Annotated in this window: 94 protein-coding genes and 1 tRNA gene (1 of these 95 running past the window's edge); 48 read left to right on the top strand and 47 right to left on the bottom strand. The window is 30.7% G+C overall.

Annotated elements, in window-relative coordinates:
• The 5 genes from Q0772_RS13955 to Q0772_RS13935 form a co-directional block, all read left to right on the top strand.
• A partial coding sequence (locus tag Q0772_RS13955) for a gliding motility-associated C-terminal domain-containing protein (RefSeq protein WP_298346066.1) occupies positions 1 to 2,957 on the top strand: 2,957 nt, incomplete at its 5' end.
• Between the two features lie 12 nt (positions 2,958 to 2,969).
• Positions 2,970 to 3,896 (top strand): type IX secretion system membrane protein PorP/SprF, encoded by a 927-nt coding sequence (locus Q0772_RS13950; protein WP_298346064.1) that lies wholly within the window; start codon positions 2,970 to 2,972, stop codon positions 3,894 to 3,896.
• A gap of 13 nt (positions 3,897 to 3,909) precedes the next feature.
• Entirely contained in the window at positions 3,910 to 5,835 is a 1,926-nt protein-coding gene (locus Q0772_RS13945) for an OmpA family protein (RefSeq protein WP_298346062.1), read from the top strand.
• Between the two features lie 63 nt (positions 5,836 to 5,898).
• Positions 5,899 to 7,827, top strand: a complete 1,929-nt coding sequence (locus Q0772_RS13940) for an OmpA family protein (protein WP_298346061.1) — start codon at positions 5,899 to 5,901, stop codon at positions 7,825 to 7,827.
• Between the two features lie 130 nt (positions 7,828 to 7,957).
• Entirely contained in the window at positions 7,958 to 8,932 is a 975-nt protein-coding gene (locus tag Q0772_RS13935) for an MBL fold metallo-hydrolase (protein WP_298346059.1), read from the top strand.
• A gap of 257 nt (positions 8,933 to 9,189) precedes the next feature.
• Here the strand turns inward: Q0772_RS13935 and Q0772_RS13930 are convergent, their stop codons facing one another.
• Positions 9,190 to 9,687 (bottom strand): CAP domain-containing protein, encoded by a 498-nt coding sequence (locus Q0772_RS13930; protein WP_298346057.1) that lies wholly within the window; start codon positions 9,685 to 9,687, stop codon positions 9,190 to 9,192.
• A gap of 167 nt (positions 9,688 to 9,854) precedes the next feature.
• On the bottom strand, positions 9,855 to 10,502 hold the full coding sequence (gene pdxH / locus Q0772_RS13925) for a pyridoxamine 5'-phosphate oxidase (RefSeq protein ID WP_298346055.1): 648 nt from the start codon (positions 10,500 to 10,502) through the stop codon (positions 9,855 to 9,857).
• Between the two features lie 302 nt (positions 10,503 to 10,804).
• On the opposite strand from pdxH, the gene Q0772_RS13920 reads away from it, so the two are divergent.
• On the top strand, positions 10,805 to 11,218 hold the full coding sequence (locus Q0772_RS13920; RefSeq protein WP_298346053.1) for a hypothetical protein: 414 nt from the start codon (positions 10,805 to 10,807) through the stop codon (positions 11,216 to 11,218).
• On the opposite strand, the gene Q0772_RS13915 is transcribed toward Q0772_RS13920, so the two are convergent.
• The 6 genes from Q0772_RS13915 to rpsA all read right to left on the bottom strand — a co-directional run bounded on the left by Q0772_RS13915 (position 11,215) and on the right by rpsA (position 16,520).
• Complete coding sequence (locus Q0772_RS13915; RefSeq protein WP_298346051.1) at positions 11,215 to 12,120, bottom strand: ribonuclease Z; 906 nt, start codon at positions 12,118 to 12,120, stop codon at positions 11,215 to 11,217. The two genes, Q0772_RS13920 and Q0772_RS13915, sit on opposite strands and share 4 nt — an antisense overlap.
• Positions 12,117 to 12,590: a DUF3291 domain-containing protein gene (locus Q0772_RS13910; RefSeq protein ID WP_298346049.1), complete on the bottom strand. Its 474-nt coding sequence runs from the start codon at positions 12,588 to 12,590 to the stop codon at positions 12,117 to 12,119. Before Q0772_RS13910 ends, Q0772_RS13915 begins: the two co-directional genes overlap by 4 nt.
• A gap of 1 nt (position 12,591) precedes the next feature.
• Positions 12,592 to 12,924 (bottom strand): ribonuclease Z, encoded by a 333-nt coding sequence (locus Q0772_RS13905; protein ID WP_298346047.1) that lies wholly within the window; start codon positions 12,922 to 12,924, stop codon positions 12,592 to 12,594.
• Positions 12,925 to 12,927: 3 nt separating this feature from the next.
• Positions 12,928 to 13,857, bottom strand: a complete 930-nt coding sequence (locus Q0772_RS13900; protein WP_298346045.1) for an aspartate carbamoyltransferase catalytic subunit — start codon at positions 13,855 to 13,857, stop codon at positions 12,928 to 12,930.
• Between the two features lie 9 nt (positions 13,858 to 13,866).
• The gene (pyrR, locus tag Q0772_RS13895; RefSeq protein WP_298346043.1) at positions 13,867 to 14,406 is read right to left on the bottom strand and encodes a bifunctional pyr operon transcriptional regulator/uracil phosphoribosyltransferase PyrR; all 540 of its coding nucleotides are present in this window, start codon (positions 14,404 to 14,406) and stop codon (positions 13,867 to 13,869) included.
• Between the two features lie 281 nt (positions 14,407 to 14,687).
• Positions 14,688 to 16,520, bottom strand: a complete 1,833-nt coding sequence (gene rpsA / locus Q0772_RS13890; RefSeq protein ID WP_298346041.1) for a 30S ribosomal protein S1 — start codon at positions 16,518 to 16,520, stop codon at positions 14,688 to 14,690.
• A 330-nt stretch (positions 16,521 to 16,850) separates the two neighbouring features.
• Between rpsA and Q0772_RS13885 the strand changes: the two genes are divergently transcribed.
• Entirely contained in the window at positions 16,851 to 17,228 is a 378-nt protein-coding gene (locus tag Q0772_RS13885; RefSeq protein WP_298346039.1) for a LysM peptidoglycan-binding domain-containing protein, read from the top strand.
• A gap of 85 nt (positions 17,229 to 17,313) precedes the next feature.
• On the opposite strand, the gene cmk is transcribed toward Q0772_RS13885, so the two are convergent.
• The 5 genes from cmk to Q0772_RS13860 all read right to left on the bottom strand — a co-directional run bounded on the left by cmk (position 17,314) and on the right by Q0772_RS13860 (position 22,965).
• Positions 17,314 to 18,009: a (d)CMP kinase gene (gene cmk, locus Q0772_RS13880; protein WP_298346037.1), complete on the bottom strand. Its 696-nt coding sequence runs from the start codon at positions 18,007 to 18,009 to the stop codon at positions 17,314 to 17,316.
• 71 nt (positions 18,010 to 18,080) lie between these two features.
• A complete protein-coding gene (porQ, locus tag Q0772_RS13875; protein WP_298346035.1) occupies positions 18,081 to 19,100 on the bottom strand; it encodes a type IX secretion system protein PorQ in 1,020 nt (339 codons plus the stop codon).
• A gap of 74 nt (positions 19,101 to 19,174) precedes the next feature.
• Complete coding sequence (locus Q0772_RS13870; protein WP_298346033.1) at positions 19,175 to 19,702, bottom strand: LysM peptidoglycan-binding domain-containing protein; 528 nt, start codon at positions 19,700 to 19,702, stop codon at positions 19,175 to 19,177.
• Positions 19,686 to 22,136 carry an endopeptidase La gene (gene lon, locus Q0772_RS13865; RefSeq protein ID WP_298346031.1) on the bottom strand — a complete coding sequence of 817 codons (2,451 nt, stop codon included), beginning with the start codon at positions 22,134 to 22,136 and terminating at the stop codon, positions 19,686 to 19,688. Before lon ends, Q0772_RS13870 begins: the two co-directional genes overlap by 17 nt.
• Positions 22,137 to 22,314: 178 nt before the next feature.
• Complete coding sequence (locus tag Q0772_RS13860) at positions 22,315 to 22,965, bottom strand: rhomboid family intramembrane serine protease (RefSeq protein ID WP_298346029.1); 651 nt, start codon at positions 22,963 to 22,965, stop codon at positions 22,315 to 22,317.
• 223 nt (positions 22,966 to 23,188) lie between these two features.
• Between Q0772_RS13860 and Q0772_RS13855 the strand changes: the two genes are divergently transcribed.
• Positions 23,189 to 24,070, top strand: a complete 882-nt coding sequence (locus Q0772_RS13855; RefSeq protein ID WP_298346027.1) for a lysophospholipid acyltransferase family protein — start codon at positions 23,189 to 23,191, stop codon at positions 24,068 to 24,070.
• Between the two features lie 182 nt (positions 24,071 to 24,252).
• Here the strand turns inward: Q0772_RS13855 and aroC are convergent, their stop codons facing one another.
• On the bottom strand, positions 24,253 to 25,314 hold the full coding sequence (gene aroC, locus Q0772_RS13850; protein ID WP_298346025.1) for a chorismate synthase: 1,062 nt from the start codon (positions 25,312 to 25,314) through the stop codon (positions 24,253 to 24,255).
• Between the two features lie 185 nt (positions 25,315 to 25,499).
• Here aroC and Q0772_RS13845 point away from each other — a divergent pair, with 185 nt between their 5' ends.
• Positions 25,500 to 26,354, top strand: coding sequence for a UDP-2,3-diacylglucosamine diphosphatase (locus tag Q0772_RS13845; RefSeq protein WP_298346023.1), 855 nt, complete (start codon positions 25,500 to 25,502; stop codon positions 26,352 to 26,354).
• Here Q0772_RS13845 and Q0772_RS13840 read toward each other — a convergent pair.
• A complete protein-coding gene (locus Q0772_RS13840; protein WP_298346021.1) occupies positions 26,346 to 29,258 on the bottom strand; it encodes an FAD-binding and (Fe-S)-binding domain-containing protein in 2,913 nt (970 codons plus the stop codon). The genes Q0772_RS13845 and Q0772_RS13840 overlap by 9 nt on opposite strands.
• A gap of 139 nt (positions 29,259 to 29,397) precedes the next feature.
• Between Q0772_RS13840 and Q0772_RS13835 the strand changes: the two genes are divergently transcribed.
• On the top strand, positions 29,398 to 29,883 hold the full coding sequence (locus Q0772_RS13835) for a hypothetical protein (RefSeq protein ID WP_298346019.1): 486 nt from the start codon (positions 29,398 to 29,400) through the stop codon (positions 29,881 to 29,883).
• Between the two features lie 226 nt (positions 29,884 to 30,109).
• Here Q0772_RS13835 and bshA read toward each other — a convergent pair whose 3' ends face one another.
• From bshA to Q0772_RS13790, 9 genes are all read right to left on the bottom strand, one after another.
• Positions 30,110 to 31,246 carry an N-acetyl-alpha-D-glucosaminyl L-malate synthase BshA gene (bshA, locus tag Q0772_RS13830; protein ID WP_298346016.1) on the bottom strand — a complete coding sequence of 379 codons (1,137 nt, stop codon included), beginning with the start codon at positions 31,244 to 31,246 and terminating at the stop codon, positions 30,110 to 30,112.
• Positions 31,247 to 31,266: 20 nt separating this feature from the next.
• A complete protein-coding gene (locus Q0772_RS13825; RefSeq protein WP_298346013.1) occupies positions 31,267 to 34,185 on the bottom strand; it encodes a glycoside hydrolase family 3 N-terminal domain-containing protein in 2,919 nt (972 codons plus the stop codon).
• Between the two features lie 123 nt (positions 34,186 to 34,308).
• Positions 34,309 to 34,794, bottom strand: coding sequence for an ABC transporter ATPase (locus Q0772_RS13820; protein WP_298346012.1), 486 nt, complete (start codon positions 34,792 to 34,794; stop codon positions 34,309 to 34,311).
• A 6-nt stretch (positions 34,795 to 34,800) separates the two neighbouring features.
• Positions 34,801 to 35,460: a hypothetical protein gene (locus tag Q0772_RS13815; RefSeq protein WP_298346010.1), complete on the bottom strand. Its 660-nt coding sequence runs from the start codon at positions 35,458 to 35,460 to the stop codon at positions 34,801 to 34,803.
• A 10-nt stretch (positions 35,461 to 35,470) separates the two neighbouring features.
• The gene (locus Q0772_RS13810; protein WP_298346008.1) at positions 35,471 to 36,250 is read right to left on the bottom strand and encodes a (Fe-S)-binding protein; all 780 of its coding nucleotides are present in this window, start codon (positions 36,248 to 36,250) and stop codon (positions 35,471 to 35,473) included.
• A gap of 17 nt (positions 36,251 to 36,267) precedes the next feature.
• Positions 36,268 to 36,930, bottom strand: coding sequence for a hypothetical protein (locus tag Q0772_RS13805; RefSeq protein ID WP_298346006.1), 663 nt, complete (start codon positions 36,928 to 36,930; stop codon positions 36,268 to 36,270).
• Positions 36,931 to 36,934: 4 nt separating this feature from the next.
• Complete coding sequence (locus tag Q0772_RS13800; protein ID WP_298346004.1) at positions 36,935 to 38,248, bottom strand: (Fe-S)-binding protein; 1,314 nt, start codon at positions 38,246 to 38,248, stop codon at positions 36,935 to 36,937.
• 8 nt (positions 38,249 to 38,256) lie between these two features.
• Positions 38,257 to 39,207 carry an MlaD family protein gene (locus tag Q0772_RS13795; protein ID WP_298346003.1) on the bottom strand — a complete coding sequence of 317 codons (951 nt, stop codon included), beginning with the start codon at positions 39,205 to 39,207 and terminating at the stop codon, positions 38,257 to 38,259.
• 51 nt (positions 39,208 to 39,258) lie between these two features.
• The gene (locus tag Q0772_RS13790) at positions 39,259 to 40,365 is read right to left on the bottom strand and encodes an N-acetylmuramoyl-L-alanine amidase (RefSeq protein ID WP_298346001.1); all 1,107 of its coding nucleotides are present in this window, start codon (positions 40,363 to 40,365) and stop codon (positions 39,259 to 39,261) included.
• Between the two features lie 171 nt (positions 40,366 to 40,536).
• Between Q0772_RS13790 and Q0772_RS13785 the strand changes: the two genes are divergently transcribed.
• Positions 40,537 to 43,299 carry a putative LPS assembly protein LptD gene (locus Q0772_RS13785; protein WP_298345999.1) on the top strand — a complete coding sequence of 921 codons (2,763 nt, stop codon included), beginning with the start codon at positions 40,537 to 40,539 and terminating at the stop codon, positions 43,297 to 43,299.
• Positions 43,300 to 43,311: 12 nt separating this feature from the next.
• The gene (locus tag Q0772_RS13780; RefSeq protein WP_298345997.1) at positions 43,312 to 43,692 is read left to right on the top strand and encodes a Rid family detoxifying hydrolase; all 381 of its coding nucleotides are present in this window, start codon (positions 43,312 to 43,314) and stop codon (positions 43,690 to 43,692) included.
• A 3-nt stretch (positions 43,693 to 43,695) separates the two neighbouring features.
• On the opposite strand, the gene Q0772_RS13775 is transcribed toward Q0772_RS13780, so the two are convergent.
• From Q0772_RS13775 to Q0772_RS13750, 6 genes are all read right to left on the bottom strand, one after another.
• Positions 43,696 to 45,072, bottom strand: coding sequence for a response regulator (locus Q0772_RS13775; protein WP_298345995.1), 1,377 nt, complete (start codon positions 45,070 to 45,072; stop codon positions 43,696 to 43,698).
• Positions 45,073 to 45,261: 189 nt separating this feature from the next.
• Positions 45,262 to 46,473 carry an ATP-binding cassette domain-containing protein gene (locus tag Q0772_RS13770; RefSeq protein WP_298345993.1) on the bottom strand — a complete coding sequence of 404 codons (1,212 nt, stop codon included), beginning with the start codon at positions 46,471 to 46,473 and terminating at the stop codon, positions 45,262 to 45,264.
• A 24-nt stretch (positions 46,474 to 46,497) separates the two neighbouring features.
• A complete protein-coding gene (locus Q0772_RS13765) occupies positions 46,498 to 47,358 on the bottom strand; it encodes an N-acetylglucosamine kinase (RefSeq protein ID WP_298345990.1) in 861 nt (286 codons plus the stop codon).
• Between the two features lie 80 nt (positions 47,359 to 47,438).
• Positions 47,439 to 48,443 carry a type I glyceraldehyde-3-phosphate dehydrogenase gene (gap, locus tag Q0772_RS13760; protein WP_298345988.1) on the bottom strand — a complete coding sequence of 335 codons (1,005 nt, stop codon included), beginning with the start codon at positions 48,441 to 48,443 and terminating at the stop codon, positions 47,439 to 47,441.
• A gap of 18 nt (positions 48,444 to 48,461) precedes the next feature.
• Positions 48,462 to 49,448 carry a 6-phosphofructokinase gene (gene pfkA, locus Q0772_RS13755; RefSeq protein WP_298345987.1) on the bottom strand — a complete coding sequence of 329 codons (987 nt, stop codon included), beginning with the start codon at positions 49,446 to 49,448 and terminating at the stop codon, positions 48,462 to 48,464.
• Positions 49,449 to 49,592: 144 nt separating this feature from the next.
• A complete protein-coding gene (locus Q0772_RS13750) occupies positions 49,593 to 53,981 on the bottom strand; it encodes a translocation/assembly module TamB (protein ID WP_298345984.1) in 4,389 nt (1,462 codons plus the stop codon).
• 165 nt (positions 53,982 to 54,146) lie between these two features.
• Between Q0772_RS13750 and tsaD the strand changes: the two genes are divergently transcribed.
• From tsaD to Q0772_RS13735, 3 genes are all read left to right on the top strand, one after another.
• Complete coding sequence (gene tsaD / locus Q0772_RS13745) at positions 54,147 to 55,169, top strand: tRNA (adenosine(37)-N6)-threonylcarbamoyltransferase complex transferase subunit TsaD (RefSeq protein ID WP_298345982.1); 1,023 nt, start codon at positions 54,147 to 54,149, stop codon at positions 55,167 to 55,169.
• Between the two features lie 549 nt (positions 55,170 to 55,718).
• Entirely contained in the window at positions 55,719 to 56,357 is a 639-nt protein-coding gene (locus tag Q0772_RS13740; RefSeq protein ID WP_298345980.1) for a peptidylprolyl isomerase, read from the top strand.
• Complete coding sequence (locus Q0772_RS13735; RefSeq protein WP_298345978.1) at positions 56,357 to 57,064, top strand: 16S rRNA (uracil(1498)-N(3))-methyltransferase; 708 nt, start codon at positions 56,357 to 56,359, stop codon at positions 57,062 to 57,064. The genes Q0772_RS13740 and Q0772_RS13735 overlap by 1 nt, the downstream gene beginning before the upstream one ends.
• Here the strand turns inward: Q0772_RS13735 and Q0772_RS13730 are convergent.
• Positions 57,059 to 57,784, bottom strand: a complete 726-nt coding sequence (locus tag Q0772_RS13730; RefSeq protein WP_298345976.1) for a DUF1223 domain-containing protein — start codon at positions 57,782 to 57,784, stop codon at positions 57,059 to 57,061. The two genes, Q0772_RS13735 and Q0772_RS13730, sit on opposite strands and share 6 nt — an antisense overlap.
• Positions 57,785 to 57,810: 26 nt before the next feature.
• On the opposite strand from Q0772_RS13730, the gene Q0772_RS13725 reads away from it, so the two are divergent.
• From Q0772_RS13725 to Q0772_RS13700, 6 genes are read left to right on the top strand one after another with little or no spacing between them, the layout of a single operon-like run.
• A complete protein-coding gene (locus Q0772_RS13725) occupies positions 57,811 to 58,479 on the top strand; it encodes a DUF4159 domain-containing protein (protein WP_298345974.1) in 669 nt (222 codons plus the stop codon).
• Between the two features lie 6 nt (positions 58,480 to 58,485).
• Entirely contained in the window at positions 58,486 to 58,824 is a 339-nt protein-coding gene (locus tag Q0772_RS13720) for a hypothetical protein (RefSeq protein ID WP_298345972.1), read from the top strand.
• 31 nt (positions 58,825 to 58,855) lie between these two features.
• Positions 58,856 to 59,356 carry a TrmH family RNA methyltransferase gene (locus Q0772_RS13715; RefSeq protein WP_298345970.1) on the top strand — a complete coding sequence of 167 codons (501 nt, stop codon included), beginning with the start codon at positions 58,856 to 58,858 and terminating at the stop codon, positions 59,354 to 59,356.
• Positions 59,357 to 59,377: 21 nt separating this feature from the next.
• Positions 59,378 to 60,466 carry an AI-2E family transporter gene (locus Q0772_RS13710; RefSeq protein ID WP_298345968.1) on the top strand — a complete coding sequence of 363 codons (1,089 nt, stop codon included), beginning with the start codon at positions 59,378 to 59,380 and terminating at the stop codon, positions 60,464 to 60,466.
• Between the two features lie 8 nt (positions 60,467 to 60,474).
• On the top strand, positions 60,475 to 61,653 hold the full coding sequence (locus tag Q0772_RS13705) for an RsmD family RNA methyltransferase (RefSeq protein WP_298345966.1): 1,179 nt from the start codon (positions 60,475 to 60,477) through the stop codon (positions 61,651 to 61,653).
• 3 nt (positions 61,654 to 61,656) lie between these two features.
• Positions 61,657 to 62,013, top strand: a complete 357-nt coding sequence (locus tag Q0772_RS13700; RefSeq protein WP_298345964.1) for a hypothetical protein — start codon at positions 61,657 to 61,659, stop codon at positions 62,011 to 62,013.
• Here the strand turns inward: Q0772_RS13700 and Q0772_RS13695 are convergent.
• The 6 genes from Q0772_RS13695 to Q0772_RS13670 form a co-directional block, all read right to left on the bottom strand.
• Positions 62,010 to 62,468, bottom strand: a complete 459-nt coding sequence (locus Q0772_RS13695) for an RNA methyltransferase (RefSeq protein ID WP_298346072.1) — start codon at positions 62,466 to 62,468, stop codon at positions 62,010 to 62,012. The genes Q0772_RS13700 and Q0772_RS13695 overlap by 4 nt on opposite strands.
• A 65-nt stretch (positions 62,469 to 62,533) precedes the next feature.
• Positions 62,534 to 62,607 (bottom strand) — tRNA-Arg (locus Q0772_RS13690).
• A gap of 249 nt (positions 62,608 to 62,856) precedes the next feature.
• Positions 62,857 to 65,262 carry a polysaccharide biosynthesis tyrosine autokinase gene (locus Q0772_RS13685; protein ID WP_298345962.1) on the bottom strand — a complete coding sequence of 802 codons (2,406 nt, stop codon included), beginning with the start codon at positions 65,260 to 65,262 and terminating at the stop codon, positions 62,857 to 62,859.
• 19 nt (positions 65,263 to 65,281) lie between these two features.
• The gene (locus tag Q0772_RS13680; RefSeq protein WP_298345960.1) at positions 65,282 to 66,058 is read right to left on the bottom strand and encodes a polysaccharide biosynthesis/export family protein; all 777 of its coding nucleotides are present in this window, start codon (positions 66,056 to 66,058) and stop codon (positions 65,282 to 65,284) included.
• Between the two features lie 66 nt (positions 66,059 to 66,124).
• On the bottom strand, positions 66,125 to 68,083 hold the full coding sequence (locus Q0772_RS13675; RefSeq protein ID WP_298345958.1) for a nucleoside-diphosphate sugar epimerase/dehydratase: 1,959 nt from the start codon (positions 68,081 to 68,083) through the stop codon (positions 66,125 to 66,127).
• Positions 68,084 to 68,086: 3 nt separating this feature from the next.
• On the bottom strand, positions 68,087 to 69,217 hold the full coding sequence (locus Q0772_RS13670; RefSeq protein ID WP_298345955.1) for an aminotransferase class V-fold PLP-dependent enzyme: 1,131 nt from the start codon (positions 69,215 to 69,217) through the stop codon (positions 68,087 to 68,089).
• A gap of 561 nt (positions 69,218 to 69,778) precedes the next feature.
• On the opposite strand from Q0772_RS13670, the gene Q0772_RS13665 reads away from it, so the two are divergent.
• The 4 genes from Q0772_RS13665 (at position 69,779) to Q0772_RS13650 (ending at position 73,918) form a co-directional block, all read left to right on the top strand.
• Positions 69,779 to 70,753: a glycosyltransferase family 2 protein gene (locus Q0772_RS13665; protein WP_298345953.1), complete on the top strand. Its 975-nt coding sequence runs from the start codon at positions 69,779 to 69,781 to the stop codon at positions 70,751 to 70,753.
• A 44-nt stretch (positions 70,754 to 70,797) separates the two neighbouring features.
• Complete coding sequence (locus tag Q0772_RS13660) at positions 70,798 to 72,315, top strand: DUF6798 domain-containing protein (protein ID WP_298345951.1); 1,518 nt, start codon at positions 70,798 to 70,800, stop codon at positions 72,313 to 72,315.
• A 124-nt stretch (positions 72,316 to 72,439) separates the two neighbouring features.
• Positions 72,440 to 73,336, top strand: coding sequence for a glycosyltransferase family A protein (locus Q0772_RS13655; RefSeq protein WP_298345949.1), 897 nt, complete (start codon positions 72,440 to 72,442; stop codon positions 73,334 to 73,336).
• A gap of 36 nt (positions 73,337 to 73,372) precedes the next feature.
• Positions 73,373 to 73,918 (top strand): serine acetyltransferase, encoded by a 546-nt coding sequence (locus Q0772_RS13650; RefSeq protein WP_298345947.1) that lies wholly within the window; start codon positions 73,373 to 73,375, stop codon positions 73,916 to 73,918.
• A gap of 81 nt (positions 73,919 to 73,999) precedes the next feature.
• Here Q0772_RS13650 and Q0772_RS13645 read toward each other — a convergent pair whose 3' ends face one another.
• Positions 74,000 to 75,865, bottom strand: coding sequence for an Ig-like domain-containing protein (locus Q0772_RS13645; RefSeq protein WP_298345945.1), 1,866 nt, complete (start codon positions 75,863 to 75,865; stop codon positions 74,000 to 74,002).
• A 551-nt stretch (positions 75,866 to 76,416) separates the two neighbouring features.
• Between Q0772_RS13645 and Q0772_RS13640 the strand changes: the two genes are divergently transcribed.
• The 20 genes from Q0772_RS13640 to Q0772_RS13545 all read left to right on the top strand — a co-directional run bounded on the left by Q0772_RS13640 (position 76,417) and on the right by Q0772_RS13545 (position 98,817).
• Complete coding sequence (locus Q0772_RS13640) at positions 76,417 to 77,400, top strand: SDR family oxidoreductase (RefSeq protein WP_298345943.1); 984 nt, start codon at positions 76,417 to 76,419, stop codon at positions 77,398 to 77,400.
• Between the two features lie 6 nt (positions 77,401 to 77,406).
• A complete protein-coding gene (locus Q0772_RS13635; protein WP_298345941.1) occupies positions 77,407 to 78,786 on the top strand; it encodes a nucleotide sugar dehydrogenase in 1,380 nt (459 codons plus the stop codon).
• A gap of 13 nt (positions 78,787 to 78,799) precedes the next feature.
• The gene (locus tag Q0772_RS13630; RefSeq protein WP_298345939.1) at positions 78,800 to 80,080 is read left to right on the top strand and encodes a nucleotide sugar dehydrogenase; all 1,281 of its coding nucleotides are present in this window, start codon (positions 78,800 to 78,802) and stop codon (positions 80,078 to 80,080) included.
• Between the two features lie 95 nt (positions 80,081 to 80,175).
• Positions 80,176 to 81,669, top strand: coding sequence for a hypothetical protein (locus Q0772_RS13625; RefSeq protein WP_298345937.1), 1,494 nt, complete (start codon positions 80,176 to 80,178; stop codon positions 81,667 to 81,669).
• Positions 81,666 to 82,625: a glycosyltransferase gene (locus tag Q0772_RS13620; RefSeq protein ID WP_298345935.1), complete on the top strand. Its 960-nt coding sequence runs from the start codon at positions 81,666 to 81,668 to the stop codon at positions 82,623 to 82,625. Before Q0772_RS13625 ends, Q0772_RS13620 begins: the two co-directional genes overlap by 4 nt.
• A 4-nt stretch (positions 82,626 to 82,629) precedes the next feature.
• Entirely contained in the window at positions 82,630 to 83,589 is a 960-nt protein-coding gene (locus Q0772_RS13615) for a glycosyltransferase (protein WP_298345933.1), read from the top strand.
• A gap of 22 nt (positions 83,590 to 83,611) precedes the next feature.
• The gene (locus Q0772_RS13610; RefSeq protein WP_298345932.1) at positions 83,612 to 84,685 is read left to right on the top strand and encodes a glycosyltransferase family 4 protein; all 1,074 of its coding nucleotides are present in this window, start codon (positions 83,612 to 83,614) and stop codon (positions 84,683 to 84,685) included.
• Entirely contained in the window at positions 84,686 to 85,888 is a 1,203-nt protein-coding gene (locus Q0772_RS13605; protein WP_298345930.1) for an O-antigen ligase family protein, read from the top strand.
• On the top strand, positions 85,885 to 86,460 hold the full coding sequence (locus Q0772_RS13600; RefSeq protein ID WP_298345928.1) for a serine acetyltransferase: 576 nt from the start codon (positions 85,885 to 85,887) through the stop codon (positions 86,458 to 86,460). The genes Q0772_RS13605 and Q0772_RS13600 overlap by 4 nt, the downstream gene beginning before the upstream one ends.
• Before the next feature lie 18 nt (positions 86,461 to 86,478).
• On the top strand, positions 86,479 to 87,546 hold the full coding sequence (locus tag Q0772_RS13595) for a glycosyltransferase (RefSeq protein ID WP_298345926.1): 1,068 nt from the start codon (positions 86,479 to 86,481) through the stop codon (positions 87,544 to 87,546).
• Positions 87,547 to 87,548: 2 nt separating this feature from the next.
• Positions 87,549 to 88,715, top strand: coding sequence for a glycosyltransferase family 1 protein (locus Q0772_RS13590; RefSeq protein WP_298345924.1), 1,167 nt, complete (start codon positions 87,549 to 87,551; stop codon positions 88,713 to 88,715).
• A complete protein-coding gene (asnB, locus tag Q0772_RS13585) occupies positions 88,702 to 90,612 on the top strand; it encodes an asparagine synthase (glutamine-hydrolyzing) (protein ID WP_298345922.1) in 1,911 nt (636 codons plus the stop codon). The genes Q0772_RS13590 and asnB overlap by 14 nt, the downstream gene beginning before the upstream one ends.
• 184 nt (positions 90,613 to 90,796) lie before the next feature.
• Positions 90,797 to 91,957, top strand: a complete 1,161-nt coding sequence (locus tag Q0772_RS13580; RefSeq protein ID WP_298345920.1) for a glycosyltransferase family 4 protein — start codon at positions 90,797 to 90,799, stop codon at positions 91,955 to 91,957.
• A 47-nt stretch (positions 91,958 to 92,004) separates the two neighbouring features.
• A complete protein-coding gene (locus tag Q0772_RS13575) occupies positions 92,005 to 92,619 on the top strand; it encodes a sugar transferase (protein ID WP_298345918.1) in 615 nt (204 codons plus the stop codon).
• The gene (locus Q0772_RS13570) at positions 92,620 to 93,867 is read left to right on the top strand and encodes a hypothetical protein (RefSeq protein ID WP_298345916.1); all 1,248 of its coding nucleotides are present in this window, start codon (positions 92,620 to 92,622) and stop codon (positions 93,865 to 93,867) included.
• Positions 93,868 to 93,876: 9 nt separating this feature from the next.
• Complete coding sequence (locus tag Q0772_RS13565) at positions 93,877 to 94,896, top strand: ATP-grasp domain-containing protein (protein ID WP_298345914.1); 1,020 nt, start codon at positions 93,877 to 93,879, stop codon at positions 94,894 to 94,896.
• 63 nt (positions 94,897 to 94,959) lie between these two features.
• Positions 94,960 to 95,988, top strand: a complete 1,029-nt coding sequence (locus Q0772_RS13560) for a peptidoglycan bridge formation glycyltransferase FemA/FemB family protein (protein WP_298345911.1) — start codon at positions 94,960 to 94,962, stop codon at positions 95,986 to 95,988.
• A 44-nt stretch (positions 95,989 to 96,032) separates the two neighbouring features.
• Entirely contained in the window at positions 96,033 to 96,758 is a 726-nt protein-coding gene (locus tag Q0772_RS13555) for a class I SAM-dependent methyltransferase (protein ID WP_298345909.1), read from the top strand.
• Positions 96,759 to 96,780: 22 nt separating this feature from the next.
• Positions 96,781 to 98,022 carry a GNAT family N-acetyltransferase gene (locus tag Q0772_RS13550; RefSeq protein WP_298345905.1) on the top strand — a complete coding sequence of 414 codons (1,242 nt, stop codon included), beginning with the start codon at positions 96,781 to 96,783 and terminating at the stop codon, positions 98,020 to 98,022.
• Between the two features lie 12 nt (positions 98,023 to 98,034).
• Complete coding sequence (locus tag Q0772_RS13545; protein WP_298345903.1) at positions 98,035 to 98,817, top strand: formyl transferase; 783 nt, start codon at positions 98,035 to 98,037, stop codon at positions 98,815 to 98,817.
• Positions 98,818 to 98,868: 51 nt separating this feature from the next.
• Here the strand turns inward: Q0772_RS13545 and Q0772_RS13540 are convergent, their stop codons facing one another.
• The 7 genes from Q0772_RS13540 to Q0772_RS13510 all read right to left on the bottom strand — a co-directional run bounded on the left by Q0772_RS13540 (position 98,869) and on the right by Q0772_RS13510 (position 106,031).
• Positions 98,869 to 99,114 carry an acyl carrier protein gene (locus Q0772_RS13540; RefSeq protein ID WP_298345902.1) on the bottom strand — a complete coding sequence of 82 codons (246 nt, stop codon included), beginning with the start codon at positions 99,112 to 99,114 and terminating at the stop codon, positions 98,869 to 98,871.
• A 3-nt stretch (positions 99,115 to 99,117) separates the two neighbouring features.
• Complete coding sequence (locus tag Q0772_RS13535) at positions 99,118 to 100,620, bottom strand: AMP-binding protein (protein WP_298345899.1); 1,503 nt, start codon at positions 100,618 to 100,620, stop codon at positions 99,118 to 99,120.
• A gap of 4 nt (positions 100,621 to 100,624) precedes the next feature.
• The gene (locus Q0772_RS13530; RefSeq protein WP_298345896.1) at positions 100,625 to 101,722 is read right to left on the bottom strand and encodes a hypothetical protein; all 1,098 of its coding nucleotides are present in this window, start codon (positions 101,720 to 101,722) and stop codon (positions 100,625 to 100,627) included.
• Between the two features lie 70 nt (positions 101,723 to 101,792).
• Positions 101,793 to 102,704, bottom strand: a complete 912-nt coding sequence (locus tag Q0772_RS13525; protein WP_298345895.1) for a hypothetical protein — start codon at positions 102,702 to 102,704, stop codon at positions 101,793 to 101,795.
• Between the two features lie 3 nt (positions 102,705 to 102,707).
• The gene (locus tag Q0772_RS13520; RefSeq protein ID WP_298345892.1) at positions 102,708 to 104,141 is read right to left on the bottom strand and encodes an MBOAT family O-acyltransferase; all 1,434 of its coding nucleotides are present in this window, start codon (positions 104,139 to 104,141) and stop codon (positions 102,708 to 102,710) included.
• Between the two features lie 194 nt (positions 104,142 to 104,335).
• On the bottom strand, positions 104,336 to 104,815 hold the full coding sequence (locus tag Q0772_RS13515; protein ID WP_298345889.1) for a winged helix-turn-helix transcriptional regulator: 480 nt from the start codon (positions 104,813 to 104,815) through the stop codon (positions 104,336 to 104,338).
• 70 nt (positions 104,816 to 104,885) lie between these two features.
• Positions 104,886 to 106,031 (bottom strand): M14 family zinc carboxypeptidase, encoded by a 1,146-nt coding sequence (locus Q0772_RS13510; RefSeq protein ID WP_298345885.1) that lies wholly within the window; start codon positions 106,029 to 106,031, stop codon positions 104,886 to 104,888.
• Between the two features lie 291 nt (positions 106,032 to 106,322).
• On the opposite strand from Q0772_RS13510, the gene Q0772_RS13505 reads away from it, so the two are divergent.
• Positions 106,323 to 106,694: a helix-turn-helix transcriptional regulator gene (locus Q0772_RS13505; protein WP_298345882.1), complete on the top strand. Its 372-nt coding sequence runs from the start codon at positions 106,323 to 106,325 to the stop codon at positions 106,692 to 106,694.
• A gap of 38 nt (positions 106,695 to 106,732) precedes the next feature.
• Positions 106,733 to 107,116 (top strand): hypothetical protein, encoded by a 384-nt coding sequence (locus Q0772_RS13500; RefSeq protein WP_298345879.1) that lies wholly within the window; start codon positions 106,733 to 106,735, stop codon positions 107,114 to 107,116.
• Here Q0772_RS13500 and Q0772_RS13495 read toward each other — a convergent pair.
• A complete protein-coding gene (locus Q0772_RS13495) occupies positions 107,113 to 107,613 on the bottom strand; it encodes a hydrolase (protein WP_298345877.1) in 501 nt (166 codons plus the stop codon). The two genes, Q0772_RS13500 and Q0772_RS13495, sit on opposite strands and share 4 nt — an antisense overlap.
• An 11-nt stretch (positions 107,614 to 107,624) precedes the next feature.
• Positions 107,625 to 108,389: an MBL fold metallo-hydrolase gene (locus Q0772_RS13490; protein WP_298345874.1), complete on the bottom strand. Its 765-nt coding sequence runs from the start codon at positions 108,387 to 108,389 to the stop codon at positions 107,625 to 107,627.
• A 92-nt stretch (positions 108,390 to 108,481) separates the two neighbouring features.
• Here Q0772_RS13490 and Q0772_RS13485 point away from each other — a divergent pair, with 92 nt between their 5' ends.
• Positions 108,482 to 108,933 carry the 5' end (the start) of a TonB-dependent receptor gene (locus tag Q0772_RS13485; RefSeq protein ID WP_298345872.1) on the top strand. Its footprint extends 1,024 nt past the window's final position, so only the first 452 of its 1,476 coding nucleotides appear in the window; its start codon is at positions 108,482 to 108,484; its stop codon lies off the right edge, out of view.

Here is a 108,933-nt window from a genome sequence, read left to right as displayed (position 1 = left end):
CTTATACCATTACGGATCAATGTGGTAACGCTGTTACTGCTTCACAAACTATCTTTGTTGAAGATACTACTGCACCTACTGCCTCAAACCCTAATACTATTACTGTTCCTGGGGGACCTGCACCGGCGCCTGATGTAACAGTAGTGACTGATGAAGCGGATAACTGTGGTACTACTCCTGTGGTTGCTTTTGTCTCGGATGTGTCGGATAACGGAAACTGTCCTGAAACTATTACTAGAACATATAGTGTAACGGATACTTGTAATAATCAAATTCTTGTTACTCAAACCATATTAATTACGGACCCTATAATGCCTACTGCTTCAAACCCTAATGGAATTGATGTGCAGTGTATCGATGATGTTCCTGCACCTGATGTAACAGTAGTTACTGATGAAGCAGATAATCAAGGGACTCCTGTGGTTGCTTTTGTCTCGGATGTATCTGATGGAAATACATGTCCTGAAAGGATTACTAGAACATATAGTGTAACTGATATTTGTAATAATCAAATTCTTGTTACTCAAACCATTACTGTTAATGATACTACAGTACCTACTGCTACTGGAGCTATTGCTAATTCTACTGTGGAAGGTTGTACTGCTGCTGACGCTACTGCTCCTGTAACTTCTGTTGCTGAGTTAGAAGCCTTAGGACTAACTATTGCGGATAATTGTACTGATGATGCTAACCTTGTTGTTACTAATACTGATACTAGTAATGGTAACTGCCCTATTGAAGTATCTAGAACTTATACCATTACGGATCAATGTGGTAACGCTGTTACTGCTTCACAAACTATCTTTGTTGAAGATACTACTGCACCTGTAATATCTGGAGTAATACAAACAACAACTGTTGAAGGATGTATAGCTTCAGATGCAACGCCAGCTGTAAGTACAATATCTGCCCTTAATGCACTTGGGTTGACAATAAACGATTCTTGTTCTTCTGATACTAATCTTATAGTGACTAGTTCTGATACCGCTTCAGGCTCTTGTCCAATTCAAGTTATCAGAACTTATACAATTACTGATAGTTGTGGAAACTTTGCTAATGCTAATCAAACTATTTTAGTCGATGACACAACTGCACCTGTACTTACATTACCTGCTAATGTAACAGCTCAGTGTAGTGACGATTTATCAACTACTGCTTTTGGAGTTGCTACTGCAATTGACAATTGTGATTCAAATCCAGTTATTGCTTTTACCGATGTTATAACCAACGGTAGTTGTTCTGGAGACTTTACAATAACGCGTACTTGGACTGCAACAGATGCTTGTGGTAATGTTGCAAGTGGAAATCAAATAATTTCAACACAAGATACTACGACTCCTGAATTTGATCAAACAAATCTTCCGGGTGATATAGTTGTTGAGTGCAATTCAATTCCTCAGCCAGTAACATTAACAGCAACAGATAACTGTGGTACTGCTACTGTAACAGTAAATGACGTAAGAACTGATGGTAATTGTCCAAACAATTATACCATAACCAGATCATATACAGCTACTGATGACTGTGGTGTAACTAACACTCATGTTCAAACTATTACTGTGCAGGATAGTACACCTCCTTCTTTTGTTGAGTCCTTACCAAATCCAAATATAGTTGTTCAATGTGATGACATTCCTCAACCAGAAATGTTAACAGCTATAGATATTTGTGGTTCAGCTATAGTCTCTGTGACTGATTCAAGAACTGATGGTGATTGCCCAAATAGCTATTCTTTAGCAAGAACTTGGGTTGCAACAGACGAATGTGGTTTAACAACAACTTATACTCAAAACATTATTGTACAAGATACCACACCTCCAATATTTGTAGAGTCTTTACCAAGAGACATTACTGTTGAATGTGATGATATACCAGAAGCTTCAACTTTAACAGCTACTGATAATTGTGGAGATGCCACAGTAACTGTAAGTGACGTTAGAACTAATGGTGATTGTCCAAATAGTTATTTCTTAGCACGAACCTGGGTAGCAACTGATGAATGTGGTTTAACAACAACACATACTCAAATCATTACAGTTCAAGATACAACAGCTCCAAAACCTGCTTCATCTTTCGAAATAGAATTAGATGTAAGTTGTACTGATATTCCAGAAGTTCCAGAAATTACATTTACTGATAATTGTTCTTCTAATGTTGTTGTTGTATTTGATGAAACAAACACATTTGATGAAAACGTCATTGCAGATTACCAAATAATTAGAACTTGGACTGTTAGAGATGCATGTAACAATGAAGAAGATTATACGCAAACATTAAATGTATCTCTGGATGAAATATTAAATGAAGTAGTTGCTGAAGACAGATGTTTTGATAATGGTGTAGTTAATTTAGATGACTTTTTAGCTGAAGGAACATTTGGAGGAACATGGGAATTGATTGAAGGTAACCCAGTTGCAACAGTTAATGGAAGTATCTTTGATCCTACAAATCTAGATTCTGATTATTCTGAATCATTCAACCCTAATACAGATGGTATTGAGTATGTATTAAGATACACTGGATTCCAAGACGGCTGTATCAATATTACCGATGTAATAATGGTTATTGATGCAAAGTGTAGAGTATTACCTTGTGGTGAAAAAGATATTGATATCTCAACAGCCATAACGCCAAATGGAGATGATTATAATAAAACTTTTGATATTGAAGGTATTACTCTATGTGGATTTCAAGCTCATGTAAAAATATTTAATCGTTGGGGAGCCTTAGTTTACGAATCTGATAATTATAAATTAGGAAGTGAAAGAGATGGTGATGGTTTTGGTACAGATTCTGGGTTTGGTAAATGGGATGGTACCGCTCCTAAATCTGCTATTGGAAACAATGGTAAATTACCAAACGGAACATATTATTATATAATACAACTAAGAGATCCTAACTCAGGAAAACTTGAATTAAAACCAATAACAGGTCCAGTTTACCTAGGAACCAAATAACAACCTTAACCTATGAAACTTTTAAAACATAATATAATCGCTATTGCGTTGTTAAGCTGTACGGTTGGTGTTGCGCAACAATTACCGCAATTCACACAGTATATGTATAACACAATCTCTATTAACCCCGCTTATGCAGGTAGTAGAGAAGCTTTAAGTGTAGTTGCTTTACATAGAAGTCAATGGGTTGGCTTTAAAGGTGGGCCTATTACCCAAACACTATCCATACATACACCGCTTAGAAATGATAGGATTGGTGTTGGATTATCATTTATTGAAGATGATTTAGGACCTCAAAACTTCACGTATCTTTATGGTGATTTCTCATACAGTATTCCAACTGGAACAGATGGTAAATTAGCCTTTGGTTTAAAAGCTGGTTTTACACAATTTAGTTTTGATGCTGACTTTCGCTTAGATATAGACAATCAAAATGACGCATTAATTTTTGGTACAGAAGATCGATGGGCACCAAATATTGGTGCAGGTTTGTATTGGAGTACCAATAAAGTTTATGCTAGTATATCTGCTCCAAGAATATTAAATAATGATGCCAACAATGCAAACGATTTTGAAGCATTAGATCGTATTAGTTATTATTTCACAGCTGGTGGAATCATTGATATTAACAAAAATTTCAAGTACAAACCTTCTGTATTAATAAAAGCAACAAACGGTGCTCCTGTATCATATGATTTAACTTCAAGTGTATTATTTAGAGAAAAAGTTTGGCTTGGTGGTACATACAGAATAAATGAACAAACTGCTGCTTACGGTTTTTATGGAGGCTTTCAGATATCCAGACAACTTTTGGCGGGCTATGCTTACGAAAAACCAACATCAGAATTAAGACGATTTACTACAGGTACACACGAAATAATACTTAGGTATGAATTTAAATTCCTTAGTTCTAAACTAAAATCACCTAGATATTTCTAATTATAATTTTTCTATGAATACAAAAAGTTACATATTAGTTTGTATGGCATTAATGCTAAGCTTATCAATGTTTCCTCAACAAGGAAAACAAAAAAGAGCTGATACATTATTCAATAAGTTTTCTTTTGTAAAAGCGGCTAAGCTTTATAGAGAACTTGTTCAAGATAATTATAATAGAAACTATGCTATGAGAAAGCTGGCTGACAGTTATGCTTTTTTAAGAGATCCAAGAAATGCTTCAAGGTATTATAAAAGTGTAGTTAAGCAAAAAGATGTTCCTATAGAATATTACTACAAATACGCTCAGTCACTTCGAGGTATGAAGAAATATGAAGAATCTCAAAAATGGATAAAACGTTATAAAGATTCTGGTGGTGTTGTAAATGCTAATGATTTCTCAAAAGACGTAAACTTTATTACTAGTGTATTTGGTGCTAAACAACAATATTTTTTAGATAGGGTTCGATTTAATTCTAAGTATAGTGATTTTGGTGCTTTTGAGCATGATGGCAAAGTCTACTTTGCTTCTGCAAGAGATGAAGGTGTAACAGTTAAACGTTTATATGGTTGGAATGAGCAACCTTTTTTAGATGTTTATGTTGCTGAAGCTGGAAGTAAACGAAATGTAGATCATACAGCTAAAGTTAAAGGTGATATTAATTCTATTTATCATGATGGGCCAGTAACCATTACAAAAGATGGTAAAACCATGTACTTTTCTAGAAATAACTTTAAAGATGACATTGAGTTAAAAGACAAGAATGGTCTTACTAACATGAAAATCTATCGTGCAACTCTAGTTGATAGTTTATGGACTAATGTGATAGATTTACCTATTAATGGCGATGAGTTTTCTACGCAACATGCAGCACTAAATATCGATGACACAAAATTATATTTTGCATCTGATAGACCAGGAACTCGTGGTGGCTCAGATATTTGGTATGTAGATATAGCTCCTGATGGCACACTAGGCGAAGTAAAAAATGCTGGAAATGTTATTAATACTGAAAGCGCTGAAGGCTTTCCATTTATAAATAATGAAGGGGTTTTATTCTTCTCCTCAGACGGACACACAGGCTTAGGACTTCTGGATATTTTTGCGACAATAAAAGGAGATGATGAAAAAAGTATTGTAGACGTTATAAACCTAGGGATTCCAGTAAATTCTAACAAAGATGATTTTGCTTTTAGCATGAATCAAGATGGCATAACTGGATACTTTGCATCCAATCGTCAAGGTGGTCGTGGAAGTGATGATATTTATGCTTTCCATAGAGAACCTGTATTACATGTAGAAGGTGTAGTTACTGATGCTATTAATACGAATCCTGTAGCTGGAGCAAAAATCACGTTATTTGATAAAGATGATAATCAAGTAGCCTTTATGGAAACTGATGAAAATGGATACTATCAAATAAATATTGACAGAAATAATGATTACAAAATTGTTGCTAGTCAAGATAAATACATTGAAGATTACAGAGAATTTACATCAAAGAATATTCAAACTGAGTTAATAACTATTAGTGCAAACTTATTGCTAAATCCAGTACAAGATGTTGTTAAACTAGCTGATATAAGTTTAAACACCATTTATTTTGATTTTAATAGCCATGACATTAGAAAAGATGCCCAAATAGAGTTAGATAAAATTGTGAATTTAATGCAAAACGATTACCCAGAAATGGTAATTCGAATTGAATCACATACAGATTCTAGAGGTAAACTTTCTTATAACGATAAATTATCTATTGATAGGGCCAACTCAACCTACGAGTATTTAATTTCTAAAGGCATTGACCCTGTTAGAATTACTGAACATCAAGGGTTTGGTGAGCGAAGGTTAACTAACGGTTGTGAAGACGGACAAGATTGTGAAGAAGAAGAACACCAATTAAACAGGCGTACACAATTTATAGTCGTTCAAATGGAGTAAACAACGCAAGCCTAATTGCGTAAATACATACAGAATAGTATTTTTAATTAAATAAGACCCCAAATGAAATTAAAAAACTACATAACAACAAGTTTAGCTGTACTTGTCAGTTTTTGCGCTTTAGCACAAAACGACATGATTAAAAAAGCAGATAATCTATTTAATAATTTTGCCTTTGTTCAAGCAACAAATGCTTATCAAGATTTAGTAGATGATGGTATAAATACAGACTATGCCATTAGGCAAATAGCCGACAGCTACGCTTATATGAGAAACCCTGACAGCGCTGTAGTTTATTATAAAAAAGCTGTTAAGCAAAACCATGTTCCTATTGAATACTACTACAACTATTCTCAAGCACTACGTGGTGTTAAAGACTACGAAACCTCACGTGAATGGATGAAACAATTCAAAGAATCTGGAGGTGATATTAAAGAAGAAAAATATTTGAAAGACTCAGATTTTTTAAATTCTATTTTCAATTCAAAAAAACAATACTTTTTAAAAGACGTTAAATTCAACTCTAAATACAGTGATTTTGGTGCTTATGAGCATGATGGTAAAATTTATTTTGCATCATCTAGAGATAAAGGTGATTTAAAAAAGCATACCAATAGTTGGGATGAAGAACCTTTTCTAAACGTTTATGCCATAGATAAAGATGATAATGATAGTATTATTAATGGTAAATCTAAGCTAAAAGGGAAAGTAAATTCAGTTTATCACGATGGCCCAATCACGATAACTAAAGATGGTAAAACCATGTATTTTTCTAGAACAGATTTTATAAAAAATGTTTTGGGAAGAAATGGTGAAGGCATTTCTAACTTAAAGATTTACAAAGCCTCACTAATTAATGGAAAATGGAAAAATATTAAAGAGCTTCCTTTTAATAGTAATCATTTTTCTAACGGACATCCTGCCTTAAGTCCAGACGGCTCTAAGCTTTATTTTGCTTCTGATAGATCTGGCGGTATAGGAGGTTCGGATATATATTATGTAGAAATTAATAACGGAGATTATAGCAAACCTAAAAACTTAGGTCCCATTATTAACACGAATAAAAACGAAAGATTCCCATTTGTAAATAGCGAAGGAGCTTTGTTTTTTTCTTCGGATGGGCACCCAGGGCTTGGTTTATTAGATGTTTTTGGAACCGTTTCGGATGAGAACAATACTATTTTAAGTGTTATAAATTTAGGCACACCCGTTAACTCTAGTAAAGATGATTTTTCATTTTTTATGAATGAGGATGGCTTATCTGGATATTTTGCTTCCAATAGAAAAGGTGGTGTAGGTAAAGATGATATCTATGCCTACGATAGAATTCCGCAATTGAACCTTAATGGAACGGTTTACGATAATATTAACAGTGCGCCAATTGATGATGCTACAGTAACCTTGATCAATAATAAAGACGATATAGTTGGAACTTATAAAACCAATAATAAAGGTCAATATGCTATAACTATTGATAGAGATTCTGAATACTTAATTAAAGTAAATAAAGATGATTTTATTGACAGTGAGAATTCGGTGAGTTCAAAAAATATTGATAGAAATGTAAAAACAATTACAACTGACTTTTCTTTGAATCCTATACCGAAACAATTAGATGAAACCGAAAAAACTATAGCTTTATCCCCTATTTATTACGACTATAATAGTTCTAAAATTAGAAATGAAGATATTCAAGTATTGAATAATATTTTGAATTCAATGTTGAATACACATCCAAATATGACTATTAAAATTGAATCTTATTCAGATTCTAGAGGTAGTACAGATTATAATCGTAAACTTTCGTTAAAGAGAGCTAATTCTGCTTATAATTACCTTATTAGTAATGGTGTTAATCCTGCTAGAATTATTGATTCTAAAGGCTATGGAGAAGAAAATTTGATTAATAACTGTGATGTTACATCAAATTGTACTGAAGCAGAACACCAATTAAATAGGCGTACACAATTTGTTATTGTAAAAATGAAATAGTACTCCACTAACTTAATTAGATTAAACCATTAAAATAAAAACAATTTTAATGGTTTTTTTTTGAAAAAAAGATTTTTAACTAACAATCAATTAATTACTAAATTAGAAGCTTAATCTAATTTGTCAATTAATGAAAAAAATATGTTTAGTTATCATCACTATATTCTTGTTTTCGTGTGTTAACAAAACTAGTTCTGCTGAAACAAATGAGATTAAAAATAATAACCCATTAAACATAAATAAGACATCTATAGTCTTACTAGGTACAATTCAAGATGCTGGTTCTCCACAAATTGGATGTTATAAGGCTTGCTGTAAAGAGGTATTTGAAAACCCTGAAAACTCCAGACAGATTGTGTCTCTGGGTTTAATTGATACATCTAACAATAAAACTTATTTATTTGAAGCCTCACCAGATATAGTTAATCAAATGAAAAAATTGACACTGTTAGATAAATATAATGAAACTGGGCTTGCTGATGGTATCTTTTTAACACATGCACATATTGGGCATTATACAGGTTTAATGTTTTTAGGTAAAGAGGCTATAGATGCTAAAGAGACTCCTGTTTATACAATGCCTAGAATGAAAACATTTTTGGAAAACAACGGTCCTTGGAGTCAACTTACAGCTAGAAAAAATATTATCTTAAATGAAATAGCCGATGAAAAAGCTATAGAACTCTCTGATGAAATTCATATAACTCCTTTTTTAGTTCCGCATAGAGATGAATATTCTGAAACTGTTGGTTACAAAATAGTTGGGCCTAATAAAAGTGCTTTGTTTATTCCTGATATTGATAAATGGCATAAATGGGATAAAGATATTATTGCTGAAATAAAACAAGTAGATTATGCTTTTTTAGATGCTACGTTTTATAGTGGTAAAGAAATTGATAATCGAGATATTTCTCAAATTCCGCATCCTTTTATTATTGAAAGTTTAGATCTTTTTAAAAGCTTGAGTGCAAAGGATAGAAATAAAGTAATTTTTATTCATTTTAATCACACCAATCCTGTTATTAACCCAAATAGCCCTGAAGCTAAAATGGTCACAAAACAAGGATACAGAATTGGAAAAATTAATGATGTTTTTGCATTATGATTTATAAGTATTAACTTGTTTAAATAAACTATACTTTGTTTTAAATCAAATAATTTAGCAAATATGCCAGCGTTAGGGATTGAGGCATTTGTTGAAGCTCCCCGACAAAGGAGGGAGCGACTGCCGAAAGCCCGACCCTTTTGGGTAACGCCCAAAAAAAGCATAAAAAAAAGCCCTTTCGCATTATGAAAGGACTTTTTGTACCTAAAGCTAAATTTAATAACAATTAAGTTATTAATTTAAGTGCTTTTAACACTTTATTTTTTTATAAATATATTGGTGTAATACCATCTACCTTCTGCATTTTTCTCTGCAGAGACATCAAAATTTGTATAATCACCTTCTAAATTTTCTTTATGTGCTTCGCTTCTAAGCCACGCCTTTACAACACTTTCTGCAGAACTATACCCAAAAGCTACATTTTCTGACACTGTTTTTGCGCCAGCATTGGACTTTAAATAATTACTTCTTGTAAAAAAATTAGCGTGTGATATTTGATCATTGTCAACCATGTAATCTGTATGAGTGAAAGCAACAGATTTAACAATAGACATTTCTTGTAAAGGGTTTAACCCTAAGGATAATCTATGATTATTAATAAGTTCTAAGATTTCAACTTCTATGGTTTTGGTTTCTGGTATAGCAGAACTTAATTCCAAAGCTTCTACTTTATCATCTAAACTGTCGGTTGTACAAGACGATAGTGTAAAAACAGCCAGCAATACCAAAACTGGTAGCTTGGTTAGTAACTTCATAGGTTAAGTAAATTTAGATTTTGGTTTTGTAAAATTAACCGCCTAACCTGAAGTAAATGTTAACAAAGTGTTAAAATCGATTAAAAACATGTATTTTATCGATTTTATATGTTTTTAATCGACTAAATACAATATTTGTGTAAGCAAAGTTATATTGAAATGACCGTTCAAGGAGATAGTCGATCTATTTGCCAGTTGTAATCTTCTTTTAATAGGTATCGAATACGATCATGAAGTCTGTTAGGGCGACCTTGCCAAAACTCAATTTCAACAGGTTTAACGATATACCCACCCCAATAATTTGGTCTTGATATGTCTTTGCCTTCATATTGCTTTTCTGCATTTAAAAGTTTTGTTTCTAAGAACACTCTATCTGTTACAATTTCACTTTGATTAGATATTAAAGCGCCTAATTGACTACCTCGAGGTCTGGATTCAAAATACCCATCGCTCAAATTATCAGGAATTTTTTCTGCTTTTCCTTTTATTATAACTTGTCGTTCAGCACCATGCCAAAAAAAAGATAGACAAACATTAGGGTTAGCCTTAATAGCCTTTCCTTTTTCACTTTTGTAATTAGTATAAAATATAAAACCCTCATAGGTGTATTTTTTTAGAAGCACTACCCTATTCTTTGGAAAACCATCTAATCCTATAGTAGAGATAGTCATGGCATTTGTTTCATCTTCTGCAAAGTGTTTATCAACTTCATGAAACCATTTTTGAAACAACTCTAGAGGATTTTCTGGTACCTCTTTTAAAAGGAGCTCACCCTTTTGATATGTTTTTCTGTAATTGCTTAAATCCTTTTCCATAATACTGCAATTTACGCGTTTTTTAAAATAATTAGAATACATTTTTTTATTATATTATAGCAAACTATGCTTCATGAAATTTGTTTGTAACACAACTATTAACAAATCAATTAGTGGGTTGTTGAGTGTTTTAAAAAACAACACATCATTAAATTCATTTAAATAATTAAAACCAAATGTGTAATTCCTTTATTTTAAATATCATATGATCTAAAATTTATAATAACATAAATTTAATATGATTCTGTTTTAAAATTGTAATATTATACCTACCTTAGTAAAACCAACCATTATCTCAATTTATGCGTTTTGTAAACTATTCATATAGTGAAACAGCAAATTACACAAAGTTAGAAATGCCTTTTGGAACGTATTATTTATGTGATAAGTTTTTTATAGGCGAGTTAAATGAAGGAGTTCATTTTGATTGGAAAAAAACAGAACAAGTTGTAAAGAAAATAATTGAGCATTATGGTAAGGGAACAAAAATAGGTTTCATATCTAATCGGATTAATCATTACTCAATAGATCCTAGCAATTGGACTAAAATTGCTGAGAATTACAACCTTATAATTGCTAGTGCAATTGTTATGTATAATAACTCCACATATATGAATGCTTCAATTGAAAAGCAGTTTGCTAAAATAAGTATAAAGCGGTGTATGTCTTTGCAAGAAGCAATTGTGTGGATGTTGAGTTTAAAAGAATTTAATTAAAACTCAAAAGTTTTTCCGTCCTCTGCCAACTCAACATTATCAAAAACTTCAGAAGCTTCTTCTTTAAACGTTTCAATGTTTCCATATCGCGTAGAATAATGCCCCAATATTAATGTTTCAACATTAGCTTTTCTGGCAATAGTTGCTGCTTCTTTTGCAGTAGCATGTTTTGTTTTAACGGCTAAATGAGCATGCTGTTCTAAAAAAGTAGATTCATGATACAATACATTTGTATTTTGTATGATCGGAATAATATCCTCTTTATACATCGTGTCACTACAAAATGCATAACTTTTGGGTTTTGGACCAGGTTTAGTAACCGTCTCATTTTTTATAATAATGCCATCTTCATTTTCAATATCGAACCCTTGACTTAACTTTCTGTAATAAGCAACATTGATATTAGCCTCTTGAACAGCAGTTATATTTAGTTTTCTTAACCCCTCTTTTTCTTTGAATAAAAAGCCATTAGTATACACTCTATGGTTTAATGGTATAGTATGTACCTCTACTTTTTCATCTTCAAAAATTAATTCAGATGTTTTTGAAGTTAGTTCATGAAAAATTAAATTATAATTCGTCCAAGAATCGGCCAATTTCATTTGCAGCGTTACAACTTCTTTTATACCCTTTGGACCATAAACATGTAAGTCTGCTTCCCGAGTTAATAATCTAAATGTAGAAATTAACCCTACTAAACCAAAAAAATGATCGCCATGCAAGTGTGATATGAAAACATGTTTAATACGGTTAAACTTAATTTTGTGTTTCCTTAGTTGTACTTGAGTCCCTTCACCACAATCAATTAAAAACATGTGGTTGTTTATTTCTAAAACCTGAGATGTTGTATTATTTAGTGTTCTTGGAGTAGCACTATAACAGCCTAAAATTGAGAGTTTCATAATGCCAACATTTTATAGTTTATAGCATCTTTTTTAGCTGAGAATTTACTTTTAAAAGAAAATGCATATGGTGTATCACCATATTTATTTAAATAATCTAATCGCTGTTTAGCATCTTGAAAAGTTGGTTCGTAACCTTCTGGAATGTACCAAAACGCCATATGCACCATTTTCATTTTACTAAACCATTCTTTTTTTCGTTTAAATACCTCAATATGACCCGATTTATAAGTGTAATTAAAAAGGGATACTAAACTCTCCCAAACCGACATATTAATGAGCAGCGTATCATCTTGAAAAATCTCTGCACCTAAATCCTTGTCTTCATCTTGCATTCGCCAAATAAAACCTTCAGCTTCATCAGCTATGGCATTTATTTTCTCAACATTATTAATAAAATCTTGCATTATAGGGTCGTCCATTGGAGCTAACCGCTTTGCGATGTTTACTTGAGCAAGGTGGTAGATCATCTTAAAAACCTAAATCGCGTTCCATATCTTCCATTTCAATAATATCGTGTGCTTCTTGCAGTGTGGGTACAACAACTAAATCATCAGGAATAATATCTAAGTTAATTTTATTAGAAACTATAACTAAAGAGTGTTTTGCAGCTTTGTGGGTTTTTGATAAATCTAAAAACTCAACAATTTCTGCTTTTGTTATACTATCTAAACTGGTTAATGCTACTATAATATTATTATTCTTAAACTTTGGATACAAAGCATGTAGTTTTTTAACTAGCTCTATAACTGTAGCCTTTTCTTGAGTGATTATGGATGTATTACCAACTTGATCAAAAATCATTATTTATTGTTTTATTTTGGATGCCAGCAGATAAATAACTGCCATTCTTACTGCTACTCCATTTTGGACTTGGTCTAATATAATAGATTGTTTTGAATCTGCAACATCACTTGTAATCTCCACACCTCTGTTAATTGGTCCAGGATGCATGATTGTTATTTCTTTATTCAGAGAATCAAGCAAATCTTTATTAACACCAAATTGCTGAGTATATTCTCTTGTTGATGGAAAATAACTAATGTCCATGCGCTCATTTTGTACACGAAGCATATTTGCTACATCGCACCAATTCAATGCTTTACGCAAATCTGTCTCAACTTTTACTCCAAGTTTATCAATATACTTGGGAATCAAAGTTTTTGGACCGCAAACCATAACCTCTGCACCTTGCAATTGCAATGCAAATACATTAGACAGAGCCACTCTACTGTGCAGAATATCGCCAACAATAACTACTTTTTTTCCATTAACATCTCCGAGCTTTTCTCTTATAGAATAGGAATCCAATAAAGCTTGAGTAGGGTGTTCATGTGCACCATCACCAGCATTAATTATACTAGCATTGATATGCTTTGATAAAAATACCCCTGCTCCAGGATTAGGGTGTCTCATAACTATCATATCTACTTTCATAGATAAGATATTATTTACCGTATCAATTAAAGTCTCCCCTTTTTTAACAGAAGATTGTGCCGATGAAAAATTGATAACATCAGCAGATAGTCGTTTTTCAGCAAGTTCAAAAGATAATTTTGTTCTGGTAGAATTTTCAAAAAAAAGGTTAGCAATTGTAATATCTCTAAGCGACGGCACTTTTTTAATAGGTCTGTTTATCACTTCTTTAAAATGATCAGCAGTTTCAAAAATAAGTTGAATATCTTGTGAGTTAAGATATTTTATTCCTAATAAGTGATTTACACTTAATTCGCTCATTGCTTTTAATTATTTTTCTATTAAGTAAACAGTATCTTCGTTATCGTATTCTTTCCAGTTAACTTTTACTTTTTCTTCATTAATCACATCTACTTGCCTACCTCTGTAATTTGGTTGTATAGGTAAATGCCTACTAAAACGTCTGTCTATGAGGGTTAGTAGTTCAATTTCATTAGGCCTACCAAACGACTGAATAGCCGTTAATGCTGCCCTAATACTGCGCCCTGTATGTAATACATCATCTATAAACACAATATTCTTATCCTCTACTAAAAAGTTAATTTTAGTAGTATTAGCTTCTAATGTTTTATCACCTCTCCTAAAATCATCTCTATAAAATGTAATATCTAAATGTCCTAGCTGAATATTTTCAATCTTGTAATCATCAGTTAAAATTTTAGCTAATCTATCTGCTAAAAACACACCACGAGGTTGTAAACCAATTAAAACTGTATTAGAGAAATCGTTATGTTTTTCAATAAGTTGACAAGCCAATCGATGAAGAATGATGTTTACCTCTTTTGCGTTAAGTAAAACTTTCTGACTCATATACTATCCAAGCGTAGTTGGGGTACAAAGGTAATGCAAAAATTTAGAAGTAAAAACCATAAATAGAATCTTTATTTGGGCGCAACCCAAAGGGTCGGGCTATCCGTTACAAGTCCTCGCTCATGCTTCGCTGCGGGCTTTCCTCTTCTATCCCTTGCGCGCTTACTCGCAGCCTTAGTATACAATCATTACAGATTACCCATCTATACTTTAAGGTTATAAAATTAAAAAAGCCTCACATTACGTGAGGCTTTAATCTATTTAAATGTATTGAGAATTAATTACTTTTTCCCGTCCATTTTATCTTTAAGAGCTTGTAAAGCATCGTTAGCATCACCTAAAGTTGGTTTAGCTTCGGCAGCTTGAGAAGCTTGCTTCTTAACTGCTGCTTTTACATTCTTAATTTCTTCTTCTTTAAAGATAGCTGTATGAGAAGCTACAACACGTTTAAATTCTTTGTTAAATTCAATGATTTTAAACTCTGCAGATTCACCCTTCTTTACTTTACTACCGTCTTCTTTTTCTAAATGACGAGAAGGAATAAATGCAACAATATCATCATTAAATGTTACTGTAGCACCTTTGTCAACGATTTCAGTAAGATCAGCAGTATGTGTAGTTCCTAAAGCAAACTCAGTTTCATACTTATCCCAAGGGTTTTCAGTAGTTTGTTTATGTCCTAAAGATAATTTACGTCCTTCAACGTCTAACTCAAGAACAATAACATCCAACTTATCACCAACGTTACAGAACTCACTTGGATGCTTGATTTTCTTAGTCCAAGATAAATCAGAGATATAAATTAATCCATCAATACCTTCTTCTAATTCAACAAAAACACCAAAGTTTGTAAAGTTACGTACAATACCCGTGTGCTTAGAACCAACTGGGTATTTACCTGTAATATCTGTCCATGGATCTGGCGTTAATTGCTTAATACCAAGAGACATTTTACGATCTTCTCTATCCAAAGTTAAAATTTGAGCTTCAACTTCATCACCAACAGTTACGAAATCTTGTGCCGAACGCAAGTGTGTAGACCAAGACATTTCAGAAACGTGGATTAAACCTTCAACACCATCAGCAACTTCAATAAATGCACCGTAATCTGCGATTACAACTACTTTACCTTTTACTTTATCACCAACTTTCACCTCTTCTGCAAGAGCTTCCCATGGGTGTTTAGATAATTGTTTAAGACCTAATTGTATTCTTGATTTGTTTTCATCAAAATCAAGGATTACAACATTTAATTTTTGGTCTAATTCTACGATTTCGTTTGGATGGTTAATTCTAGACCAAGATAAATCTGTGATATGAACTAAACCGTCAACGCCTCCAAGATCAATAAATACACCGTAAGATGTAATGTTTTTAACAACACCTTCTAATACTTGACCTTTTTCTAATTGACCAATAATTTCTTTCTTTTGTTCCTCAATATCAGCTTCAATAAGCGCTTTGTGAGATACTACTACGTTTTTGAATTCATGGTTGATTTTAACAACTTTAAATTCCATAGTTTTATTTACGTACTGGTCGTAATCTCTAATTGGTTTTACATCAATTTGAGAACCTGGTAAGAATGCTTCAATTCCAAAAACATCTACAATCATACCTCCTTTGGTTCTACATTTAACAAAACCATTAACGATTTCACCAGTTTCGTGAGCTTTATTTACTCTATCCCAAGCTTTAATTACACGAGCTTTTCTGTGAGATAACACTAATTGTCCTGTTGCATCTTCACGCACATCAATTAATACCTCTACTTTATCTCCTTCTTTTAAATCTGGGTTGTAACGAAATTCGTTTAAAGAAATAACACCCTCAGATTTTGCATTAATATCAATAATTGCATCACGATCTGTAATGTGAACTACAGTTCCTTCTACAACTTCATCATCTAAAGTGTCAACGAAATTTTCTGCTACTAGTTTTTCAAATTCTTGCAATTGTTTGTCGTCAACCTCATCAATACCTTCTTGGTAATTGTGCCAGTTAAACTCTTTTAAGAATTTTTCAGGATTTGCTTGAGCTTCAGATACTACTGGAGCCTCTGCTGTTTGTGCTTCAGTTGCTTCAACCTCAGCTTTTTTTGCTTTTTCAGCCATTTAAGATAATTTAATAATGCCCATACGTACGTATAAACATTACGTTTTGTATTCTGTTATGCCTCGGAAGTTTTAAGCGACTAACACACAGAAGTGTTATTTAATTTTAAGTTTCATTCCTTTTATCTTTCCGACGATTCGCTAAAAGGAGTGCAAAAATACATATTATTGATATAATTACCTAAAAATGAACACATAAAATTGATGTGACTTTTTTATCAAAATTGAGTCAAATAAACAAATACAATATCTTAGTAATAATTAATTGTAACAATCGAATATTTTATTATATTGTTCAATACAAATTAACACTTAAAAAATTTCAAAATCATGGTTAAAGCAAAGTATCAAGAAGTATTAAGCTTAGGAGAAGAATTAAATATTAAAGACGGTAATGTAACTGAAGAAAATGGTGTCCTTAAAATTAAAGGAACAGCTAACACTCAATACGAAAAAGATGTTCTTTGGGATAAAATAAAAGCTATAGGTGGTGATAACCCATCAGATATTATGGCAAACATTAGTGTTGCTGATGAAAGTGTTTATGCAAGGCATACTGTAAAAAGCGGAGAAACTTTAGGTAAAATAGCGAAACAATATTATGGTAATGCTTCAAAATACAATGACATTTTTAAAGCAAATTCAGATATATTAAAGAATCCTGATTTAATTCATCCAGATCAAGAATTAATTATTCCAAAACTTTAATATAGTTTTACACACAAAATAAAAAAACGAATCTTTAAGTCTATAAAGATTCGTTTTTTTGTTTCTGCTACTTAGACTATCAAAATCATTCTAAATCTTCAATAGTCATTTTCGCTAATCGTAAAATTTTATTAAACTGCTCGTCTAGGGTTAAATTAGAATTATCTATTTCAATAGCATCATCAGCTTTGGTTAACGGAGAATCTTCTCGATTAGAATCAATGTAATCGCGTTCCTGTACATTCTCAAGTACATCTTTATATTCTACTTGATCTCCACGCTCTATAAGTTCTTGATAACGTCGCTCTGCTCTAGTTTGAGCTGAGGCTGTCATAAATAACTTAAGCTCAGCATTAGGAAAAACTACAGTACCTATATCTCTACCATCCATTACAACCCCTTTATCTTGTCCCATTTTTTTTTGTTGTTCTACTAGTTTTTGCCTCACTTTAGAAACAGCAGCTACCTTGCTTACAAAACTAGACACTTTAAGTGTTCTAATTTTATTTTCAACATTTAAACCATTTAAATAAACTTCGGCGTAGCCTAAAGCTTCATTAAATTTGAAACTTAAATCTATTTGCGGTAGTTGATAAACTAAGGCTTCAGAATTAAAATCACTTTCATTTATTAGTCCGTTATTCATAGCATAATAGGTAACAGCTCTATACATAGCGCCTGTGTCTACATAAACGTAACCCAATGCTTTTGCAAGTTGTTTTGCAACTGTACTTTTCCCTGTAGATGAAAACCCATCTATTGCAATCGTAATCTTATTCATTTTCAAGTTTAAAGAAGCTAAAGTACTTAAAGTGTTGTAAAGTTGAAAGCATACAATTCTAAATACGCTCTTTATTGTAAATCAATTTGTAGTCCAAAAAAGTTTGAATTTGCTGCACTTGTATATTTTGCATGGGTATAGCTAAAGCGCATTTTATTCATTTTAATAGAAATACCTGCAGATAAACCTGAGAAATTTCTTTGATCAATTATTCTTAGTTCTTCACCCCTTCGAAAGTTATACCCTAAGCGAATATTAAATCCACCTTCTGGAAAAATTTCAGCACCTAAAATAGTGTGCCTTATAACTTGCCCAAGAAAACCCACTTTTTCCGAAGATTGATTACCAGACAAGTCGCTTATTGCTCTTGCTGGGTTTGGTGTAGAAATAGGCCATTGTTGTAAATTTTCTAAAGTCACATGCCAACGAATGGGAACATTCTCTAAACGTTGCGACATTCCAAATGCCACCTCAAAAGGTAATCTTTCATTTAAATCAGCATAAGTGGTAATTTGTGATCCTAAATTTCTAACTACCAAAGCTGCATTAAAATCTAAATCTTCATTAATATAAATGAGTCCTAAGTCAACAGCTGCTCCAAGAGAACTATATTGCTCTAATGTGGATGTTATTAGTTTTACGTTACCACCAAAGTAAAAATCAGAGTAACCTACCTGTGTAGCATACCCGAAAGACAATGCAGTTTCGTTACCAGTAAAAGCCCCCGTTGAGTTTCCTGCTTCATCGTAACCATCAAAATCACCATAATTGATATATGTAATACCAGCGTGAAATGTTTGTGTTCGCCTATCTATAGTATATGCATAAGCGGCTGTCCCATATCCAATACCACCAAGATAACTGGTATAATTCAAAGCTAATTGATTATCCATTTCAACATTAATGGTTGCTGGGTTAAAAATAGCTTGAGTTACATCGTAATCAACATTTGTTAAGACTTTACCTCCTAATGCAGCTTGACGAGGTGATGCAACTAAATTAAGAAATCGATAAGTGGTTTCCCCTCCTACTTGCGCCAAAGAGAGAAAAGACATGGTTAGACAAAAAAACGTAATAATTTTTCTTAGCATATTTACGGCGCAAAGTAACTAAATCTATACTAGAACGGTGCTATGCATTATTTATTTTTTTAAAGCATATATTTCTATTTTAAATATAACTTTTGACCAATAGCAAGCGTATTATTTTTCAAGCCGTTTAATTGCTTAATTGTTTTAATACTTACCCCCGTTTTTCTTGAAATTAAATAAAGTGTTTGTCCTTTAGATACTATCCAGATATCTTTGGTTTTCTCTTCCTGTAATTCTTCAAAGTTTCTAACACGAAGTTTCTGCCCCACACTAACCAAAGTTGTTTTTAAATTATTAGCATCTTTAATTTCTTTTAAACTCAAACCGTATTGTTCTGATATATCTAATAATTTTTCCCCTGATTTAACGATATGATAGTTTAATCGGTCTAAAGAGTTGTCTTCATCAGGTCTTTTAGCTTTTACTATAGAATCAGTACCTTTTGAATCAGTAAAAATAAATTCACCTGTTTTTAAATTTAATCTTGCTGGCTTACCATTTAAGAGAACATCTTTATATGCAATTCTAGCTTGCGCCTGTAAATTAAAGCCACATACAAGAATAGTAACTATCAGTACTAAATTTTTATATTTTTTTTGCATTCTTAACTTTTTGATTTGTTATGGCAATGTCTATAACATCGCTCATATCCGACACATAGTGAAATGTTAAACCTTTAAGGTATTCAGGTTTTATTTCCTCGATGTCTCTTCTATTATCTTCGCACAGTAAAACTTCTTTAATTCTAGCACGTTTTGCTGCAAGAATTTTTTCTTTAATACCACCTACTGGCAATACTTTTCCTCGGAGTGTAATTTCGCCTGTCATCGCTAAACTCTTCTTAACTTTTTTCTGAGTGAAAAGTGAAACCAAAGAGGTTAACATTGTAACACCCGCACTTGGTCCATCTTTAGGCGTAGCACCTTCTGGCACGTGTATATGAACGTTATATTTATCAAAAACAGTAGTGTCTATTCCAAATTTATCGGCATTAGATTTTATGTATTCCATGGCAATAGTGGCAGACTCTTTCATAACCTTTCCAAGGTTCCCTGTAATGGTCATTGTTCCTTTACCTTTTGAAAGAATTGATTCGATAAACAAAATATCTCCACCTACACGAGTCCATGCTAAACCTGTAACAACTCCTGCTACATTATTATTTTCATATTTATCACGCTCTAATTTTGGACCACCTAATACTTCAGTAATATCTTCGTTGGAAACTTTAATATTATAATCTTCTTCCATAGCAATATTTTTAGCTGCATAACGCACCATTTTTGCTACTTGTTTTTCCAAACCACGAACTCCAGATTCACGTGTATAACCTTCAACTATTTTTTCTAATTGCGGTTTCCCAATTTTTAAATGTTTATCAGTTAAACCATGCTCTTTTAATTGTTTTGGGAGTAAATGGCGTTTAGCAATTTCTACCTTTTCTTCTATGGTATAGCCGGTAACATTGATAATTTCCATTCTATCTCTCAATGCCGGTTGAATAGTAGACAAACTATTAGATGTAGCAATAAACATCACCTTGGAAAGATCGTAACCCATTTCTAAAAAGTTGTCGTAAAACTCATTGTTTTGTTCTGGATCTAAAACCTCTAACATGGCAGATGAAGGATCACCTTGATGCGAATTTGATAACTTATCAATTTCATCTAAAACAAAAACAGGGTTTGATGTCCCCGCTTTTTTCAAGCTTTGAATAATACGCCCCGGCATAGCACCTATGTATGTTTTTCTATGTCCACGAATTTCAGCTTCATCTCTTAAACCCCCTAAAGAAATACGTACATACTCGCGCCCTAATGCTTCAGCTATTGATTTACCTAATGATGTTTTACCAACTCCAGGAGGTCCATAAAGACATAAAATAGGCGATTTCATATCATTTCGAAGTTTTAAAACTGCTAAATACTCTATAATTCTTCTTTTAACATCTTCTAAACCAAAATGGTCTCTATCTAGAATTTTCATAGCACGTTTTAAGTCGAATTTATCATTACTAAATTCGTTCCATGGTAAATCTAAAAATAATTCAAGGTAATTTCTTTGAATAGAATATTCCGCAACCTGCGGGTTCATACGTTGCATTTTTGCAATTTCTTTCTCGAAATGTTTTGCAACTTTTTCGTCCCAAAGCTTATCCTTGGCCTTAATGCGCATCTCTTCAATTTCACCATCATGACTCACTCCACCAAGCTCTTCTTGAATGGTTTTCATTTGTTGATGCAAGAAATACTCACGTTGCTGTTGACTCATATCCATTTGAACTTTAGACTGAATATCATTCTTAAGCTCTAATTTTTGAAACTCAACATTCATGTACTTTAACGTTGCAAGTGCGCGTTTCTTAAGATCATTAATCTCAAGAAGTTCTTGCTTTTCAGCAACAGAAAGATTCATATTAGACGATACAAAATTGACTAAAAACGAATTACTTTCAATATTTTTTATAGCAAAAGACGCTTCACTTGGAATATTAGGACTCTCCTTTATAATTTCTAAAGCTAAATCTTTAATTGAGTCAATGATTGCTGAAAATTCTTTATTTTTTTGAGCAGGTTTTGCCTCAGTAATATCACGAATGGTAGCATTCATATAAGGTTCTTCTGTGAGTACCTCTGCTACTCTAAAACGCTTTTTTCCCTGTATAATTACAGTAACATTGCCATCAGGCATTTTTAAAACGCGTAGAATTCTAGCAACCGTACCAGTTTCGTGAATGTCTTTTGCAGTTGGTTTCTCTACCTCTTCATCTTTTTGAGCAACAACTCCAACTACTTTTCCGCCCTTATTAGCATCATTAATAAGTTTAATTGATGCATCTCTACCTGCTGTTATTGGTATAACTACTCCTGGAAATAGCACCGTATTCCTCAAAGAAAGAATAGGTAAGGTCTCTGGTAATTCTTCATTATTAATTGCTTCTTCATCCTCTGGTGTCATTAAAGGAATTAACTCTGAGTTTTCATCAAATTCCTGAAGTGACAAACTGTCAAGGGTACTGAATTTAGATTTCTTCATAAATATATTTAGGTCAATCTGTCATTAAAACAAAATTGATCATTTTTTATCTTTTATATTAAACGTGTTAAAATACTGAATATAAGAAATTTAAGATTTAACCAATATACAGTATGACTATAAATTCAATAGTTATGCCATACATGATTATATATTTCAAATCTTAAAAATTCAAAACTTATATCTTCCCCATTTTCTTTAAAGCAAATAAAATAAGTATTGGAATAGCTAATAAAACTATCATGAGTAAATTGGTTTCAAACAACCAAGGTGATAATAATAAAGTGATTAAATATCCGCCAACTGCACCTCCAAAGTGTGCATCATGCCCAATATTACCAATTCTATTTTTCATACCATAAATTGAATATAATAAATACCCAATACCAAAGATGTATGCTGGAATTGGAATTGGTATAAAAAACATATAAAGACTCATTCCTGGTTGTAGCAAAATTGCTGAATAAATAATACCACTCACAGCGCCACTGGCTCCTACAGCACTATAGTGGTACTCATTTTTATGAAAATAGAGTGCTAACAAACTTCCAAATATAAGACTACCAAAATATACGATAAGAAATTGAATAGGGCTAAGTAAACTTATAACAACATCTGCAAAAAAATAAAGGGTAAGCATATTAAATAAAAGGTGCTGAGTATCTGCATGTAAAAAACCTGAGCTCAACATTCTAAATTGTTCTCCACGTTTTACACCTCCAACATTAAATTTGTACTTCTCAAAAAAACTATAATCACTAAATCCCTTATAAGAGATTAATACGTTTGCCCCAATTATTATAATGGTTACTAGATCTAATTTGCCCATGTATTATAAACGTTTGTTTTTAATTAAGACACCATTTATCAATTGAATTCACATAAATAAAACGCTCTTTTTTACTTTCTATTTTAGCGTAAAAAGAAACCGGAGGCGATGCTATGCTATATTTTCTGCTTCATATAAAGAAAAAAATTATCATTTTCTTAAATCTAAATTCAAATAACAAATGGTATACATATATTTGCTTTTGCAAATCTAAAACTTATTCATGCAATTTCTAGCTTATATTCTGGTTTATCCACTTTTATGGATAATTTCCATTTTACCTTTTAGGTTGTTGTATGCGTTATCTGATGGTTTTTATGTATTGGTTTATTACATTATTGGCTACAGAAAAAAAGTTGTTTTAGATAATTTAAAGTTAGCACTCCCCGGTAAATCTAAGAAAGAAATTTTAGCCATAAGAAAAGGTTTTTATCATCATTTATGTGATATGATGTTTGAAGCCATAAAATCTATTACTATTTCTGAAGCTGAAATGCAAAAACGTTACATATTTACTAACCTTGATGAAATCCATCAACTAGAAAAAGAGCAACGAAGTATTATTTTATTTATGGGACATTATGCGAGTTGGGAATGGATTTTTATCTTACAAACCCATATAAAACATAAAGGTTATGCCGTTTACAAGCGACTTAGTAATAAGTATTTTGATGCGCTTGTAAAACGTATTCGTGCTAAATATAATAGTTACTTAATTACTACTAAAGATACATTTCCAACCCTTATAAAAGCTAAAAAGAATAACGAATTAACGCTTAATGGTTTTGTTTTTGATCAGTCTCCAAAACTCAAAAAAGCTATCCATTGGCAGTATTTTATGGGAAAAGAAGTACCTGTACATGTTGGTGCAGAGGTACTTGCAAAGCGTCTGGATATGGTAACGCTTTTTTTAAAAGTTAAAAAGGTGAAACGGGGTTATTATGAGGCTACTTTTACTGATATTATTAGAGATTGCCAAAACTATCCTGATTTTAAACTTACAGATTTGTACTTAAATCGTGTTGAAGAGCAAATACATGAAGCTCCTGAATATTATTTCTGGACACATAAACGCTGGAAGCATAAAGGCAAGAAACCCCTGTAGTTTTAAATGCAACACCTTGGCAGATGACTTAGCCCCGATTGAAGCGGCATCCTTTTTAAAACTTAAGAAACAATATTTTTTGATTTTAAACTGTTAATTAACAGATTACCACGTCGCATACTCCTCGTAATGACGTAATTTTAAAAAGATATAGCGGAAAGCGGGAAATAGCTTCTAAAAAATTACTTATAGAGCTTATTAATTAAATGAAAATCTGCTAAAACTAAGGCTGCCATAGCTTCTACAATTGGTACTGCGCGAGGTACAACACATGGGTCGTGACGTCCTTTACCTTGCATTTCTACTGTATTACCTGCTTTATCGATAGTTTCGTATTTCTGGATTAAAGTTGCTACAGGTTTAAACGCCACATTAAAATAAATATCCATACCGTTACTTATTCCACCTTGAATACCTCCAGAATGATTGGTTTTAGTAGACCCATCGTTATTAAACGCATCGTTATGATCGCTACCATACATGGTACTTCCATGGAAACCACTGCCATACTCAAAGCCTTTAACAGCGTTTATGGATAACATGGCTTTACCTAATTCTGCATGTAATTTATCAAAGACAGGCTCTCCTAAACCTACAGGTACATTTTTGATAACACATGACACTATACCGCCAACAGTGTCGCCTTTACTCCTAACCTCTTTAATGTATTGTTCCATTTTTGAGGCCATATCTTGATCTGGACAACGCACAATGTTGGTTTCTACTTTTGTAAGGTCTATATCTGTATATGGTTTATCCAGCTTCATGGTGCCAACACCAGAAACGTAAGCAGTAATCTCAATACCTTTTAACAGCTGTTTTGCAATGGCTCCTGCTACAACACGACATGCCGTTTCTCTTGCAGAACTTCTTCCTCCACCTCTGTAATCTCTAACACCGTACTTCTTATCATAAGTATAATCTGCATGACTAGGCCTATAACTATCTTTTATATGCGAGTAGTCATGAGATTTTTGATTGGTGTTTTCTATAACAAAACCTATGGAAGTTCCTGTTGTAACACCCTCAAAAATTCCTGAATAAAACTTTACAGTATCTGGTTCTTTACGCTGTGTAACAATAGCTGACTGACCAGGTTTTCTTCTATCTAATTCGTTTTGAATTTTATTCAAATCTAAGGTTATCCCAGATGGACAACCATCTATTACACCACCTAAAGCAGGTCCGTGAGATTCTCCATAAGTTGTTAAATTAAATAGTTTTCCGAAGGAATTACCAGCCATAGCCTAAAATTTTTTGCTAAAATAATGCTAATACGCTTAAATAAGAAATCAATCTTTAAGATAAAGCCATAAACTTTTGCTACGCGTAACAATTAATTAACAATATACTGATACATAGTTAATTATTACATAATGATTAAGTTATACTAAAACTTATTATTTGTACTGTTAATATTAGGCTAGAATTGAAAATAAAAAGAAAAATTGAAGTTGCGGTTATTTCTGATGTTCATTTAGGAACCTACGGATGTCATGCAAAACATTTACTAACTTATTTGAATAGTATTGAGCCTAAGAAACTTATACTTAATGGCGATATTATTGATATATGGCAGTTTAGTAAACGATACTTTCCTAAATCGCATTTAAAGGTTATTAAGAAAATTATGACCATGGCATCCAATGGTGTTGAAGTAATATATATTACTGGTAATCATGATGAAATGCTAAGAAAGTTTAGTGACACTACTATTGGTAATATTTCTATTGTAGATAAAGCTGTTATAGAATTAGATGGTAAAAAGGCTTGGATTTTTCATGGGGATGTTTTTGATATTTCAATACAAAATGCCAAATGGTTAGCAAAACTTGGCGGCTATGGCTACGACTTGCTTATTCTTTTTAATCGATTACTAAACTGGTATGCTGAGAAACGTGGTAAGGAACGTTATTCATTATCCAAAAAAATTAAAAAAAGTGTAAAAGGCGCCGTAAAGTATATCAATGATTTTGAAAAGGTAATATCAGAATTGGCGATTGAAAACGATTATGATTATGTGATTTGTGGACATATTCATCAGCCAAAAATGGAATATTTTGAAAATAAAAATGGCAAAACAACCTATTTAAATTCTGGAGATTGGGTTGAAAACTTCACTGCACTTGAATACCAATTTAAACGTTGGAGAATCTACAACTACAACAAAGACAAACTCGCTCCTTTTGTAGTTTATGATGACGACGAAGATGAATTGGAAGTTAAAGATTTAATTGCTGCCATCACTATTATTAAGCATACTGAAAATAAAAAATCAGACTAAAGCATCTTTTAAAATGCTTATAGGATGTTTCGCGTTACGGTTTGTACCGTCTTTAATTTGATGCCTACAACTTGTTCCGTTTGCAGAAATCACAACTTCTGCTGAAGCTTTTCTAATTGCTGGAAAAAGTGTTTGTTCGCCTATTTGCATGCTTACTTCATACTTGTCTTTTTCATATCCAAAACTACCTGCCATTCCACAGCAACCACTTGGGATGATAGTTACTTTATAGTTTACCGGTAAATTTAATACTGCAAAACTTGATAATTGATTTGCCATTGCTTTTTGGTGGCAATGCCCATGAAATTTGATGGTTTTAGACTCTGATGTGAATTGTTCTGGTTTTATGTTTCCTAGTTTTACTTCTTGTTGGATAAATTCTTCTATTAAAAAGGTGTTTTTTGATATCGCTTCCGCGGAAGTTTTATCATCTGCCAATTTCAAATATTCGTCTTTAAAAGATAATATTGCAGAAGGTTCTATTCCTAGAAGAGGTGTACTCTCTGAAACGTTGTCTTTAAAAAATAAAACATTTTTGTTTGCAATAGCCTTTGCCTCATTTAAAAAACCTTTGGATAAAAAAGAACGACTACTCTCCAAATGAGAAACAGGAACAACCTTATAATTTAGAGCCTCCAGTACGATTAAAGTGTCTATAGCAATTTCCGATTCTAAATAATTCACAAACTCATCAACAAACAAATAAACCGTTTTGATTGGGTTGAGTGGATTTTTATTATCAATCCAATTCGAAAAATTATCAAAACCTGTAAAAGATCTAGATATTTTTGGCAGGCTACGTTTTTGGTGTATTCCTAAAACTTTTTTTATAACCCCTCCAGAAAATGGATGTTGAAATAACGCATTATAAAATTTAGGTACTCTGGATGCTATTTTATTATATTTTGTTGAATTTGCAAAGAATTTATCTTTAAACTTAAAACCATTAACTGTTTGATATTGATATTGAAATTCAGCTTTTAAACTCGCTACATCTACACTGCTTGGACATTCGCTGGTACAGGCTTTACAACTTAAACACAAATTAAAAACCTCTTTTAATTCATCATGATTAAATCTGTTAACTTTATCAGAATGTGTTAAAAACTCTCGCAGAGCATTTGCTCTAGCCCGAGTAGTGTCTTTTTCATTTTTTGTAGCTCTATAACTTGGACACATGGTCCCTCCAAATTCGGGTAGTTTTCTGCAATCACCAGATCCGTTGCACTTTTCAGCTTCTCTTAAAATACCCAACGATTTTGAGAAATCTAAAAGCGTTGCAATTTTGGGTTCTTCCCTATTTTCTTGGTAACGTAGTGCTTTATCCATTGGTAGAGCATCTACTATTTTACCAGGATTGAAAATATTATCGCAATCAAAAGTTTTCTTTATACGCTTAATAATGTTGTAATTAGCCTCCCCAATCATCATTTCTATAAACTCTGAACGTACAATACCATCACCATGTTCCCCACTCATAGAACCATTATACTTCTTAACTAAATGGGCCACATCAGTTGTTATTTTTCTAAATAACTCAACATCTTCTGATTGTTTTAAGTTTAAAATAGGACGCAAATGAATTTCTCCAGCTCCTGCATGTGCGTAATAAACGGCATCTTGTTTATAGTTTTTCATGAGCTGTGTAAACTCAGAAATATAATTTGCCAAATCAGGTAAAGCTACAGCTGTATCTTCTATACAAGCAGCAGATTTTTTGTCGCCTATAATATTACCTAAAAGCCCTAAACCTGCACTTCTCAATTCAACAGCTTTATGTATATCTGCACCAAAAAGTTTTGGATAGGCATAACTTAAACCTGATGTCTTAATAGTTTCTTCAAGATTTTTAGCTAACTCTTTTACATGTTCCAAAGTATCAGCCTTTACCTCGCACATTAAAATAGCCTGAGGATCACCAACTATAAATTGTCTATTTTCTTGCTGCGTTTTATTGTGCTTTGTACAATCTAAAATGGTTTTATCCATCATTTCGCAAGTGTAAAGATTATGTTGCATTAAGGGGTGAACTGCTTTCATGCAGTTTTCTATACTCTCAAAATGAGCAGCTACCAAAATGGATTCCTTTGGTGGTAACCTATCTAGTTTTAGAGTAATTTGTGTTGTAAACGCTAAAGTCCCTTCGCTTCCAGATAGTAGTTTACACATATTAAATTTCTCAGAAGACTTGTTAAAGATTTCAGATTTAATAAGCTCATCAATAGCATAACCAGTGTTTCTTCTATGAATTTCTGGTTTTGGGAAATTTTCAATAATTTCTTGTTGTACAGATTCCGATTTTAATTCATTATAAATAGTTTTATAAATCTGTCCTTCTAATGAATGCTTATTAACTTTTTGATGAAAGACTTCTGAGGTTATTCCTCCAAAAACCACTTCAGTTCCATCGCTTAAAATAGTATACATTTGCAAAACCTTGTCTCTTGTAACACCATATTGAATAGATGTTGTTCCAGAGGAATTATTACCTACCATTCCGCCTATCATACAACGATTTGATGTGGAGGTATTCGGACTAAAAAAGAACCCAAAAGGTTTTAAATAATTATTTAATGCATCTCTTACAACTCCTGGCTGTACCGTAACCGTTTGCGCTTTTTCATCAAGTTTTATAATTTTTGTAAAATACTTTGAAACATCAACTATAATGCCATCACCAACACATTGTCCTGCTAAGGATGTTCCTGCTGTTCTTGGAATTAAAGCGGTTTTATTAGTTTTTGCAAATTGAATTAATAACTTAATATCGGATTCATTTTTTGGATAAGCCACCGCTAGTGGCAGTTTTCTATAAACTGAAGCGTCAGTAGCATAAATAGATTTTATTAAATCATCATGAAATAGATCACCGGAAAGCTTTGATTTTAAATCGTTTAAAGACATTGCGTTAAAAAAACTATGGTATCCGTAAATATAAAGACAAAAATGGCGTTATTTTTGCAAAAGCATTAAGAATATATAAAAATGGTCTATTTTTAAAGATTGACCGTATATTTAAAAAACTAACAAAAAACTTTATTTTATGAAAAAAGTATTTTTATTATCAATTGCAGTATTAGGTTTTGCATTTACATCAAATGCACAAGACATTTCAGAAAACGCACTTGGTCTTCGTTTAGGTGACAGTGACGGTTTTGGAGCTGAAATATCTTACCAACGAGCTCTTGGAGAAAACAACCGTTTAGAGTTAGACCTTGGAATTAGAGATGGAAAAGGTTATGATGGTTTTAAGTTAGCTGGTTTATACCAATGGATTTGGTTACTTGATGGTAACTTTAACTGGTACGCTGGTGTAGGTGGTGGAATTGGATCTTATAGTTTTGACAACGTTCCTGATGGAGTAGATGATAGCGAAACATTTATCTTTGCTGCTGGTGACATCGGTATTGAATACAATTTTGATATTCCTTTACAGTTATCACTAGATGCTAGACCAGAACTTGGTTTTGGTGATTTTAGAGATGATTTAGATTTTGATATCGCATTAAGTATTCGTTATAGATTCTAGTTAAACTTAAAAAGTATATTTAAAACCTCGATAGTTTACTATCGGGGTTTTATTTTTTTAGATAAACCATTTTATAGTCTTGAGAACAGACATTAGCAGTTTTGCCCGCGTTAGGGATAGTAGTGGATAGCCCACAGCCAGACGAAGGAAGTGCGAGGACTTGTAACGGATAGCCCGACCCCTTGTGGGTAACGCCCAAATTTTTTTTAATTGGAAATACGGGGTTTTACAACACCAAACACTTAGCCAAAGTATCTTGATAAATAGCCTCATATTGTGGCACAATAGCATGTAAGTCAAACTTTAAAGCTGCTTTACGAGCATTAGCTTTAAAAGTTTTTAAGCGGTTTTCATCACTCAAAATATGTAAAGCATTTTTAGTCATATCATCAATATCTCCAACATCACTTAAAAAACCAGATTCTCCATGTATATTTACTTCTGGAAGCCCTCCTGTATTACTTGAAATTACAGCGACACCTGATGCCATGGCTTCTAGAGCTGCTAAACCAAAACTTTCTGTTTGCGATGGTAGCAAGAATAAATCACTGAAACATAATATTTTATCTATTTCATTACTTCTACCAAAGAAAACCACTTTATCAAAAATACCTAATTCTTGACAACGCAGTTCAACACTTTCTTTTTCAGGGCCTTCGCCTATAAACATTAGTTTTGCTGGTATTTCCTTTTGAATATTATAAAAAACACTTATAACATCTTGAACGCGTTTTACTGGGCGCAAATTACTAATGTGCGTAATAATTTTTTCTTCGTCATTTGCCATCATGCCCCGTTGACAATCTGTAAAACTGTGATTATACTTTTCTAAATCGATAAAGTTTGGTACTACATTTATATCATTTTTGATGTCGAATAATCGTAAAGTATCATCTTTTAAACTTTGAGATACTGTAGTTACAGCATCAGATTTATTGATACTAAATGTAACTGCTGGTTTATAAAATGGATGACTACCAACAAGCGTAATGTCTGTTCCGTGTAAAGTTGTTACTATTGGTACATAAATACCTTCCTCTTGCAACATTTTTTTTGCCATATATGCTGCATAAGCATGAGGGATAGCATAATGCACATGAAGTATTTCTATCCCATGTTGCTTTACCATATTTACGAGTTTACTGGATAATGCCAGTTCATAAGGCTGATAATGAAACAACGGATACTCTGGCACATTTACCTCATGGTAATGCACATTATTGCTTATAAGTTCTAATCGAACAGGCTGATTGTAAGTAATAAAATGTATTTCATGCCCACGTTTAGATAGCTCTAAACCTAATTCTGTTGCAACTACACCACTACCACCAAACGTTGGGTAACAAACTATACCTATTTTCATTTATTAAATTTTAAATACTTCTAATCTTCTATCGCTTCGTAAATTAAACGTTGAATTTCAGTTCTTATATTTTCTCTTAACAATAGATTTTTTCCAGCATGCGGATATGTTCTATTTGCTAAAAACACATAAACTATTTCCTCTTCTGGATCAGCCCATGTGTAAGTTCCTGTAAACCCTGAATGCCCAAAGCTTGTCATTGAAATACAGCCACAAGTAGGACCTTCATCCCCTAATTGTGGTTTATCAAATCCTATACCTCGCCTATTGTTATCTCCACAATAATAACAGGTATTAAACTTATCTATCGTTTCAGGTTTTAAATAACGTTTACCACCATAATATCCTTTTTGTAAATACATTTGCATAATCTTTGCAACATCATTTGCATTACTAAATACACCAGCATGTCCACCTACTCCACTTTGCATTGCAGCTCCCATATCATGTACATATCCATGTACTTTTTGATAGCGATAATAGTCATCAACCTCAGTTGGAATAATCTTTTTACTACTAATCTTATAATACGGATTATACAGGGTATAATTTGCACCTAGAGATTCGTAAAAATGTGACTGAACTAATTCATCAAGTGTTCTGTCGTAATGTTGTTCAATAAATTTCTTTAAAATATAGTAAGGAAAGTCACTATAGCGATAACGTTGGCGCTCTAATAATTCTGAATCTTTGATTATTTCTGGTAGAGAATCTTGATAATCAGTTCTTAAAAATAAATTTTTAGCGACTTCAACATTAAATTTATCACTTCGCTCCGTTCGGTAATATTTCTTACTTGGACGTTTGGTTACACTATCTAAGGTATGATAATAAAAAGGCTCCCATGGCCTTAAACGCGCATAATGTGATAACATGCTTTTTAATGTAATATGCGATTTATTGGAGTTTTTATATTCTGGCAAAATTGAAGAAAGCTTTGTATTTAAAGACACTATACCTTGCTCTTCAAGCTCCATCAACAAAGGTAATGTTGATAATATTTTAGTTAATGAAGCCACATCATAAATATCATCAAACGCTACTTTTTCCTTTCCTTTATAAGTATGTTTCCCAAAGTTTTTATTATAAATCACTTTACCTTTTCTGGCTACTAATAATTGAATTCCTGGTGTCATCATAGAATCTACAGCTACTTGTGCTATAGAATCAATTTTCATTAATTTTTCTGAACTCATCCCAACACGCTCAGGAACACTATATCCTAATCGTTTCAAAGAGTTGTTATGAATACCATCACCCTTATTAAAGTAACTACCAATAGAAACGGGTAAATTACCTTTTGAAGGAATCGCCCCAAAAATAAGTTGTGCTGATTTTTGTTGAGCTATCTCACTGTTTTGATAGCTAACAACAATACTTTCTATATTTTCTATTGTCTTTAGTTTTGAAAGCGTATAAGGTTTTACAAAAACATCTAAAATAACAGTGTGTGTTCGTGCTATTTCGTGTAACCAAACTAACTCTTTATTACTAAACTTGTAAGCTTCCCAAGGATCATCATTTGAACGATGAAAACCAATAACCACAGTATTATATGGCTTAAGGTTTTTAGTTAAAGAAAATAAATTATCTGAAGCTACTATATGAACTTTAGCATATTTTTTTAATTCTTTATATAAAGCAGAACCAGAATCATCACCCAACTCTACATAAGCAATACGCTTTGTTTCCAAACGTCTTAGAGGCAACAAATCGTTTTCATTTTTAACTACAGTGATCGCGTTTTCAAGTAACTCTTCGTATAATATATCATCTTCAAGTCGATTCAAATCTTTTGATAAATTATAAAGACCAATAGGCTCATAATTATCAAGACCAACCTTATATTTTGCTTGAAGTATTTTTTTAACTGAATGTTCTAAGCGAGCTTCAGTAATCTCACCTTTTTCATAAGCTTCAATAATTTTTGATACACCAATACCAACATCTTCAGACATTAGCATCACATCATTACCTGCTTTAAATGCTGCCAAATCTATGTCGCCTGTTTCACTAAAATCTGCAGCACCCTTCATCGTTAGAGCATCGGTAAAAATAAGCCCTTTGAACCCTAATCGTTCCTTTAATATATCTGTTACTATATGTTTTGATAATGATGAAGGATAGCCCTCTCTAGCCTCTAAACTAGGAACATTTAAATGAGCTACCATAACACTTGATAGTCCTTCCTTAATGAGTTTTTTGTAAGGATATAACTCAATGGAGTCAATACGTTTTTCGTTAAAGCTTATTGCTGGGAGCGTATGGTGTGAATCTTGATCTGTGTCTCCATGACCAGGAAAATGCTTTGCGTTTGCCAATACACCTGCACCTTGCATCCCTTTCATAAATGCTGAAGCTTTCTCAGTTACATTATCTCTATCTTCACCAAAAGATCTGTTTCCTATTATTGGGTTTTTTGGATTCGTATTAATATCGACCACAGGTGCGAAATTAAAATGAACACCCAAACGCTTACAATGCTCACCAATTTGTTTTCCTGTTTGTTCTATTAATTTATTGTCTTTAATAGCACCAAGAGTCATGTTCCAAGGAAAAGCATAAGTAGAGTCTAAACGCATACTAAGTCCCCATTCAGCATCCATACCAATAAGCATTGGTATTTTAGAAAGAGATTGTAATTCATTATTAAGTCTCGCCTGTCTATTTGGGCCACCATTCGAGTAAATGATTCCACCTATTTGATGCTTTTTTATAATTTCAACTACCTTATTTTTGGTGGCTTGATCTTGATTTGACATGACTTGCACCATATATAATTGACCTACCTTTTCGGCTAGAGTCAAGGATGCATAAACACTATCTACCCATTTTTTTTGTGCTTGGTAATCTGAAGTAAGTAATGGATTATCGGTTGTTTGACCAATTATAGGTAATATAAATAAAAAAGAGAGTATTGTAATATAGATTTGACGCATAAAAGATTAATTAATGGGGATTAATAGTTACGTATAATGTACTAATAATCATGCCAAAATAATACTTTAAAAGGAAGATAAAAAGACTTTAAGATAGATTTATAAAGAAGTTTGTAACAAGCTTTACTTTAAAAAACGGGCATGCCAACTTTCGCTTGCAGGAACTTCCCAGTTTTCCTTAAACTCTGCTATAGTACTAATTAAATTGTTAAATACAATCGTTTTTTTTGAGACCGCATTCTCTTTCGCCATCTTCCTAAAGTCAGAAAGGGTTTTATGAGCTACGAACTCTCCTTGTTTATAAGAAACATTCATTTTATCCATTAAATCAACATTATAATCTTTCTCTAATTGTTGAATAAAATGGACTGAAGCATCAATTGAACAACCAGTTGCCATATTGATGTTTTGATTCAAACCCAAAACTATAAAACGCTTATATTTAATTACATATCCTGCTTGCAAATCGCTACCATGTGCAGTCCAGTTTTCAATAAAAACATTAAGTCTGGATTTAATATCCTCGAGCTCTACTTCTGAAAACGAACGATTGGCTTGGTATATCCAAACACGAGATTCTTCTGGTAGTGTATTAAAATCTACTAACATGATACTTTAATCTATACTTTCTAAATACTTAACAACCTTTTTCTTAACATATTTACGTTCGCTTAAATCGAACATATTAATCTCCTTATAATAGATGTTAAATGTTTTATTATAGTTAGATTTTTTTAATAATTTATAACCTTCAAATTGTTCTTTTATTAAAAAAGTATGTGTTTTATCAAATGCATCTTTTACTTGAAAATATGAAACTGCGTCATTATTAAGTGAGATTAATTCAGCTTCTAATTGTAAATCATTTTCGTCTTTTGGTGCAGGAGGTGGCGGTGTATTAGCTTCGTATTCTTCAGATTCATCAATGATTTCGTCTAATTGTTCATCGCTAAAAATAGCCATAAACTCTACACCACAAACTGATACCATTTGGATTCCGACCTCTTCTCCCAATGCTTCAAAATCATCCATACCAGCATTTTCCATGGCTTCAGATTCTGCTTTTCGCTTGTTATAACTTTTAAGTAAACATAATCCTAAAGCCACTTGCTTTTGGTTCATTGTTTTATCAGGCGTAAAAGAAGCAGTATCATTTTTAATACATTCACAAGTATCTTCAGCCATAAGCTGAATAATTTCTTCTCTGGTTTTGTCTTGAGCAAAACTATTTACAACAAGACATAAGCATAATAATAATGGTAGTTTTTTTAACATGGCAAAAATTTTATAAATCTTGGGCGTTAGCAATTAATTCAGCGATATCCATAACATCAACATCACTTTCTTTTTCTTTGGCTTTTATACCATCTGTCATCATGGTATTACAAAAAGGGCAACCTGCAGCAATAATTTCTGGTTTTACATCTAAGGCCTGCTCAGTACGTTCTATGTTTACTTCTTTATCTCCTTTTTCAGCATCTTTAAACATTTGCGCTCCTCCTGCTCCGCAACACAATCCATTACGCTTACAGTTTTTCATCTCAACTAACTCAGCATCTAATTTTCGAATTAAATCTCTGGGAGCTTCATATATATCATTTGCACGTCCTAAATAACAAGGATCATGAAATGTTATGCGTTTACCTTTAAATTTACCACCTTCAATGGATAGTCTTCCTTCATCAAGTAATGTTTTAAGAAACTGCGTATGGTGCATCACTTCATAATTACCTCCTAATTCTGGATATTCATTTTTAATGGTGTTAAAGCAATGTGGACAAGCTGTTACTATTTTTTTTACTTCGTAAGCGTTTAGGACTTCAATATTAGTAACTGCTTGCATTTGGAATAGAAACTCATTTCCTGCACGTTTTGCTGGGTCGCCAGTACAACTTTCTTCAGCTCCTAAAACAGCAAATTCTACATTCGCCTTATTCAATAATTTAGCAAATGCCTTAGTTATTTTTTTGGCTCTATCATCAAAACTTCCTGCACAACCTACCCAAAATAATACTTCAGGGTGTTTGCCTTCAGCCATGTATTCAGCCATTGTTTTTATTGTCATTTCAAATATGATTTGAATTAATCTTCACTTTCCTTTTTGCTTTGAAGCATCAAATTTTGATTATACTCCTTTGCTTTTTCTAATAAACTAGACGGTATTATTTGATAAAACAATGGTGAATCTGGGTCGTAATTAATCATAACCCACTTATCATTGGTTGAATTATCCTTAAGGATTATTGTCATCCTATCCCGCATCAACATTGCCAATGTATTATCTGAAACAAAATCAATATCTATTCCTTTTGTTTTCATCATTGAAACCATAGTCCCTTTTGATGCTTCATCAAACTCTTGTTTATTAAATGTCATATTCATTTCCATATCATAGGACACAAAAGCATATTGAAGTGTATCGTTTTCAATTTCAAAAATTTCAGAGATCCTGTACTCTGGTGTTACTTTAGGTATATCAATTGAAAAATCTTCATTACCTTCAAACATACTTTTAAAAATACCTTTCATTGATTCTTTAGGAACAATTTCAAATACCTTTGGGTGAGTCATATCTAGTATCGCATCATAATCCCTATTGTTAATATCATTAAACATTTTCAGAGCCATACTATCTACTACTTTAAGCGCATTTTCACTAGACTGTGCTGTAACACTTACACATGCTATTAGTATTAGCATTATAACACTAACTGCTATTTTAAAATTGATTGTTTTTTTAATCATAACATTATTCATCTTTCCAGTTTAATCTATCCATTTGATTGTAAGGCCAAGGTGCTCCATTGTTTTCAATATTTGTCATCATATTGTTTAACTCAGTTGGAGCAGCAGATTGCTCCATAACCAAATAACGACGCATTTCTAAAATAATTGATAGTGGATCAATACTTACAGGGCAAGCTTCTACACAGGCATTACATGATGTACAAGCCCAAAGCTCCTCTTTAGTGATATAGTCATCTAGAAGTTGCTTTCCATCATCTTTGAATTCACCTTTATTTTCATCAATATTTTTACCAACTTCTTCCAAACGATCACGAGTGTCCATCATGATTTTCCTTGGCGATAATTTTTTTCCAGTTTGATTCGCAGGACATTCGCTTGTACAACGTCCGCATTCTGTACAAGTATAAGCATTTAGTAACTGTACCCAATTCAAATCTTGTACATCACTGGCACCGAATTTAGCAGGAACCTCTTCTTCTACTCCTTCAGCAGGAGCAGCAAAAGGGTCAACATTAGGATCCATCATCATCTTTACCTCATTAGTAACTGCTTCAAGGTTATTAAGTTGTCCTTTGGGTTTTAAGTTTCCAAAATATGTATTAGGAAACGCCAATAAAATATGCAAATGCTTAGAAAAGTAGAGGTAATTTAAGAATATCAGAATGCCAACAATGTGCAACCACCATGCGCCTCTTTCAATAACATGCAAAGTGCTTTCTTGTAAACCAGAAAACCATGGTGCTATGTATTGACTAATTACGTTTCCAGAATTTATGGATTGAAAATCCAAATCTATGGCATTCATAACTAAAAACAAAGTCATTAATACCATTTCAAAGTATAAAATGAAATTACCGTCGTTTTTAGGCCAACTAGTCATTTCACTTTTCCAAAACCTTGCTAGTTTTAAAATATTTCTACGTGCCCAAAAAATAATTACAGAAATAAAAACTAGTACTGCTAATACCTCAAAAGTACCAATTAAAAAACCATATACAGATTTAGATAATACTTTTAAGCCAATACGATGTGTACCAAATATACCATCAATTATTATTTCTAAAACTTCAATATTTATTATTATAAACCCAACATAAACGACTACGTGCAACAAGCCAGAAATTGGACGACGCACCATTTTACTTTGGCCTAGAGCAATCATAGCCATGTTTTTCCACCGCTCAGATTTATTATCGCTTACATCAACATCCTTTCCAAGTTTTATATTCCTGATAAGCTTTTTTACATTTTTTGAAAAATAACCAATACCAGCAATGAGTATGATTGCAAAAAGTATGTTAGGCAAGTAGTTCATAATAAAATTTAGTTCTTTTGGTCTTCTGTAGGTTCTTTATAGGGTATTTCTTTTTTAGATAATATACGTCTATAGCGGGCAGGGTGTAATTTTATATCACGTATTAAATCTTCCATCTCTTTTGACGCTGCTTCAAGGTTATTATACAAAGCGTCGTCATGCAAAAGTTTTCCAATAGAGCCATCTCCATCATTTATTTTACTACTAATATCTTTAAAATTTTTAATCGTAGCTTCAAGTGTTTTAACCGTTTCCTCTAGGTTAGCATTGGCAAGTTGCGCTGTTGTTTTTGATAAATTTGAAGAAATTTCATCTACGTTTGATAATGTAGAATTAAGTTTCTCCTCATTTTTCACCATTATCGTGTTCAAGGAATTAGATGTTTTCTTAAAATTCTGAACAACATCATTTAAACCAGAAATACTGGCTCTTAAATTTGCTTTAGTTTTATCATCAAAAACCTCATTTAGATTGTTTAGCAATGAATCTGCACCAACCATCATTACCTCAATTTTTTCTTGTAATGGTGTTAATCGCTGATTTACTAAATCGGTTAAACCTGCCTTAACTATGCCTTGAAGTTCGGCTCCTTCTATAGCACTTTCTGCTCCATCAAAAGCTGGAATAATGGCTATAGCTTTACCTCCTATTAAGCCTGTTTCGTATAACTCTGCTTTACTATTTTTTGAAAATTTAAAATCGTTATCAACTAATAGTTCTACCTGTAATACTCCAGATCCATCACCCTTAAAATCAATACTTATTACCTTACCAACGTTAAGCCCATTAATGGTTACAGGCGTAGATGGCACCAAACCTTCAACATTATTATAGGTCGTGTAAATTGTTAGCGAAGAACTTAGTAGGTTTTGACCCTTGAGGTAATTGAAACCAAAAATAAAGAGAATAATTCCTAAAAATACTAATATACCTGTTTTAACTTCTTTTGATATTTTCAAACTGAATTTCTTTAGAGAAACAAATTTAAGATAAATATAAGAAGAAAACCTTTAATTGGCTTTGGATTTTAAAGCATCTATTAAAGCTATTTTTTTTCCATCTTTAAAAGCCACTACAAAACTTGAATTGTAACCTTTGCTTCGGGCTTCTTGCTCTAGGGCTTTAGTTTCCTCATAATCAGAAGTACTACCATAAAAATACTTATACAAACTACCATCTTGTATTCTAGAAATTGTCTGTAATCCTTTAAAATTGTATGATTTAGTTTCTAGTGCTTTTGAACTTGCTGCTATTTGAATTTTGAACGTAATGTTTCCAGAAACTTGCTCTTTAGTATCTGCTTTTACTATGCTTGTTGGAGCTGAATTAATATTCATGTATTCCAGATACTTTTCAACAGCAACAAATAATGATTTGGTCATAAGTTGTTTACCCTTTTTCGAATTTAAAAAGTCTTCTTCCTTTAAATGTGTAAGAAAACCTAATTCTACGAGTACACTCGGCATATATGAATATGCTAAAACATAAAATATATTTTGTTTCACACCTCTACTTTTTCGTTTTGCAGTAGTTTGAAATTCATCTTCAATTAATCTTGCTAGTTTAATGCTATGATCCAAATAAGCTTCCTGAGCCATTTCCAATCCTAACAAAAATTCTGGAGAATCTGATCTAAAATCTTTGTATACCTCTAAGTTATCCTCCAAAGCAATAACTGAATTTTCACGCTTTGCAACCTCTAAATTTTGCTTGTTTTTAGTAGTTCCCAAAACATAAGTCTCAGAACCATAGGCAGTTCCTTTTTTACCAGGTTGCGCATTACAATGTATAGATATAAATAAATCAACATCCTTTTTATTGGCAAGATCTGGACGACTCCTTAAAGTTGGAAAAACATCTTTTTTACGTGTGTAAACAATTTTAACATTAGCTAGGTTGCTTTCTATCATTTTTCCTAGAGCAAGAGAAACATCTAAAGCAATATCCTTTTCTGTTGACTTGTAACGCCCCGTTCCAGGAGTTCCAGAATCTCTACCACCATGCCCAGGATCAATCATAATAACAAATGGCTCTATTGCAGATTGTCCATATAGTAGCGTATTGCAAAAAAATATTAATACTAAGGATACGAAAAGTAAAATGTTGTTCGTTTTCATGTGGTGTTTACAGTTGTTTTCAATCAAAGGCAATGAATATCATTTTTGGGCATCATTTTTGATATTTCAAGAATGAAATCTATGCGATTTTAACGATCAAAAAACTCGGTTTATTTTAATTTTAAATTTTTACTAGAATATTAAATTAATCCCAGAAAAATATATGTAATTTTGGCTTTTCAAAAACCGAGCCATACTTTTACAAAAATACATTTAAAAGCGTTGCGTACAAACAACTTTAAAATACTTTTTGCATTAAGTTTTACAGTGTTTATTAACACGTTAAGCTTCTCTCAAGATATTCCAAACAAAGGAAAAACGATTGAAAGAACAGCCAAAGATAGTTTGGTTACCAAAATAGATAATCTTCCTATAACCTCACCTTCTGAAAAAACTCAAGACACCATAGTTAACGATTCTGTTAAACCTAAAAAAGATCTTTTAGAAAATATTGTAAAATATCACGCAAAAGACTACACCAAGTTTAGCAATAAACAACAGAAATTATATTTGTACAACGAAGCAAATATTGATTATGGTGACATGAATATTAAAGCAGGACGCATCACTATTGACTATAACAACAATACGGTTTACGCTAGAGGAATTACTGATACAATTGAGGGATATACACAAAAACCCGTTTTCTCTCAAGGCACTAATGTTGTTGAACCAGATTCTATTATTTTCAACACTAAAACTCAAAAAGCACTAATTTATAATTCTAAAACAGAACAAGGTGAAGGTACTGTTATATCTGAAACCACAAAGAAAGAAAATGATTCTGTTTACTTTGTAAGAGACGCTAAATACACAACTGCAAAAAACCTTGACGACCCTGAGTATTATATAAAACTCAGAAAAGCGAAAATTGTACCAGGAAAAAAAATCGTTACTGGGTTAGCCAATCTTTTCTTTTATGATGTACCAACACCATTGGGACTCCCATTTGGTTTTTTTCCACAGAGTGAAAAACATACTTCTGGGGTTATTATTCCATCTTTTGGAGAACAAAATAGTAGAGGATATTTTTTACAAAATGGAGGTTATTACTTTGCAATAAGTGATTATATAGATTTGGCTGTTCTTGGTGATTATTTTACCAATGGAAGTTATGGAATACGAACCGAATCCACATACTCAAAGCGCTATAGATTTAGGGGGAATATAGGTATGCGTTATGAAAATTTAATTACCAGTGAACGTGGGTTTCCTGATTTTGCTAAAAGCACAATTTACAACTTTAGATGGTCTCATAGTCAAGATTCTAAAGCTAATCCAAGCTCTCGTTTTTCAGCTTCTGTCAACCTTGGAAGTAGTACTTATTATAGACAGTCCGTAAATCAGGTAAATACTGGAGCTTTTTTAAATAATACCCTAGCCTCTTCTATATCGTACTCAAAAACATTCCAGGGAGAACCTCAAGTAAATTTTAGTGTTACAGCGACTCATTCCCAAAATACAAATACCGAAACTATAAATATGACGCTTCCAACATTTCAAGGAAGTATTAGTAGAATGTACCCTTTTGCTTCTGAAACTGGCACAAAAAAGGGAATTATTCAAAACGTTAATTTACAATATAACATCCGTGGGGAGAATAGAATTCAGACTACTGACTCTCTTTTCTTTAAAAAAGAAATGTTTGATGATGCCAGAGCGGGATTTCAACATTCTATTCCTTTAACCACTAACTTTAAGATTTTCAAATATTTTAGTGCCAGTGCCAGCACAAACTTTAATGAAGTATGGACATTTAACACAATAAATAGAACTTTTGATAGTACTACAGGACAGACAGTAACTGAAGATTTAAATGGTTTTGATTCATTTAGAACCTATAATTTCAGCACAAATATAGGCACAACAATTTATGGTATGTTTAATTTTGAAAAAGAAGGTGAAGACAGAAAGATAAAAGCAATTCGACATGTTATGAGGCCTTCCATTAGTTATAATATTAATCCAGCATTTGACCAATATTATGATACTATTGAAGGTGATGAAATAATTGATGCCAACGGTAATACCAGGAGAGAACTTATTGAATACACAAGGTTTGAAGGTGGTGTTTTTGGATCTCCAAATCAGAATTTTTCCAGTTCAATGGGTATTTCTGTTTCAAACAATATTGAAGCAAAGGTACGGGATAAAGATAGTACAGCAACAGAACCAAAAAAAATCATTCTACTTAATAATCTAAATTTTTCAACATCCTATAACTTTGCTGGCGATTCATTACAATGGAGTCCCGTAAGAATGAATGGTAGTACGCAACTTTTTAAAGACAAAATGAGTATTAACTTTAATGCTACCCTAGACCCTTATGCATTAGATAATAATAACAATAGAATCAATAAGTTTAATATAGATAATGGAGGAAGTCTTTTTAGATTAACTAATGCTAGTTTAAACGCAAGTTGGACATTAGCTAGCAGAGAGGGGGATAAAAAAAATAAAAAAGACAGAGGTGTAGAAGAAAATGTACGCAGCGGTGGTCGAGCTGATGATTTATTTGGTGTTTCTGAAGATTTCGCAAATCAACAAGCGAATAATCAAGACCAAGATAACGAAGAAGGCCCTAGTGAGCTATACAACTATACCATACCCTGGAATTTAAGGGTAGCGTATGCAGTAAATTATTCTAACAATAGGCGTCAAAATGAAATTTCATCCCATTCTCTTATGTTTTCAGGAGATATAGAGCTCTCTCCTAAATGGAGTATAGGAGCTTCCTCTGGTTATGATTTAAAAAATGCTGGCTTTACTTTCACACAATTACGTTTTGAACGTGATTTATTAAGTTGGCGTATGAATTTCACTTGGGTACCATTTAGCGATAGAAGTTCTTGGAATTTCTTTATTGGTATAAAATCAAGTATCTTACAGGATTTAAAATACGAGCAACGTAGACAACCCGATATTCAATTTTAATTTTTTTCAAAAATGAAAACTATTATAACTACTCCTAACGCCCCAGCTCCTATTGGACCTTACAATCAGGCCATATTAACTGGCAATACACTATATACCTCTGGGCAAATAGCAATAAACGTAGAAACTAACAGCTTAGTTATAGGTAATATTAAACTTGAAACCAATCAAGTAATGCTAAATTTAAAAGCTGTTTTAAAAGCTGCTAATATGACTTTTGAACATGTAATAAAAGCATCCATATTTATTAGTAACATGGATGATTTCGCATTAATAAATGAAATTTACGGAAGTTATTTTAATGACGATGATGCGCCTGCTCGAGAAACGGTTCAAGTAGCAAGATTGCCTAAAAATGTTAATGTAGAAATTAGTATGATAGCAGTTAAATAAAACTTAAACTGTAGTTTTAGAAAACCTTACTAACAATTCTTTTATCTTGTTTACTTCAAGCGGTTTAGATAAGAAATAGTCTATACCTGATTCTTTCGCTTTTTCAATATCCTTCTCAAAAGCACTAGCAGAAACAGCAATTATAGGTGTATTTTGTTTTTTATATTTATCTGTGTTCTTTATTAATCTGGTTGCCTCATATCCATCCATACCTGGCATGTAGATATCCATAAAAATCATATCAAAATCTAAAATTTTATATAGATCAACAGCTTCTTTGCCGTTTTTTGCAAATGTGCAATCAGCTCCTTCCCTCTCCAACAAAAATTTAATTACTTTCTGGTTCATTCTATTATCCTCTGCAATTAAAACACTAAACTTTTCAGATAAAACAGGAGCTAGTGATTCTTCTTCAGCTTCTAAATTAAGGGTCTTTTTTAGCTGCAAACTAAAATAAAAGGTTGTTCCTTCATTTTCTTTACTCTCCAATTCAAGATCACCTCCCATGAGTTGTACCAATTGATTAGAAATTGACAACCCCATACCGCCACCTCTATAATCTTTCATCAAGCTATTACTAAAAACATTCTCAGGAGTATTCAATACGCGTTTAACCTGTTCAGGCTTCATTCCTATCCCTGTATCCTTAACATAAAAAGTGATATACTGAAAGTTGTCTATGCCAACCAACTGATCAATTATAACAGATATTTTTCCAGCATTAGTGAATTTTATGGCATTGTTTATTAGGTTTATAAGAACCTGTTGGATTCTAGGGGAATCAGCCATTACTAAAAACTTATCCTTTTCTTCATGCAGGAATTTATAATCAAATTCTAAACCTTTTTCCCATGCCTGAAATTCAAATACTTTAAAAAGTTTTGATAAATCAGACTTTAAATCTGTGGTTTGTAACTCCAAATTAAAATTGCCTGATTCCACTTCAGTATTATCAGTAACCATATTTACTAATTGAAGTAAATGCTTTGATGAATATTCTGCTATTTCAACTTGCGCCATCTGATCATCATTCAGGTCTGTTTGCTTAAGCATATTCATCATACCTAGTACTGTATTAAGTGGAGTACGAACCTCGTAGCTCATATTTGCCAGATAAATGGATTTATGACTTCCCATTTCTTCTGCAACCTCTAAGCTTAATTTTAATTCCTCAATACGAAGCCTTAAATTTGCTCTAATAACATCATTCTTCAATTGATTTCTAAAAAAGAATTGTAAGACAAAAACCTGAAGTATTGCTAAAATAAAAAGAAATATAGCGGCACTTTCAGCGTATATTTTTTTCTCCAAAAAAAAATACCCAATAAGTAAAATGGAAGTAATGGATGCAAAAATGAAAAAAGACAATTTCTTCTTCATTTTTATGCGCTTAATAGATTTAGGGAAAATCTTCATTACCTAGTGCTTTTAACAAACATATCTATAAATATACGAATTAGCAAAAGTATTATGTGATGAAGCTTACTATTTTTATGAAATTTGTTATTGTTGATAAGTCCCGTAAGGCATTGCTATATAACAAAGAGAGAGTTTTAAAAAATTGAATTATTACACAATTGCTCCTGTGGAACCCTCTTGACTTGGAATTAACTCAAAGATATAATCTGGTGTAATATTAGCTTCTTTTCTGTGCGAGACGTATAAAATGGCAGTATTGGTTTCTTTACAAATTTTATTTACTAATTGGGCAAGTAATACAGCGTCATTATCATCTAATCCATTTGTTGGTTCATCTAAAATTAGTAGTGAAGGATGTTTAACCATGGCACGTGCAATTAAAACTAATCGCTTATGCCCATTCGCTAATGACTGAAAACTTTTATCTTTAATATTAAACATATTCAAAACATCTAACCATTTATGCGCTATATTAATTTGAATATCTGTTGGATGCTTGTAGAGACCAATTGAATCCAAGAAACCAGAAATAATCATGTTTTCAATAGTGTCTGGTCTTCGAAAACCTAACAGCATTTCAGATGAAAAAAAACCAATATGCTTTTTTATATCCCAGACAGATTCCCCACTACCCTTTTTCATACCAAATAAAGTCATATCTTCTGAGTAACCTTTGGGATTATCTCCAGATATTAAAGACAAAAGTGTACTCTTGCCTGAACCATTTGGACCAATAAGCTGCCAGAATTCACTTGGTTTAATTTCCCAGGATATATTTCGTAGAATTTGCCTTTCTCCATAACTTAGGTTTATATTCTTTAAACTAATTATGGGATTATTAATTTCAGCTATATTCTTGTAAGGCTTTGGTAAATGGTTTATGAAATAATTGTTCTTATTTTCAAAATTGTTATCATATGCCTTAAGCTCTCCCTTTTCATAATTATATATTACATCAATAAAAGGTAATAAATCCCTTTTACGAGTGGTTATTTGAATTATTACAAATTCATTTCTTAATTGAAAAAGTTTGTTTTCTATATCTGATTGAGATTTTATATCCAGACAATCAAAAACATTATCTAATAAAACATATTCAGGCTGATGCTTAAGGATATGATTTAGCAACGCTTTTTTTCGCTCACCTTCAGAAGAGTTTTTTAAACTATTACTAGTTTTAGTTTGTATGTGAGATCGTTCATAACGAATTTCTTTTTCTATAAAACTCTTTAGAGCTATATCTGATAAAACACCTTCTTTTAAATTCAGTACCTCTGGAAAAAGCATTCCAGTATTGATTTTTTTTAGGAGTTCTTTTTTGTTCTCTAAATTAGAAATATAAATAGCTGTATGCTTCAGCAAAATATAATGTTTTACTTATACATTTTATAGGTTTTTAGTATGAAAAGGAACTAAGCCATCAATAGGTCTACGCTCAAAGTTACCAACCGTAAATCCCATTTCTTCTGCTACTTCTTCAATTTCTTTTCTAGAAAAATAAGCAATAGAACCTGCAAAATGTATCGGAACTGTTTTTAGTTCTTCTTTATATTGCATAATCATATTTTTTGCAAATCTTCGTATACCATTCTTTATAAGCTCTACTATATAATCAGAATCTTTTTGTAGAAACATAAACTCTGCGAAATTTGCCAAATAAGCATTAGGACTAGGCTGCTTATAAAGGTTATATTTTATAAAATCTGATTCTAAATTATACTTTGCTCCAAATGCTATTTTGACATTTTCTGGCATATGATTAAAGTAATAGTCGCGTAATAATTCTTTACCGTAATAGTTTCCAGAGGCATCATCCATAAGAATATAACCTAGAGAATCTACACGTTGGTGTAATACTTCGCCATCATAATAACTACAATTTGAACCTGTTCCCATAATACAAACCACAGCGGCTTCTTTAGGGTTACTAATAGTAGCATAAACGGCTGCTAGCGTATCTTCATTCACTTCTACATGTGCGTTGGGAAAAATATCTTCTAAAACACCTTTTAGAAGCATCCTCGGATTTTCAGTACCACAGCCAGCTCCATAGAAAAAGACATGAGTTACTTTACCACTATTAGTAATCAAATCATCACTTTTCCTAATGGTTTTATATAATTTTTTTTCGCTCAAAATAGCTGGATTAAGCCCTTTGGTGCGGACTTTTTCCATTAATTTGTTTCCATCAGAATCTACTGCTAACCAATCAGATTTAGTAGAACCACTATCAACTATTAGAATCATAAGTTATTTAGATAAAAAAACTCCACAGATTACTGTGCTCATTACACAATAACTCTGTGGAGTTATTATAATATAATATATTATTTTACTGAAGCAATGTGTTGTGCTAAATCAACTAATTTAGTTGAGTAACCAAATTCATTATCATACCAAGATACTAATTTAAAGAAATTGTCATTTAAAGCAATACTTGATCCAGCATCAAAAACGCTGGTTTGTGTTTCTGAAACAAAATCTTGAGAAACCACACCTTCTTCTGTGTATCCTAAAACACCTGCCATAGCTCCTTCAGAAGCTGATTTTAAAGCGGCTTTAACTTCGTCCCATGATGCTGATTTTTCAGTTCTAACTGTTAAATCAACAACAGACACATCTGGAGTTGGCACTCTAAACGCCATACCAGTAAGTTTTCCATTTAACTCAGGAATAACTTTACCTACTGCTTTTGCAGCTCCAGTAGATGAAGGTATAATATTTGCTAAAGCACTTCTACCACCTCTCCAATCTTTTCTTGAAGGGCCATCAACTGTCATTTGAGTTGCAGTTGTAGCATGAACTGTTGTCATTAAACCTTCAACAATTCCGAAGTTATCATCAATAACTTTTGCTAATGGCGCTAAACAGTTAGTTGTACAAGATGCATTTGATACGATAGTATCACTTGCTGTAATTTTATCATGGTTTACTCCCATTACAAACATTGGAGCATCTGCAGATGGTGCAGAAATAGCTACTTTCTTAGCTCCTGCTTTAATATGCGCTTGTGCTTTATCTAAAGTAGTAAAGATACCTGTACAGTCTAAAACAACCTCAGCACCTACAGCATCCCATTTTAAATCCTCTGGGTTACGCTCAGCTGTAATTCTTATTTCATTTCCGTTAACAACTAAGTTTCCGTCTTTTGTATCAACTGTACCATTAAATCTTCCGTGTACAGAATCAAATTTTAATAAATATGCTAAGTGATCAACATCTAACAAATCGTTGATTCCTACTATTTCGATATCAGGTCTTGCGGCTGCTACTCTGAAAGCAATTCTACCAATTCTACCAAATCCGTTAATTCCAATTTTTAATTTTGACATGTTCTTATTTATTAATGTTTATGTGCTCATGATATCTGAGACACGAAGTAATTCTAAATTTATTTTTGTTTTTCCTTTAATGGCATTATCCAGTGGTGTAAGTTCCATTTTAGAGTTTATTAAGCCTACCATGTAATTCGTTTCGCCATTAAGCATAGACTCTACTGCTTTTACACCCATTCTACTTGCTAAAACCCTATCAAAACATGATGGAGCCCCTCCACGCTGCATATGACCTAGCACAGAAACTCTTACATCATAACCTTCCATGTTTTCATCTACATATTCTTTAAGCTCAAAAATATTTTTTCCTATTTTATCACCTTCAGCTACAATAACTATACTTGATGTTTTGCCTGTTTTCCTACTTTTATTAAGCGATTCTACCAAACGCTCTAATCCTAAATCTTCTTCAGGTATTAAAATCTCTTCAGCACCTCCTGCAATTCCTGTATTTAATGCTATGTGCCCAACATCACGCCCCATTACTTCAATAAAAAACAATCTATTATGTGAACTGGCTGTATCTCTAATTTTATCAATCGCATCAACTACTGTGTTAAGTGCAGTATCAAAACCTAATGTATGTGAAGTTCCAACAATATCATTATCAATAGTTCCAGGAATCCCCATCACTGGGAATCCAAACTCCTGATTAAATATTAAAGCTCCAGTAAATGAACCATCACCACCAACAACTACTAGTCCATCAATACCAGCTTTCTGTAAATTCTCGTGTGCTTTTTGACGACCTTCTTTAGTTCTAAACTCTTTAGAGCGAGCAGATTTAAGTATCGTACCTCCTTTATTAATGATGCCTTTTACACTTCTAGCATCCATATTTTTGAAATCTCCTTCAATCAACCCTTCATAACCTCTGTAAACACCAACGCAATCAACATTATGATAAGCACAAGTTCTAACCACAGAACGAATTGCTGCATTCATTCCAGGAGAATCTCCTCCAGAAGTTAAAACTGCTATTTTTTTTATTGCTTTAGACATGAATTTCGAAATTTAATACAGTAAAATTACTAAACAAAACCCATATATCTATAGCATTTACAGTAAATTAACGTTACTGAGAAAACTATAACGTTTTAGTTGATAAAAAAAAGTTAACAATGTAAAAAACAGCTTAAAAAAGCATTATTTTTTTGATGAAGTTTTAAAAGAAATGTAATCTGGAGTTGATTTTTCTACTTCATTTCCTGAAGATTCTTCTACTGTATTTTCGTTAGCTTTAGATTTCTTAAATAACTTTCTTATCAGTTCTTTAAATGTATCAAAATCTACATTATACGAAAGACCAATACCTTGAGTGTAACCAATCTCTTCTCCAAAATTTCTAATGCTATTTTCTCTATTAAATACTTTTGCAGTAAGTGTCCCTTCTTCGTTTAATAGAAAATCTACTTCTACATCTCCAGCTATTACCGTTTCTGTTGCTCCACCAACGGGCACACCTACTTTTCCGTTAATTAAAACACGATCACTTATTTGAGTTTGCAATGTAACCCCAAACCTATCATCTGTCTGGTAATCTGGTCTATTTTGACCAGCTTCATAATTTAAACCTACGTTTAATTTACTGTCTCCAGAGGTAAAAATACCATTCAAAATACCATTTAAACGTTCTGCGATAGTACCCGATGCATTTAAATCATTAAACCCATTTGAAAAAGACCCTGTTGATACTAAAAACAAGGCTTGTCTATCTCGTTCATCTTGAGACTCTAAACGGTAATTAAGCTCTGATTTTATAGTTGAATTCACATTTGGAAATTCAAAGCTAAAGTTTGGATTTAATTGCTCTAAATTACCACTTAGGTTAATATTAAGTTCCACAGGAATACTTCTATTTATGGGATTATCCAATAAAGGTGATGGATTAGCTTGTGTTTTATATACAGCAAGCATGTTAATTTCGGGTAGTGCTGGTTCACCTTCCCAGGCAATTGTTCCTCCGGGTTGCACTATAAATTGCTTTTGTATTAACCCACCATAAGCAAAATTATAAACCCCTTCAAATACGGCATAATCTCCCCACATATCAAACTTACCGTTAGTATTAATCTCTACTAATAGTCCTCCACTACCTCGCCCTTTTAAAGCATGCCCTGTATTTTTATCTATGATAAGTTCAACCTCAGCATCTTCAGTAACATCTAAATCAAAATCAAGCTCTAGTCCTTTTATTTCTTCAAAAACAACTTCTTCCCCCTTTTTTCTCGCTTCCTTTTCCCTTTTAGTTATGAAATGTATATAAGAATTATCACCGAAGGATTCTGAATCACTTAAAGGGATTTTAAAAACGGTGCCGCGTTTTGTTTCACCAACAACACTAATAACCAACTCGTCTGTAGGCCCATATATACTGGCTCTTCCTCCAATAAAACCTGTGCCGTAATACAAAGACTCTTCGGTTTCTTCAGTGTCTAAAACCAATAACCTTGGAGTTACAATATTTAAACCTAAACTCCAATTAGAAAAGTTTACATGACTCAAGCTACCATCTAGCAACCCTTTTGAGTTATGTTTAGTATCAGTTAATCTAATGTTATTAAAAACAAATGTTTGATCTTTTAAAGTTACTGAAGCATTGGTATTAAAATCATAATCGACATTTAAATAAGGAATACCTAAACCACCATTTTTAACAATCAAATCCCCATTTATATCTGGTCTTTTTAAGTCTCCTGTAACTTTTACTTCACCATTTGCTTCTCCTCGAATATCAGATAAAACCCCATCCAATAATGGGTTTAAAGGAAATAAATTGAACGCATTAAAGTCTAATGCAACATTTATTGTAGAACGTTTACCTAAAACCGAAATGTCTCCTTTTGCACTAAACGATTTAGTAATATCATTTTTAATATTAGCATTTACTTTATAGTTGGTAAGTGATTCATTTCCTGTTATAGTAGCATCAAAAGACCCTAAAAGAAAATTATTAACTTTAAAATCATCAATTATAATAGTTGAATTTGGAAGATAACTGCCTTTTTGCTGTAAAACATCTAATTTTCCATTTACATTACCCGCAAGGGATAAGCTATCAATATCTGGAGTGATTTTAGCTAAATCTACATTTCTGAAGTTCAGTTTTATATCTTTTTGAGTTGAGTCTTTGAGAAAACCTGAGAGTTTTATTTCTTCATCTTTATGATTGATTCTAAACTTATCTAACCTGAATTTTGTAAGCTTTTTATCAAAAGATACCTTATGGAATTTATCTTGGTTTTCATTAATAAACCATTTATTGTTTTTTATAGTAACATCTGATTGTTTGAAACCAATAACAGATTCATTATCATTATTTATTGTATGATAAAAACTTAGATTATAAATATCGCTATTTCTCTTTCCTCCATTAAACTCAGAACGCATAAATAACGTATCATTTACTGTTACGTTGATTAAATTGAATTTTGAAACATCATAATATTTTGTATTTAAACTATCAATTTCCACATAAGTATTAAATAAAGGGTTACTATTATCAACCTGCAATTCAATATTATTAGCGAAATTTTCAAGAAACTTAATTTTTGGAGATTTGAATGTAAGCTTGAAATTTTCTTCTTTACTTTCTACACGGCCTCTTACAAATGTATTTTTGCCAAGTTCTACTTCCGGAAAAACAACCTCAACTATTTTATTATAAATTCTAAAATTAAAGTCTATGCTTTGATTGTTATCAACTTCATGCGGAATATAATTAGTGTAAATATGTCCTATTGAGTTTTCAAACAGCTTTTTTATATCTTTAAGAAAGAAACGGCCTTTTAATTCGCCTTCGATAATATCAGGAGAATTGAATTCTACAAAACGTATATCTTTTTCAAAACGAGACGATACATCAAAACGGTTAAAATAATAAGTGTCATTTTCATTTTTATACATGGTATTTCTGAATGCTATTTTACCATGTGCATCATCAAGACTACTACTATTCATGTTCATCTTGACCTTACTTTTAAAAATTGAAATACTATCTTTTTTTACAAAATTTAGTGTGTTTAAGTTAGCATAATCAACTACGGCTTCAAAATCATATTTTTTAACGGCTTCTGAAAAGTCCACTAAACCTGTAAAGTTTAATTGAAGATTTTTATCATTTACATTTAAATTACCATCAAAAATTCTATTTTTCACATTACCGGCAACCTTAACATGTTTATAGTTATAATCGTTATAAACCAACTCAAAAACTTCCCCTTTAACTTGAGTGTCAATCTTTTCAGCAGTAAAGCCTTTACCATTAACATCAAAGTCTAAAGACGCTACACCTACTTTTGGGTCGTTTAAAAACGTTCCAAAATCAAATGTTTCAAAAATCACTTTTCCTCTGTAATCGGCATTATCAATATCATTAATTTTAGTGATTTCTAAATTAGAATCTACAAACCCTAGCTCGGTATCTATTTCTATATCTGCAACTACATTAGTTGATGTAATTTGAGAATTACCTCGAATTGTAAAATACCCTAATCTATCAAAAGATGTTGGTATAGCAGCTCCTAAAACATTTGGCAAGAGTGCTTTTAAATCTTTGTATGTGGATGATAAGTTGCTAAAATCACCGTTCATATAAAAATCGTCTGCTTCTTTACTAAATAGGTTTTTAAAATTTATGTTACCATAAACTCTGGTATTATAGTTTGTATTTAGCTTTAAATTACGAGTATTTAGATCGTTTAAAGTTCCTGTTAAATCTGCGCTAAACTTTGCCGATTGATTAATACCAAACTCATTATAGAAAGTATTAAGTTCGTCTAACAAGATATTAGAGTCTTTGAAGCTGGCATCAACCTGAACCTTATCTACAAAATATTGCAAGTCTTCTCGGGCATACAAAAATTTCAAATCCCCTTTAAGAACCGATCCTGGAGTTTTAATTTCAAGATTTGCAAAGGTCATATCTTGCAAGGTATACGCAAAATCGGTCATCATATTTTTAACCTCTACACCTCTACTATCTTTAAACGACAGTGTATTTATCCTAGCACTAACATCACTTCCATTAATTAGGAAGTTAGTTGCATTAATATTTAAATCATCAAAATGAAGCACTTTAGTGGTTTCCTTATTTTCATCGGAAAGCATAAATAGCCCATCATAAATTGACACGTCGCTTGAGGATAACAAGAAATTACTTTTCCCTGTTCTTGGATTATCATCTTCAAATCTATCTACAAAAATATCCAGATTTGTATCTCTAGAACCCTTATAGGTTTTGATGTTAAAAACAAGTTTCTCAATATCAATATCACCGAAAACCAATTTTCCTTGAGATAAATTTTTAAAACTTAGAATGGATGTGTTAAGCTCTTGGATGCTAATTAGCGTATCTTTTTTATAATCTTCAATATAAATATTCTTAATTTCTACATCTCCATTAAATTGTAAACTAACTTTCTCAATATTAATGTTTGTTTTAAAATCATCATTTAAACGCTTTGTAGCATATTTACCTAAGCTTGTTTGAATAGCAGGAATAGAAAGTACCAGCACCAAAATGATGAATAACAATAACAGAATACCTGCTATTTTTGCTAGTATTTTTAAGATTTTTTTGATGCCCTTAAAGTTATAACTTAATTAAGAATAAACTACTTTTGTATTTACGAGTAATAATAACTGTTGAGATGTTTATTCGTTTTCAAAATTAACAATTATTGTGCCTAATATTTATTAATGTCTTCAGAAAATATTTATATTCTAGGAATTGAGTCATCTTGCGACGATACAGCTGCTTCTATAATCCATAACGGACGTATTTTAAGTAATGTTGTTGCTAGCCAGAAAATACACGAAGCATATGGTGGTGTTGTACCCGAATTAGCTTCTAGGGCACATCAACAAAACATTGTACCTGTAGTACACCAAGCCATAGAAAAAGCTGGAATTAACAAATCGCAATTAAAAGCTATAGCCTTTACTAAAGGCCCAGGCTTAATGGGAAGTTTATTGGTAGGCACCTCATTTGCAAAATCTTTAGCTTATGGATTAAACATTCCGTTGATAGATGTAAACCATATGCAAGGACATATTTTGGCTCATTTTATTGATGAAGACGGATTTGAAAAGCCTCCATTTCCTTTTCTAGCGATGACTATTTCTGGTGGGCATACTCAAATTGTGAAAGTCGACAATTATTTTGAAATGACTGTTATTGGTGAAACTATTGATGATGCCGTTGGTGAAGCTTTTGATAAAAGCGGAAAAATTTTAGGCTTAGGTTATCCCGCAGGACCAGAAATCGATAAACGTGCGGCTCTTGGAAATCCAAAAGCGTTTCAATTTACCAAACCAAAAGTAGATGGTTTAAACTTTAGTTTTTCTGGGTTTAAAACAGCTGTTCTTTATTTTATTCAACGTGAAGTAAAAGCAAATCCAAATTTTATTGAAGAAAACCTTAATGATATTTGTGCTTCTATTCAATACACTATTATTGGTATTTTAATAGATAAGCTAAAGCTAGCCACAAAACAAACAGGAATAAACCATATTGCTATTGGTGGTGGTGTGTCTGCAAATTCTGGAATTAGACAAGCTTTAAAAGATGGCGAACAAAAATTTGGTTGGATTACCTACATTCCTAAATTTGAATTTACAACTGATAACGCTGCTATGATTGCTATAGTTGGGTACCTGAAGTATTTACAAGGTAATTTCGCTGAACAAGATGTTGTGGCTAGTGCTCGATTGAAGATTTAACTTATCACTAATTATAATTAGATGAAAATTACTAAACCTCATGTTCTTTTTTTTATTCTAGGTTTTATTTTTTTATTTTTTGGTTTGATTCATTTTAATTCTGATAACTACTCAGATATCAATATTCATGATACTTACTTAGTAATAGCTTATTTTCATTTATACACTCTAATATCAATAATATTTTCCTTCATAGGCCTGATGTATTATATTCATTCAAAATTCAAAATCCCTTTGATTAAATACTTTACTTATATTCATGTTATTGGAACTTTGGTATGTATTGCTTTATTTTACATTAATCCATTATTTCATAGAAAAGATGATTTTCCTTTGCTTGATGATTCTTATTCAAACAATTCTCTTACAATATTAATAGGAATAATTATTCAAGTAATATTTATTATTAACTCGTTTACAAGTACTATAAATCATCTCTTTAAAAAAAACAATAAGTTATAAACAATCCCTTCTTAAAAACTTATTTCAGCTTTCTTCATATAGCTCAGTATTCCTTTTAAATTTGAAATTGAATTTAAAACCTACATTATGCACAAACAATTACTCACTTTATTATTTATAGGAATAACAACTATTTTAACAGCTCAAACTTCAACTGAAGCTGAACTTCAAATCCTTAAAACACCCAAACAAATTGAAAACTATTTGGAAATAAAAAATTCAAAAAAAAATAAATTAATCACTTTTAATGAAGAGAAACATAAAACCATTTTAGCTAAAGACTTGTTTAAATTACATGTTGGAGCAACAAAAGTTAATGAGGGAGAATTTGAAAAAACGTTTTATAAAGTGATTAATAAATCAAAAAACACATATCACAGAGTCGCCTATATATATTTAGATGCTTCAAAATATAGTATTCCAGAAATTAACAATTTAAGAGAAAAAATTATTGCACAATATAACAATGGGGCATCATTTGATTTTTTAGCAAAACAATACTCAATGGATAGTAACGCTAATAAAGGCGGAGATTTAGGTTGGTTTTTGAAAGGAGATATGCATTCTGATTTTGAAAATGAAGTTTTAAACGAAAATCACAGTTTGAATGATATCTTTACAATTGATATCCCATCTGAAAAATGGTATTATGTTGTATTAAAAACACATGAAGCAAAAGAAATTTCAGAAATTGATGTTTTAAAAATTGTTGAAGCCAAAGAATAATGCAACTTTTCTATAGCCCAGACATAAACGAAAATACTACGGAATTCACTTTTAATAAGGAAGAAAGTAAACATATTACAAAAGTACTTCGAAAAAATATTGGTGATGTATTGCATATTACCAATGGCAAAGGCTGGCTATTTATTGCTGAAATTATTGTGCCCAACATCAATAAGTGTACTGCGACTATTATTACTAAAACATTACAACCAAAACGCGATTACACACTCCATTTGGCTGTTGCTCCTACAAAAATGAACGACCGTTACGAATGGTTTTTAGAGAAGGCTACGGAAATTGGTATAGATTCAATTACGCCGATTATTTGTGATCATAGCGAACGAAAAGTAATTAAACAAGAACGTTTTGAGCGTATTTTACAATCGGCTATGAAGCAATCTTTAAACTGCTACTTACCAAAATTAAACCCAACTTTATCGTTTAAAGAGTTTATTAATCAAAATTTTGAAAGTGATTTATTTATCGCGCATTGTGAAGAAACAGAAAGAAAATCATTGAAACAACAATTAAAAACCAAAACAAACACAACCATTTTAATTGGTCCTGAAGGCGATTTTTCTACTAAAGAAATAGCTAAAGCACTTGAAAACAATTTTATTCCTATAACTTTGGGAGAAACTAGATTGCGCACAGAAACTGCAGCCATTGTTGCTTGTCATTCTGTTGCTTACATCAATCATTTATAATGCTACTTTAACTCCCCCTGTAATATCTAAATTATCGTTTTCAACTAATAATACTAAAGATATTTCATCTTCATCAGTTACTAAGTCTGGAATAGTAATTATAGATTGGCCAGTAAAAGTTTTTAAATCCAAATAAAATTCTTTAGCAACTATATTTGTGTTTTCAATTACTCTATTTCTGTTTTCACCACGTTTAACATTAGTTATTTTTTTATCAATGACTAAAATAACTCTTAGATGTTTCTTTGTAATTGCTCCATTAACTTGAAAACTAAAATTTACATTTTTGTTTTCCATTTTCACATTTGAAATTCTAATGTTATTATTATTTTTTTCTTTTGAGTAATAATCTAATTTACTGTACATGATTGCTTTATTTGAACCAACAAAATGTTCCCTGCCATTAATTACTAATTGTGGTGTATAAATACTACTGCTTTTAAACTTTTTGCTGTAAGCACGCTGTTTATCACTAAAAGTTTTTTTGCTAAAAGGATCCTTCCAACCTATGTAATTCCAATAATCTACATGATAAGAGAGTGCTATTACATTATTGCTAAATTTATTATTAACTTCGGTTAATAATTCATCCGCTGGCGGACAACTTGAACATCCCTGAGATGTAAATAATTCAAGAACAACTATATTGCTCTTATCTTCACTCATATCATAGTACCCAAATAAGGCTAGTATAATTAGAGCAAAAAATATTTTTTGCATAATATTTATTTTTACTTTTGATGAATATGAAGTATAGTGGTACAAAACATAGAAAGCTTACAATAGTAATTTTATTTAGTATACTTTCAACATGTATTTGCTATTCGCAAGAAGTAGCTATTTTAAAATACAAAGGCGGTGGTGATTGGTACGGAAACCCTACTGCCTTACATAACCTTATCCAGTTTTGTAATGATAACATAAATACCCAAATAAGCTCCAAACCACAGACTGTTGAAACAGGAAGTTCTGATATTTTTCAATTTCCATTCTTACACATGACAGGGCACGGGAATGTGTTTTTTAGTGAAACTGATGCTGAAAACTTACGCAACTATTTAATCTCTGGCGGGTTTCTACACATTGATGATAATTACGGTATGCAACCATACATTACCAAAGAATTAAAAAAAGTGTTTCCAGATAAAGATTTAGTAGAACTACCAACAAATCATCCTATTTTTAATATTGAATACAAATTCCCTAATGGGTTACCAAAAATACATGAGCATGATGGCAAACGCCCACAAGCTTTTGGTGTTTTTGATAATGATCGGTTAATACTTCTATTTACATATGAAAGCGATTTAGGTGATGGTTGGGAAGATGCGGAAGTACATAATGATCCCGCTGATGTTAGAGAAAAAGCATTAAAAATGGGGGCTAATATTGTAAAATATGCTTTTGAAAATTAGATATATATGAAACTAAGTTACTATTGTAGTGCTCCTTCCTGTAAAAAACTAAATTATATAAAGGTAAAATCAAATAATCGTTTTGATTTAAAAAACGAAATTGGTCTTGAGATAAACGAAAGGTGTGAGCATTGTGGAAACCATACAAAAAGACACATAAACAGATTACACGCTTCACCGAATTACTATATTATCTTGGGAGGATTGGGATTAGCCATAATAGTAACAATATTACTTTGGGACTTTGGATTTGTTTCTACTTTAAGCGGAGCAATCCCTATTGCTATTTGGATGAGTGAAGAAAAAAAAGCAAGTACTTTTAATAAAGTACTTATACGTGATTAGTTTTAAAAACTCAATAATACCCCTGATATAATTGCAGCTCAACCACTACAATACTAATTTCAATAAACAAACTTTCCCCATTACTTTGGTATGCGATAACGTTAACAATGCTCCTAACATAGGAAGTTTATTTAGGATTGCTGATGCTTTTGGTATTGAAAAATTAATACTTTGCGGAGAAAATATTCAGCTAGGTAGAAAAATGGCTAAAACATCAAGAGCCACAGAAAAGGTTATAGATTACGAAATGAATCTTGACGCTTCAGAAGTCATTAAAGATTTAAAAAGTAAAAATTACCAGATTATTTCATTAGAAATCACTGATTCTAGTCAACCAATTCACAAGGTTCAATTTTCAAAAGAAAAACCGATTGCTCTAATTATTGGTGATGAGAATTTTGGAGTTTCTGAAGACATTCTGAAAAAATCAAGCACCATTATTCATATTGAGATGTTTGGACAAAATAGTAGTATGAATGTGGTACAAGCCACTAATATTGCTTTATATGAAATTACAAAGCAACTTTTGTAAACTGTTTTATATATTTACTCTATGAATTCTAACACCATATCCACTGGTATTTTGAAAGCTATTGGTATTATTATAGGCGTAGCTGTACTGCTATATTTTTTATACCAAATTCAAGCTGTTATTGGTTACATAGCAATAGCTGCTGTGATTTCGCTTATTGGAAGACCCATTGTTCTATTTCTAGAACGTCGACTTAAATTTAAAAATACCATAGCTGTAATTGTTTCTATGGTATTGCTATTAGGTGTTTTTATTGGCTTAGTTTGGTTGTTTATTCCTTTAGTAATCAAGCAAGGACAAAATTTATCATTACTAAATATTGATGAGCTACAAACAAATATTGAAAACCTTTATTCTGAAATTATCACATATTTTGATTTACATCAAATAGATGTTGAACAATCTCTAAAAGATTCCAACCTTCTTTCAAAAATTGATTTTTCATTAATACCAAATTTTTTGAACTCGGTTATTAGCGGACTAGGTAGCTTTAGCATTGGCTTATTCTCTGTGTTATTTATTTCATTTTTCTTTTTAAAAGACAGTAGGTTGTTTGAGAGTGGCGTACTGACTTTTATACCTGATAACAAAGAATCGCGTTGGAAAGCCTCTTCAACGAAAATTAAGGATTTACTATCTCGTTATTTTGTTGGGCTTATATTCCAAATTCTTATACTTTTTATAATTTACACAATTGGTCTATTAATTATTGGCGTAGAAAACGCTGTGGTAATTGCATTTCTTTGTGCGCTTTTAAACCTCATTCCATATGTAGGACCTTTAGTTGGTGCTTTTTTAATGTTAACACTCACCATGACAAGTAATCTTGGTGAATCTTTTAGCGATGTAATTTTACCAAAAACATTTTGGGTTTTTATTGTGTTTTTAATTGGGCAGTTAGTTGATAATTTTGGAAGCCAACCCATCATTTTTTCAAAAAGTGTAAAATCGCACCCACTTGAAATATTTTTGGTAATACTCATTACTGGAATTTTATTTGGAGTAATTGGTTTAATTATAGCTATACCAGCCTATACAGCCATAAAAGTGATTTTAAAAGCGTTTTTATCCGAAAATAAAATTGTAAAAAAGCTTACTAAAGATCTTTAAGTTTTATTTTGAATAAGACTATTTTAAATACTGAAATACAAGAGTTTATAAATTTAAATTTAGATTCAAATATTAATGCTTTAATTTTAAAAGGTATTGCATTTGATAAAGTAGAAGTTAAAGCTATTGCAGAACAAATTGAAGCAAAAAAAAGAAGTAAAACCAAACTTTCCACTTGGTTCAATACTCAAAATATTTACTACCCAAATAAGTTAAATATTGAACAAACCTCTTCTGAAGTTTCAGCAAAATACAAATCAAAATTATTAGAAGGAAATTCTATAATAGATATAACGGGAGGTTTTGGAGTAGATTGTTTTTACTTTTCAAAACAATTTAAATCGGTTACACATTGTGAAATAAACACATCACTTTCAGAGATTGTCAAGCATAACTATAAGCAATTAAATATTGATAATGTTGAAGTAGTACCAGCCAATGGTATTGAATATTTAGAAAATACATCTAAAACCTTTGATTGGATTTATATTGACCCCTCTAGACGACATGATAGTAAAGGTAAAGTCTTCTTTTTAAAAGATTGCTTGCCAAATGTTCCAGAACACTTAGATATCTTATTTGAACATTCAAAAAATATCATGATTAAAACATCGCCTTTATTAGATATATCGGTTGGTATTAACGAATTAAAACATGTAAAAACTATTCATATTGTTGCAGTAAATAACGAAGTAAAAGAACTGCTTTGGGTTTTAGAAGCTAATTTTTTTGGCGAGGCCTCAATAGAAACCATCAATATTAAAAAAGATACTAACGAGTATTTCAAATTCAATTTAATTACAGAAAAAAATAACGATGCTAAATTTAGCTTACCACTAGCCTACTTGTTTGAGCCTAATGCTGCTATTTTAAAAGCAGGTGCTTTTAATCAAATTTCTAATCAGTTAGAAGTATGTAAACTTCATAAACATTCTCACCTATATACTAGCAATAAACTTACAGATTTCCCTGGTCGTGTTTTTAAAATTGAAAGTATAATACCTTACAACAAAAAAGAGATTAAACGGCTATTAATAAAAAAAGCAAACATTACCACAAGACATTTCCCTGAAACGGTTAAGCAAATAAGGGCTAAATTTAAGATTAATGACGGCGGAAGCGTGTATCTATTTTTTACTACAGATTTGAATAACAAGAAAATTGTTTTAATTACTAACAAGATATAAGTTATGATGCTTAAAGAACTTACTGGACAGTATTACATTACTGGTACTAATCAAAATGCAGAATTAACTACTTACAAAGGCATTCTTGATTTAATAGTCGATGAAAACAATAGAGTTAGGGCAAAATGGTTAATCAATGAAACCCAAGAACAATTTGGTTACGGTTTTTTTAAAGACAATATTCTTGTCATTAATTTTAATTACAAAAACGACAATATAATCTTTAAAGGTGTTGTAGTTTACAAGTGTATTTCAAAAGATCTTCTAGAAGGCTTTTGGTCTGAAAAGCATGCTGATCCTAATTATATTGGAGAAGAACACTGTTTTAGACTAAATAAACTAAAAGAAACCATCAATTAAGAACGTGGTTTATTGATACCTCTATCATACATTACAATGCTTCCTGCAATAGATACATTAAGGCTTAATGTTGACTTAAATTTTACTAAAAAATGGGATTTCTCAATAGCTTGCTTAGATAATCCGTGATCCTCTGCTCCTAACAAATAAACGCAGCGTCTTGGATGATTGAATGTTTCTAAAGGTTCTGCTCGCTCAGTAAGTTCTACACCAACTATTCTAGTACCTTTAGGTATATTACTAAGAAAATCATCAAATGTATTATAATGAAAGTATGGCATCGCTTTTACAGCATCATGTGTGTCACAAGCCTGTTTTGCATAACGATTACCAATTGTAAAAATAAAACTAGCTCCTAAGTTTTGAGCGGAACGCCATAAGACTCCTAAATTTTCCGGTGTTTTTCCATTTTGAATACCTATCCCAAAAAATTCATTTTTAAAATTATCATTCATAGAAGACAAAAATAGAAAGAAATTAAAACAAAAAAGCTCCAATATTTTCATATTGAAGCTTTTTGTGAGCCCTGAAGGATTCGAACCTTCGACCGCCTCCTTAGAAGGGAGGTGCTCTATCCAGCTGAGCTAAGAGCCCTCATAGAAAACATTTCTGTTTTCTGGTGTGCAAATATAAAATTAACTAGATATCTAACCAAAAGAAATGTTTTAAAATTTCAACATATTCTTTCATTATTAAAATCAATAATCATTTTTATATTTAAATAGAAAATAAAAAAACCAGAGAATATACATTCTCTGGTTTAATTCAGTAATTCTTCTAAAATATTTTATTAGATATTCTATTTCTTTTAAGAACAGTATCGGTTTTTATATGGAATTTAAATTATGCTTTTTTAAATCTACCAAAAAAACCTTTCTTTTCTGGAGTTCCATAATAACCATATTTAGCACCATAGCCAAAATTTGATTGCTTAACATCATTGACCACAAGCATCATATTATTCAATTTATCTTCAGCGTGTAATTCTTTGGCAAAGTTTAATATTTTCTTTTCTGTATGGTCTGCCCTAGTTAAATATATAGTATGACCAGCATATTGACTTATGAGCAAGGTATCCGTAACTAACATTGAAGGTGCAGTATCTACAATAACATAATCATATTCTTCTGATACTTTATTAAATAAATCTTCAATTCTATCACTCATCAATAACTCAGCTGGGTTTGGTGGCACCTTACCAGAAAGTAAAATATCGATATCAATGTCATTAATTACATAGTTATTAATCGTATCTACTATTTTTACTGATTTATCAGCAAGATACTCCGTTAAACCTAGTTTTTCATTTTTAGCCTTTTCCTTTTTAATAGCTGAATAAATTTGAGGATTCCTTACATCAGCTCCTATCAATAAAACTCTCTTGCCTGTATTTGCCAAAGTGAGAGCCATATTCAAGCTAAAAAATGATTTTCCTTCACCATTTATAGTAGAGGTAACAAAAACTATATTATTATATTTATGCTCATTTTTACTTCGTTTTATAAAGTCAAAATTTGTCCTTATTATTCTAAATGATTCTGATAAAATAGATCTATCATTATGTTCTATTAAAGCTTTGTCACCTTTATCTATTCTAGGAACTTCTCCTAAAACCATGATGTTTTTTATTATTTTTTCTAAATCTTCTTTGTTGTGAATTCTGTTATCTAATAATTGCAATATGAAGATTATCCCAAATGGTATTCCCAAACCTACAATCAAAGACGCCATAAAAGTTATTTTTCTATTGGGAGATACAGGAAAATAATTTGTGTGCGCTTCATCTATGATTTTAGCATTGGGAGATGTTGAAATTAATGATATAGTAGCTTCTTCTCTTTTTTGTAAAAGATAAAGATATAAAGACTCTTTTATTCCCTGCTCCCTCTGGATGTCTCTGGACTCTCTTACTTGACCGGGTACTGCATAAATTTTTTGGCTAATTTTTGCTGATTGATTTTCTAAACTTTTTATTTGAAGTCCAATTGACTTAGCAGAATTATCCAAACTTTGCTTTAAACTGTTTTTTAAATTATTTAGTTGTTGATCTAACGTTACAATGATTGGGTTTTTTTCACTTGAGCTTTTAAGTAGCTTATCACGTTTATCAAGCAATTCATTATATTTTGATGCCATTGAATTTATGGAACCATCTGCAAGACCCACATTACTTGGAATACGTGTTAAAACATCATCGTTAATCTGATTTTTCATAAAATTAACCATACTGTACTCAGTCTTACTAGTTGCCAAACTTTGTTCTGTTCTAGTGCTAGCATTTAAATATAAATCGGCTTCAGAAGTTACATTAGTTAACTTATTACCTGTTTTGAATTGTTGAATTTTGTTATCAACCTCAGATAAATCCGTAGCTATTAAATCGATTCTCTTATTTATAAAATCTGCGGTATTATTAGATTTTTCATTTTTAGCTTCTATAGATGTCCTATTATATTCATCAACTAGGGTGTTTAATATTGCTTTAGCTTTGTTAGGAGAAGCGTCATTCAATGACAAATTTAGGACCTTGGAAAGCTCAGAAGCCTGAGAAATCTTAACACGACTTTTATAATGTTCCGCTAAAGCTTCTAATGATTTTATTCTTATATATATTGTTTGTCCTATAAAATTATCTATTTTCTTTGTGTTAGGGGTGAGAATTATATCCCCAATTGGTGTTGGGAAATTTTTACCAAAAACATACTTCTTTGATACTTCCTCATCTTGAGATTTAGGCGTATAAATAAAATCAAAAGTTGTTGGTGATGTTATGTAGACATTAAAACTAAAATTTGATTTGTAAACAACAGAATCTGATTCAATAAAAGTTATATCTACAGGCGAATTATTATTTGGAAAATATTGTGTGTCATGAAATCTTCCTTTTACAAAAAACTGCCTATTAAGGTCTAGTCTTTTTACGACACCTTTCATTAAACTTCTAGATTTTAGAATTTCTATTTCATCTTCAATCTTCTTATTTTCCGAATTGGATAATTGTCCTAAATCTTTTAGTAATAAGTCTGCAGGGTTTGAGACGCCATCATCATCCATTAACATTATTTTAGCATAAGCATTAAACTGTGGTGTTTCATAACGCAAATAAAAAAAAGCTAATGTTGAAAAAATTAAACAACTAAGCACAAACCATTTCCAATGTTTTAGATACGATAGAATAATTTTTTTTATATCTATATCATCTTGTTTATCAGATAGTGTGTTTCTGTGATTTCTAATTTTTGCTTCCATAAAATTATTAATAACAATACTAATTTCTGGTCAATAAAATAATTGATGATGTTATAATAATTGATGCAATAGATATTGCTGTATTAACTCTTCCATCAAGAAACGAATCACTTTTGGCTGATCTATTAGGCTCAATATACACAATGTCATTCTGAGTCAAATAATAAACAGGTGAGTTAAATAGTTCTTTATTTGTTAAATCAACTCTGGTATACGTTTTTGTACCATTAAAATCTCTAATAACTAATACATTTTTTCTCTGCCCTTTTATATCTAAATCACCAGCCATTGCAATTGCCTCTAATAAAGTAATTCTTTCTCCTGATATTTCATATCTACCAGGTGAGTTAACTTGACCTAAAACAGAAATTCTAAAATTTAAAATTCTAATATTGATAATAGGATCGTTAAGATATATGGAAAGTTTTTCTTTAAAAAGTTCTTTAGCTTCTTCAACTGTTAATCCTAAAAGTTTAATCTTTCCTAATACAGGATAGTCTATGTTACCGTCAATATCAACTAAATAATCAACAAGTTCGACGGATTGATTACCTCCTCCTCTATATAAATTAAAGGGTTTTACAGCTTCTAAATCAAAAGTTGACACGAATATACTGACTATATCATTTACTTTAAATTTAGGTGCAAATGTATCAGTATCAACAATTGTTTCAAAATCTTTTGCAGTTTGAAAATAAACTACATTCTTTTTTGAAACACAAGAAGTAACAAAAAAACAAAATAAAAGTAATAACGGTAATAATGAAACCTTTTTCTTAGAAAGTGATATGTTCATATTTATTTAAATTATTTGGGGCCTTAACCAAAATAAATATACAGATTTGTTTGACTCTGTAGGATTTTAGATTGATTTATATTCTACATTTTTATTAGAACTATTATTAATAATACCTTTAGCTTTTTTATAAATCTTAACTCTAGTATCAAACTTCTCATATTCAGAGTTATTCGATTTATATTCTGGAATTAAATTCTTCATTTTCATCACAATATTATTGTTTTGAAAACGATTAGTTATACAAAGCTCTTCTATTTCAGCTTTAATTTTAGCGTAATCTAATTCCCTAGTTTTACTAATTAATATTTTCTTGTGATAAGTAGATAAAGTGTTTTCACCATTAGCCAATAACTCTTCATATAATTTCTCACCAGGTCTTAATCCTGTAATTTTAATATCAATGTCTTCAGGATATCTTAACCCTGATAATTTAATCATATTTTTGGCAAGGTCGTAAATTTTTACCGATTCTCCCATGTCAAATATAAAAATCTCTCCACCTTTACCCATTGTACCTGCTTCAAGTACAAGTTGAGAAGCCTCAGGTATAGTCATAAAATATCTCGTAATATCTTTATGAGTTAGAGTAAGCGAAGATCCATTTTCTATTTGCTTTTTAAACAATGGAATCACAGAACCGTTAGATCCTAAAACATTACCAAATCGAGTTGTAATAAACTTGGTTTTGCTTTCTTTTTGAAGACAGCTTATATACATTTCAGCCATTCTTTTGGTGGCTCCCATAACACTAGTTGGGTTAACAGCTTTGTCTGTAGAAACAAAAACAAACTTTTTAACGTTATATCTAGATGAAGTGTCTGCAAGTAGTTTTGTGCCATTAACATTAATTTTAATGGCTTCATATGGAGATTTTTCCATCAACGGTACATGCTTGTATGCTGCTGCATGAAATACCATAGTTGGTTTGTGGTTTTGAAAAATAGAGTCTATTCTTAATCCATCTCTAATGTCAGCTACGATTGCTGTATAATTGTGTTTCCCATCTCTCTTTAAATCTTGCTGAACATCATATAATGCAGATTCAGCTTGATCAACTAAAATTAAATGCTTAACATCAAAATTCGATAGTTGCTTAACAAGTTCACTACCTATAGAGCCCGCTGCTCCTGTTACTAGAACTGTTTCTCCTCTAAACTCATTTAGTAGATTAGGATTATCAATTTCTATAGGAGGACGTCCTAATAAATCTTCAATTTGAACTTGTTTTATTTGTTTAGTACTTAACTCTCCATTAATCCACTGCTCAATAGGTGGTACTTTAGTAACTTTTACATCAGAATCTGCTAACTTATCAATAAGTTTCATCAACTTATTTGTATTAGTATTTTGCTGAGCAACAATAACTTCATCTATATCATTGGAAACAACATAATTCTCATCTAAAAATTTATATGATAAAATAGGAACTCCATTTATAAGTTTTCCTTTCTTTTTAACGTTATCGTCTACAAATGCGATAACATTAAAACTAGAACTAGCATTATTTAATAACGCATTATAGGTTACAATTGCTGAATCACCAGTACCATAGATTAATACTCTTTTTGTTAAAAGTAATTTACATTTTAAATACTTGTAAGTCATTTTAAAAAGTAATCTACTTGCACTTAGTACAACAAAACTTAACAGCGCATGTATTACGATTATTGATTTTGGTATTGTAAAGCCTGAAACTAAATCTGTCGCTCTATTCAACAATACTAAAGCAATAGATATTAAAGACATTAATACAACAGATTTAAAAACATTTACAACATCAGTAAAACCTGTATGCCTTATAACACTTTTAAATGAGCCAACTATTAAAAAACTAACTGCTGAAACAAATAAAACAAAAGGGAGTTCTAATACAAATTGATTTAAATCGAAATCAAGCGTAAAATTAAACCTTATAAAATAGGCTAAGAAAAACGTTGCAAGTATTAAAACTAAATCTATACCAAAAACAAGCCATTTAGAGGCATATTTTTGAGAAAAGTAACTAAAGTAGTTCTGTATCATAATTTATAATTTGAGGGTGTTCTTAATATTATTTACAACTCTAGTCAAATCTTCTTGACTTAAATTGGAGCCACTGGGTAAACAAAGTCCTTTTTCAAACAAGGTTTCAGATACCCCATTGGTAAAATGCAAATATCCTTTGAATACAGGTTGCATATGCATGGGTTTCCACAGTGGTCTTGATTCTATATTGTCTTTTAATAATTCTAATCTTATTTTTTCTCTAAGCTCGTATGATTTGGTTTCAATACAAGTAATCCATCTATTAGAAAAGAAACCATTTTGTTCATCTAAAAAAGTAATATCATCAAATTGTGATAAATGCTTTTTGTAAAAATCAAAATTCTTTCTTCTAGCACTTACTCTATCATCGATAACTTCCATCTGCCCTCTTCCAATACCAGCTAAAACATTACTCATTCTATAATTGTAACCTACAGATGAATGTTCGTAATGTGGTGCATTATCTCTAGCTTGGGTTGATAAGAAAACAGCTTTTTTCTTAAGCTCGTCAGAGTTAACAATAAGAGCGCCTCCTCCAGATGTAGTTATAATTTTATTTCCATTGAATGATAATATTCCTGCGTCAGAAAGAGCTCCACATTTTCGGTTAAAATATTTACTACCTAGGGCTTCAGCACTATCTTCAACTACAGGTATGTCGTATTTTTTTGCTATGGCGTTAATTTCATCAACCTTATAAGGCATACCGTAAAGATGTACGGCTATCATAGCTTTAGGTTTTCTATGTTTTTCTATACGATCTTTAATAGCTATTTCTAGCAACTCTGGAGAAATATTCCAAGTGTCTTTTTCACTATCAATAAAAATAGGTGTAGCTCCCAGATATAATATAGGATTTGCTGATGCTGAAAAAGTAAAACTTTGACATAAAACTTCATCTCCATTTGTAACTCCTAAAATCTTAAGAGCTAGATGAATAGAAGCAGTACCTGAACTTAAGGCTGCTACATGCTTGTTTCCACCTAAATAGGTTTGTATGTCATTCTCAAAACCATCAACGTTTGGCCCTAAAGGAGCAATCCAATTTGTTGAAAAAGCTTCGTTAACAAATTTTTGCTCTGACCCACCCATGTGAGGCGATGATAAATATATTTTCGTTTTAGTCAACATTAAAATTTTGCAATTATTAAATTTTTAGTGCATGTACATAGGCTTATACCACAACAAATAGCTATGTTAATTTTAAACATGAAATGTAATCTGGATATTTCCCTCTTGTACATAAAACAAAATCAATTTACTTTTTAATAACTTAAATAAATCAATTTACTTTCTAATTGGTTTCAAAATAAATAAACTATATTTCGCTTTTGCGCTAATATGTTATTTTTGAGAGTTTTAAAAATATTTTAAATCCTTTTTAGAAAACTAAATCAATAATGCTATTAATCAATCTAATTCTGTTTAACGGGGTAAATTTAGTAATTGTTTTAATGCAAGAAGAGTAGAATTAGTTTAATTCGCTAAAACAGTAATTAAAATCGGTTAACTACATTTAACACTCATGAATAAAGGCAAAACCAAGCATATTATCGAAAAATTTAACAAGCGATTATTTACTGTATGTTTTTGTTATTACATTTGTCTGATATTTGGTATGCTATATTTCTTACTCCCTAAATGCTCTAATTGTATAGTGTAATACAATTTTTAACCTAACACTTAAGTGAAATGGCACAAACTACTCTATTAAACCAAAAGGCAACTCCAACCAAAGTTGCTATAATCTTGCCTTGTTATAATGAAGAAGAGGTTTTAAATTACTCCTCCAAAAAATTATTAGAATTATTAAATAGACTAATAGAAGAAAAAGTTATTGACAGGTCTAGCTTTTTATTTTTTATAGATGATGGTAGTAAAGATAAAACTTGGGATATTATCGCTGATTTATCTCATAAACACGAGAATATTAAAGGTTTAAAGCTATCTAGAAATTTTGGTCATCAAAATGCGGTACTAGCAGGTTTACAAATAGGACACCAAGAAGCAGATTGCACAATTTCTATAGATGTTGATTTACAAGATGACATCAATGTTATAAAAGATATGATTCTTGCTTACCAAGCTGGAAATCAAATAGTTTATGGTGTAAGAAACGAAAGAGCTACTGATACTTTTTTTAAAAAAAATACAGCATTATTATTTTATAAACTTATAAAGGGCTTAGGTGTTGAAATAGTATATAACCACGCAGATTTTAGGTTAGCAAGCAAAAATGTGATTGAAAAACTTTTTAATTTCGATGAAGTAAACTTATTTTTAAGAGGTATGTTTCCTCTTATAGGTTTTAAAACTACGAGTGTGTTTTATAATCGTTTGGAAAGAACTGCAGGAGAATCTAAATACCCATTTAAAAAAATGTTAGCTTTTGCCTGGGAAGGTATTACTTCTTTTAGCATAAAGCCTTTGAGACTTGTTACGCGATTGGGAATGCTAGTCTTTCTTATAAGCATACTATTAGCATTTTACTCGTTATATTCATTCTTTTTTAAAGATACTGTTCCTGGTTGGACCTCGATAACCCTTCCAATATATTTTATTAGTGGAATACAACTCCTTAGTATGGGAGTTTTAGGTGAATATATAGGAAAAATATACAAAGAAACTAAAAAACGTCCGCGTTTTATAATTGAAGAAGTGATTTAAGTTTCAAATTAAAAAATCACTGATTTTCATCTAAAAAAAAAGAAATGACTTCAATCATAAATAGAACTAACGTTTTTTTATCAAACCTAGACTTTAACCAATTTGTAGAAAGATTTAAATCATGGCAGATTTTAGCAATCATTCTTTCGATTTATTACTTAGGTTTTATTCCAGGTGACAATGAAGAAAATTATCTACAACTAGCTAAAGCCTTTTATGATCCAGAATGGATAAAGAACTCTTTTGTTTTCTCCGAATCTTCTGGAGCTAGATTATTATATCAATACATCGTTGGATTTTTTCTAAGTTATTTTTCATTTGAAACAGTGACTATTTTCTTCAGATTGATTTTAATCATTGCCTACTCGCTTGTTTTAAGTAAAATATACAAGAAAATAAAGCTTAACAATCTTTGTATTGCAGCACATTTAGTCTTTCTTTTCCTTGACCACCAGTCTCTTTTTGGTGGAGCTTGGATGTTAGTAAGTATCGAAGCCAAAGGATTTGCTTATTTGTTTGCACTTTTAGGTTTATATAATATTTTAAACAAGAGAGATTATAGGGCTATCGTCTTTCTTATTATAGCTACATACTTTCATATTTTAGTAGGTTTTTACATGTTCGCATATCTTATGCTAACTTTAATATCGTTAGATAAATTATCTATAAAAAACTTAAAATCTATCATATTAAAATCGCTAATTTACTTTGTTGTAATAGGACCATTTGTAGTATATCTATTATCTGCCACTCAAGTAGATCCTTCGTTAAAACCAAATTCAGACTGGATATATACACATTATAGAAACCCGCACCATACAACTCTCTTTAAGTCTTTAGATTATTTTTTACATAACCATTTATTTGGAGTATCTTATGCTATAATAGGGTTAGTAATTTTAGTTTATTTAAAATCTCATAAAAAATCAAATTACGAGTTATCATTTCTTTATAATTTTGCAATAATTTCTTTGTTTATAACACTACTTATAGTTCCAATATCGTACTTTGATAAATCTGGAACTTTTTTAAAATATTACCCTTACAGAATCAATACTGTATCTACATTTGTATTGACGCTTTTGATAACCAAGTCGCTATATAATGCTATTAAGAGTAATTATTTAAATAAAATATACTTTTTTTTAATTTTGGTGTTTTGCATATCCCTTATGCCTCTTTTATTATCACGTATTAATAAATCTCTTAATTATTTAAAATTAGATGAGTTTGATGATGTTTGTTATTACATAAAAGATAATATTGAAAAGCAAGCTGTAATATTTAGTCCTCTTGAAGAGTATAGCATGACGAGAAAAATGGAAAGAGACAGGTTTGTATTGTTTAAATTTGTTCCAGCTGATTTAAGTAAAATCCATGAATGGTATAATCGAGTTGAAGCAAAAAAAGGGGCTGTAAAGAATATAGATTCTTTAGAGAAACTAAGTAAAAAATATAAGATTAATTATTTATTAACCAATGAAGAAAGCTTAGGGGAATATCTTAACTTAATTTACAAAAACAAACAGTATTATTTATATAAGATTAATAATAAAATTTAACCATTTTATTTTAATCTAAAACGCTATTTATATATTAGCTATTTATCTTTAATAAGATAACGATTATTTTTTTTAATCGAATAAATACATTTTTTATTTAATCTTTAAATAAATACAACTACTAATGAGTAATTACAAGTTTACAGTTTTTACAGCAACCTATAATAGAGCAGATAAAATACATCGTGTATATGATAGCTTAAAAAAGCAAATATTTAAAGACTTTGAATGGTTAATAGTTGATGATGGATCTACAGATAACACAGAGGAAATAGTTCTCAAATGGATTAATGAATCAAACTTTTTTCCAATACGATACATAAAAAAAGAAAATGGCGGTAAGCACACTGCTTTTAATATAGGTGTCAAAGAGGCTAAAGGAAAACTTTTTTTACCATTAGATAGTGATGATAGCTGTGTGCCCGAAGCATTAGAAGTGTTTAATATAACTTGGGAAGGAATTGAGGATAAATCAAATTTTTCAGCTGTTACTGCATTATGTAAAGATGAAAATGGAGAAATTGTAGGTCAAAAATACCCAAAAGACATCTTTGATTCTGATTCTATAGAATTAAAATACATTCATAATGTTGATGGTGAAAAATGGGGTTTTCAAAGAACAGATATTCTTAAAGAGTTTCCCTTTCCTGAACCCGAAAACCTTAAGCTTTATCCTGAGGGAGTTATTTGGAACAAGATTTCTAGAAAATATAAAACAAGATTTATAAATAAAGCTTTAAGGATATATATCCCAGGAGAAGATAGCTATACCTCTGCACCGGTAAAAAAGTTTTCTAGAGCTCTAGCCATTGGTCATACAAGTATTTTAAATGATTGTATTGACTACTTTTGGAGAAACCCCATAGCATTTTTTAAAACTGCTGTTCATTATACAAGATTTACATTGCATAGTAAAAATCAATTTTTCAGTAATCTAAACAACAACCTAGCACGACTTATAGTTGTTATTTCTTTGCCCATAGCTTTTCTAGTTTTTATGAAAGATAATTTAAAAAAATAAATACTTCATAAACTAATATTTTTAATAAAAAAAATAATGAACAAAATAATAAGAGCAGATTTATATAGATATGGTGCTGAAAACAAAGTATTTAAAGGGTTAAAAGAACCTGGATTTAGATATTTATATTTTCTCAGAAAAGCTTCAGAGAAAAATAAATTTTCTTTACTAGGATTGTCTTATAGGTTAATTTTACGGAGGTTAGGATATAAATATGGTTTTCAAATACCTGTAAAAACTAAAATTGGAAAAGGTTTTTTTATTGGTCACTTTGGTACTATTGTTATAAATGAAGCTGTAAAAATTGGAGAAAACTGCAACATAGCACATTCAACGACAATTGGAAAAGCTAGTAGAGGGAAATTAAAAGGCACTCCTACTTTAGGAAATTATGTATGGATAGGGACTGGCTCAGTAATTGTAGGTAAAATTACAATTGGAAATAACGTATTAATAGCACCTAATACATTTTTAAATGTAGATGTTCCTGATAATTCATTAGTAATTGGTAATCCTGCCAAAATAATAGAAAAAATAAATCCTACAGACGGGTATATCAACAACATACATCCCCAATTATAACTTCTATATGAATAACAAAGCTTAATAAAAAAAGAGGTTTGGAATATCCAAACCTCTTTTTTTATTACCGAGCTAACATCGCTACTTGTCAACTGAATTTAAAAATTCTTCTAAGTCAGAGTATCCATCACCATCACTATCTCCTTTTCCATCAGAATTTAAGTTTCCAAACATAATATTTTCCCATATATCTGCCATACCATCCTTATCCGTATCATATCCCGCTGGCCTAGTATTCTCTGGTATTGTTGGATAACTAATCTGACTTAAATCTGTTTTATCTGGCAAATCACCATTATCTTTACATTGGTAACAAGTTTCGTTAATTGGGTCTGCAACATATTCAGAATCATTTCTATCTAAATAAACTCCATAGGTACCATCTGCTTTTAGATATTTATTAGCTCCAACATCGGATAAAACTGATGTATACGCATTATCTGTACCTAATCGCCTAATTGGAACACCAAGGTCTGGAAATTCAGTTGATTGCCTGTACAATGCCTCGTCCTGAGGCGTCACTGGTGATGACTGATCTAAGCTAGATCTCCATATTACAAATAAGTCTCCCCAATTATCATTACTTGGTTCTAAGTTCCCAAACGGATCTATTCTTCTATTACCTGATGAATAAACTAACGGAGATCCATTACTAATATATTCTCCTATCTTGTTATATCCTCCTCCACTAATTTTTGAAGCGGATCCTGCTTTATATGTATTATTAATCAAGTTAGACTTTGATTGATTAAAAAAAGTACTTAATCTATTTCTGTAGTTATAAATTACATTTTCAACAATTTCTACTTCAGAAATTCCTGACACATTAGGAAATCTATGATCTACATGTGCAAATAAGTTATGATGCACACTATTTTTCCCCCCTAAAGCATCTCTGGGTGCATCAACAGCACTTCCTACTATTCCTCCAGTATGACAATCTGCTATAATAGACCTTTGTATTGTAAAATCTCCAGTTCCATTGTTTCTATCATTATTATCTTGTACAGTAATTCCTGGAGTAATCCAAGCATACCTCATTGACACATGATCCAAAATACAATTATTAGAACCCGAACCATTCATAGCAGCACTTTTTTGAGAACTTTCAAAATAATCTGTATTAACTATTCTTATGTATCTCATAATCAAGTTTTCAGCCTGATAGAAACCAAACCACTTACCTTGAATTGTTATACCACCTTCTGGTGCAGTTTGACCTGCAATTGTCAAATTATTAATCCCCACGTTAAGTGTAGAGCTACCTGTGTTAATAGTACCACTTACATCAAAAACAACTGTAACTGGGGTATTGTTGTTACTAGTGGTAATTGCCCACCTTAGCGTACCAACACTTCCGTCATCAGCAAGTGATGTTACATGCCTAACATCACCACCTCTTCCACCAGTTGCATTAGCTCCAGCTCCTTCTGCAGTTGGAAATGCTTTTAATTCTGTTGCAATATCTTCTTCCCTTGGTTGTACAATTATTGTAACAGTAGCAGTATCACAATTATTTGAATTAGCGCTATCACAAATTGTATATTGAAAAGAATCTTGCCCTGAAAAACCGGGGTTTGGGGTATATATAATAGAATCATCTATGAGGTTGTTTGGTGTTTGATTATTATCAATAGATAAAACACCATTAGATGGATTTGTATTTGAAAAGTCAATAAATGTAGGAATATTTACATCGTTTACATACGGCTCTATATCTAAAGCAATATTTTCTAAAGTTGAGACATCATCATCTTCCAATTCAACCTGAGGGTCTTGACCTTGATCCTCAGTATTAACTTCTTCAGTTTCATCCTGTGTCTCTTCTTCAGCTATTAATGCAGACTCATCTATAATGAATGCTTCTTCGTTATTGCAAGAGGGCAAAAAAAGTAAAAAAAGTAAAATAACAGTCAATGTTTTGGGATTTAAAAGTAGGTTTTTCATTTTAGTAATTTAGGTTTAAATGGGGAATCAAATATATATACTTTAAATCGGATTTTTATGCATTTCATCGAAAAAAGTGATTTTTTTGTAATAAATTTAATATAAAATGCATTTTGTCGATTTATTTTCAAGCTCATATACGTCTAGAAATAAAAAAAAGATCATGAATTTTAATAAATAAAACATTTTGGCGCGAATTTAGGTCGTTAATCGGATTTTTAAAAGAGTTGTTAATAAACTTGTGATAAGTAATTATATGTAAGATTTTTTGAGCTTGTATAATAGTAATAACATAAATAATTTTAGTGAATGAATAATTTAGTAAAAAAACTATTTGAATTAAATCCCTTTTTTATTTTATCAAACTTCTAAAACCTGTATTAACATTCTAAGTTATCACTCAGGAAATACTATTTTTACCGATTAATAGATAGATAAATGATATTTTAATGATTTTAATCGTAAAAAACACCTAGTTAATATAATAATGGTTAATCTTTAGATATTTTTTTTAATATTTGCGGCAGCTATTAAAATAAACCCAAATTATAATGACAAAAAATCTACAAAACAAAACCGTCTTGGTAACTGGAGGTGCTGGATTTATAGGCTCTAATCTATGTGAAAAGCTCCTTGCTAATAATATAAAAACTATATGCTTAGATAACTTTTCTACTGGAAAGAAAGAAAACATAGAACCTTTTCTTAAAAATAATCTCTTCACATTAATAGAAGGAGATATAAGGAACCTAGATGATTGTCACAAGGCAAGTAAGAATGTAGATTTTATATTACATCAAGCTGCTTTAGGTTCTGTCCCTAGATCAATAAATGACCCCATTACAACTAATGATGTTAATGTATCTGGATTTTTAAATATGCTTGTAGCTGCCCGAGATGCTAAAGTGAAACGCTTTGTTTATGCAGCAAGCTCATCTACTTACGGAGACCATGAAGCATTACCAAAAGTTGAGGAGGTTATAGGAAAACCTTTATCACCTTATGCAATAACTAAATATGTTAATGAGTTGTATGCTGATATTTTTAATAAGGCTTATGGGTTAGATACCATTGGGTTAAGATATTTTAATGTTTTTGGCAGAAGACAAGATCCGGATGGTGCATATGCTGCAGTCATACCTTTATTTGTAAAACAATTTATAAGCCATGAATCTCCTATAATTAATGGAGACGGTAGTTATTCTAGAGATTTCACTTATATAGAAAATGTGATTCAAATGAATATTCTGGCAATCACTACAGAGAATCAAAATGCTTTAAACACAGTTTATAATGTAGCTTATGGAGAAAGAACTACATTACTAGAATTAGCTACATTGCTAAAAAAATATCTTTCTGAATTTGACGAATCAATAAAAAATATTGATATAAGACATCGTGAAAATCGAGTTGGTGATATACCCCATTCTTTGGCATCAATTAACAAAGCAAAAGAGTTACTAGATTACAAACCAAGATTTGATATTAACAACGGTATTAAGGAAGCTGTTAGTTGGTATTGGAAACATCTATAATAAAAAATGAAAATCAATAAAATTTGTTGTATTGGGGCAGGATATGTTGGAGGCCCTACAATGGCAGTTATTGCTAAAAAAAACCCAAATATCCAAGTAACCATCGTAGATATTAATTCTGAAAGAATTGATGCTTGGAATAATGAGGATTTATCGAAACTTCCAATTTATGAACCTGGTTTATCTGAAATCGTTAAAGATACCAGAGGAAAAAATTTATTTTTCTCTACCGACATAAATAAAGCTATTGACGAGGCAGAAATGATATTTATCTCAGTTAATACTCCTACCAAAACATATGGAAAGGGAAAAGGTATGGCTGCGGATTTAAAATACGTGGAGTTATGTGCAAGAAATATTGCTGAGGTAGCAACTACTAATAAGATAGTTGTTGAAAAGTCTACCTTACCAGTTAGAACTGCCGAGGCTATAAAAAGTATACTTCACAATTTGGGTACAGATGTAAATTTCAGTGTATTATCTAACCCTGAGTTCTTAGCAGAAGGCACTGCTATTCAGGATTTATTAAATCCAGATAGGGTATTAATAGGTGGTCAATCTGAAGATGCTATAGAAAGCTTAGCCAATATTTACAAGAGCTGGGTTAATGATGATAAAATTTTACGAACCAACATTTGGTCGTCTGAATTATCAAAACTAACTGCAAATGCCTTTCTAGCTCAACGTGTTTCTTCTATTAATTCTATTTCAGAATTATGCGAACATACTGAGGCTAATGTTCAAGAAGTTGCAAAAGCTATTGGTATGGATTCTAGAATTGGTTCTAAATTCTTGAACGCTTCTGTTGGTTTTGGTGGCTCATGCTTTCAAAAAGATATCTTAAATCTAGTTTATATTGCCCGAAGCTATAATTTAAATGAAGTAGCTGATTATTGGGAACAAGTAATTTCAATGAACGATTATCAAAAAAGGCGTTTTGCAGATCGTTTGATAAAAACATTATATAATACTGTATCTGGGAAAAAGATAGCAATGCTAGGTTGGGCATTTAAAAAAGATACTAACGATACTAGAGAATCTGCAGCTATTTATGTTGCAGACCACTTGCTAAATGAACAAGCTAATATTTCAGTTTACGACCCTAAAGTATCAAAAGAAAAAGTAATCGTTGATTTAAATTACTTGAATACTAGAACTGAAAAAGAAAATGAGAACGCAATAAGCTTTACTTCTGATCCTTATGAATCTTTTGAGGGTGCACATGCCATTGCAATAATGACTGAGTGGGATGAATTTAAAACCTTTGATTGGAATAAAATTTATAATCAAATGAAAAAACCTGCTTTCATATTTGATGGTAGAAACTTATTAGATAAACAAAAAATGAACAAAATTGGATTTGAATATTATTCAATAGGCCAATAAAAAAATAAATATCATGAATAAAGATAAAATTGCAATAATTGGTTTAGGTTATGTAGGATTACCTCTAGCAAGACTTTTTGCTACTAAGTTTAATGTAATAGGCTTTGATATAAATAAAAATAGAGTTGATGAATTAATGAATGGTAATGACGCAACTATGGAAGTTGCTTCAGAAGATCTAAAAGCTGTTTTGAAACAGTCATCTGAAGATGGGATGGGATTATTTTGCTCATCAGATATTAATGATATTAATGATTGTAATTATTACATTGTTACTGTACCCACACCAATAGATAAAAATAATAGACCAGATTTAACACCTTTATATAAATCTAGTGAAACGGTTGGAAAAGTATTAAAACCAGGAGATATAGTTATATATGAATCTACAGTTTACCCAGGAGTCACTGAAGATGAATGTATTCCAGTTCTAGAAAGAGTGAGTGGCTTGAAGTTTAATAAAGATTTTTATGCTGGTTATTCACCTGAAAGGATAAATCCAGGCGATAAGCTTCATACTGTAGAAAAAATATTAAAAGTTACAGCTGGTTCTACTCCAGAAGTTGGAGAAAAAGTAAATAATTTATATGCGAGTGTAATAACTGCAGGCACTCACCTTGCTCCTACTATCAAAGTTGCTGAAGCTGCAAAAGTTATTGAAAATTCTCAGCGCGATATCAATATTGCATTTGTAAATGAACTTGCAAAAATATTTAATTTAATGGATATTGATACGCACTCAGTATTAGAAGCTGCTGGAACAAAATGGAATTTTTTACCCTTTAAACCCGGTTTAGTTGGTGGACATTGTATTGGTGTAGACCCTTACTATTTAGCACAAAAAGCCCAAGAAGTAGGTTATCATCCTGAAATTATACTTGCAGGACGTCGCGTAAATGACGGCATGGGACAATATGTAGCAGCAGAAATTATAAAACTATTAATTCAAAAAAACATAAATGTAAAAGGCGCAAAAGTTCTTGCACTAGGAATTACTTTTAAAGAGAATTGTCCGGATGTTAGAAATACAAAAGCTGTTGATGTAATAAATGAAATTAAAAGTTATGGGGCTGATGTATTGGTTTACGACCCTTGGGCAAACCCTGAGGAGGTTGAGCATGAATATGGTATAAAAACTACACAAACAATGCCTAATGACAAATTTGATGCTGTAGTGCTTACTGTTGCCCACAAAGAATTTTTACAAGAAAATTTAAGAGACCTATTAAATTCTAATGGGGTTATTTACGACGTTAAAGGCGTTTTGAAAGATAAGGCTGATAAATCTCTGTGATTTTACAGAGATTATTTAGGCAAACAATATATTTATAACCGCTGTAAAAGATGTCTAGAATACAAAAAACACTTTTAAATGCTAAGGTAAATGTATTGTTTTACGTTTTATCTGTATTTGTTGTATTCTTTACAAGAAAGATTTTCCTTGATAAGCTTGGTGTTGACTTTATGGGGCTTACGGGCACTGTAGGAAGTATTTTAAACTTTCTAAATCTTGCTGAACTTGGAGTGAGTACAGCTATTGGTTTTGCATTATACAAACCTCTATTTGATAACAATAAAGAAGAAATAGATAAAATTATTGCCTTAATGGGCTATCTCTATAAAAGAGTTGGTCTTATTATATTGATTGCTGGTTTTATACTATCACTTTTTTTTGGTAAAATTTTTAATGATTCTTCATTCTCATTAATACTAATAAATTATTGTTTTTACGCATTCTTAATATCTTCACTTTTAGGGTATTATTACAATTACCACCAGAGTTTACTTTATGCAGATCAAAAGGGATATTTAATAAATTCTTATTTACAAGGTTCACGATTAATTAAGCAATTACTACAAGCTCTTTTAGCCTATTATTATCAAGACTTAATATTATGGATAACCCTAGAGCTTGTCTTTTCAATAATTTATACCATAATCATTAGATATAAGATTAAAAGAATTTATCCTTGGCTTAACATAAATGCTAAGTTTGATACATCTGAAAACAGAGAACAATATCAAAAAATAATAAAAAAAGTCAAACAAATCTTTGTTCATAAAATATCTACATTCATAAGTTTTGGAACGGATCAAATATTAATATTTTCCTTGGTCAATATTAAAAGTGTAGCTCTCTTTGATAATTATAACATGATAATTATCTACCTCAATAACTTAATTGCTCAAATTTTTGGAAATACTAATGCTAGCGTAGGAAACTTAGTAGCTGAAAATGACAAAAAAAATATTTTAAAAGTATTTTGGGAATTAATCGCAATTAGGGTTTTAATAGCTGGTTTTATATTTGTAAATCTATACTTCCTTTTGTCTCCATTTATAAAGCTTTGGTTGGGCAGTGAGTATATTTTAAATGATAATATTATTCTACTAATATTAGTTAATGTGTTTATTTTAACGATAAGAAACCCAATAGATAATTTCATTAATGCTTATGGATTGTTTGCAGATACTTGGGCTCCAATCGTTCAAATTATAATTAACCTCTTTATCTCTATATATTTTGGTTACAAATGGGGAATTGCTGGAATTATGTTTGGTACAACAGTTAGTATGACAATGATTGTAATATTATGGAAAACCTATTATTTATTTAATAGTGGATTTAAAGAAAATGTTCTTCTTTCGTTTTGGATTACTTTTTCAAAACATATTTTAGCTTTTATAATGGCATATTGTGCAATCTTTTATATTTATAACAACTATATACAAACAGAAATAATTAATTTTTTTGATTTAGTATTTATTGGTATTAAGGTTAATTTGCTATTAGTTTTAATATTTATTCCTGTATTACTATTACTAAGTCAAGGTTTTCGTGATTTTTCTCATAGATTAAAAAAATACATTCCGTTTATATGAATCCTAAAATTAGTATAATCATTCCTGTTTACAATGCCGAAAAATACATTGCAAAATGTATTGAAAGTATTGTTAGTCAAACCTATAAAAATATAGAAATAATCCTAGTAAATGACGGCTCAATAGATAGTAGTTTGGCTATATGCAATAGGTATAAAAATCAAGATTCTAGAGTTATTGTAATTAATCAAGAAAATGAAGGAACCAGTAGTGCAAGAAATAAAGGACTAAAAGTTGCAACAGGCGAATATATTGGCTTTGTGGATGGAGATGATACTATTGAGAGCAAAATGTATGAAATTTTAATGTCAACAATTTTAAAGCATGATTTAAAAGTTGTTGAGTGCGATTTCTTAAAAAGTACTAGCTATAAAAAGCCAAATTACGATAATATAAATATAGAAATTCAAAGTATAGACAAAGCAATTTCAAGAATAGAAAAGCCTGGGTTTTATAATGTCTGGACAAAATTATTTGATTCCGATTTGTTGAAAAATATTCAATTTGCCCATGGCAAAGTCCACCAAGATGCTTTGTTTGTATCAGAAGTGTATAAAAAAATTGAACGTTTGGGGTATATTAATCTTCCACTTTACATATACACCTCAGACAATGAAAGTATTACTAGAACAAATTATAATGCAAAAAAAGTTGAAGGCATTGAAGTTATTTTGGAAACAAATAATAACCTTATAGAACTCACCACAAATGATGAGAATAAAGCTATACTTAATAATATATTAGTTAAGTATTTAACTTATAACTATATTGAATTATTCAGCAACCCAGGTTTAGATAAAGACAAGTACTATCGTAAAAAGATTAGAAAATTAATTCAAGATAAATCAAATTTAAAAAATGTAAATACTCACACTAAGCTTATTAAACTTCTTCCAATTAATATTTATTCAATGTTTCACAAAATTAATGCTTATCGCATTAATAAATATAATTAGTATTATGGATTTTAAAGTTAGTGTAGTTGTTCCTGTTTATAATGTAGAGAAATATCTTAAAAGATGTGTTGATAGTCTTTTAAATCAATCTTATGAAAATTTAGAAATAATATTAGTTAATGATGGTTCTGTTGATTCTAGTGGAAGCATGTGTGATAAGATGCAAAAAACTGATCCACGAATTAAAGTAATTCATCAAAAAAATGGAGGTTTAAGTGCTGCCAGAAATACAGGATTAGAAAACGTAACTGGTGACTTCGTTTCGTTTATTGATAGTGATGATTGGGTTGAGTTAAATATGTATGAAGAAATGATGAGTTATGTTGTTAAGCACGAACTTGAAATTATTGAATGCGATATTCAATCTACTATGGATCCTATAAAAACGGATGAAAAGAAATTTATTATAGAAAATAAGCAAGAGAATGCTCTTAGAATTATTGAAAATCAATTTTTTTCAGTTTGTAGAAGAATTTATAAATATAGTTTAATTAAAGATTTAAGATTTATTGAAAACTATATTTATGAGGATATGATTTTTACCTCATACTTTTTCAAAAGGATAAATAAAGTGGGCTACATAAATAAACCTTTTTATAATTATTTTATTGAGAATAGCTCAAGTATAATGCATGGTTCTTATAGAGAAAAAAACGTAAAATCTATTGATGCAATAAGGATTTTTCAAGATAATATTGAAAATTGTTTCCACAGTAAAAAAATTCATAACGCAGCTAGTAAATACATTACTTTTTTTGCTTTGCACCATTATCAAGAACTTTTTAACAATAAAAAATTTGATCCTGAATATAAGCATAGAAAATTCTTAAAAGCATTAATTAAGAAAAACTATAACTCTAATTTAGATAATAATATCTATACCAAAATTGCTAGATATAGTCCTTTTTTTCTATTTAGAGTTTTTTCTAAATTAGATGCACTTAGAAAAAAGTTGATAAACTAATTAACCACCAAAATCAATAAAAATGAAAGTAGATTTTACAATTACATCTTTGAGACGTGGTGGTGGTGAGAGTGTTTTAGTTACTATAGCAAATAATTTGGCAAGTCGAGGATATGAAATAAAAATAATAACTTATTCATTGCCTCACGAGTACGAATTAAACCCTAAGATTAAAATTGTAAAACTCCATAGTGGTATCATTAAAAATCAAACATTAAGATATATACATGAGTTATATAAATACTATAGGATAAAAAACAACAGACCAGACGCATTAATTTCGTTTATGACCCAAACCAGTTTAAGCGCTATTTTAATTGCTAAATTATTTCGAATCCATATCATAGCCTCTGAACATACAAATCATGCGCGAACTAGTACAAATAAACGTTTGGTTAATTTTACAAGGAAATATATTTATCGATTTGCTAATTATGTTACAATTCTAACTTCCTATGATTTAGAATTTTATAAAAAAAATAAATCAAACGCAGTAATTGTTACAAACCCTTGTACTTTTAAACAAGTAAGTGATAGTATTATTCAAAAGGAAAAAATCATTCTTGGAATAGGAGGATTGCATAAGTACCATATTAAGGGGTTTGATAATCTATTAAAATTAATAAAACCCGTATTAGACAAACATAAAGATTGGAAGTTAATGCTGGTTGGTGAAACCAAAATTAGTGGATATGATTTTTTGTATCAGTTAGCCAAAGACTTAAAAATCGAAAATCAAGTTGTTTTTGCTGGTTTAAGAGATGATGTTCAAAATATAATGTCAAAAAGTGAAATATTTGTTTTGTCATCAAGAAATGAAGGATTACCAATGGTGTTAATTGAGGCTATGTTTCAAGGAATGGCGTGTGTTTCTTATAATTGTGTAAGCGGTCCTTCTGATATTATTGAGAATAATATAAATGGTATTTTAGTAAGTGATCAAGATCAAACCGAAATGGCTTTCCAAATTAATAGATTAGTTGAGGATAAACAATTAAGAGATAAATTATCTCGTAGCACAAGTAAAATAGCATCAAAGTTTGATGAAGATTTAGTTTGTAATAAATGGGAAAGCTTAATAAAAAGTGAATTATAATTGAAGAAAAAAATTATCGATATATGCCTACTTTTTCCTGTTACTGCGAGTGCACTTAACTTTCAGGGATGGGTATCTATGTTTTTATCTCCAACGATAGGTCAAATCTTATCTTATGGCAACATTCTCTTAATTATGATTGGCACAGTATTTTTATTAAAAAAAAGAGCTCCACATACAGAAACAGGAAATCTTTGGCTACCTTACTTCTTAGTTTTTTACCTTATGGTTTCTGTTGCAAGTGTAATTAATGGATATAAATATGCTATTTTATCCTCCATAGTTCCCTTGATATTCTGTATAGGCCACTTGAGTTACTTGCGATTTAGGGAAAATATAGTTAAACTAGAAATACTCTTAACAATAGTCTTTACTATTGCTAATTCTTTATTAATATACTTTGTAATTATTAATTTTGATTATGATTTTTATCAGAAGGGTATACAATTAAGTTATGGTTTAGACAGAGCACAAGGAATTTATGGAGATGCTAATAATGCAGCTTTTGTAGGTGTTCTTGGATATATATTTGTTTCTAAATGCTTTAACCCCAAGACTAAAATACAGTTTTTATTAAAAATTGCTTTTTTATTAATATCTGCTTATGCTACTTTTTTAACATACTCAACTACAGGTTTTGTTGTTTTTATAATGTCATTTGCGCTATTAAATTTTAAGTACCTAAATAAAATAAGACTTCTACTCCTGCCCTTTTTACTAGCAGGTTTTTATTTAGTAATGATTAATCTAAGTTCGTTACTAGATGGTGTGGATTTGAACCCTAGACAGAAAGAAAAAATCCTAAATTTCGAAAACCTTATGAAACTAGATTTTGATAACGTTAGTACTTCTGGTAGAGATGAGTTTGTAGAACAATTAATGGAATATATATATGAAAGCCCATTGCTTGGGAATGGATTGGATTTTGGAGCGCATCATCACGGGCATAATACATATTTGTCAATTTTTTCAGATGCTGGTATTTTTCCATTATTACTCTTTTTATTTTTATTGTTTAAATACTTTAAAAATATCATGCTAGTTACTTACGAACAAAGATTCTTTGCCCTATCAATTTTTTTAGGGTTTTGTTTGTTCATGTTAAGTTTACAAACTATTATTAATCAACCCTATTTATTAGTGATTTTTGTATATCTAGCATATTTTATAGATTCTAATATTCCTAAATCTAGTTTGTCATGATTAAAACTAAAAACGATTACTTACATTATTTAGCATCAGACAAACGTGCATTAGGTATTGAAAGCGAGAATATTATTAAAAAAATTATTGCACCAAACTACATATGGGAATTTCAAAAAAGATTACGAAAAGTAGAATATTATAAAAATTGTAAATCAAATAATTTAATTGGTGAAGTTTTACATAATTACCACAAAATTAAACTTAGAAAACAAGCGCTTAAATTGGGGGTTTCAATTCCGGAAAATGTTTTTGGTCCTGGACTGTCAATAGTACATTATGGTACCATTGTAATTAATAGTAATGCAAAAGTTGGTGCTAATTGCAGAATTCATGCATGTACAAACATTGGCGCATCTGGGGGTAAACCAGAAGCACCACAAATTGGAGATAATGTATATATTGGTCCTGGAGCCAAAATATATGGAAATATAACCCTTGGCAATAATATAGCTATAAGTGCAAACGCAGTTGTAAATAAATCTTTTGAAGAAGACGGCATTTTACTTGCAGGAAATCCTGCTGAAAAAATAAAAACAATTGATATTAAAAGGATAATTAAGCACATATAATATGTTTAAATCATTTATATGAAAAAGAAAAAAATACTTTTTATTTTACCAACTTTAACTGCAGGAGGTGCTGAACGTGTGATTTCATTTGTTGCTCAAAACATCGATAGAAATAAATACGATAGCAAACTTTTAGTTACGGGTTATAAAAAGGATGCTGCATATACAATTGAAAATATAGACTTAAAATTTCTTGAAAAAAGTAGAGTTCTAAATGCTGTCCCTCAAATATTTTTGTATTTATTAAGACATAAACCAGATGTTGTTGTCAGTTCAATTGGGCATCTTAATACGGTTATGGGATTAATGTCTCCTTTTTTTCCAAAAACTAAATTTATTATTAGAGAAGCGAGTGTCATTTCTTCAATGAATCAAGTACATAGTGAATCAACAAAAAAGGAATCTTTTAGTTTGCACGAATATTTATCACATAAAAGTTATGGATTGATTGATAAAATTATTTGTCAATCAAACGACATGGCACAAGATTTTGTTAATATATTTAATGTTCCTGAAGATAAAATTCACATTATAAATAATCCAATAACTAATTTGGCACCAATAAAATCTACTAAAGCTAACAACTCAGAAGTTGTTAATTTTATTACAGTTGGAAGGTTAAGTAAGGAAAAGGGTCATTTAAGAGTTATTAACTTACTTTCCAAATTAAATTTTGATTTCCATTATACTATAATTGGTGATGGCCCCTACAAAGATGAAATATTTAATATTATTAAAGCCAAAAGTTTAAAAAATAAAGTTACTTATATACCCTTTACAAAAGAGGTGTCAAAATATATGGGGCTAAATGACTTATTTTTACAAGGGTCTTATGTGGAAGGTTTTCCTAACACTGTATTGGAAAGTTGTATAGTTGGCACACCCGTTTTGGCATTTAATGTTCCTGGTGGTACTAAAGAAATCATTTCTCATAATGAAAATGGTTATTTGGCCGAAACAGAAGAAGAGTTTCTCTTCTATCTAAATAATAGAAAAGAATTACTACCTGAGAGAATAAGAAGTTCAGTAGAATCCAAATTCAATAAGGAAAAAATTGTTAAACAATACGAAGCGTTATTCAATTAAAAATGAAAGAACAGAAACCCATTAGAGTTTTGCAAGTTTTAACTATAATGAACCTTGGAGGCGCAGAAACCATGATAATGAATTATTATAGGCATGTAGACAGAAGTAAAGTTCAGTTTGATTTTATGCTTCATAGAGAAGAAAGAGGTTTTTTTGATGATGAAATTGAATCTTTAGGTGGTAAAATTTACAGAATGCCTCCTATTAGCCCTAAAAATTACTCAAGTTATAAAAGTAAGTTAAATACTTTTTTTGATACCCACCCAGAATATACAATAGTGCATTCTCATTTAAATGCCCTAAGTAGTATAATACTAAAAGTTGCTAAAAATAAAGGAGTCCCAGTAAGAATTGCTCATAGTCATTTGGCAGTAGAGCCATATGTAATAAAAAAAATATTCAAAAAGAATACAGATATTACTGCTACCATTAAAGACGCTATCCAATCTTTAGTTAGGCATAAAGTTCCTAAATATGCTAATCATTATTTTTCTTGTGGGATAAAAGCTGGAGAATGGCTCTTTGGAAAAGCGAATGCTAAAAAAGTAAAGGTTATTAATAATGCTATAAATTCCTCACTATTTATTTTTGACGAAAAAAAATCTCATAAAGTTAAGAAGAGATTAAATATTTTGAATAAGAATGTTATAGGTCATGTAGGACGTTTTAATGAACAAAAAAATCACTTTTTCCTGATTAAAATTTTTAATGAAATTTATAAAAAAGATAAAAATACTATACTAGTACTAGTTGGTACTGGGAACTTAATGCCTCAAATAAAAGCTGAAGTTGAAAAATTAAATATTAAAGATCAAGTTTTATTTTTAGGCTTACAAAAAAATATCCCAGAACTCCTTCAAGGTTTTGATTTCTTTCTCTTCCCTTCTTTATATGAGGGGTTACCTGTAACATTAATTGAGGCTCAGGCATCAGGTATACCTATTTTAACTTCTAGTACAGTAACAACTGAAGTTAATATTACAGGGTTAGTAACTTTTCAGGAGCTTGATGCACCAGAAAAGCAATGGGCAGATGAAGTATTAAATCGTATCAATTACAATAGAAATGATACTTCCACCAAGATAAAAAATGGTGGATATGATATATATGAGAACGCAATGCAATTGCAAAATTTTTATTTAAAAACAAACTCTAATGTGCGGAATTAACGGATATATAAAATTTAAGCAAGAAAGTAAAGAAACTTTAACTGCGAATATAAATGCAATGAATGACTTAATAATTCATCGCGGACCAGATGAAGATGGTGTGTTTGTTGAGTCTAACAAACCATATTCGATTGCTCTGGGAATGAGGAGGCTTTCAATTATAGATTTAAGTTCTGGAAAGCAACCTATTTTTTCTGATGATAAACAAGTGGTTATTGTTTTTAATGGTGAGATTTATAACTACCGAGAATTAAAGACTAAACTGATAAATGAAGGTGTAACCTTTACTACGACTAGTGACACCGAAGTAATACTAAAATTATATGAAAAGTATGGTGTAGATTCTTTTAAAGAACTGGATGGTATGTTTGGTTTCAGCATCTATGATAAACGTATAAACAAACTCTATATAGCACGTGATTTCTTTGGTGAAAAACCATTATATTATTATAAAGATGAAGAGCATTTTGTTTGGGCTTCAGAATTAAAATCTGTTGTAAATTTTATAAAGACAAAACCAGCGATTAATAGTATTGGTCTTAATCTTTATTTTAGACTAACCTACATTCCTGCACCTTATACAATTTATGAAAACATACATAAATTAAAACAAAATCATTTTATAGAGTTTGATTTAAACACTAATGCTTTTACTATAAATACCATAGAACAAGAAGTAAAGAGTAGTGATAAAAAAGCAGCTATTTCTCTAGAAGAAGCAAAAAAAACTACCAAAAAATTAGTTTACGAAAGCGTAATCAGCAGATCGGTTTCAGATGTGCCTATAGGAACTTTTTTGTCTGGTGGTGTTGACTCATCAGTTGTATCACTATGTCTTTCACAACATTCCCAAAAACCAATAGATACATTTTCAATAGGTTTTGAAAAAAAATCATATGATGAAACAGATAAATCAAGAGTTGTTGCTAAACTTATTAATAGTAACCATCATGAATTTATAATCAATGAAAAGGATTTGACTGATGACGTCAATAAAATACTTTTAAACTTTGACGAACCGTTTTCTGATTCTTCCTCGCTCCCAACCTATCTTGTTTCAAATAGAACTAAAGAGCATGTAAAAGTAGCTTTAACAGGTGATGGTGGTGATGAAGTTTTTGGTGGTTACAATAAGTATTATATCGGAAAATTAAATACTAACTATACTAATTTAGTGCCTAAAGGAGTACATAATTTTATAAAAAGAACCACAACTCCCCTTTTAAAAACTTCCAATGACAATAGAGGAAGGCGTTTTCAAATTAAAAGACTTCTAAATTCTATTGATTATAGTGGTGGCGATTACTATTGGGATATATTATCGCTGGGTTATCAAAAAGAGGCACTTAATGATTTTCTTTTACCTAAGTACATAAATCAAGACTTATTTTCAACATACAAAGAAGATACAGGAATTGAACACCCAAAAAGCCTATCAGATTTCAGGTTTATTGATAAAGTAACAAGTTTAGAAGGAGACATGCTTGTAAAAGTTGATAGAACTAGTATGTTAAATTCTCTTGAGTGTAGAGCTCCCTTTTTAAACAAGAAAATTTGGAATTATACTAATCAGCTCCCAGAGAACTTTTTAATGAAAGGTTGGGACAAAAAGTTTATTCTAAAAGAAGCTTTTAGAGATCAGTTTCCAAAAGATTTTTTAGATAAGAGTAAAAGTGGCTTTGGCGCTCCTGTTGGAGATTGGTTAAAAGCGGGTTTAAAGCCAGAATTAGAAAGCTATATCTCAGAAAAAGAACTCATAGATCAAGACATTTTTCATGTAGATAATATGATAAATCTGGTAAAGAATCATATATCTGGTAAAGAGGATAATACTTTTAAGGTTTGGACATTTTATTGCTTTCAAAAATGGTATTATAATACCTATGAAAAAATTTAATTTCAGTACGAGGAGTAATTTGTAAAGTTAGCTGAATATTAACTTACATTTTTTGAGAAAATATTACTTTAATTTTTAAGTGTAATAAATTAACAAAAACAATTAATCTTGCAGTAACCAAATATTTTTCAAACAAAAACCAATCAATAAAAACAATAATATATTTTGTTATAAGTTTGCACACATGAAAAAAAAGATAATTAGAATTACTACTGTATCTGGTTCCTTGAGGGATTTATTGCAAGGCCAATTAAAATTCATGTCAAATTATTTTGATATGGTGGCAATTTCATCATCTGGAGGTTCTGGTTGGAATTTAGATAAATATGGAGAAAGTGAAGGAGTTAAAACGATTCCAATTGAAATGACTCGAAAAATAACTCCTATAAAGGATATTATTGCTGTTTACAAATTGTATAAAGTACTAAGAAAAGAAAAACCAGATGTAGTCCACACACATACACCCAAGGCTGGTACACTTGGAATGCTCGCCGCTAAACTGGCAGGTGTCCCCTACAGATTACATACAATTGCAGGTTTGCCATTATTAGTTGCTACAGGAAAAAAACGAATATTATTAAATTTTGTTGAAAAAGTTACTTATGCCTGTGCGTCAAAAATCTATCCAAATTCTAATGGACTGAAACAAATTATTTTAGATCAAAAATTTACAACAGAAGATAAACTAAAGGTTATTGCAAACGGTAGCTCTAATGGGATTAATGTTTCTGACTTTAACCCGAAAGATTACAGTGATACTTTTAAGGAAAATTTAAAAAGTGAACTAGGTATAAAACCAAATGATTTTGTTTTTTTATTTGTTGGAAGATTAGTCGCCGACAAAGGGATTAATGAGCTTATTGGCGCTTTTGATGAACTCTGTAAATCAAATATAAAAAACATTAAATTATTACTCGTAGGCTCGTATGAAGAAGAACTAGACCCTTTAAGTAAAAATACCTTAGAAATAATTAATACGAATCAAAGTATTATATCATCTGGCTGGGTAAATGATGTAAGACCATATTACGCTGTTTCTAATGTTTTAACATTCCCTAGTTATCGAGAAGGTTTCCCAAACGTTGTGATGCAAGCTGGAGCCATGGGATTACCATGTATTGTTACTGATATTAATGGCTGTAACGAAATTATTATTGAAGGCGAAAATGGAGCAATAATACCTGTGAAAAATAAAGAAACTCTTCGTTTAAAAATGTTAGAATTCTCAAAAGAAGAATTAACATTTCATAACAATGACTGTAGGGATTTAATTGTATCTAGATATAGCAGGGAATTTGTTTGGAATGCGCTATTAGAAGAGTATAATAATCTTTTAGGAGACTAATTCACAGGTTTATTGTAATAAAAAATTAGTAAAATTTAACTATAATAATGTATAAGAAAGTACTTAAGAGAATATTAGATTTTTTGCTAGCTCTAATAGCTCTATTGATACTATTTCCCGTAATTATCATAATTACAATAGCACTGTTATTCTATAATAATGGAAAGCCTTTCTTTTATCAAGAAAGACCGGGTAAGGATGAGAAAATTTTTAGAATAATTAAATTTAAAACGATGAATGATAAAACTGATGCTCAGGGAGTTCTCTTGTCCGATACACATCGTTTAACCCCTGTTGGGAAGTTTATAAGAAAAACATCACTAGATGAAATTTTGCAATTAATCAATGTTGTTAAAGGCGATATGTCATTAATTGGTCCAAGACCCTTATTACCACAATATTTACCGTACTATTCTGAAAAGGAAAAATTAAGGCATACGGTAAGACCTGGTATAACTGGTTTGGCGCAAGTAAATGGTAGAAATCAAATAGATTGGGATACAAAACTAGGTTTTGATGTAGAGTATGTTGAAAATATTTCTTTAAAAAGTGATATTGCAATAATTATAAAAACAATAAAAAAAGTAATAACAGCTAAGGAGGTTTCTGTTGATACAACTGATGTTGAACCTTCTTTAGATGAAATTAGAAAAAATAAATAAATGCTAGATTATAAATTATTAGATAAAATATCAAAGGAAGTAGGAAACTCCTTTTATATTTTGAATGAAAGTAATTATTTGAAGAATATTACCGATTTGAAAAATGCTTTCTTAAAATTTCACGATAAAATAATTATTGGTTACTCATACAAAACTAATTATATTCCTAAGTTATGTAGATTAGCAAAAGAAAATGGTGTATATGCTGAAGTTGTTTCTGATATGGAGTTAGATCTCGCGTTTAAACTTGGTTATAAACCTGAAAAAATCATTTTTAACGGGCCGCTAAAAAAAGAAAAAGATTTAGAAAAGGTTTTGCTGGGGAATGGAATAGTTAATATAGACTCTTTTCACGAAGTTAATCTACTCAAAAAAATTGTAACTAGAAATGCAGAAGCTAAAATCAGTGTCGGGTTAAGAATAAATATGTCTTTAATTGACGAAAATGGTAACTCAACAATTCAAGAAGGTTTAAAATATGGAAGATTTGGATTTGAAGATTCTGATGAAAATTTAGGAAAAGCCATAGAGATCATAAGAGGTTTAGGTGTTACTATTAATGCTTTACATGGACATACATCATCTTCTGACAGAAGTTTGAAGAATTTCGGCTCCATAGCAAAAACATTGTGTAGAGTAAGAAATAAATATAACTTAAATGATATTGCTTATTTTAATGTTGGAGGTGGTTTTTTTGGCCCTATGCCAAAAGGTCTTTTAAATAGAAAAACCCCTGCTTTCGAAGAATATGCAGACACCATTTTTTCTGTTTTCAATGATGATGAGTGGTTTGCAAACAATAAGCCGTATATTATATTAGAGCCAGGTGTCTCAGTTGTTTCTAACGCCCTATCCTACTTTGCAAAAGTTATGGATATCAAAAAAATAAGATCAAAAAATTTTTTACTCATAGAAGGTGGTATTTATAATGTAAAACCCACCATGCATCGATTAAACTTACCTTTCAAAGTATTTTCAAAAAGTATTAAAAATACATCCCTTAAATTTGATGTAGTTGGATCTACTTGTATGGAAAAAGATGTTGTACTCTCTGAAGTTGAAATTTCTGGAGTAAGTGTTTCTGATTATATATCAATAGAAAATGTTGGAGCTTATACTGTTGTAAAAACTCCAGAATTTATAAATTATATCCCTGCTATAGTATCAATTGAAAAGAATGAAATAAGTATTGTTCGATATAAACAAAACTTATCAAATGTTTTACAACAATATAATTTAAACGCATAAATTACTACTATGAATATTCTATTTACATGTGCAGGTAGACGAAATTATCTTATTAATTACTTTAAGGAAGCATTAAATAAGGAAGGTAAAGTATTAGCAGCTGATGAGCAAATGCTTGCGCCTGCAATGGTAGATGCTGATATTGCTATAAAATTACCTAGTATCTATGCAGAAAATTATGTTACAGAAATAATTGAAGTTGTAAAAAACCATAAAGTAAATGCAATTATTTCCTTAAATGATTTAGAATTGCCTATTTTATCAAAAAACAAAGACTTAATTGAAAAAACAGGAACAAAAGTAATAGTTTCGAATGATGACGTTATTTCAATAGGTTTCGATAAATGGAAAACATATAATTTTATAAAAAGTTTAGGATTAAATACTCCTAATACTTTTATAAGATTGGATGAAGCCATAGCGGCTATAGAAAATGGGAGTTTAAAATTCCCTCTTGTTTTGAAGCCTCGTTGGGGAAGCGGTTCTATTGGAATAGATTTCCCAGAATCAATTGAGGAATTAAAACTTTCATATAAACTTCAAAAAATAAAACTTAAGAAAACTATTTTAAATAAAATAAGTCAAGAAGACCAAGATTTCAATATTTTAATTCAAGAAAAACTAAATGGTAAAGAGTATGGAATGGATATTGTTAATGATTTTAAAGGTGATTTTTTTGGTGTTTTTGCTAAAGAAAAACTTGGGATGCGTTCTGGAGAAACTGACAAAGCCAAATCTATTATTGACGAAAGGTTTGAAGTTTTAGGTAAAAAAATTAGTGAAGGTCTTAAGCATATTGGAAATGCAGATAGTGATGTATTTGTAGTAGGAGACAAACTTTATCTATTGGAAATTAATCCTAGGTTTGGTGGCGGATACCCTTTTTCTCATGAAGCTGGAATAAATTTAGCGGCCATTTATATCGAATGGTTAAAAGGCAATAAGAGCGAAGATTTAAAACATTTTAATAATTATAAAGAAAACATTACCTTTTCTAAGTGCGATAGACTAATTAAAATAAACAACTAAATATTAATAAATCAATAATTCTAATTAATAGCAAAAATAGAATTGATTTAATGTCCATTTTAAATGATTCAAATAATAGCAAAAAAAGATGATTGGGACTCTTTTCTATTGGATTTTGACGAATATGATACTTACCATACCTTTGATTATCATAAAATAGCAAAACAAGAAGAAGACTCTATTATATTTATAAAATATACTGAGGGTGATATAACCATTGGTTTACCTCTCGTTATTAGAGAAATAAGTAATACTATCTATAAAGATGCTACATCTGTTTATGGATATTGTGGCCCACTTTCAAAAGGAGTAAGCGAAAATTTTGATAATAAAAATTTCATAAAGGAACTTCTTGATTATTTCAATAGTAATAATATTATATCTGTTTTTTCTAGACTTAATCCTTACATAGCAAATCAAAAAGAGATTTTAGCTAATCTTGGTGCTTTGTCTATGTTAGGTAAAGTAGTTAATATCGACCTAACACTAGATAAAATACAGCAACGACAAAATTATCAGAGGCGGTTAAAGAATCACGTTAACAAAGCTAGAAGAAATTGTAGTATTATAGAAACTAAAAAAGCTAGTGATATTTACGATTTCATCAAAATTTATGATGAAAATATGATTCGAGTAAATGCTCATGAATCTTATTATTTTGAAGAGGACTATTTTATAAATCTTTATAAGAGTAAAGATTTTGAAACAGAGATACTATTTGCATTAGACAATGAAACTAAAAAGATTATTGCAGGTGCAATGTTTTTTAAAGTAAATAATATAGTACAATATCATCTATCAGGAACTAAAAATGAGTTTTTAAACCTTATGCCTACTAAAATCCTTATTGATGAAATGAGAATTAGAACTACTGATGCTGGTTATAAATTTTTAAACCTTGGCGGCGGCCTAGGAGCTAGCGATGATGATTCCCTATTTTGGTTTAAGTCTTCTTTTTCAAAAGACTTTCATTCTTTTTATCTTTGGAAATTAATTGTAAACCAAAACGCATACAATACAATATGTGATAAAATGCAAATTAAAAATAAAAATTCTAGTTACTTCCCTCTTTATAGACTCAAAGAATATTAAAGTTTGTTTTTAATATAACCCCAAAATAGATTAAACTTTAACCTATGCATGAGAATTTAAACAAAGAACTTTATTCAAACAAGTTGTTTAAGGTTTGGGTTGATAAATATAATTTAATACCATTAGAAGAATATTTTTTAAAAAAATATCTCTTAAATAAAAATGGAAAAGTCATTGAAGCTGGTACCGGTGGCGGTAGATTAATTTTTGAAATTGAAAAATTAGGTTTTAAAAAATTAGATGCTTTTGATTATGTAAATAATATGATCAACTTTTGTAAAGAAAAAAAAAAGCAACTAAAATCTAGAGTAAATTTTAAAGTAGCAGAGGTTAACGACTTATCATATTATAATAGTTTAGATTTTGATTATTTAATATATCTACAACAAGTTTTATGCTTCATAGATAAAGAAGATTTACCAAAAGCATTTAGTGAAGCGCATAGAATTGGAAAAGAGAATAGTATTTATTTATTTTCTTTTTTAAACTGGAACTCTAAAATTTATAATCCTTTTCTAAGTATTCTTGTGAATTTTTTCAGAATACTTAGAAACGAAAAGACTAGTAAGTATCAACTGCCATGGCTAAATATTGGTGGGAGATTTAATAGAAAATTTTTGAATAGAAATCAGCCTCAAAATTCGTGGTTCAAAGAAAAACACGTTAGAGATCTTCTAGAAAAAAGTAATTTTTCAGTTATTGAAATAAAGAGTAAAATGAGTGATTTGGACAAAGTCGGTCATATTCATGTTGTATGCAAAAAAAGATAAGTTTTTAATATTTATGAATTTGATGGAAACTAAAAGTACACCATTCTCTACCAATACTTTTCAAAAAGTATGGAAAAAGCATTTTATCAAAAACAAAAAAATTGAAAGCTTTAAGTTTTTAGAAGGATTAAATTTTTACAAAGGAAGATTCTCCATTTTTTTTAATATAGGCAGAAATTTAACTAAGGGTAATAGCTATACAATAAAAAACTATAAAGATTATAAAAATAAAGTTTTTATGATTTATGATATTCTTCCACATTTAAATACTCAAATAAATGATTTTCCAAAAAATTTAGGCATATTAAAATCTACTCAATACCCTGGTTTTTTAATTGATTTAAATCAATATAATACTATTGATGACTATTTGTTAAACACATTCAGTAAAAATACTAGAATGAAAATGCGCAAATTTACTAAGCGACTTGATAAATGTTTTAACATATCCGTCAAAATGCTCTACGGGAAAATTGATAAAGAAGAGTATAATAAAGTGTTTGATTATTTCATGACTTTATTGCAAAAGCGATATTCAGAAAAGCAAATATCTTATAATAATATGCAACCAGATGAGTGGAGTTTTTACAAGGAAGTTGCTCTCCCCTTGATTGAAGAAAAAAAAGCCTCTTTATTTGTGGTTTATGATGACCAGACACCAATTGCTATAACGTATAATTACCACACAGATAGCTCTTTAATTGATGCCATTACTGTTTTTGATATTGATTATTCAAAATTCAATATTGGTTATGTGAATAATTTGAAACTCTTAGATTGGTGTTTTGATAATGATATAAAAACTCTAGATTTTTCCAAAGGGTATTTCGACTATAAAAAAAGAATGAGTTCTATGCAATATGATTTTGAATACCATATTATATTTGATAAGAAATCAATCCTATCAAAATTAAAGGCCTATGGTTATCACAATTTTTTTAAATTAAAAGCGTATTTACGTAATAAAAATATTGATATTAAATTCCATAAATTCACTTACAAAATAAAGTACAAAAACCAATCGAAATTAAAAAAGAAAATCGAAATCACTAAACTTGACTGCCTTCCAAGTTTAGATAAACTAAGCGAAGTAGATATACTCCTTACTGAAGATAATTCTTTGTTAAGAAAACATGTCTATGACTTTCTTTATCTAGTTGTTCAACCTTATAATGAAATCAAATCATACAAGATTAAAAGTAAAGAAGGCATTTATATTTTATCCAATGGTAAACTAAATCATCAGATAAAAATTTTAGAATAATTAATAAGTTAAATGGATAAAAAAATTATAATGATAGTTGGTGATTGGTATTATCCTAAAATGGTATATCAAAATTTAAAGACTAACTTTGATATTCAGCATATCATTGTTGATAATGGCGAAAGCACATCTAAACTCTTAAAACGTAGAATTAAGAGACTAGGTTTGCTACAAGTAGTTGGTCAGTTGTTATTTAGGATTTTTGTAGTTTCTTATATAAATGCAACTTCAAAAAAACGGTTTCAAAATATTTTAGATGAAAATAATATCAAACAGTCTAATTATGATTTAAACAAGACTACTCGAGTAAGTTCTATTAATTCTGAAGAGGGAAAAAAATTACTTAAAAGTTTAAACCCTGATATCATAGTAATTGTTACAACCAGAATTTTATCAAAAAAGACTTTGCAATCTGTAAACGCAAAATTCATTAATATTCATTCAGGAATTACACCAAAATATAGGGGTTTGCATGGAGCATATTGGTCTTTAATAAATAAGGATAAAGAAAATTGTGGTGTTACGGTACATTTTGTTGACGAAGGCATTGATACGGGTAATATTCTTTATCAAGACCTTATAACTGATATAATTACACCTAAGGATAATTTTATGACTTATACTTATTTGCAATTAGCTAAAGCTCTACCTCTACTAAAAAAGTCATTAAAGGAATTACAATCGGATAGATTAATTTCTAAACCCAATACACAGGAACAAATCAACAATACCCCTTACTATCACCCTACCTTATGGTTTTATTTGTATAACAGATGGTTTAGAGGTATTAAATAATATAATTAATTGGATATTATCTCATTAATAAAGAATATAAACAACCTGTAATTAAGCTTGAATTTCTTTTTTAATTGTCTTAATTAAATCCCCTATGTTCTCCATAGACATTAAATCCATTAATTTGAATTTAATATCGAAGGATTTTTCAATATCGTTCATTATCAATAAATGAGTTATAGACTCCCATCCATCAACATCTTTTGCTGTTGTAGATTCATTTAACTCAAAATTATCGTGCTCTAAAATCTTAACAAACGATTTTCTTATAGTAATTATAATTTCTTCTGAATTCATCTTTTAATTTTTTATAATATTTCTTAGCGCTTTTCTATCAATCTTTCCATTTTTATTGTGAGGGAAATTGTCAATAAAAAACACTTTCTTAGGAACCATATAATCAGCAAGTTTTGTGTTCAAATATTCTAATAACGCTTTAGTATCAAATTGGATACTTTCAACAACGATTACAAGTTCATCATTATCACTAGTGTTTTTAACATCAATGACTAAAGTGTTTTTTGACTTTGTAGATTCATGGTTTCTAACATGATACTCAATTTCACCTAACTCAACTCTATATCCTCCTATCTTAACTTGGAAATCTTTTCTACCAACATACATATAATCACCATCATCATCCATAAAACATAAATCTCCAGTTTTGTAAAACCTTTTAGATATTCCATTGGCTGTTTTATGTGTAAAAAACGAAGTGAGGTTCAATGATTCATTTTTGTAATACCCACTTGTTAATTGATTTCCAGACAAACACAACTCTCCCACTTGGTTGTTAGAGGCTATATCCTCTTCTTCATCTAAAATTAAACAATCTACGCCTTTAAAAGGCTTCCCGATAGAAAGAACGCCGTTATGAGATTTATTTTTTTTATTTGATTTGTATTTATAATAATTACTGCAAACTGTAAATTCTGTTGGCCCATAATGATTTAGCACTTTACTATTAGGCACACATTTAACCCAATCATTTACAATATCCTCATAGAGCTTTTCGCCTCCAAAAATTGAATAACGAACTGATGGTGCGTTAATTTCTGAGAAATAAGGTCTTAGGTAGTAAATTATTGAAGGCACCATCTTTAAAACAGTTAACTTATGTTTTTCTAAAAGTTTATAAACATGAAAATATTTTATAACGTTTGAAGGCACGGTATATGAACAAGCTCCAACTAATAGTGCTGGTAATAGGGCCGTAAGCGAAGCATCAAATGTTAAGTCATACATTTGTAAACATCTGTCTGCTGCTTTTAATTTATACTCTTCATCTCTATCAAGTGCAGTAGCCAACGCGTTTAAGTTTTTAAAACTAATAGGGATGCCTTTAGGAGCTCCTGTACTCCCACTTGTAAATAAAACATAAGCTAAATTAGATTCATTAAATTTAATTGATTCAAATGTGCTATTATTTGTATTTGCTTCACTTACATTATGTGTTTTAAAGTCCGAGTACTCAACTTTACTTGATGAATCAAAAATATGTTTTATGTTAATGGCATTTAAAATTTCTAGATTCCTTGTCTTAGGAGCAATTGGATTTACTGGAACATATGCCTTCCCTTCCATCCATAATCCAAAAATAGTAGCGTAAGTTTCTAAATCGTCATTTATAACCAATCCTATGTTGTTATCAATAACATCTATATTGCTGGTAATAATTTTACGTACTTTAATAACAGAATCTAATAAGTCTTGATATGAGTAAAATTTATCATCTATACAAAATGCATTTCTTTTTGCATTAAGCTCAAAAGATTTATGTAGGCTATAAATTAAATTCATCATTAATTTAGAAAAAGTTACCGTCTTGGTCTGTCATCATTGCATTATTCATGTCTACATCAATATCATTATGAATAAGTGATACTAAAGGTTTAACGTCAGCATAAACCTTATGGAAATTGCTCATAACATACTCGCCTAATACTGTGTTTTCAGTTTGAAGTATTGTGCATTCAGTATCAATTACAGCTCTTATTAAAACCTTTGCACATTCACTATAGAAGTTTTTATCAGAAATAAAATATCGCACTATAAATCTATTATTAGATATAAAACCAGAAATAAAACCAATTATTTCGTCATTATTTTTAACTACAAGGTTAGAGTTATACATTTTATCGGAAATAGAGCCTAGTAAACATTTATAACCAAGTTTATCCTCTTTATTATTTATAACATGATATTGATTATTGTCTATTTGCCAATTAATGTATGCTTTATCTTTTGGCACAATATCATTTACACAGTGTTTATTCAAAAAATCCCATAGTTCATCATTTAAATGCGAAACACTTTTATAGTTTATTAAACTTTTATTTATTTTTGTTTTACTTCTGTTAAGCTTTGCAATAATTTTTCTAGAAAATCTATCAGCAAGTTTTATTAACGATGCTGCTTTTTTCAAGCTCTCTTTTTTATATATTAAAAGCTCATAATCTAAACTAAAAATAATAATATACCTTTTTCGTTTCGAAAATTCTGTAAAAGGTTGTTTTTTATAATAAGCCTTAGTGTTATCTCCTAAAAATTTCACTAATACATTATTTTTACTAGCATTGAGGGATAATTTTTTTATGTAGGTAGAAAGTACAGTGTCTTTATATTTATCAGCTACCCACCACCTTTGGCTCCAAAATACTTTTTTTGTTAGATTATTATTTGTTGTTATCAAATCAGGCACAAGATACACTAGAGCAATAATTTTTTTTCCATCATAAGCAAACACAGCCAATGTATCATCAGCATTTGCACGATCATTTTTAAGCATCCATTTTGCCTTATTCTTTGAAAACGGGGCATCCATTTTACCATTCCAAAATGTATTATTTAGAATGGCATCTTCTAATTTATGCTTTGTTATTGTAATGACTTCTAAGTTATTCATTTAGGTTTTATAAGAAGATGATTAAGGGGTTGTAATCAAAAAGTATTATCGTTTATGTATTGTTACTATTTTAATGTGAACTTTTTAAACTTCTTGCGACTTGATTTGCAACCTGTTCATGTCCATAGCAAGTCCAATGATGATCAAAATCGAACGTCCAAGAGTTACTATCATTACTCGAGTCTAATGAAATAACTTTAAAACCAACTTCTTCGCATTTGGTAATAAGTTTTTTACTTGAATAAGGGTGAAAAACTAGTATTTTATCAGTTATGCGATACTTAGTTTTTATATAATTTAACAAACCGTCTACTTCATTAGCATGTTTTAATGTTCTCTCTTTAGGCACGTACTTTTTTGGTGGTTTTTTACTTTCAAAATTCAATGGAAATCTATTATAAAAATAGTACATAAGTTTCCAATTGTATAAGACTTTTTTAATCCCTGGAGATTTCATTTTTCCATGAATCACTCTACTCTTAGATATGTCTAATTGAGTAATATCTTGCTTTTCACTTATTTCTTTTACGCTTTCGTAAAAATCACTATCATTTATATATAAGAGACTTTTAACTGGGTTTAGTGTATCCATTTGTTTTGCAATTTCAAAAGCTTCAATAAAAGAAACCCCAGATCTAGCTGTTTCCAAAAAACTATACTCATTAACTCTATCTTCTAGAAGAGGTGCTTGATGACACTCATTTGGATTCATAAAATTCTCTACAAAAGAATCTCCTATAATTAACACTAGATTATCATAGCTTTTAGGCAACTCCCCTGGCCAACCAAGTTCGTTTATTAGCCACGTATGCTCTCCATTTAATGAGTACCCAGTTTGGTTTGGATAATACTTCTGAATTCCATCACCATCAATTATTCTTTGAGGCACGTCTGATACGGCGTGGGTTATTCTAACAACAACTTCACCTGCAATCATTGCTGCAATTATAAATAAAACTATATTTCTAATAAATTTAAGCATATTCTAAAATTGGAAATAAATAAATTCTTGTTGTTCTCCAGTATAAGCAAACATAAGCACTATCAGACCTACATAAAATCCCCATCTTATTGGCTTATTCATAAAATCCACATTTTCAATTGCAAACTCTGAGTTTCTACCTAACCATTCGATAATTATAAAAAATAGCAGCAATGATAAAATTGTGACTGGGAATATCTCAAAATAACTGAATAAAGAACTAGAAAATATTCCTTTTAAGTATAGAAATGCATGAGTAACCGAATCTGCTCTAAAAAACACCCAAGCAATAAGGGTAATAAAAAATGTTATTGCCATTTGCCTTATTTCTTTAAAACTAGGTAGATATTTGCCTTCAGCAACAATATTAGTATTTACTCTATTCTTATTTGTAAGAAGTAAGGGTAAAAAATAAATAGCATTTAATGCTCCCCAAACTATAAAGGTCCAGTTAGCTCCGTGCCAAAATCCACTTACTATAAAAATAATAAACGTATTTCTTAGTTTCATCTTGATTCCTCCTCTACTTCCTCCTAATGGAATATAAAGATAATCACGAAACCATGTGGATAATGATATATGCCATCTTCTCCAAAACTCAGCAATATCCCTTGAAAAGTATGGAAATGCAAAATTTCGCTTTAAATCAAAGCCAAATAATCTGGAAACACCTATGGCTATATCTGAATAACCTGAAAAATCTCCATAAATTTGAAACGCAAAGAAAAACGCTCCTAGAACTAATGTACTTCCAGAATAATCTTCATAATTATTAAAAATTATATTAGCATACTTGGCGCAATTGTCAGCTATTACAACTTTTTTGAATAATCCCCACAATACTTGTCGCATACCGTTAATTGCTAAATCATATTTAAATACTCTTTTAGAATAAAACTGCGGTAAAAGATTAGTTGCTCTTTCAATAGGGCCAGCTACAAGTTGAGGAAAGAAACTAACAAATGCCGAAAAAGCTATAAAATCTTTAGTGGGCTCTAACTTCTTGTTATAAACATCAATTGTATAACTTAATGTTTGAAATGTATAAAAACTAATTCCTACGGGAAGTATTATATTAAGTGAGTTGATAGATAAAGGTTGTCCTAAAAGTGTGAAAGAATCAACTAAACTTTGAATGAAAAAATTATAATATTTAAAGAATCCAAGAAAACCTAAATTTACACATATACTAATCCATAGTAATGCTTTACGTTTAGATTTTACTTCTGTTCTTTGTAATAGAAGCCCAATGGTATAATCAATAATTGAACTAAATGCTATGAGGGATAAGAATCTCCAATCCCACCATCCATAAAACACATAACTAGCAATTGCAATTAGTAAATTTTGGGCTTTTAAGTATTTTGCAGTAACAAACCAATAAAGCACAAAAACTATTGGTAGAAAAACAAAAAACTCAATAGAATTAAATAACATATAAAGTATTTATAAGTAGGTTATTATTTAAGTTTTAAATATAATTGAGCAAATATCTCTTAACAAATGTAGTAAATCAAAATTTTTCTATGAATTACACAATAATTGCCTTGATACACATGTTTTAAAATAAAACAAACAAAAAAGCTCCCTTTAAAGGAGCTTTTCTATGTAATAGCTGCATTATCAGTGCTTTATAAATCATTGAATATAGAATGCATCAAACGTTTTTTATCATTGATACTTTCTTCTAAAGAAATCATCGTTTCTGTTCTATAAACGCCTTCAATATCGTCTAATAAAAAGATAACCTGTTTAGCGTGTTCAGTGCTTCTTGCTCTAATTTTACAGAAAATATTAAACTTACCCGTAGTTATGTGCGCTACAGTAACATAAGGTATTTCATTAATGCGTTCTAAAACAAATTTTGTTTGAGAGGTATTGTTTAGATATACGCCAACATAAGCAATAAAAGAATATCCTAGTTTTTTATAATCTAACATCAAAGAGGACCCTTTGATAATACCTGCTTCCTCCATTTTTTTTACACGAACATGAACTGTACCTGCCGATATTAATAACTTCTTTGCGATATCAGTGAAAGGAATTCTTGTGTTATCGATTAACATGTCAAGAATTTGATGATCAATTTCGTCTAATTTAATTTTTCCCATAATTAATTATTCTTAAATATGGAGTAAAATTAATACATTTTCATTAAAAATAAGTCAATATCGATAGCTTTTATTTCGATAAAAGCAATAATTTTTCATTATTTAATATTACGAAAACGTTTTCGTAACCTAATTGCAACAAATCTCCAGAAGCAGTCAATACTTCAGATCGATTAGCATCAATCTCTTTATGTCCAAAAAATTGATTAAGCTTTTCAATCTTTTCAATTTTTGGCATAAATTCTAGTTTACCCTCCTTTAAACGCTCCTGATACTGAATTCCTATATCAACTAATTCACCATTTACTTTAGCATTTCTAATAATGACATCCAAAAAGGATTTATCATTCTCTGGAATGCTTAAATAGGATTTATAGTTGCTTCCATTAATTTCGTTTTTAGAAATATACTCCAATGATACTATATATGACATGTAAATAAACTTTCTTGTTATATCTCTAGCATAGTCATTTTCATAGTGTCCAGCTTCAAAGAGTATTGTGGGCACATTTTCCCTCTGAAACGTATCACCCACACAATTAAGGTTAAAAGCATCATCATAAACACCTACTTGATTTGGAATTGTATCTTGTAAAGCCCTGTGCATTACACCAATAATTTCCATGGCCACTTTTCGATTTGGCGTTATTGTACAATCTATGTCCTGGGCAGGTGCTAAAAATGATACTGTGGCAGATTTATTTCCTTTTCCGGCACTAAATATAGTACGCTGTCCGTGTAAATTATAGCAAAAGTTAGGCTTAAAGGATTCAAAAATTTTACGCAATACTTTGCTCTCAGGCTGAGATAATTTTTGAGCGTCTCTATTTAAATCTACCTCATTCGCATTTATTCTCGTGTAAACTTCAGCGCCATCTGGATTTAAAATAGGAATAACATATAATGTACAAGCTTCTAAAACGTGTTGAAGTCCAGAATCTAAATTTAAAAACGTATTAAAAAGATCAAATAGTGCTTTTGTAGTAGTGGACTCATTTCCGTGCATTTGAGACCACATGAGAATTTTTTTAGCACCATGACCAATTTTTATTCCATGAATAGGGTTATTTAAAACAGATCTGCCTATTGTTTCAACATGAAAAGACTGCGGTAAATTTTCTAATAAAGGCTCTATGTGTTTATTAGTAATATAACGGTGCGACAAGCTATTTTCTTTATGCTCAAAAAACAATTTATTTATTCTCTCTGATTGCATGTAATTTTATTTGTGTACAAATGTAAACATTTAGTAATTTACATATGTAAACGAGTAATCACAAGTAAATGTTTACAATTATATACAAATGTATGTTAGCAGATGTTGTGTTATTATAGAAAATCAATTTGTGTTTATTTTTATCAATTAAACATATTAAAATCAATGAATTAAAACACAAAATATAAAGTAATCATTTATTTAAATGAAATTGTTTAACACAATAAAAAATGGTTTTAAGGGTTATATTGTTACATTTGTAATCACAAAAGATATTAAACCAAATTTACATTGATAAACACTGAGGATTTTATAAAAAGACTGCAAAAAATCATTGATTATTACAATGAATCAGCATCTTCTTTTGCTGAAAAAATCGGTGTACAGCGTTCCAGTATTTCACATATTTTATCAGGAAGAAACAAGCCTAGTTTAGATTTTATTTTAAAAATACTTTCTGCCTACCCTGAAGTAGATTTATATTGGCTTTTTAATGGCAAGGGCGTTTTTCCGTCAAAACAAGAAATTAAGGAAATCGAACAAACAAACTTAAAAGCCGCTTTAGATGAAAACAAATTACTTTCAGATAACAATAACAATAAAGAGATTGAACGCATTGTTATTTTTTATTCAGACGGAAGTTTTAAAAATTTTGAAAATTGATTGTAGACTTTAGTAATTTTGCTTTTAAACTACAATTTATGCGTTTTTTAATTCTCATTCTCTTTTTAGGTTTTTTTAGCTGTTATAACATAGATAGAAACTGTAAAGACTACAAAACTGGAACATTTCGTTTTGATTATGTAGTTAATAACATTCCCAAAACTGGCACATTTAAACGAACCAACAAGCATAGCATCAATTTCTATGATGGAAAGACAGATAGCTCTGAGGTAAAATGGATAAACGATTGTGAATTTGTATTATATAAAATCAACCCTAAATCAATTTCAGAAAAGGATCCTATTCACATGAAAATATTAACCACTACTGATAGCTCCTATACATTCGAGTACTCTAAAGCATCTTTTAACGAAGGCGAAACCAAAAGAAAAGAAAAAGGATTAGCCATAAAAGTTGATTAATTTAAAGGATATAAAAACGACTCTGCAAGAGTAAATCGCAACTGTTTATCTTGGGTGATTTCATAGGTTAAGAAGATTTCTCCCCAAAATTCACCATCCGAAAAATCAGCTATAATCCACTTATGATTCAACATTTTTACTGTATTGATTAACATTTTTCTTCCTTCGCTTGAAGCATAAGGGATTATTGGATGCTCGCCCTTAACAACATTTAACTTATACAACTCATCTTTTATAAAAGGAATTAACTCATCAATATTATAACCGTCATTTTCAAAATAACTAATTGCATCTTCATTTCTGTCTAGATTAAAGTGTGATACTTCCAAAAAATCATTTTGTAGCACAGCAACAGAATCTTTATATTTTTGAAGCTGAGTGTTGGCTATGTCTAGTTTTTTATCAACATCTTCAAAAATACGCTTAGAGTTTACGTACTGAAACAATACAAGTAATGCTGCAAACACAAATAAATACATGAAAATTCTTTGTTTCATTTTTTTAAATTTTAAACTGTTATTTGAAGTTGATCGTAAGCCAAAAAGACATTTTCTGGTAATGATTTCTCAACATCTTCATGAAACCCCAACATATGGCTAATGTGTGTTAAATAAGCTTTTTTAGGTTTTACTTTTTCAATAAAATCTAAAGCTTCCTCTAAATTAAAATGCGATTGATGTGGTTTTATTCGTAAAGCATTTATAACTAAAACCTTTACGTGTTTTATTTTTTCAATTTCTTTGTTAGAAACTGTTTTCATATCTGTTAAATAGGCAAATTCTTTAAACCTAAAACCAAAAACTTGAAGGTTAGCATGTTTACCATTTATAGGAATAACACTCAAATCTTTCAATTTAAATGGCACATTCTTTTTTATTCTATGCGTCTTTACCTCTGGTGCTCCTGGATATCTATTTTTCTTAGCAAAAACATATTCAAATCGTTTTTTTAAAGATTTTACAACACGTTTATGAGCATAAACAGGAATATCGCCTTGTCGAAAATAAAAAGGTCTAATATCATCAAATCCAACAATATGGTCCGAGTGCTCGTGAGTAAACAAAATGCCATCTATTCGTTTTACACCTGCTCTTAGCATTTGATAACGAAAATCTGGACCACAATCTACAACATAAGTATAATCGCTCCACTCAACCAAAATAGAGACTCGCAAACGTTTGTCTCTTGAATCTTTACTTAGACAAACGGGATGATCACTCCCAATTACGGGAATACCTTGAGATGTACCAGTTCCTAAAAAAGTAATTTTCAAAAGCTTTTGGTTTTGCACAAAAATAAGTTTATTTTTTTGTTTGCTATACATATTTGGTACCTTTGTAAAACAAGACGTAACCTATAAACAATATGGAAATTACCATTACTGGAGATAAAGAGTTTGATGATATTCCATCGTTAAAATCCAAAGCACTTCGCATAAACTTAAACGAAAATATTTACGGAACATTTGCCGAAATTGGTGCAGGTCAAGAAACTTGCCGTCATTTCTTTAGAGCAGGTGGTGCCTCAGGAACTATAGCAAAAGCCATGTCGGCTTATGATAAAGATTTTAGTGATGCTATTTACGGAGCAGAAGACGATGGTCGTTACGTTACCGAGGCGCGTTTACGAAAGATGTTGATTCACGAAATGGATCTTATGGAGAACAGGTTGACTCGTGAAAAAAATCCAAATAAAATCTTTTTTACATATGCCAACACCGTTGCAACGATTGACTTTGCGAAACAATTTAAAGGACATGGTTGGGTTGGAATAAAATATCAAGTTGAAGCTGGGGCAGATTATAATGAAATTATTTT

The organism is uncultured Algibacter sp., from assembly GCF_947490405.1.
Taxonomy (GTDB): domain Bacteria; phylum Bacteroidota; class Bacteroidia; order Flavobacteriales; family Flavobacteriaceae; genus Algibacter_B.
This window is presented reverse-complemented; position numbering and strand designations above follow the sequence as displayed.

Coding starts and splice junctions, on each gene's coding strand:
- Q0772_RS13520 (WP_298345892.1), bottom strand. CDS start 104,141: ATGTTATTTAATTCTATTGAGTTTTTTGTTTTTCTACCAATAGTTTTT.
- Q0772_RS13780 (WP_298345997.1), top strand. CDS start 43,312: ATGAAAACTATTATAACTACTCCTAACGCCCCAGCTCCTATTGGACCT.
- Q0772_RS13645 (WP_298345945.1), bottom strand. CDS start 75,865: ATGAAAAACCTACTTTTAAATCCCAAAACATTGACTGTTATTTTACTT.
- Q0772_RS13640 (WP_298345943.1), top strand. CDS start 76,417: ATGACAAAAAATCTACAAAACAAAACCGTCTTGGTAACTGGAGGTGCT.
- cmk (WP_298346037.1), bottom strand. CDS start 18,009: ATGAATAAGATTACGATTGCAATAGATGGGTTTTCATCTACAGGGAAA.
- Q0772_RS13825 (WP_298346013.1), bottom strand. CDS start 34,185: ATGCGTCAAATCTATATTACAATACTCTCTTTTTTATTTATATTACCT.
- Q0772_RS13695 (WP_298346072.1), bottom strand. CDS start 62,468: ATGAATGATAATTTTAAAAATGAATTTTTTGGGATAGGTATTCAAAAT.
- Q0772_RS13650 (WP_298345947.1), top strand. CDS start 73,373: ATGAACAAAATAATAAGAGCAGATTTATATAGATATGGTGCTGAAAAC.
- Q0772_RS13550 (WP_298345905.1), top strand. CDS start 96,781: ATGGAAACTAAAAGTACACCATTCTCTACCAATACTTTTCAAAAAGTA.
- Q0772_RS13675 (WP_298345958.1), bottom strand. CDS start 68,083: ATGATACAGAACTACTTTAGTTACTTTTCTCAAAAATATGCCTCTAAA.
- Q0772_RS13790 (WP_298346001.1), bottom strand. CDS start 40,365: ATGAAAACGAACAACATTTTACTTTTCGTATCCTTAGTATTAATATTT.
- Q0772_RS13570 (WP_298345916.1), top strand. CDS start 92,620: ATGCTAGATTATAAATTATTAGATAAAATATCAAAGGAAGTAGGAAAC.
- tsaD (WP_298345982.1), top strand. CDS start 54,147: ATGTCTTCAGAAAATATTTATATTCTAGGAATTGAGTCATCTTGCGAC.
- Q0772_RS13620 (WP_298345935.1), top strand. CDS start 81,666: ATGAATCCTAAAATTAGTATAATCATTCCTGTTTACAATGCCGAAAAA.
- Q0772_RS13775 (WP_298345995.1), bottom strand. CDS start 45,072: ATGAAGAAGAAATTGTCTTTTTTCATTTTTGCATCCATTACTTCCATT.
- Q0772_RS13590 (WP_298345924.1), top strand. CDS start 87,549: ATGAAAGAACAGAAACCCATTAGAGTTTTGCAAGTTTTAACTATAATG.
- Q0772_RS13765 (WP_298345990.1), bottom strand. CDS start 47,358: ATGATTCTAATAGTTGATAGTGGTTCTACTAAATCTGATTGGTTAGCA.
- Q0772_RS13700 (WP_298345964.1), top strand. CDS start 61,657: ATGATGCTTAAAGAACTTACTGGACAGTATTACATTACTGGTACTAAT.
- pdxH (WP_298346055.1), bottom strand. CDS start 10,502: ATGGAAAAGGATTTAAGCAATTACAGAAAAACATATCAAAAGGGTGAG.
- Q0772_RS13905 (WP_298346047.1), bottom strand. CDS start 12,924: ATGATTTTTGATCAAGTTGGTAATACATCCATAATCACTCAAGAAAAG.
- Q0772_RS13680 (WP_298345960.1), bottom strand. CDS start 66,058: ATGAACATATCACTTTCTAAGAAAAAGGTTTCATTATTACCGTTATTA.
- Q0772_RS13885 (WP_298346039.1), top strand. CDS start 16,851: ATGGTTAAAGCAAAGTATCAAGAAGTATTAAGCTTAGGAGAAGAATTA.
- Q0772_RS13805 (WP_298346006.1), bottom strand. CDS start 36,930: ATGATTAAAAAAACAATCAATTTTAAAATAGCAGTTAGTGTTATAATG.
- Q0772_RS13565 (WP_298345914.1), top strand. CDS start 93,877: ATGAATATTCTATTTACATGTGCAGGTAGACGAAATTATCTTATTAAT.
- Q0772_RS13945 (WP_298346062.1), top strand. CDS start 3,910: ATGAATACAAAAAGTTACATATTAGTTTGTATGGCATTAATGCTAAGC.
- Q0772_RS13815 (WP_298346010.1), bottom strand. CDS start 35,460: ATGTTAAAAAAACTACCATTATTATTATGCTTATGTCTTGTTGTAAAT.
- Q0772_RS13515 (WP_298345889.1), bottom strand. CDS start 104,815: ATGGGAAAAATTAAATTAGACGAAATTGATCATCAAATTCTTGACATG.
- Q0772_RS13910 (WP_298346049.1), bottom strand. CDS start 12,590: ATGATCTACCACCTTGCTCAAGTAAACATCGCAAAGCGGTTAGCTCCA.
- Q0772_RS13615 (WP_298345933.1), top strand. CDS start 82,630: ATGGATTTTAAAGTTAGTGTAGTTGTTCCTGTTTATAATGTAGAGAAA.
- Q0772_RS13860 (WP_298346029.1), bottom strand. CDS start 22,965: ATGGGCAAATTAGATCTAGTAACCATTATAATAATTGGGGCAAACGTA.
- Q0772_RS13900 (WP_298346045.1), bottom strand. CDS start 13,857: ATGAGCGAATTAAGTGTAAATCACTTATTAGGAATAAAATATCTTAAC.
- Q0772_RS13735 (WP_298345978.1), top strand. CDS start 56,357: ATGCAACTTTTCTATAGCCCAGACATAAACGAAAATACTACGGAATTC.
- Q0772_RS13535 (WP_298345899.1), bottom strand. CDS start 100,620: ATGATGAATTTAATTTATAGCCTACATAAATCTTTTGAGCTTAATGCA.
- Q0772_RS13510 (WP_298345885.1), bottom strand. CDS start 106,031: ATGCAATCAGAGAGAATAAATAAATTGTTTTTTGAGCATAAAGAAAAT.
- lon (WP_298346031.1), bottom strand. CDS start 22,136: ATGAAGAAATCTAAATTCAGTACCCTTGACAGTTTGTCACTTCAGGAA.
- Q0772_RS13500 (WP_298345879.1), top strand. CDS start 106,733: ATGCGTTTTTTAATTCTCATTCTCTTTTTAGGTTTTTTTAGCTGTTAT.
- bshA (WP_298346016.1), bottom strand. CDS start 31,246: ATGAAAATAGGTATAGTTTGTTACCCAACGTTTGGTGGTAGTGGTGTA.
- Q0772_RS13670 (WP_298345955.1), bottom strand. CDS start 69,217: ATGTTGACTAAAACGAAAATATATTTATCATCGCCTCACATGGGTGGG.
- Q0772_RS13495 (WP_298345877.1), bottom strand. CDS start 107,613: ATGAAACAAAGAATTTTCATGTATTTATTTGTGTTTGCAGCATTACTT.
- Q0772_RS13935 (WP_298346059.1), top strand. CDS start 7,958: ATGAAAAAAATATGTTTAGTTATCATCACTATATTCTTGTTTTCGTGT.
- Q0772_RS13730 (WP_298345976.1), bottom strand. CDS start 57,784: ATGCAAAAAATATTTTTTGCTCTAATTATACTAGCCTTATTTGGGTAC.
- Q0772_RS13740 (WP_298345980.1), top strand. CDS start 55,719: ATGCACAAACAATTACTCACTTTATTATTTATAGGAATAACAACTATT.
- Q0772_RS13835 (WP_298346019.1), top strand. CDS start 29,398: ATGAAAAAAGTATTTTTATTATCAATTGCAGTATTAGGTTTTGCATTT.
- Q0772_RS13555 (WP_298345909.1), top strand. CDS start 96,033: ATGCATGAGAATTTAAACAAAGAACTTTATTCAAACAAGTTGTTTAAG.
- Q0772_RS13915 (WP_298346051.1), bottom strand. CDS start 12,120: ATGAAACTCTCAATTTTAGGCTGTTATAGTGCTACTCCAAGAACACTA.
- porQ (WP_298346035.1), bottom strand. CDS start 19,100: ATGCTAAGAAAAATTATTACGTTTTTTTGTCTAACCATGTCTTTTCTC.
- asnB (WP_298345922.1), top strand. CDS start 88,702: ATGTGCGGAATTAACGGATATATAAAATTTAAGCAAGAAAGTAAAGAA.
- Q0772_RS13580 (WP_298345920.1), top strand. CDS start 90,797: ATGAAAAAAAAGATAATTAGAATTACTACTGTATCTGGTTCCTTGAGG.
- gap (WP_298345988.1), bottom strand. CDS start 48,443: ATGTCAAAATTAAAAATTGGAATTAACGGATTTGGTAGAATTGGTAGA.
- Q0772_RS13635 (WP_298345941.1), top strand. CDS start 77,407: ATGAAAATCAATAAAATTTGTTGTATTGGGGCAGGATATGTTGGAGGC.
- Q0772_RS13685 (WP_298345962.1), bottom strand. CDS start 65,262: ATGGAAGCAAAAATTAGAAATCACAGAAACACACTATCTGATAAACAA.
- pyrR (WP_298346043.1), bottom strand. CDS start 14,406: ATGAGTCAGAAAGTTTTACTTAACGCAAAAGAGGTAAACATCATTCTT.
- Q0772_RS13525 (WP_298345895.1), bottom strand. CDS start 102,704: ATGCTTAAATTTATTAGAAATATAGTTTTATTTATAATTGCAGCAATG.
- Q0772_RS13545 (WP_298345903.1), top strand. CDS start 98,035: ATGGATAAAAAAATTATAATGATAGTTGGTGATTGGTATTATCCTAAA.
- Q0772_RS13610 (WP_298345932.1), top strand. CDS start 83,612: ATGAAAGTAGATTTTACAATTACATCTTTGAGACGTGGTGGTGGTGAG.
- Q0772_RS13560 (WP_298345911.1), top strand. CDS start 94,960: ATGATTCAAATAATAGCAAAAAAAGATGATTGGGACTCTTTTCTATTG.
- Q0772_RS13820 (WP_298346012.1), bottom strand. CDS start 34,794: ATGTTAGTAGATTTTAATACACTACCAGAAGAATCTCGTGTTTGGATA.
- Q0772_RS13575 (WP_298345918.1), top strand. CDS start 92,005: ATGTATAAGAAAGTACTTAAGAGAATATTAGATTTTTTGCTAGCTCTA.
- Q0772_RS13930 (WP_298346057.1), bottom strand. CDS start 9,687: ATGAAGTTACTAACCAAGCTACCAGTTTTGGTATTGCTGGCTGTTTTT.
- Q0772_RS13660 (WP_298345951.1), top strand. CDS start 70,798: ATGACTTCAATCATAAATAGAACTAACGTTTTTTTATCAAACCTAGAC.
- Q0772_RS13855 (WP_298346027.1), top strand. CDS start 23,189: ATGCAATTTCTAGCTTATATTCTGGTTTATCCACTTTTATGGATAATT.
- Q0772_RS13600 (WP_298345928.1), top strand. CDS start 85,885: ATGATTAAAACTAAAAACGATTACTTACATTATTTAGCATCAGACAAA.
- pfkA (WP_298345987.1), bottom strand. CDS start 49,448: ATGTCTAAAGCAATAAAAAAAATAGCAGTTTTAACTTCTGGAGGAGAT.
- Q0772_RS13840 (WP_298346021.1), bottom strand. CDS start 29,258: ATGTCTTTAAACGATTTAAAATCAAAGCTTTCCGGTGATCTATTTCAT.
- Q0772_RS13595 (WP_298345926.1), top strand. CDS start 86,479: ATGAAAAAGAAAAAAATACTTTTTATTTTACCAACTTTAACTGCAGGA.
- Q0772_RS13800 (WP_298346004.1), bottom strand. CDS start 38,248: ATGAACTACTTGCCTAACATACTTTTTGCAATCATACTCATTGCTGGT.
- aroC (WP_298346025.1), bottom strand. CDS start 25,314: ATGGCTGGTAATTCCTTCGGAAAACTATTTAATTTAACAACTTATGGA.
- rpsA (WP_298346041.1), bottom strand. CDS start 16,520: ATGGCTGAAAAAGCAAAAAAAGCTGAGGTTGAAGCAACTGAAGCACAA.
- Q0772_RS13530 (WP_298345896.1), bottom strand. CDS start 101,722: ATGAATAACTTAGAAGTCATTACAATAACAAAGCATAAATTAGAAGAT.
- Q0772_RS13665 (WP_298345953.1), top strand. CDS start 69,779: ATGGCACAAACTACTCTATTAAACCAAAAGGCAACTCCAACCAAAGTT.
- Q0772_RS13810 (WP_298346008.1), bottom strand. CDS start 36,250: ATGACAATAAAAACAATGGCTGAATACATGGCTGAAGGCAAACACCCT.
- Q0772_RS13655 (WP_298345949.1), top strand. CDS start 72,440: ATGAGTAATTACAAGTTTACAGTTTTTACAGCAACCTATAATAGAGCA.
- Q0772_RS13710 (WP_298345968.1), top strand. CDS start 59,378: ATGAATTCTAACACCATATCCACTGGTATTTTGAAAGCTATTGGTATT.
- Q0772_RS13720 (WP_298345972.1), top strand. CDS start 58,486: ATGAAACTAAGTTACTATTGTAGTGCTCCTTCCTGTAAAAAACTAAAT.
- Q0772_RS13940 (WP_298346061.1), top strand. CDS start 5,899: ATGAAATTAAAAAACTACATAACAACAAGTTTAGCTGTACTTGTCAGT.
- Q0772_RS13950 (WP_298346064.1), top strand. CDS start 2,970: ATGAAACTTTTAAAACATAATATAATCGCTATTGCGTTGTTAAGCTGT.
- Q0772_RS13540 (WP_298345902.1), bottom strand. CDS start 99,114: ATGAATTCAGAAGAAATTATAATTACTATAAGAAAATCGTTTGTTAAG.
- Q0772_RS13725 (WP_298345974.1), top strand. CDS start 57,811: ATGAAGTATAGTGGTACAAAACATAGAAAGCTTACAATAGTAATTTTA.
- Q0772_RS13870 (WP_298346033.1), bottom strand. CDS start 19,702: ATGCAAAAAAAATATAAAAATTTAGTACTGATAGTTACTATTCTTGTA.
- Q0772_RS13920 (WP_298346053.1), top strand. CDS start 10,805: ATGCGTTTTGTAAACTATTCATATAGTGAAACAGCAAATTACACAAAG.
- Q0772_RS13630 (WP_298345939.1), top strand. CDS start 78,800: ATGAATAAAGATAAAATTGCAATAATTGGTTTAGGTTATGTAGGATTA.